Source organism: Streptomyces sp. NPDC051310 (assembly GCF_044455245.1).
GTDB lineage: Bacteria > Actinomycetota > Actinomycetes > Streptomycetales > Streptomycetaceae > Streptomyces.
The window spans coordinates 1-115,343 of the sequence record NZ_JBITEO010000023.1; the positions used below are offsets into that span (position 1 = coordinate 1).

92 protein-coding genes, 1 tRNA gene and 3 pseudogenes (1 of these 96 running past the window's edge) are annotated in these 115,343 nt (G+C 73.2%); 52 read left to right on the forward strand and 44 right to left on the reverse strand.

Annotated features, from left to right (window positions below; all coding sequences use genetic code 11):
* Positions 1-172: 172 nt before the first annotated feature.
* From ACIA79_RS27205 to ACIA79_RS27255, 11 genes are all read right to left on the reverse strand, one after another.
* Entirely contained in the window at positions 173-1,228 is a 1,056-nt protein-coding gene (locus tag ACIA79_RS27205) for a hypothetical protein (protein WP_399430981.1), read from the reverse strand.
* 5 nt (positions 1,229-1,233) lie between these two features.
* Positions 1,234-2,073 (reverse strand): dimethylargininase, encoded by an 840-nt coding sequence (ddaH, locus tag ACIA79_RS27210; protein ID WP_399430982.1) that lies wholly within the window; start codon positions 2,071-2,073, stop codon positions 1,234-1,236.
* Positions 2,070-2,828 carry a 4'-phosphopantetheinyl transferase family protein gene (locus ACIA79_RS27215; RefSeq protein WP_399430983.1) on the reverse strand — a complete coding sequence of 253 codons (759 nt, stop codon included), beginning with the start codon at positions 2,826-2,828 and terminating at the stop codon, positions 2,070-2,072. Before ACIA79_RS27215 ends, ddaH begins: the two co-directional genes overlap by 4 nt.
* Before the next feature lie 87 nt (positions 2,829-2,915).
* Complete coding sequence (fabG, locus tag ACIA79_RS27220; RefSeq protein WP_399430984.1) at positions 2,916-3,620, reverse strand: 3-oxoacyl-ACP reductase FabG; 705 nt, start codon at positions 3,618-3,620, stop codon at positions 2,916-2,918.
* 192 nt (positions 3,621-3,812) lie between these two features.
* Positions 3,813-7,673, reverse strand: coding sequence for an amino acid adenylation domain-containing protein (locus ACIA79_RS27225; RefSeq protein ID WP_399430985.1), 3,861 nt, complete (start codon positions 7,671-7,673; stop codon positions 3,813-3,815).
* A 96-nt stretch (positions 7,674-7,769) separates the two neighbouring features.
* Entirely contained in the window at positions 7,770-9,050 is a 1,281-nt protein-coding gene (locus tag ACIA79_RS27230) for an aspartate aminotransferase family protein (protein ID WP_399430986.1), read from the reverse strand.
* On the reverse strand, positions 9,047-10,258 hold the full coding sequence (locus ACIA79_RS27235; protein ID WP_399430987.1) for an acetyl-CoA carboxylase biotin carboxylase subunit family protein: 1,212 nt from the start codon (positions 10,256-10,258) through the stop codon (positions 9,047-9,049). The genes ACIA79_RS27230 and ACIA79_RS27235 overlap by 4 nt, the downstream gene beginning before the upstream one ends.
* A gap of 35 nt (positions 10,259-10,293) precedes the next feature.
* A complete protein-coding gene (locus ACIA79_RS27240) occupies positions 10,294-11,700 on the reverse strand; it encodes an MATE family efflux transporter (protein WP_399430988.1) in 1,407 nt (468 codons plus the stop codon).
* A 52-nt stretch (positions 11,701-11,752) separates the two neighbouring features.
* Positions 11,753-12,004, reverse strand: a complete 252-nt coding sequence (locus ACIA79_RS27245) for a hypothetical protein (RefSeq protein WP_399430990.1) — start codon at positions 12,002-12,004, stop codon at positions 11,753-11,755.
* A gap of 66 nt (positions 12,005-12,070) precedes the next feature.
* Positions 12,071-13,162, reverse strand: a complete 1,092-nt coding sequence (locus tag ACIA79_RS27250) for a hypothetical protein (RefSeq protein ID WP_399430991.1) — start codon at positions 13,160-13,162, stop codon at positions 12,071-12,073.
* 11 nt (positions 13,163-13,173) lie between these two features.
* Positions 13,174-13,944 (reverse strand): 2OG-Fe dioxygenase family protein, encoded by a 771-nt coding sequence (locus ACIA79_RS27255; RefSeq protein WP_399430992.1) that lies wholly within the window; start codon positions 13,942-13,944, stop codon positions 13,174-13,176.
* Positions 13,945-14,317: 373 nt separating this feature from the next.
* Between ACIA79_RS27255 and ACIA79_RS27260 the strand changes: the two genes are divergently transcribed.
* The 4 genes from ACIA79_RS27260 to ACIA79_RS27275 are packed head-to-tail and all read left to right on the forward strand — an operon-like array spanning position 14,318 to position 17,468.
* On the forward strand, positions 14,318-14,563 hold the full coding sequence (locus ACIA79_RS27260) for an acyl carrier protein (RefSeq protein ID WP_399430994.1): 246 nt from the start codon (positions 14,318-14,320) through the stop codon (positions 14,561-14,563).
* A gap of 42 nt (positions 14,564-14,605) precedes the next feature.
* Positions 14,606-15,475, forward strand: coding sequence for a hypothetical protein (locus ACIA79_RS27265; protein ID WP_399430995.1), 870 nt, complete (start codon positions 14,606-14,608; stop codon positions 15,473-15,475).
* Positions 15,472-16,665: a beta-ketoacyl synthase N-terminal-like domain-containing protein gene (locus tag ACIA79_RS27270; RefSeq protein ID WP_399430996.1), complete on the forward strand. Its 1,194-nt coding sequence runs from the start codon at positions 15,472-15,474 to the stop codon at positions 16,663-16,665. The genes ACIA79_RS27265 and ACIA79_RS27270 overlap by 4 nt, the downstream gene beginning before the upstream one ends.
* Positions 16,662-17,468: an enoyl-CoA hydratase/isomerase family protein gene (locus tag ACIA79_RS27275; RefSeq protein ID WP_399430997.1), complete on the forward strand. Its 807-nt coding sequence runs from the start codon at positions 16,662-16,664 to the stop codon at positions 17,466-17,468. The genes ACIA79_RS27270 and ACIA79_RS27275 overlap by 4 nt, the downstream gene beginning before the upstream one ends.
* Positions 17,469-17,507: 39 nt before the next feature.
* On the opposite strand, the gene ACIA79_RS27280 is transcribed toward ACIA79_RS27275, so the two are convergent.
* Entirely contained in the window at positions 17,508-18,329 is an 822-nt protein-coding gene (locus ACIA79_RS27280; protein WP_399430998.1) for a lysozyme, read from the reverse strand.
* 219 nt (positions 18,330-18,548) lie between these two features.
* On the opposite strand from ACIA79_RS27280, the gene ACIA79_RS27285 reads away from it, so the two are divergent.
* Positions 18,549-19,013, forward strand: a complete 465-nt coding sequence (locus ACIA79_RS27285) for a MarR family winged helix-turn-helix transcriptional regulator (protein ID WP_399430999.1) — start codon at positions 18,549-18,551, stop codon at positions 19,011-19,013.
* A 192-nt stretch (positions 19,014-19,205) separates the two neighbouring features.
* Here the strand turns inward: ACIA79_RS27285 and ACIA79_RS27290 are convergent, their stop codons facing one another.
* Positions 19,206-20,042, reverse strand: a complete 837-nt coding sequence (locus ACIA79_RS27290) for a hypothetical protein (protein ID WP_399431000.1) — start codon at positions 20,040-20,042, stop codon at positions 19,206-19,208.
* Between the two features lie 384 nt (positions 20,043-20,426).
* Between ACIA79_RS27290 and ACIA79_RS27295 the strand changes: the two genes are divergently transcribed.
* The 5 genes from ACIA79_RS27295 to ACIA79_RS27315 are packed head-to-tail and all read left to right on the forward strand — an operon-like array spanning position 20,427 to position 26,090.
* Complete coding sequence (locus ACIA79_RS27295) at positions 20,427-23,324, forward strand: nitrate- and nitrite sensing domain-containing protein (protein ID WP_399431001.1); 2,898 nt, start codon at positions 20,427-20,429, stop codon at positions 23,322-23,324.
* On the forward strand, positions 23,321-23,821 hold the full coding sequence (locus tag ACIA79_RS27300) for a roadblock/LC7 domain-containing protein (RefSeq protein ID WP_399431002.1): 501 nt from the start codon (positions 23,321-23,323) through the stop codon (positions 23,819-23,821). The genes ACIA79_RS27295 and ACIA79_RS27300 overlap by 4 nt, the downstream gene beginning before the upstream one ends.
* Complete coding sequence (locus ACIA79_RS27305) at positions 23,821-24,234, forward strand: DUF742 domain-containing protein (RefSeq protein WP_399431003.1); 414 nt, start codon at positions 23,821-23,823, stop codon at positions 24,232-24,234. The genes ACIA79_RS27300 and ACIA79_RS27305 overlap by 1 nt, the downstream gene beginning before the upstream one ends.
* Entirely contained in the window at positions 24,215-24,826 is a 612-nt protein-coding gene (locus ACIA79_RS27310; RefSeq protein WP_399431004.1) for a GTP-binding protein, read from the forward strand. Before ACIA79_RS27305 ends, ACIA79_RS27310 begins: the two co-directional genes overlap by 20 nt.
* Positions 24,827-24,854: 28 nt before the next feature.
* The gene (locus tag ACIA79_RS27315; RefSeq protein ID WP_399431005.1) at positions 24,855-26,090 is read left to right on the forward strand and encodes a styrene monooxygenase/indole monooxygenase family protein; all 1,236 of its coding nucleotides are present in this window, start codon (positions 24,855-24,857) and stop codon (positions 26,088-26,090) included.
* Positions 26,091-26,153: 63 nt separating this feature from the next.
* Here ACIA79_RS27315 and ACIA79_RS27320 read toward each other — a convergent pair whose 3' ends face one another.
* The 5 genes from ACIA79_RS27320 to ACIA79_RS27340 form a co-directional block, all read right to left on the reverse strand.
* Positions 26,154-27,386: an NlpC/P60 family protein gene (locus ACIA79_RS27320; protein ID WP_399431006.1), complete on the reverse strand. Its 1,233-nt coding sequence runs from the start codon at positions 27,384-27,386 to the stop codon at positions 26,154-26,156.
* Positions 27,387-27,462: 76 nt separating this feature from the next.
* Entirely contained in the window at positions 27,463-29,916 is a 2,454-nt protein-coding gene (locus ACIA79_RS27325; protein ID WP_399431007.1) for a PQQ-binding-like beta-propeller repeat protein, read from the reverse strand.
* A gap of 37 nt (positions 29,917-29,953) precedes the next feature.
* Positions 29,954-30,226, reverse strand: a complete 273-nt coding sequence (locus tag ACIA79_RS27330; RefSeq protein WP_399431008.1) for a hypothetical protein — start codon at positions 30,224-30,226, stop codon at positions 29,954-29,956.
* 10 nt (positions 30,227-30,236) lie between these two features.
* Positions 30,237-30,959 (reverse strand): TetR/AcrR family transcriptional regulator, encoded by a 723-nt coding sequence (locus tag ACIA79_RS27335; protein ID WP_399431009.1) that lies wholly within the window; start codon positions 30,957-30,959, stop codon positions 30,237-30,239.
* Positions 30,960-30,997: 38 nt separating this feature from the next.
* Positions 30,998-31,933, reverse strand: coding sequence for a diiron oxygenase (locus tag ACIA79_RS27340; protein ID WP_399431010.1), 936 nt, complete (start codon positions 31,931-31,933; stop codon positions 30,998-31,000).
* A gap of 159 nt (positions 31,934-32,092) precedes the next feature.
* Between ACIA79_RS27340 and ACIA79_RS27345 the strand changes: the two genes are divergently transcribed.
* The 3 genes from ACIA79_RS27345 to ACIA79_RS27355 all read left to right on the forward strand — a co-directional run bounded on the left by ACIA79_RS27345 (position 32,093) and on the right by ACIA79_RS27355 (position 36,209).
* The gene (locus ACIA79_RS27345) at positions 32,093-33,196 is read left to right on the forward strand and encodes a ferritin-like domain-containing protein (RefSeq protein ID WP_399431011.1); all 1,104 of its coding nucleotides are present in this window, start codon (positions 32,093-32,095) and stop codon (positions 33,194-33,196) included.
* A gap of 47 nt (positions 33,197-33,243) precedes the next feature.
* The gene (locus ACIA79_RS27350; protein WP_399431012.1) at positions 33,244-34,056 is read left to right on the forward strand and encodes a hypothetical protein; all 813 of its coding nucleotides are present in this window, start codon (positions 33,244-33,246) and stop codon (positions 34,054-34,056) included.
* Positions 34,057-34,223: 167 nt separating this feature from the next.
* Positions 34,224-36,209 carry a PQQ-binding-like beta-propeller repeat protein gene (locus tag ACIA79_RS27355; protein ID WP_399431013.1) on the forward strand — a complete coding sequence of 662 codons (1,986 nt, stop codon included), beginning with the start codon at positions 34,224-34,226 and terminating at the stop codon, positions 36,207-36,209.
* 72 nt (positions 36,210-36,281) lie between these two features.
* Here ACIA79_RS27355 and ACIA79_RS27360 read toward each other — a convergent pair whose 3' ends face one another.
* From ACIA79_RS27360 to ligD, 7 genes are all read right to left on the reverse strand, one after another.
* Positions 36,282-37,805 (reverse strand): penicillin-binding transpeptidase domain-containing protein, encoded by a 1,524-nt coding sequence (locus ACIA79_RS27360; RefSeq protein ID WP_399431014.1) that lies wholly within the window; start codon positions 37,803-37,805, stop codon positions 36,282-36,284.
* On the reverse strand, positions 37,802-39,196 hold the full coding sequence (locus ACIA79_RS27365; RefSeq protein WP_399431015.1) for an FtsW/RodA/SpoVE family cell cycle protein: 1,395 nt from the start codon (positions 39,194-39,196) through the stop codon (positions 37,802-37,804). The genes ACIA79_RS27360 and ACIA79_RS27365 overlap by 4 nt, the downstream gene beginning before the upstream one ends.
* 112 nt (positions 39,197-39,308) lie before the next feature.
* Positions 39,309-40,598 (reverse strand): ATP-binding protein, encoded by a 1,290-nt coding sequence (locus ACIA79_RS27370; protein WP_399431016.1) that lies wholly within the window; start codon positions 40,596-40,598, stop codon positions 39,309-39,311.
* The gene (locus ACIA79_RS27375) at positions 40,595-41,386 is read right to left on the reverse strand and encodes a hypothetical protein (protein ID WP_399431084.1); all 792 of its coding nucleotides are present in this window, start codon (positions 41,384-41,386) and stop codon (positions 40,595-40,597) included. Before ACIA79_RS27375 ends, ACIA79_RS27370 begins: the two co-directional genes overlap by 4 nt.
* Before the next feature lie 174 nt (positions 41,387-41,560).
* Positions 41,561-43,762 carry a HEAT repeat domain-containing protein gene (locus tag ACIA79_RS27380; protein ID WP_399431017.1) on the reverse strand — a complete coding sequence of 734 codons (2,202 nt, stop codon included), beginning with the start codon at positions 43,760-43,762 and terminating at the stop codon, positions 41,561-41,563.
* 933 nt (positions 43,763-44,695) lie between these two features.
* Positions 44,696-45,592: an ATP-dependent DNA ligase gene (locus ACIA79_RS27385; protein WP_399431018.1), complete on the reverse strand. Its 897-nt coding sequence runs from the start codon at positions 45,590-45,592 to the stop codon at positions 44,696-44,698.
* Complete coding sequence (ligD, locus tag ACIA79_RS27390) at positions 45,589-46,473, reverse strand: non-homologous end-joining DNA ligase (protein ID WP_399431019.1); 885 nt, start codon at positions 46,471-46,473, stop codon at positions 45,589-45,591. Before ligD ends, ACIA79_RS27385 begins: the two co-directional genes overlap by 4 nt.
* Before the next feature lie 41 nt (positions 46,474-46,514).
* On the opposite strand from ligD, the gene ACIA79_RS27395 reads away from it, so the two are divergent.
* Entirely contained in the window at positions 46,515-47,585 is a 1,071-nt protein-coding gene (locus tag ACIA79_RS27395; protein ID WP_399431020.1) for a Ku protein, read from the forward strand.
* Between the two features lie 263 nt (positions 47,586-47,848).
* Here ACIA79_RS27395 and ACIA79_RS27400 read toward each other — a convergent pair whose 3' ends face one another.
* On the reverse strand, positions 47,849-48,421 hold the full coding sequence (locus ACIA79_RS27400; RefSeq protein WP_399431021.1) for a TetR/AcrR family transcriptional regulator: 573 nt from the start codon (positions 48,419-48,421) through the stop codon (positions 47,849-47,851).
* A gap of 52 nt (positions 48,422-48,473) precedes the next feature.
* On the opposite strand from ACIA79_RS27400, the gene ACIA79_RS27405 reads away from it, so the two are divergent.
* On the forward strand, positions 48,474-49,367 hold the full coding sequence (locus tag ACIA79_RS27405) for a DUF2867 domain-containing protein (protein ID WP_399431022.1): 894 nt from the start codon (positions 48,474-48,476) through the stop codon (positions 49,365-49,367).
* On the opposite strand, the gene ACIA79_RS27410 is transcribed toward ACIA79_RS27405, so the two are convergent.
* Genes ACIA79_RS27410 through ACIA79_RS27450 form a run of 9 tightly spaced genes read right to left on the reverse strand, consistent with a single transcriptional unit; the run spans position 49,357 to position 70,599 of the window.
* Positions 49,357-50,568 (reverse strand): cytochrome P450, encoded by a 1,212-nt coding sequence (locus tag ACIA79_RS27410; protein ID WP_399431023.1) that lies wholly within the window; start codon positions 50,566-50,568, stop codon positions 49,357-49,359. The genes ACIA79_RS27405 and ACIA79_RS27410 overlap by 11 nt on opposite strands.
* On the reverse strand, positions 50,565-52,601 hold the full coding sequence (locus tag ACIA79_RS27415) for a beta-ketoacyl synthase N-terminal-like domain-containing protein (RefSeq protein ID WP_399431024.1): 2,037 nt from the start codon (positions 52,599-52,601) through the stop codon (positions 50,565-50,567). Before ACIA79_RS27415 ends, ACIA79_RS27410 begins: the two co-directional genes overlap by 4 nt.
* A gap of 3 nt (positions 52,602-52,604) precedes the next feature.
* Positions 52,605-55,769: an amino acid adenylation domain-containing protein gene (locus tag ACIA79_RS27420; RefSeq protein ID WP_399431025.1), complete on the reverse strand. Its 3,165-nt coding sequence runs from the start codon at positions 55,767-55,769 to the stop codon at positions 52,605-52,607.
* A 4-nt stretch (positions 55,770-55,773) separates the two neighbouring features.
* The gene (locus ACIA79_RS27425; RefSeq protein ID WP_399431026.1) at positions 55,774-59,619 is read right to left on the reverse strand and encodes an amino acid adenylation domain-containing protein; all 3,846 of its coding nucleotides are present in this window, start codon (positions 59,617-59,619) and stop codon (positions 55,774-55,776) included.
* Complete coding sequence (locus ACIA79_RS27430; RefSeq protein ID WP_399431027.1) at positions 59,616-64,166, reverse strand: amino acid adenylation domain-containing protein; 4,551 nt, start codon at positions 64,164-64,166, stop codon at positions 59,616-59,618. Before ACIA79_RS27430 ends, ACIA79_RS27425 begins: the two co-directional genes overlap by 4 nt.
* Positions 64,166-65,422, reverse strand: a complete 1,257-nt coding sequence (locus ACIA79_RS27435; RefSeq protein ID WP_399431028.1) for a MupA/Atu3671 family FMN-dependent luciferase-like monooxygenase — start codon at positions 65,420-65,422, stop codon at positions 64,166-64,168. The genes ACIA79_RS27430 and ACIA79_RS27435 overlap by 1 nt, the downstream gene beginning before the upstream one ends.
* Complete coding sequence (locus ACIA79_RS27440; RefSeq protein ID WP_399431029.1) at positions 65,413-69,072, reverse strand: amino acid adenylation domain-containing protein; 3,660 nt, start codon at positions 69,070-69,072, stop codon at positions 65,413-65,415. Before ACIA79_RS27440 ends, ACIA79_RS27435 begins: the two co-directional genes overlap by 10 nt.
* A gap of 1 nt (position 69,073) precedes the next feature.
* Positions 69,074-69,289, reverse strand: coding sequence for an MbtH family protein (locus tag ACIA79_RS27445; protein WP_399431031.1), 216 nt, complete (start codon positions 69,287-69,289; stop codon positions 69,074-69,076).
* Positions 69,286-70,599: an MFS transporter gene (locus ACIA79_RS27450; RefSeq protein WP_399431032.1), complete on the reverse strand. Its 1,314-nt coding sequence runs from the start codon at positions 70,597-70,599 to the stop codon at positions 69,286-69,288. The genes ACIA79_RS27445 and ACIA79_RS27450 overlap by 4 nt, the downstream gene beginning before the upstream one ends.
* Positions 70,600-70,754: 155 nt before the next feature.
* Between ACIA79_RS27450 and ACIA79_RS27455 the strand changes: the two genes are divergently transcribed.
* From ACIA79_RS27455 to ACIA79_RS27475, 5 genes are all read left to right on the forward strand, one after another.
* A complete protein-coding gene (locus ACIA79_RS27455) occupies positions 70,755-71,522 on the forward strand; it encodes a thioesterase II family protein (protein WP_399431033.1) in 768 nt (255 codons plus the stop codon).
* Positions 71,522-72,358: a metallophosphoesterase family protein gene (locus tag ACIA79_RS27460; RefSeq protein ID WP_399431034.1), complete on the forward strand. Its 837-nt coding sequence runs from the start codon at positions 71,522-71,524 to the stop codon at positions 72,356-72,358. The genes ACIA79_RS27455 and ACIA79_RS27460 overlap by 1 nt, the downstream gene beginning before the upstream one ends.
* Positions 72,355-72,993: a 4'-phosphopantetheinyl transferase gene (locus ACIA79_RS27465; protein WP_399431035.1), complete on the forward strand. Its 639-nt coding sequence runs from the start codon at positions 72,355-72,357 to the stop codon at positions 72,991-72,993. The genes ACIA79_RS27460 and ACIA79_RS27465 overlap by 4 nt, the downstream gene beginning before the upstream one ends.
* Positions 72,994-73,044: 51 nt before the next feature.
* Positions 73,045-73,776, forward strand: coding sequence for a hypothetical protein (locus ACIA79_RS27470; RefSeq protein ID WP_399431036.1), 732 nt, complete (start codon positions 73,045-73,047; stop codon positions 73,774-73,776).
* A 525-nt stretch (positions 73,777-74,301) separates the two neighbouring features.
* Positions 74,302-74,844: a hypothetical protein gene (locus ACIA79_RS27475; RefSeq protein WP_399431037.1), complete on the forward strand. Its 543-nt coding sequence runs from the start codon at positions 74,302-74,304 to the stop codon at positions 74,842-74,844.
* 70 nt (positions 74,845-74,914) lie between these two features.
* On the opposite strand, the gene ACIA79_RS27480 is transcribed toward ACIA79_RS27475, so the two are convergent.
* Positions 74,915-75,328 carry a PIN domain-containing protein gene (locus tag ACIA79_RS27480; protein WP_399431038.1) on the reverse strand — a complete coding sequence of 138 codons (414 nt, stop codon included), beginning with the start codon at positions 75,326-75,328 and terminating at the stop codon, positions 74,915-74,917.
* Positions 75,325-75,588 carry a CopG family transcriptional regulator gene (locus tag ACIA79_RS27485; RefSeq protein ID WP_399431039.1) on the reverse strand — a complete coding sequence of 88 codons (264 nt, stop codon included), beginning with the start codon at positions 75,586-75,588 and terminating at the stop codon, positions 75,325-75,327. The genes ACIA79_RS27480 and ACIA79_RS27485 overlap by 4 nt, the downstream gene beginning before the upstream one ends.
* Positions 75,589-76,723: 1,135 nt before the next feature.
* Here ACIA79_RS27485 and ACIA79_RS27490 point away from each other — a divergent pair.
* From ACIA79_RS27490 to ACIA79_RS27500, 3 genes are all read left to right on the forward strand, one after another.
* Positions 76,724-77,950 (forward strand): DNA sulfur modification protein DndB, encoded by a 1,227-nt coding sequence (locus tag ACIA79_RS27490; protein WP_399431085.1) that lies wholly within the window; start codon positions 76,724-76,726, stop codon positions 77,948-77,950.
* Positions 77,951-78,206: 256 nt separating this feature from the next.
* Positions 78,207-78,863: a class I SAM-dependent methyltransferase gene (locus ACIA79_RS27495; RefSeq protein WP_399431040.1), complete on the forward strand. Its 657-nt coding sequence runs from the start codon at positions 78,207-78,209 to the stop codon at positions 78,861-78,863.
* Positions 78,860-79,873 (forward strand): HNH endonuclease, encoded by a 1,014-nt coding sequence (locus ACIA79_RS27500; protein ID WP_399431041.1) that lies wholly within the window; start codon positions 78,860-78,862, stop codon positions 79,871-79,873. The genes ACIA79_RS27495 and ACIA79_RS27500 overlap by 4 nt, the downstream gene beginning before the upstream one ends.
* Before the next feature lie 564 nt (positions 79,874-80,437).
* On the opposite strand, the gene ACIA79_RS27505 is transcribed toward ACIA79_RS27500, so the two are convergent.
* Positions 80,438-80,815: a hypothetical protein gene (locus ACIA79_RS27505; RefSeq protein WP_399431042.1), complete on the reverse strand. Its 378-nt coding sequence runs from the start codon at positions 80,813-80,815 to the stop codon at positions 80,438-80,440.
* Positions 80,816-81,927: 1,112 nt separating this feature from the next.
* Between ACIA79_RS27505 and ACIA79_RS27510 the strand changes: the two genes are divergently transcribed.
* Positions 81,928-82,614 carry a hypothetical protein gene (locus ACIA79_RS27510; protein WP_399431043.1) on the forward strand — a complete coding sequence of 229 codons (687 nt, stop codon included), beginning with the start codon at positions 81,928-81,930 and terminating at the stop codon, positions 82,612-82,614.
* A gap of 168 nt (positions 82,615-82,782) precedes the next feature.
* Here ACIA79_RS27510 and ACIA79_RS27515 read toward each other — a convergent pair whose 3' ends face one another.
* The 4 genes and pseudogenes from ACIA79_RS27515 to ACIA79_RS27530 form a co-directional block, all read right to left on the reverse strand.
* On the reverse strand, positions 82,783-82,992 hold the full coding sequence (locus tag ACIA79_RS27515; RefSeq protein ID WP_399431089.1) for a hypothetical protein: 210 nt from the start codon (positions 82,990-82,992) through the stop codon (positions 82,783-82,785).
* A 69-nt stretch (positions 82,993-83,061) separates the two neighbouring features.
* Positions 83,062-83,247, reverse strand: a pseudogene (locus ACIA79_RS27520) (HNH endonuclease); the annotation flags it as partial.
* 349 nt (positions 83,248-83,596) lie between these two features.
* Positions 83,597-84,211, reverse strand: a complete 615-nt coding sequence (locus ACIA79_RS27525) for a DUF4238 domain-containing protein (RefSeq protein ID WP_399431086.1) — start codon at positions 84,209-84,211, stop codon at positions 83,597-83,599.
* Between the two features lie 254 nt (positions 84,212-84,465).
* Positions 84,466-84,594 (reverse strand): annotated as a pseudogene (locus ACIA79_RS27530) (hypothetical protein); the annotation flags it as partial.
* Positions 84,595-84,599: 5 nt separating this feature from the next.
* Here ACIA79_RS27530 and ACIA79_RS27535 point away from each other — a divergent pair.
* Positions 84,600-85,484 (forward strand): annotated as a pseudogene (locus tag ACIA79_RS27535) (tyrosine-type recombinase/integrase); the annotation flags it as partial.
* Positions 85,485-85,590: 106 nt separating this feature from the next.
* Positions 85,591-85,872 (forward strand): hypothetical protein, encoded by a 282-nt coding sequence (locus ACIA79_RS27540; protein ID WP_399431044.1) that lies wholly within the window; start codon positions 85,591-85,593, stop codon positions 85,870-85,872.
* Between the two features lie 162 nt (positions 85,873-86,034).
* Here ACIA79_RS27540 and ACIA79_RS27545 read toward each other — a convergent pair.
* Positions 86,035-86,106, reverse strand: a tRNA-Arg gene (locus ACIA79_RS27545).
* A gap of 158 nt (positions 86,107-86,264) precedes the next feature.
* Between ACIA79_RS27545 and ACIA79_RS27550 the strand changes: the two genes are divergently transcribed.
* The 26 genes from ACIA79_RS27550 (at position 86,265) to ACIA79_RS27675 (ending at position 114,544) form a co-directional block, all read left to right on the forward strand.
* Entirely contained in the window at positions 86,265-86,702 is a 438-nt protein-coding gene (locus ACIA79_RS27550; protein WP_399431045.1) for a response regulator, read from the forward strand.
* A gap of 605 nt (positions 86,703-87,307) precedes the next feature.
* Positions 87,308-88,345 (forward strand): ArgS-related anticodon-binding protein NrtL, encoded by a 1,038-nt coding sequence (gene nrtL / locus ACIA79_RS27555; protein WP_399431046.1) that lies wholly within the window; start codon positions 87,308-87,310, stop codon positions 88,343-88,345.
* 7 nt (positions 88,346-88,352) lie between these two features.
* Positions 88,353-89,744, forward strand: coding sequence for a diaminopimelate decarboxylase (lysA, locus tag ACIA79_RS27560; RefSeq protein ID WP_399431047.1), 1,392 nt, complete (start codon positions 88,353-88,355; stop codon positions 89,742-89,744).
* A 98-nt stretch (positions 89,745-89,842) separates the two neighbouring features.
* Positions 89,843-91,132, forward strand: coding sequence for a homoserine dehydrogenase (locus ACIA79_RS27565; protein ID WP_399431087.1), 1,290 nt, complete (start codon positions 89,843-89,845; stop codon positions 91,130-91,132).
* A 6-nt stretch (positions 91,133-91,138) separates the two neighbouring features.
* Complete coding sequence (gene thrC, locus ACIA79_RS27570; RefSeq protein WP_399431049.1) at positions 91,139-92,203, forward strand: threonine synthase; 1,065 nt, start codon at positions 91,139-91,141, stop codon at positions 92,201-92,203.
* A gap of 466 nt (positions 92,204-92,669) precedes the next feature.
* A complete protein-coding gene (gene thrB / locus ACIA79_RS27575) occupies positions 92,670-93,587 on the forward strand; it encodes a homoserine kinase (protein ID WP_399431050.1) in 918 nt (305 codons plus the stop codon).
* Between the two features lie 395 nt (positions 93,588-93,982).
* Positions 93,983-96,094, forward strand: a complete 2,112-nt coding sequence (rho, locus tag ACIA79_RS27580) for a transcription termination factor Rho (protein ID WP_399431051.1) — start codon at positions 93,983-93,985, stop codon at positions 96,092-96,094.
* A 159-nt stretch (positions 96,095-96,253) separates the two neighbouring features.
* Entirely contained in the window at positions 96,254-97,966 is a 1,713-nt protein-coding gene (locus ACIA79_RS27585) for a trypsin-like serine protease (RefSeq protein WP_399431052.1), read from the forward strand.
* 252 nt (positions 97,967-98,218) lie between these two features.
* Entirely contained in the window at positions 98,219-99,313 is a 1,095-nt protein-coding gene (locus ACIA79_RS27590; protein ID WP_399431053.1) for an LCP family protein, read from the forward strand.
* A gap of 178 nt (positions 99,314-99,491) precedes the next feature.
* Positions 99,492-99,716 carry a 50S ribosomal protein L31 gene (gene rpmE, locus ACIA79_RS27595; RefSeq protein ID WP_031073822.1) on the forward strand — a complete coding sequence of 75 codons (225 nt, stop codon included), beginning with the start codon at positions 99,492-99,494 and terminating at the stop codon, positions 99,714-99,716.
* Positions 99,717-99,823: 107 nt separating this feature from the next.
* Positions 99,824-100,900 (forward strand): peptide chain release factor 1, encoded by a 1,077-nt coding sequence (prfA, locus tag ACIA79_RS27600; protein WP_399431054.1) that lies wholly within the window; start codon positions 99,824-99,826, stop codon positions 100,898-100,900.
* A gap of 27 nt (positions 100,901-100,927) precedes the next feature.
* Positions 100,928-101,809 carry a peptide chain release factor N(5)-glutamine methyltransferase gene (gene prmC / locus ACIA79_RS27605; protein WP_399431055.1) on the forward strand — a complete coding sequence of 294 codons (882 nt, stop codon included), beginning with the start codon at positions 100,928-100,930 and terminating at the stop codon, positions 101,807-101,809.
* 29 nt (positions 101,810-101,838) lie between these two features.
* Positions 101,839-102,486 (forward strand): L-threonylcarbamoyladenylate synthase, encoded by a 648-nt coding sequence (locus ACIA79_RS27610; RefSeq protein WP_399431056.1) that lies wholly within the window; start codon positions 101,839-101,841, stop codon positions 102,484-102,486.
* On the forward strand, positions 102,483-103,124 hold the full coding sequence (locus tag ACIA79_RS27615) for a protein-tyrosine-phosphatase (RefSeq protein WP_399431057.1): 642 nt from the start codon (positions 102,483-102,485) through the stop codon (positions 103,122-103,124). Before ACIA79_RS27610 ends, ACIA79_RS27615 begins: the two co-directional genes overlap by 4 nt.
* Before the next feature lie 85 nt (positions 103,125-103,209).
* Complete coding sequence (gene glyA / locus ACIA79_RS27620; RefSeq protein ID WP_399431058.1) at positions 103,210-104,481, forward strand: serine hydroxymethyltransferase; 1,272 nt, start codon at positions 103,210-103,212, stop codon at positions 104,479-104,481.
* 116 nt (positions 104,482-104,597) lie between these two features.
* Complete coding sequence (locus tag ACIA79_RS27625; protein ID WP_399431059.1) at positions 104,598-105,926, forward strand: undecaprenyl/decaprenyl-phosphate alpha-N-acetylglucosaminyl 1-phosphate transferase; 1,329 nt, start codon at positions 104,598-104,600, stop codon at positions 105,924-105,926.
* Between the two features lie 263 nt (positions 105,927-106,189).
* Positions 106,190-106,603, forward strand: coding sequence for a hypothetical protein (locus ACIA79_RS27630; RefSeq protein WP_399431060.1), 414 nt, complete (start codon positions 106,190-106,192; stop codon positions 106,601-106,603).
* A 225-nt stretch (positions 106,604-106,828) separates the two neighbouring features.
* A complete protein-coding gene (gene atpB / locus ACIA79_RS27635) occupies positions 106,829-107,638 on the forward strand; it encodes a F0F1 ATP synthase subunit A (RefSeq protein ID WP_031073814.1) in 810 nt (269 codons plus the stop codon).
* A gap of 85 nt (positions 107,639-107,723) precedes the next feature.
* Complete coding sequence (gene atpE, locus ACIA79_RS27640) at positions 107,724-107,963, forward strand: ATP synthase F0 subunit C (protein WP_031073813.1); 240 nt, start codon at positions 107,724-107,726, stop codon at positions 107,961-107,963.
* Between the two features lie 41 nt (positions 107,964-108,004).
* Positions 108,005-108,550, forward strand: a complete 546-nt coding sequence (locus ACIA79_RS27645; RefSeq protein ID WP_031073811.1) for a F0F1 ATP synthase subunit B — start codon at positions 108,005-108,007, stop codon at positions 108,548-108,550.
* Complete coding sequence (locus ACIA79_RS27650; RefSeq protein WP_399431061.1) at positions 108,547-109,362, forward strand: F0F1 ATP synthase subunit delta; 816 nt, start codon at positions 108,547-108,549, stop codon at positions 109,360-109,362. The genes ACIA79_RS27645 and ACIA79_RS27650 overlap by 4 nt, the downstream gene beginning before the upstream one ends.
* 129 nt (positions 109,363-109,491) lie before the next feature.
* Positions 109,492-111,090 carry a F0F1 ATP synthase subunit alpha gene (gene atpA / locus ACIA79_RS27655; protein WP_399431062.1) on the forward strand — a complete coding sequence of 533 codons (1,599 nt, stop codon included), beginning with the start codon at positions 109,492-109,494 and terminating at the stop codon, positions 111,088-111,090.
* A gap of 20 nt (positions 111,091-111,110) precedes the next feature.
* Positions 111,111-112,025 (forward strand): F0F1 ATP synthase subunit gamma, encoded by a 915-nt coding sequence (locus ACIA79_RS27660; protein ID WP_399431063.1) that lies wholly within the window; start codon positions 111,111-111,113, stop codon positions 112,023-112,025.
* Positions 112,025-113,467, forward strand: coding sequence for a F0F1 ATP synthase subunit beta (atpD, locus tag ACIA79_RS27665; RefSeq protein WP_399431064.1), 1,443 nt, complete (start codon positions 112,025-112,027; stop codon positions 113,465-113,467). Before ACIA79_RS27660 ends, atpD begins: the two co-directional genes overlap by 1 nt.
* A 108-nt stretch (positions 113,468-113,575) precedes the next feature.
* The gene (locus ACIA79_RS27670) at positions 113,576-113,956 is read left to right on the forward strand and encodes a F0F1 ATP synthase subunit epsilon (protein ID WP_399431066.1); all 381 of its coding nucleotides are present in this window, start codon (positions 113,576-113,578) and stop codon (positions 113,954-113,956) included.
* 141 nt (positions 113,957-114,097) lie between these two features.
* Positions 114,098-114,544 carry a DUF2550 domain-containing protein gene (locus ACIA79_RS27675; protein ID WP_399431067.1) on the forward strand — a complete coding sequence of 149 codons (447 nt, stop codon included), beginning with the start codon at positions 114,098-114,100 and terminating at the stop codon, positions 114,542-114,544.
* A 70-nt stretch (positions 114,545-114,614) separates the two neighbouring features.
* Here ACIA79_RS27675 and ACIA79_RS27680 read toward each other — a convergent pair whose 3' ends face one another.
* Positions 114,615-115,343: the 3' end of a glycosyl hydrolase family 18 protein gene (locus ACIA79_RS27680; protein WP_399431088.1), read on the reverse strand. 1,041 nt of this gene lie beyond the right edge of the window; 729 of the gene's 1,770 nt are visible here — the last part of the coding sequence; its start codon lies beyond the right edge, outside the window; the stop codon is at positions 114,615-114,617.

The window sequence follows — 115,343 nt, forward strand, 5'->3', positions numbered from 1 at the left end:
GCGCGGTGGTGTGTGGTCGGGGGTGGGTGCCGGGCCCCCGCGGCGCGGGGGGGCCCCGCGCGCGCCCGCCCGCCCCCGCCCCCCGCCCCCCCCCCCCCCCCCCCCCCCCCCCCCCCCCCCCCACGTCGCGGGCGTCCGGAGCGGGCCGCCCGGCAGCGGCCCGCCCCGGGCGTCAGCCCGCCGTCGCCGCCGTCGCGGCCGTCGGCCAGTCCCCGGCCACCGAGCGCCACAGCGCCAGGGTGGTCTCCTCCAGCTGGTCGAACCGCTTCGCCATCCGGGTCCGTACGGACGGCGCGGACGTCGCCTCGTAGCGCAGGGCGAGCACGCCCATGGCCTCCCAGTGGCGCAGCGCCTCCTCGTGCACCGCGAGGGTGGCCTCCGAGGCGCCGGCGGCCCGAAGGGAACGGCCCATCAGGGTGAGGCTGGGCACCGCGTACAGGACCGAGGCGTGGTGGAACAGGCGGCGGGCGCCGCGGGCGGCGCGCTCCCCGCCGGCGTCGAAGCACTCCTCGCACAGCTCCTGGTAGCGGCGGATCGCGCCCCGGAACCGCGGCTCCGCGAAGAACCGCTCGGCCTGGCGCGCCAGGGCGCCGCCCAGCCCCGCGCCCCCGTCCGTACCGCCCCCGTCCGTACCGCCCTCGCCCGCTCCGGGCGCCGCGGTGAGGGAGTCGGACACGGCGTAGAAGAAGCCCATGGCGTCGTGGGCGTCGCTGCGGATGCGGTCGGCCGCGGCCCGGCCGAGGTCGTCCAGGGCGAGGACGGCACGGCAGCTGAACGGCTTCATGTCCACGACGAGGCTGTCGCGCACCTGCACGTGACCGTGGTCGGCCGTGATCGACTCGACCACGACGGCGTGCAGATAGGGCGCGTTGTCGCGGTACACCGCGGCATAGCCGAGGTGCGCCGTGTTGACCCACACGATCACGCCGCCGAACTTCTCCAGCAGCGCCGCCAGTTGCGGACCCGGCGCGTCGAAGTCCACCGGCTCCTTGTGCACGGTGAAGCCCGAGCGCGTCATGCCCAGGGCGCCGGCCTCCTCGACCGGGAAGATGTACTCCGGATAGCCGGACTCGTCGAGGCCCGCCTGGAAGAGGAACCCGTCGCCGCGCTCGAAGACGACCTGTTCCTCGACGGGGCGGCCGACCATGCCCGAGAGCACGGAGTAACTGCCCGTCAGGCAGTTGACGGCCGTGCCGTCGTACCGCTCCACGATGTGGCTGTCCGTCATCGCGATCACCCCCGCAGTTCGAGCGTGCAGCACTTCACGCTGCCGCCTGCCTTGAGAAGTTCGGTCAGCTCCACGCCGATCGGCTCGAAGCCGCGGGCCGACAGCTGCGCAGCGAGCCCGGTGGCGGCCTTGGGGAGCAGGACGTGCCGGCCGTCCGAGAGCGCGTTCAACCCGAACACGGCCGCGTCCTCGGCCGTGGCGAGCACGGCGTCGGGGAACAGCTCGCGCAGGACGGCCCGGCTGCCCTCGGAGAAGGCGGCCGGGTAGTACATCACCTCGTCGTCCGACAGCACCGACAGGGCGGTGTCCAGGTGGTAGTGCGACGGGTTGACGAGCTGGAGGGTGGTGACGGGCAGCCCGAAGAACTCCTGCGCCTCGAAGTGCGAGCGCTGGTCCGTGCGGAAGCCCGTGCCCGCCAGAATGCGCCGCCCGACGACCAGGTAGTCGCCCTCGCCCTCGTTGATGTACTCGGGCCAGTACAGCTCCTCGTACCCCTGGCGCTGGAACCAGGCCAGGTAGGCCGGGCCCTCCGCGGTGCGCTCCACGTGCCGGAAGCGCGCGCCGAACACCTTCCCGTCGACCACGGTCGCGCCGTTCGCCGCGAAGACCATGTCGGGCAGGCCCTCCAGCGGGTCTATCTCGTGCACGGTGTGGCCGAGCTCCCGGTACAGGTCGCGCAGCCCCTCCCACTGCCGCAGGGCGAGCGCCCCGTCGGTGGGCTTTCCGGGGTGCATCCACGGGTTGATGGAGTAGGTGACGTCGAAGTGGCGCGGGGGGCACATCAGGAACCGGCGCGGGGTCGCCGTGCGGGTCCGTGACGGTGCGGCGGACTGATTCGTGGTCATCGGTACTGCTCCTGGTGAGGAAGTGGAGAAGGGGTGGTGCCGCCGCCGGATGCGGGCGGAGGGTCGAAGACGGGGTCGCCGCCGGGGCCCGGGGGCGACGGCTCGCCGGTGGCCACGGCGGCCAGGAAGCGGCCGTCGGGGCTCGTCCAGTCGTGCAGCCGCAGCCCGGAGGTGGTCGCGGGGTCGGTGAGGTCCAGCCGTCGCAGCGTGCCCAGGGTCGCGGCCCCCACCTTCACCAGCGCCTCCTTGCGCACCCAGTGGCGGAGGAAGGCGACCATGGGGTCGGGCGCGCCGCGGACAGCGGCGATCTCGGGCGGTGCCAGGACCCGGGCGAGGAGCCTGGCGTCCGGCGCGCCCGGTGCGCCCGGGGGGACCGCCTCGACGTCGACGCCCACCGGGCCGGGGCCCGCGGCGGCCGCCACGACGCCCTCGGCGTGCGAGAGGCTGATCCCGGTGCCGGGCCGGCCCGGCAGGTACGGCCGCCCGTGGTCGTCGCCGCCGCAGTCCTCGCAGCGCTGGGCGACGACCAGGGAGGACAGGGGCTCGCCGGTGGCGCGGGCCGCGCACAGCCGGACCAGGACGTGCGCCGCCAGGAAGTCGTCCCGGCGGGGCCCGGGGGCGAGACGGGCCGCCCGGGCCTCTTCGTACGGGGCCAGTCGCACCGTGCCGAGCAGGGGCAGGACGTCACGGGTGGGTCGGACCGCGGCCCGGACGGTCGCCGGGCGCGTGACCGCGCCGGTTCCTGTTCCGCGCACGCGCGGCAGCCCCGTGAGCACTGCTTGTTCCCCCTCGCACGGCCGTACGGGCCGGTTCGTGTGGTCGTGAGTGGTGTCCGTGCCGGGTCAGTGGCCCATGGCCACGCCCCCGTCGACCTGGAGGACGGTGCCGGTGACGTAGCCCGCGTCCTCGCCGGTCAGGTACGCCACGGCGCCGGCGACCTCCTCGGGCGCGGCCATCCGGCCCATCGGCACGGCGGCGAGCAGGGCGGTGCGCTCGGCCTCGGGCATGGCGGCGACCATGTCGGTGTCGGTGTAGCCGGGGGCCACGACGTTGACCGTGATGCCGTGCCGCGCCACCTCCAGCGCGAGGGAGCGGCCGAAGCCGATGAGCCCCGCCTTGGAGGCCGCGTAGTTCGTCTGCCCCACCGCTCCGGACAGCGCCACGGTCGACGAGACCAGGACGATCCGCCCCCAGCGGGCGCGCATCATGCCGCGCAGGGCGGGCTTGACGGTGTGGAGAGTGCTGACGAGGTTGGTGTGCAGCGGGGCCTCGAAGTCCTCCCGCGTCATCGACACGAACAGCCGGTCCCGGGTGATGCCCGCGTTGACGACGAGCACCTCCACCGGGCCGAGCTCCTCCTTCACCCGGGCGTAGGCGGCGGACACCGCCTCGGGGTCGGTGACGTCGCACCGCACGCCGAACAGCCCCTCGGGGGGCTCGCCGGTGCGGTGGCTGACGGCGACCCGGTCACCGCGGTCGGCCAGCCGGCGGGCGACGGCCAGGCCGATGCCGCGGTTGCCGCCGAGTACCAGGGCAGTACGGGGCATGAGAAGTCCTTCGTGCGGTGGGGCGGTACGAGGGGCCGCCCGGTCGCGGCGGACCGGACCGGACGGTCCACGGAAAGAGGCGCTACGGGTCGTGCGGGTCGTACGGTCGGGCAGGTCGTGCGGTCGTACGGGTCGTGCAGGTACGGGCACGGTCGTAAGGGTCGTACGGGTCGTGCACACGGCGGCACACGGTCAGGACACGGACCCGGACGCCTCCGGCGCGCGGAAGCGGGCCAGGGTCTTGACCAGCAGGTCGCCGATCTCCTGGGCCGGCCGGACGTCCATCATCTGCAAGTGGGAGCAGGCGATGCGGTGCTCCTCGACCCGGCCGGCGACGTACGGCCGCCAGGGGTCGCTGACGGAGTCGGTACGCCCCGGCTCCTCGGCGGCGGTGAAGTGCAGCACGTCCCCCTCGAACCGCCCGGGCCGGAAGAGCGAACGCACCCGGATGAGGTTCTCCACCACACGCAGCAGCCGGTCCTCGTCGGGCACGACCTGCCGTACCGCGGCGGTCTCGGTCTCGATGAGCCGCCGCTGCTCCGCGGGGTCGAGCTCCTCGTCGGTGCCGACCATCACCGTGTCCAGCATGGCCAGCAGCTGGACCTCCTCGCCCTCCGCCTGCAGGCGCGTGGCCAGGGCGTGGACGACCAGCCCGCCGAAGGACCAGCCGAGCAGCCGGTACGGGCCGTGCGGCTGCACGGACCGGATGTGCTCCAGGTAGTCCGCGACCAGCTCCTCGAACGTGGCCGGCAGTTCCTCCTCGACGCCGACACCGCGCGCCTGGAGGCCGTAGACCGGCTGGTCGGCGTCGAGCCGGCGCATCAGCGCCGCGTAGCTCCAGCCCAGGGCGAAGCCCGGGTGGACACAGAACAGGGGCGGCTGGGAACCGGTGCGGCGCAGGGGCAGCAGGACGCCGAAGTCACCGCCGGCGGCGGTCCCGGCACCGCGGCCCAGCCGCTGGGCCAGGCCCTGGACCGTCGGGGTCTCGAAGACGTCCCGGACGGTGAGCTCCGCCCCGGTCTCCTCGCGGATCCGGCGGACCAGGCGGATCGCCAGCAGCGAATGGCCACCCAGGTCGAAGAAGCCGTCCGCCGCGGACACCTCCGCCACGCCGAGCATGTCGGCGAAGAGGGCGGCGAGGCCGCGCTCCTCGGGCGTCTCGGGCGGGCGGCCCGCGGACGCCCGGAACCCCGGGTCGGGCAGGCGGCCGCGGTCCAGCTTCCCGCTGGGCGACAGGGGCAGTTCGTCCAGTGTGACGACGGTGGGCACCATGTACTCGGGCAGGGCGCGCGCGGCCGCCGCGCGCAGGCGCGCCGGGTCGGGCACGGCGCCGGGCGCGGGAGTCACGTACCCCACGAGCCGGCGCTCGCCGTGGCCGTCCACGTGGACGATGACGACGGCCTGGGCGACCTCGGGCTGCCCGGCCAGCACGGCCTCGATCTCCCCGGGCTCCACGCGGAAGCCGCGCAGCTTCACCTGGTCGTCGGCGCGGCCGAGGTACTCCAGCTGCCCGTCGGGCCGGCGCAGGACGACGTCGCCGGAGCGGTACAGGCGGCCGCCCGCGGCCCCGAACGGGTCCGGTACGAACCTCTCCTCGGTCAGCTCCGGCCGGTGCAGGTAGCCCTGGGCGACCCCCGCGCCGCCGATGTACAGCTCCCCGGGAACCCCGGTGGGCACGGGGCGCATCCGGTCGTCGAGGACGTACAGCCGGGTGTTGCGCAGCGGGCGGCCGATGGGCGGCGCACCGTCGCCGGTGTCGTCCGCGGCCGAGGAACTGGCGTACACCGTGGCCTCGGTGGGGCCGTACGCGTTGACCAGCCGGGCCCCGGGCACGGCCGCGCGCAGCTGGGCGGCCACCCGCGGCGTCAGGGCCTCCCCGGCGAGGACGAGGTACCCGGCGCGCAGGTCCGGCCCGCCGTCGGCGATCAGCCGGGCGAGCACGGAGGGCACACCGCTCACCAGCGTTCCGTGCCAGCTGCCGCGCTCGCCGATCTCCAGCAGGTCGCGGACGACCTCGATGCTGCCGCCGTTGAGCAGCGGACCCAGGATCTCGAAGACGGAGACGTCGAAGTTGAGCGAGGTGGCGGCGAGGACCCGGTCCAGTCCGGCGCCGAAGGTCTCCCCGGCCCAGGCCGCGAGGTTGACGACGTTGCGGTGGGTGACGACGACGCCCTTGGGGCGGCCGGTGGAACCGGAGGTGTAGATCACGTAGGCGGTGCTGTCCGCGGGGACGCCGTGCCGGAAGGCGTCGTCGGGGAGCGCCTCGGCCTCGGCCCGTACCGCGGGGTCGTCCAGGACGAGCAGGGGCGGCGTCCCGTCTCCGGCGGGCAGGGCCCCGGCCACCGCCGAGGCGGTGACGACGAGGGCCGGCCGGGCGTCCGCCACCATGAAGGCCAGCCGGTCCGCCGGGTAGGCCGGATCGAGGGGGACGTACGCGGCGCCCGTCCTCAGCACGGCCAGCACGGCGACGACCATGTCCGCGCCCCGCGGCAGGGAGATGCCGACGAAGGTGCCCTCGCGCACGCCGTGGGCGACGAGCAGGCGGGCCAGCCGGGCGGAGCGCGCGTCGAGCTCCCGGTAGGTGAGGTGCTCGCCGCCGTGCACGACGGCGGTGGCGCTCGCGCGCCGGCCGGCCTGCCGGGCGAACAGCTCCGGGACGCTGTCGTCGGACAGCGGGGCGGCGGTGTCGTTCCAGCCGCACAGGACCCGGTCGCGTTCGCCGGCGTCCAGCAGGTCGAGGTCGCGCAGCGGTGCGGCGGGGTCGGCGGCGACGGCGCCCAGCAGGTTCGCCAGGTGGTCGGTGAGGGTGCGGACCGCGTCGGCGCCGAAGCGGCCGGTGTCGTACTCGGCGTACACCCACGCGTCCCGGTCGCCCTCGACGAAGGTCAGCATCAGCTCGAACGCGGCCGTCGCGTTGGCGACGGGCAGGCGCTCGACCAGGACACCGGCCCGGGGGGCGGGGGCGGGGTCGGCCATGACGTGGTTCAGGGCGAGCTGGAAGACGGGCTGGCGGCCGGACGACCGGGGCGGGTTGAGGTCCTGCACCAGTTCGTGGAAGGGCACGCTGCTGTGGCGCATGGCCTGCAGGGTGCGGCCCTGGAGCCGGCCCAGCAGCGGCACGAAGCCCTCGTCCGGGTCGTGCCGCACCCGCAGCGGCATGGTGTTGACGGCCAGGCCCACCACCTCCTCGGAGCCCGGGGCGAGCCGCGTGGAGAGCGGGACGCCGAGGACGAGGTCGGGCTCGCCGGTGTAGCGGGAGAAGAGCGCGAAGGCGCCGGCCGCCAGGACCGAGAACAGCGTCGCGCGGTGCTCCCCGGCCATGGCGCGCAGTGCGGCCACCGTGGCGGCGGGCAGGTCGCGGCGGTGCGTGGCGGCGTGCCGGGCGGTGGTGCCGCTCAGCCGCGCCATCGGCAGGTCCAGGGTGGCGGGGGCGCCGTCGAGTTCGGCGCGCCAGTGCGCGAGCGCCCGCTCCCGGCGGCGGCCCGCGGCCGCGGACAGCGCCGCGTCGACGTGCTCCGCGTAGCCGAGGGCCGGGGGCGCCAGGGGGTCGGGCCGCCCGGTGGCGAATGCCTCGTACAGGGTCTCCACGTCACGGGCGAGGACGTCGAGGGACGCCCCGTCGGCGACGCTGTGGTGCAGGACCAGCAGCAGGGCGTGCCGCTCCGGGCCGAGCCGGTACAGCACGGCGCGCAGCAGCGGGGCCCGGTCCAGCCGGAACGGCCGGTCCTGGGCCTCGGCGAACCGCTCGGCGAGCAGCCGGTCCTCGGCGTCCCGGTCGGGGGCGGTGAGCCCGGTCTCCTCGAAGGGGACCGTCACGGCGGGGGCGATCCGCTGCACCTGCCGGCCCTCGTGCTCGACGATGGCCACGCGCAGCGCCGCGTGGCGCACGGTCAGGGCCTGGACGGCGGCGCGGAGGGCGTCCCGGTCGAGCGGGCCGCCCAGGCCGAGGGCGAGCGCCAGGTTGTGGCTGCCGGGCCGGCCGTGGGCCTGTTCTGCGAACAGCACGCCCTCTTGGGCGGGCAGAAGGGGGAGGGTCCTGTCCTCGTTGAGCATCCTTGGTCCCGTCGGCGTGGTGGCGGCAGGCGCGAGTCCCGGCTGGAAGTCACGGGAGGCGCGGGCCGCGCCGGTGTGCGGCGCGGCCCGCACGGGTCATGCGGTGGCGGCCACCGGGGTCGTCGGGTCCGTGGCCAGGATGTCGACGGCCCGGGCCGCGAAGTCCCGGATCGTCTCGTCGGTGGTCTCGCTGGACAGGTACATCGGCTCCTCGATGTCCGGGGCGAGGTGGTAGCCGGCCTCGCGCAGGCCCCGGTAGAGGGTGGTGTACGGCTGCTGGGCCTGCCGCGCCACGTCCTCCTTGCGGCGCACGGCCGCACTCTGCGGGACGAAGATGAACGCGAAGATGCTGCCGGTGCGGACGAAGGTGAAGTCCAGCCCCTTGGCGGCCCGGTGCTCCTCGATCGCCGACTGCAGCAGGGCGCCCTTGCGCTCCAGCTCCTGGTAGAAGCCGTCCGACGACAGCACGTCGAGCGTGGCGGCGCCGGCCGCCATGGTCAGCGGGTTGCCGGCCAGGGTGCCGCCCTGCAGGACGCGCTCCTCGTCCAGCAGCCGCATGATGTCGCGGCGGCCGCCGAAGGCGCCGACGGGCGTGCCACCACCGATGATCTTGCCGAAGGCGGTGAGGTCGGGGGAGACGCCGAGGAGATTGCTGGCCGGGCCGAAGGTGAGCCGGAAGCCGGTGATCACCTCGTCGAAGATCAGGACGGCGCCCTCGCGGTCGCAGATGCGGCGCAGGTCGGCGAGGAAGCCCTCCTCGGGCAGCACCAGCGACATGTTGCACGCGATCGGCTCGACGACCACGGCGGCGATCCCGCCGGGGTTCTCGGCGAAGGCCCGCTCCACGCTCGCCGTGTCGTTGTACTCGGCGAAGAGGTTGGAGCGCATGGCCGCCGGGTCGAGGCCGGCGTCGCGCATCCGCGACTCGTCCTTGTTCTGGACGAGGTCGAAGTGCCCGTGGTAGCCGCCGTTGAACCGCAGGATGCGGGTGCGGCCCGTGTAGGCGCGGGCCAGCCGCAGGGTGGACATCACGGCCTCGGTGCCGCTGCACACGAAGCGCAGCTGCTCCAGGTGGCCGGCGGTCGCGGTGATCCGCTCGGCGAGCTCGATCTCCTGCGTGCAGTACGTGCCGAAGAGCGTGCCGTTCGCCGCCTGGCGGGCGATCGCGGCGGCGACGGGCTCGGGGGCGTGGCCGAGGATCAGCGGCCCGAAGCCGTACATGAAGTCGACGTAGCGGGTGCCGTCGATGTCGTGGAGGTACTGCCCGTGGGCCTCCGCGACGACCAGCGGGTCGCTGTCCACGTTGCGGCAGGCGCGCAGCGGGGAGCTGGCGCCGACGGGAATGGTGTGCTGGGCCCGCTTGATCTCCGGCCTCATGACGACTTCTCCGTTTCGGTCTCGATCTTGCAGTCGGTGAGCAGGACGTCCAGCAGCGCCTCCGCCTCTTCGCGGGTGTCGCGCGCGAAGTAGGCGGTCAGGACCGTCTCGAAGTTCAGCGGCGGCGCCAGGACGAACTGGCCGTCCTCACGGTGCAGGTGGACCGTGGTGACGTCGTTCTTCCGGCAGACGTCGACCGCCTGCGCGGTGTTGCGGAGGAAGCCGCTGCGCTCGATGGGGGCGTCGAACTCGAGCGCGACGCGGTGGTGGAGGGGCTGGGGGTCGATGGGCTCCCGGCCCAGGCGGTGCAGCAGGTCGTAGGCGTCGATACCGGTGCAGATCCGCAGCTGCTGGTAGGTCGTGGTGCCGCCGCCGCAGAGGCGGGGCGCCAGTTCGAGGATGCGCAGCCTGCCCTGGCCGTCGAAGCGGAACTCGGCGTGGAAGGGCGAGTCGTCGAGGCCGACACCCGCGATCACGCTGTTCAGCAGGGTGCTGAAGTCGCGGCCCTTCTCGGCGTCGAACGGCTCGGTCAGGTAGGCCACCTCGTGGAACAGCGGCCCGACCAGCGGCGGGAGCTTGCGGTGGATCTGCAGCGGGATGACGCGGCCCTGGCTGACCATGCCGTCGATGGCGTACTCGTTGCCGTCGAGGTACTCCTCGGCGAGCATCCGGGAGTCGCCGGAGCTGTCCCGGAGGACCGTGCACACCCGCTTCGTCTGGAGGAACGCCTTGGCGAACTCCTTCGGGCCGTCGGCCTTGACCACACCGGCGCTGTAGAAGCCGTTGGACGGCTTGAGCACGACGGGGAAGCTGAGCTCCGCCGTCACCGCCTCCAGCGCCTCGGGCGCCTTCATCGACGGAGCCAGCTCGATGTGGCGGGTGATGTGGTCGCGCACGGCCGGGTGCGCCTTGAAGCGCGTCTTGTCGGCCAGGCACAGCAGGGTGTCGATGTCGCGGGAGGGGAGGCCGAGTTCGGCGCGCAGCAGCTCCAGCTGGATCTGGAAGCTGTCGTGGAAGGAGACGACGTCGTCGACGGCCGACAGGTCGACGGCCTCCCGGGCGGCGTCGGCGACGGTGCCGCGCCAGTTCTCCCGGTCGTCGGCGGCGAGTTTCGGCGGGGCGAGGAACTGGACGGTGAAGCCCCGTCCCCGGGCGTAGTCCAGGTAGTCGCGGCAGTCTTCCTCGTTGCCGAGGACGAGTACGTTCACGGGAAAGGTCACACTCTTTCGTCGTCTGGTGTGTGTCAGGCGGTCTGCTCGACCGCGCCCGCGGAGTGGAGCCGGTTCTCCTCGTTGGCCACGGCGCGCTTGATGCGCCACAGGCACAGGGCGGCCATCACGCCCTCGAAGAAGGAGAAGATCAGCCACATCACGGGCAGCAGGTCGGCGTCACCGCGGTTGAGCAGGGCGAAGGCGATGAGTGTGGGGACACACAGGCACCACATGAGGACCACCCGCGCCACGAATCCGAACCTCGCCAGGCCCAGGCACTCCAGCACGGCGGAGCCGACCATGGAGAACATGAACGTGGCGGCGTAGGTCCACAGCACCCGTGAGGTGTCGACGGCGTGCTCCGTGACGGCCGGGTCGGCGCCGTTCAGCCCGAACGGGGCGAGCAGGAGGGTCGGGGTGACGATCTGGAAGAAGGCGACCACGGCGACGTAGGCGCCGCTGACGGTCAGGGTGACCCGCATGATGTGCGGCACGTCCCCGTGGCGGCCGGCCCCGACGGCCTTGCCGGCCAGGATGTTGCAGCCCATGCCGAGGCCGATCAGCGGGATGACGGCCGCGTAGTTCAGCGCGAGCGCGACGTTGTTCGCCGCGAGCGCCACCGAACCGAGCACGGCGGCCAGCCACACGAACGCGGTCTGCCCCAGCTCCTCCAGGCTGAGCGAGCCGCCCGCCGGCGCCCCGCGCCGCAGCCGCAGCCACAGCACGTCGGTGATCCCCCGAGCGCCCCTGCGCAGCAGCCGGCCGAAGCCGGCGGCGTACCCCTTGGGCAGGCAGACGGCGTACCCCACGAACATCACGGTCACCGCGCTCAGCGTGCCGAGCGCCGAGCCGCGCATGCCCAGCTCCGGCAGTCCGAAGCGGCCGAACACCAGGCCGACGGTCATCAGCACGCCGACGGCCTGGCCGAGGATGCCGACGGTCATCGGCACCCTGGTGCGGCCCATGCCGTTGAAGTACGAGGCGAGCGCCATGTTCAGGGTCATGACCGACCCGTACAGCGGGGACAGCGCGAGGAACTGCGCCTCCAGGTCCTGGATGTGCGCGGGCTGGCTGCTCAGGGTGGGCACCCAGGTGAGCAGCGGGGTGGAGGCGAGCAGCAGCCCGGACAGCAGCAGGGCCAGGACGAAGCCGTTGGCGCCCTCGTCCATCGCGTCCCGGTGGTCGCCGCGCCCGTGGGCCTGCGCCACGTAGGAGCGGGTGATGCCGACGGCCCCCGTCGTCACCATGATCACCGTGGTGGCGGTGAAGACGGCGGGTCCGGAGGCCGCCAGGGTGTCCTCCGAGTACCGGGCCAGGCAGATCCGGTCGACCAGCATCAGGACCAGGTTGCCGACCATGCCGAACATCAGCGGAACGGAGACGCGCACGACCTCGCGCACGGTGCCGATGTCCGGCCGACGGGAGCCGGTGCGGGTCACCGGAGGGCCCCGGTGTGCCGGGGGAGCCCTCCGTGCCCGGGGGCGACGCAGGTCACAGCTCGACTCCGGACTCGGCGAGGAGGACCTCGACGCTCTTGACGAGCGCCTCGCGGCTCGACAGGTCGAAGGGCAGCACGTCACCGACGTCCAGCATGACGTCGAGCCGCTCCTCCAGCCCGACCAGGAACCGCATCTGGTCGAGGGAGCTGATGATGATCTGCGACGGTTCGGCGTCCGCGGGGACGTCCCGCGCGGCGGCGAGCTGTTCGAGCAGTTCGCCGACCGTGTTCGTCAGGTCTTCCATGGAACGTATTCCTCGATGGGTCGTAAGCCGGGGATCCCGGTGTGGCTGGGGCGGTACGCGGAACGGTCAGCCGGCCGCGCCGGGGAGCAGCCCGTACGACAGCAGTGCGTACGTCAGCCGGTCCAGGCCGATTCCGGCGCAGCAGGTGGCGTCCGTGCCGAGCGGGCGCAGGCCGAACGCCTCCGCGAACACCTCGCCGTGCGCGTTCACGCTGGCGACGGAGAGCTCCGCGCCGTCGGCGAGGGGCACCCGCACCTCGAACTTGCTCTTGTTGAGGAGCTGGGCCTCGCGGGTCATCGTCGGGGCGTCGCCGAAGAAGGCGTCGGAGGCGCTGACGACGCGGTGCGGCACGTCGAGCTCCGCGAAGAAGCCGGTGAAGGCCTTCAGCATCCGCTCGTAGGCGTCCGCTACCTCCTCGGCGCTGCCGAGCCGGACCAGTTCGAACATCCTGAACTCGCCGAGCCGGGTGGCGCTGTGGTTGTGGGACTCGTGGCGGAAGACCGGGCCGTCGATGGCGTACACGCCGGTGCCGTAACGGGCCGACAGTTCGGCCGCGTTGGCGTAGACGTGGTAGCAGGTGACGGGCGTCAGGACGGACTCGGACGGTGTGTAGAACGAGTCCAGTGCCGCGGTCTGGTCGGCCCTCAGCCGGGAGACGGTGACGCCGTCCCAGTAGCCGTCGCGGATCCGGGCGACCGCGTTCACCAGGTTGGGGAACTTCTGGTAGTACCCGGCCCGTACGAGGACGTCCCTGGAGATCTGCGCCGGGCCCGCGAGCAGCGGTGCGCCGAAGCTCCCGGCGAGCCGCTCGTGGCAGAGCCGTCGGACCGTGTCCATGGCCCGGGTCCACTCCGGCCCCTGGAGGTACGCGCCCCGGACGGAGAGGATGCGGTCGTCCTCGGGGAGGCCGCAGCTGATGCCGGGCCGGCCGGGGTGCTCGGCGAGGACGGTGGTGGCGACCTCGCGGTGGCCGCGCAGGAAGTGCCGGACCATCTCGCCGAGCTCCTGCTCGGACGGGCCGCTGTGCAGGGAGACCTCGACGCCGGTCTCCAGCGCCTCCACGGTCACGTCGGGGTGGTGGAACGCGAGGGCCTTGCGCAGCTCCTCGACGGCCCCCGGGCCGACCGGGCGTTCATGGCGGTACCGCACGGTGTTCACGGGCGCGCCCATCAGATGCGGTGACGCATGGGAACCCAGTCGGCGAGCAGGATGGCCCGCTCACCGGGGGTGGGCTCGCTGCCCTTGCGGATGGGGCCCACGTAGTGGCTGACGAGGTGGTCCGTGATGGCGTACGCCTCCAGCGGCCGTTCCATGTTGAACTCGGCCAGCCGGTCCGCCGGCGGGACGTCCTCGGGCTGCTTGCCGCGGTACTCGGGCGTGGCGATCAGGTTGGCGCCGCCCTCGGCGTTGTCGCGGTAGATCAGGTGGGCGAAGACGTAGGGCTCGCCGTCCTGGTGCAGTTCGTTGGGGGAGGAGACGGCCTCGTGCTCGTCGTCCTCGATGTGCAGCTTGATCAGGTGGACGCCGACGTAGAGCGGCCAGACGGAGTCGTCCTCGTTCCAGCGGGTCTGCGAGAAGTCGAACTGGATCATGTCCAGCAGCAGCTTGTTCCGGCAGATCTCGTCGCTGATGGCGGGGAGGTTCCGGGTGACGCCGACGTACTCGGGGTTGTTGTCGCCCTGGTAGTAGCCGTTCATGCCCTCGCGGGCCTGGCTTTCCGTGGCCGGCATCCAGAAGAATTCCTTGGACCACGGAAGGAAAACACCGCGGGCGTATCGCCGGTAACGCCCGGAACCCGGTGCGTACGGGTCTTCCGGAAGATCGTCGTACGCGGCCCTGAGTGCCTTGTAGTTCTCGTCCTGCTCAGTAATTCCGAAATGGGTTTGCAAATCCCAGCGGTCATATCCCTGAGCAGAGAGAGTCGAGTGGTCTACGGGCATGGCAGAAAGTTCCCCCTGTGAGCCATTGGCACTGACGAAATTGGACGCTAGCGCACAGAGGCAAACGTGATCAATGTGACTCAGGCCACAGAAGTGGCACCGAACAAGCGTACGAATCTTTGTATGAGCAGGTCAGCTGGGGTGGCGAAGACTTCTCGCCATGTCCGAATAGTGAGCTAATTTGGCTGACATTCTGCTGTCCGGATCCATGAGGAAGTGTTTCCCGGTGATCTCAAAATGGACATCTGCTGCGTGACTGTACAGATCGCGGTGGTGGCCTGGAAAAAGCCTTGCGTTCGCCTGTAATTCATTGACAGTCGTCGTCGGCCGGGTTAGCGTCCTTGATCGGCAAGCCACACAACTTGGGGGAACAGTGTCGAACCACGTCGAAGAGCAGATCTCCGCGGTCCTGAAGGAGGTCGCCGAACTTCCCGACTCCTTCACCATCTCGCCCGACCAGGAGCTCAAGTCGGACCTGAACATCGATTCGCTGAAGCTGATCGACGTCATCGTCCAGGTGGAGGCGGCCCTGGACGTCGAGATCGGGGACGAGTTCTCCCGCGACCTCGTCACGGTCGCGGACCTCCAGCGCTACGTCGGCGAGCAGATCGCCGCCTGACGCACCCGCGAGCCCACCAGCCTCCCGTCCCAGAGGGTCGTGTTGTTCTCTTTCAGCCTCGGCCGGGTCGCGCTGTGCGCGCCCGAGCACTCAGCAGCGCAGGACGACGAGCTCGCCGGTCTGCCGCAGGACCTCCCGGAGGTCGTCGGCACCTCCGGTGACCAGTTCCGCGACTCGTTCACCCGGCTCTGCCTCTATCTCGTCCTCACCACCGGCGAAGCCTCCGGGGAGCGGTCGGACGACACCGTCGTGATCGGCACCGAGTACGGCAACACCGCCGCCCTCGCGCGCCTCCAGCGCGACGCGGCGGCCAAGGGCCGGCTCCTGTCCGCCCAGTACTTTCCCAACGCCACCTCCAGTTCGGCGTCGGCGTTCGTCAACCTCCGCATCGGCTCGACCGGCCGCAACATGACGGTCAACGCCGGCCCGCTCACTCCCGTGACCGTCCTGTGGCAGGCGCTGTCCGCCCTCGACCGCGGCCGGTCCGGCACCAGCCGGGTGCTCATCGGCGACGTGTACGCGCCCGAGGCCGTCCTGGACGCGGGCCTCGACACGCCGGACGCCCCCTGCACCTCCGGCGTCGTCCACGCCGCCCTGCTGCACGGGGACGACTTCACCGCCGAGTTCGCCTTCGGCGCGGACGACACCGCTCCCGGCACTCCGCTGCGCGCCGTCCGCCGCCGCGCGGCGGCGGCGGCGGCCGGAGCGGCGCGGGAGCCGGCACCCGACGCGGAGCCGGCCGTCTTCGCCGACCGCAACGGCGCCTTCGCGGCCCACCACTTCATGGGCGTGCTCAAGGAACTGCGCCCCGCCGAGCAGGCCGTCCTCGAATGCCGCGCGCCGGACGGCCGCCACGCCACCGTGACGGTGACCCGCCGCCCGGCGAACAGCACCGATGGGAGGACCTGGTGAGCCAGGAAGCGACACGGGTCTTCGTGACCGGACTCGGCATCATCTCGCCCGCGGGCGCGGGCACCGGCCCCTTCTGGGACGACCTGTGCGCGGGCAGGAGCCGCTTCGAGGAGCTGGCACCGCTGTACGCGGGCATGAAGCCCGGCATCCTCGGCGGCCGCGTCCCGCAGGCCGCCCGCGAGGCCGCCCTGGAGCGCGTCGGCGCGGCCACCCGCGCCAACCCCCGGTCCGCCTCCGTCTTCGCCGAGTTCGCGGCGCTGGAGGCCCTCCGGGACGCCGGGCTCGAACCCGGCGGCGAGGCGCTGCGCAACGCCGTCGTCTGCGTGGGCAGCAGCGACGGACAGGCGGACGCCCTGGAGGACATCGTCGCCGGACGGCGCGACATCGCCCGTACGGGCTCCTTCAACCCCTACACGATCGCCGACGGCGTGGCCCGCACCGCGGGCTCCGCAGGCCCCGCCTTCCTCGTGCAGAGCACCTGCGCCTCCGCCAACGTCGCCCTCTCCTGCGCCCTGGAGATGCTGCGCGCGGGCGTCGCCGACACGGCCGTCGTCGGGGGCTGCGACCCGTACTCCGAGAAGAACATCATCGGGTTCAACACCCTCCAGGCCATCGGCCCCGCGCAGTGCCGCCCGTTCAGCCGGAACCGGCGCTACGTCACCCCCTCGGAGGGCGCGGGCATGCTGGTCCTCCAGACCGAGCGGGCCCTGCGCCCCGGCGCCACGCCCTACGCCGAGGTGCTCGCCACCGCGGTGAGCAACGACGCCAGCCACCCCACCGCGCCCGACCGCGACGGGGTCGCCGCCTGCCACCGCCGGGCCCTCGACGAGGCCGGTCTGAAGGCCGGCGACATCGACGTGATCTTCGCCCACGGCACCGGCAGCCGCGCCAACGACACCATCGAGGGCGGCATCTTCGCGGAGCAGTACCCGGATGCGGCGATCACGGCGATCAAGGGCACCATCGGTCACCTGATGGGCGCCGCCGGGGCGGCCGGGGCCGTGGCCGCGTGCCTGACCCTGCGCCACCGCCTGGTGCCGCCGACCACGGTGGACCGCGACGACGTCGAACTCGACATCAACCTCGTCACCGGGCAGCCGCTCGCCCTTCCGGAGCTGCGGCACGTGCAGAACAACGCCTTCGGCTTCGGCGGCAACAACGCGATCAGCATCTTCCGGAGCGTGGGATGACGCTGCCCTCCTCGCTCACCGGGGACGCGGCGGTGCTGCGGCTGGACACCGACGGACCACTCGCGGTCCTCACCATGGACAGCCCGCCCATGAACCTCTTCGACGAGGGCATGTGGGCGGCCTGGGCGGACGCGGTCGATCACCTGGCCGCGCACCCGCCCCGGGCGCTCCTCGTCCGCGCCGAGGGGCGCGTGGTCAGCGCGGGCGTCGACGTCCGCGTCTTCGACGAACTGGCCGACGAGGACGCCGCGTCCTTCTGGGAGGCCCGGCTGGCCACCGTCCGGACGCTGGAGGCACTGCCCTGCCCCACCGTGTTCGCGGCGCACTCGCTCACCCTGACCGCGGCCTTCGAGCTCGCCCTGGCGTGCGACCTGATCGTCGCCACGCCCCAGGCCCGGTTCGGACTGGTGGAGCGCAAGATCGCCTTCACGCCGGCGATGGGCGGCACCCAGCGCCTGGCCGAACGGGCCGGGCCCTCGCGCGCCCGCGAGCTCGTCATGACGGGCGACCTCTACCGCGGCTCCGTCCTCGCCGACTGGGGCGTCGTCAACGCCCTGTTCCCGCCGGAGACGTTCCGGGAGGACGCCCACGCGTACGCCCTGCGCCTGGCCGCCGGACCGACCCGCGCCCACGCGGCCACCAAGCACCTCGTGCGCCGCTTCCTGGCCGGCGGCACCGCCGCGGCCGACGCGGCCGTGCCGGCCACCGCCGCCGAGGTCACCGCCACCGCGGACCACCGGCGTGCGGTGAAGGCGTTCCTGGCGGACGGCCCGGAGCACACCACGGTCTACGAGGGCCGCTGAGCGGCCGGTCCGCGGGCGGCCCCGGGCCGCCCGCGGGGGTCAGCCGAGGGCGAGGGCCTGCACGCGGTCGTAGGCGCCGTTGAACCGGTTGTGGTCTCCCACGATCGGGCCGGTGGAGGTGTACTGCCACATCGTGTGGTACGCCCAGCCGGCCGGGAGTTCACCGACGGTGGTGTGGTAGCGGGCCACCCACAGCGGGTTCGAGGCGCCGAAGCCGCCGTGGTTGCCGGTGCACTGCTTCCACCAGCTCGTGGCGGTGTAGATCACCGCGTCGCGGCCCGTGCGGTACTTGTAGCGGTTCAGGAAGTCGCGGATCCAGCCCACCATCGCCGACGGGCTCTTGCCGTAGCAGGCGCTGCCGTACGGGTTCCACTCGATGTCGAGCGCGCCCGGCAGGGTCCTGCCGTCGCGGGACCAGCCGCCGCCGTGGTCCACGAAGAAGTCGGCCTGGGCGGCGCCGCCCGTGGTGTCGGGGGTGGCGAAGTGGTAGGCGCCGCGGATCATGCCGACGCCGTACGAGCCGTTGTACTGCTGCGCGAACCAGGGGTTCCGGTAGTACGTCCCCTCGGTGGCCTTCACGTAGGCCCAGCGCACACCGCTGGTCCACAGGGAGGACCAGGCGACCTCGCCCTGGTGGCTGGAGACGTCCACGCCCTCGGTCTGCGCGGCGCGGGAGGCGGGCGGCAGCCCGCCGGTGCCGTCATGGGCGGGGACGCCCATGCCCATGTACGCGCTGCCCCGGGCGGGCCTGTCGGCGGCGCTCGCCGCGCCCGGGAGGGTCAGGAGGAGAGCCAGGACGGAGAGCAGGGCCGCGGCGGCGACCCCGCCGCGGCCGGTGGTTCCGGATCTGTGCACGGGCATGGCGTGCCTCCGAAGTGGGGGGAGCCCAGGGCTCGGGAGCCGGCATGTCCTGGTGTGGACATGTCAGAATGCTCCTCACGCTACGCACGTAGAACGGCGCCGCGGAAGGGGACCGGACGCCGCCGTTGGTCTACGCCTGCGAAATACTGTGCACGCTGCGGCGACGTCTGCCGCCGGCGCAAACTTTCAGAACCGGAAAAGCGCGCGAGGGGTGCTGACGTGCACGGAAGCGGTACGGCGAACGAACCGGACCAGGAATTCCTGGCCCTCGAACGGGAATTGGCCGTCTTCCTGCGCCGCGCCCGCGCCCAGTCGGGCGAAATGGCCCGCGAGGTCCACCCCGAGCTGGAGCCCGCCGCGTACGGCCTGCTCGTACGTCTCGACGCCACCGGCAGCCAGCGCGCCACCGAACTCGCCGGGTACTTCGGCGTGGGCAAGGCGACGATGAGCCGCCAGCTGCGCGCCCTGGAGGACCTCGGGCTGGTCACCCGCGACCCCGACCCCGCCGACGGCCGGGCCTCCCTCGTCCGCCTCACCGAGGAGGGCCGCGCCCGCTTCCGCCGCGTCCGCGACGCCCGCCGCGAGCGCTACCGCCGCAAGCTCGCCGGCTGGGACCGCGCCGAGGTCGCCGAACTGGCCCGGCTGCTCCACCAGCTGAACACCGGTGCGGAGGACGCTCCCTGAGCCCGGTGCGCGCCCCGGCCGGGGCGCCGTGCCGCGCGGCGCGGCACCGAGCGGGGGCGACACCCTCGACGGCGGCCGCGGGCCCGCGGTGTACCGGGCGGCCCACGGCCCGCTCCGGCGCGGCGGAGGGCGCTGACAGCCGGACGTGGCGCGTCGTCGCCCCGGGCCCGCTCCGGTGTGCCGGCAGGGCGTCTACAGCTCGACGTAGACCGCCGTCGCGTCGTCGTGCTGCTTGCCGCGCCGCCGCAGGCGCGTACGCGCCACCTCTTCCACCGCCTCCACCGCGCCGGCCGCATCCGCCGCACCCTCGGCGCCGGCCGTCTCCAGTGCGCGCACCCGCGCGATCAGCCCCCGCGGGCCCTCCTTGCGCAGCACGCCGAAGCAGTCCGCCCAGTCACCCGCCGCGAACCGCTCCGTCCAGCGGGTCGCCCCGTCCGTCAGCGCGGCCAGCGCCCGCACCTCGTGCAGCGGCGTACGGCCCGTCACCGCCCGCGCGGCCACGGACGGGTCGGCCGCCGCGGTGAAGAAGCCGCCCTCCCGGTTGCGTACGGTCGCGTCGGCGATCTCCTGGGTCGCGAGCGCACCGGGCGGCAGCCGGTCCAGCCGGTCGTCCCGCACGGCCCGTACCGACCCGTCGGGGGACTCCAGCAGCAGCACCGAGTCGGACAGCACCAGGTGTTCCAGTGACGCGGTGTCCCAGCGGGCCAGGACCACGGTTGCCTGAGGCGTGCGGACGTGAGAAAGGTCACACGTGCCGCGATGGGCGTCCGCGGTGCGCCGGATTGCCTCCGCGAGGATGGAGGGCAGCGTCAGGTCCGGGCGCGAAGCGGACAGTTCGGTCAGCGCGCCGCCGAGCCGCGCGGTGAACCACGGGACCGGGTGCACACAACCGACGTCGCCCGCCAGGGGGGTCACCCCGTCCAGGACGACCACCGCTCCGCCCCGGCCCGACGCCGGTACGGCCACGGAAGCCCAGTCCTCGTTGGGGCGTTCCGGGTCACCCGGGACGCAGGAGATCTCGGTGTGCATGGGCCCCAGTGTGCCGCAGGCGCACGACTTCTTCGCGCGGCCGACAAAGGCCCGGAGCGCCGCCGTCGCGAGCGGGCCGGAGGGGCCGGACGGCCGGACCGGGCCCGGAGCACCGGGCCCCGGGAAGGTGCGGGCGCGCATCCTGCCAAAGCCCGCGCGGAAGATCCAGCCCGCCTCCGGCGGGGCCCCACGGCGGGCTCCCACGCGAGTTGTTCGCCAACTCCGGCATGTTGTTCACTCGTTCGGGTGGCGGAGTGGCCGATGCGTGCTGCCTACCCAAAACCGCTGGAATGGTCGGAAGCCGTACCAGGGGTGGGACATCACGTAGGTGAACGGCCGTCACCTCTGCTTCATGGGTGGACGAGTTCAAGAATGTGAGCACCGGTGCAGAAGCGCAGTGACACTCCCGGCGACCCTCAGCAGGCACCGGGGGGCCGCGGCGTACGGGTCCGCCGCCGGCTCGTGGCCGGCGTGGCACTCGTCGGCATCACCGTCATAGGAGCCGGCGCCCCCGCCGTCCTCACCGCCTCCGCGGACCTCACGGACTCCCAGCGGCTGGTGACCCTCGCCCAGCTCAACCGGCAGGCCGTCACCCTCGCCCACTCGCTCGCCGACGAGCGCGACGAGGTCACCGCGTACATCGCCGCCGGCCGGGACGACAAGGACCGCGCGCCCGCCGTCGGGGCCGAGCACAGCGCCCGGGTCGACCGCCAGATCGACGAGATCGCCGCCGACGGCTCCGACGCCCCCGAGGACCTGCGCCGCGAACTGGCCACCGTCGCCTCCGTCCGCCGCGCCGCCCTCACCGGCAAGGGCACCGCCATGGACGCCCACAGGGCGTACACCGAGGTGATCGCCAAGCTCCAGGCCCTCGCGGCCGAGCTCGCCGACAGGACCCCCGCCCGCGCCGCCGACGCCGGCACCCGCGCAGCCGCCGAGCTGGGCCACGCCGTCGAACAGGCCTCCGCCACCCGCGGTCTGCTCCTCGCCGCCCTCGCGGTCCCCGGCGGCGACGGCTCCGGCACCACCGTCTACGACCCCGTGACCGGGCGCTACGTCGAGGAGAAGGACCCGGCGGACGAGGAGGCCGGCCGCACCCGCGGCGCGCTCACCGCCGCCGCCCAGCAGGCCCGCGTCCGCGAACAGGCCGCCCTCGCCGACTTCGACCAGGCCGCCGCGCCCGCCGCCCGCGACCGGCTCGCCGGGACCGTCACCGGGCCCGAGGTGAAGAAGGCCGAGACCTACCTCGCACGCCTCACCGACCAGCCCGAGCTGTCCGACGCCGACCGCAGGACCGACGACGAGAAGCTCGCCGCCGCGCTCACCGCCCGCATCGAGCAGATGCGCGGCGTCGAGTCGGCGCTCGCCACCGGCGAGGTCGCGGGCATGGAGCGGCTGCGGGACGACGACGTCACCGCCCTGGAGCTGCGCATCGCGCTCCTCGGCGGCTGCCTGCTCGTCGCGATCGGCATCTCCACCGCCGTCGCCCGCACCCTCACCCGGCCCCTCGCCGTCCTGCGCCTCGGCGCAGCCCGGCTCGCCGCCGCGCCCGAGACGGAGGAGCCGGTCCGCTTCACCGGCCGCAACGACGAGTTCGCCCAGGTCGTCCGGTCCCTGAACACCCTGCACGGCAGGCTCGTCGAGCTCGCCGGCCGGGCCGAGGCCCTGGACGCCGAGCGCACCGACGCGGTGGCCGCCCGGGAGGCCCTCGCCGCCGAGCTCGCCGGCCAGCGCGCGGAACTGCGCGAGCGGACCGAGCGGGTCACCGCCGAGCTGGAGCGGCTGCGCAGCAGCGTCCACCACACCTTCGTCAACCTCTCCCTGCGCACGCTGGGCCTCGTCGAACGGCAGCTCGCCGTCATCGAGAAGCTGGAGGAGCGCGAGCAGGACCCGGAGCGGCTCGCCACGCTCTTCCGGCTCGACCACATGGCCACGGTCATGCGGCGCCACAGCGAGAACCTCCTCGTCCTCGCCGGGCACGAGCACAACCACGCCCACCAGGGCCCGGTCCCGCTGGTCGACGTGCTGCGCGCGGCGGTCAGCGAGATCGAGCGGTACGAGCGCGTCACCATCCAGTCGCTGCCGCCGCACTCGTACGTGGCGGGCTTCGCCGCGGACGACCTCAGCCACCTGCTCGCGGAACTGCTGGAGAACGCCACCTCGTTCTCGCCGCCGGAGACCAAGGTGCAGCTCTCGGGCTGGCTGCTGGAGAGCGGCGAGGTCATGCTCTCCGTGCAGGACGAGGGCATCGGCATGACCGGGAGCCGCCTCGCCGAGCTGAACGCCCGGCTGGCCGACCCGGACCCCGACGGCCGGGACCCCGCCGGCGAGGAGGGCGAGGGCCTCGGACTGCGGGTGGCCGCGCTGCTGGCGGCGCGGCACGGCGTGCGCGTACAGCTGCGGGAGCAGAAGCAGGGCGGCGTGACGGCGGTCGTCGTCCTGCCGCCGGCGCTGCTGCCCTCGGCCCCGCAGGCGGCCGCGGCGGCCGCGGCGACGCTGCACCTGCCGGGTTCGGTCGCCGAGGCCAACTCCAACACGCTGCCGGGTGCGCGCACGGCGTGCGAGGAAGGGACCGCGCCCGCAGCCGGCTCCGCCGACCCGCTGGTGGCGGCCGCGGAGTCCGCGGTCCGGGAGGCCGGGGAGCCGTCGGAGCACCCGGCCGGCCCGGAGGACCCGGAGCAGGCGGGTCCCGAGACCACCCTCCAGGTCCGCGCCCCGCGCATCGGCGACGAGCGGCCCGGGACGGACCGCACGGAGCACGACCGCGCCGCGGCTGACGGCGCCGAGGCCGGCACCGAGGACGACGCCACCGCGGGCCACCGCGCCGAGGCCGGCACCGAGGACGACGCCACCGCGGGCCACCGCGCCGCGCAGGACGGCACCGCGGACGACGGCGCCGGGGACGACGACGGTGCGTGGCACGACCGGGCCGACGGCGGCCTCGCAGGGCCCGCCACGGCCGCCGACGCGGTCCACGAGCGGGCTCCCGAGCCGGAGGGCACCGAGCCGGAGGGCGCGGGGCCGGAGGACACCGGGCCGGTGCAGCGTGTCACCGACAAGGGCCTGCCCAAGCGCACGCCCAGGATCGTGGCGACGTCCGAGCCGCGCGCCCCGCGCGCGGGCGGCGTCGACGCCGAGGCGCTGCGCCGCCGGCTCGGCGGGTTCCACCGCGGTGCGCAGGAGGGCCGCCGCGACGCCGAGGCGGAGATCGCCCAGGCGCCGGCAGCCCGGACGGAAGAGACAGAAGAGACGGGGGACACAGTCGAGGAGGCACGCAGTTGACTGCGACGACCGGCACACCCGGGCTGAGCAGCGAGGCCCGCAATCTGCACTGGCTGCTGGGGAACCTCGTCGAGGAGGTGCCAGGAGTCCGGTCCGTAGCCGTCGTGTCGTCCGACGGGCTGCTCCTGCTCTCGTCCGACCCGGCGCAGAACACCCCCGCCCCGGCCGCCGCCCCCGCCTCCCGCCGCCGGCCCGACGGTCCTCGCGGCTCCAGCGCGGACCTCGCCACCATCGTCTCCGGCCTGGGCAGCCTCACCGTGGGCGCCGCCCGGCTGATGGACGGCGGGGCGGTCAAGCAGACCATGGTCGCCATGGAGGAGGGCAGCGTGTTCGTGATGTCGATCAGCGACGGCTCGCTGCTCGGCGTGCACGCCGACCCGGACTGCGACATGAGCGTCATCGCGTACCACATGGCGCTGTTCGTCGGACGCGCCGGACACGTGCTCACCCCCGAACTCCGCAGCGAGCTGCGCCAGTCCTTGGAGGCCGCCCAGTGATGTCCGCCGCTGCCGCCGCCGGAAGGCTGCCCGTACGAGGGGAGGGGCGCCGCCCTGCCCGCGTCCGCCCGTACTCGCTCACCGGCGGCCGTACCCGCTTCGGCCACGTCCTGCTCGTCGAGACGTTCGTGGCCGCGTTGGAGGCGCCCGAGGACCGGGGGCGCAAGGAGCTGGCGAACGGCGGGCTCGCCCGCGTGATGCCCGAGATGCGGGCCATCGTCGAGCTCTGCCGCCGGATGCGTACGGTCGCGGAGATCTCCGCGCTGCTGAAGATGCCGTTGGGGGTCGTCCGGGTGCTGCTCAGTGACCTGGCCGACCAGGGGAGGATACGTGTGTACGGGACCAGCCACGGCACCGGCCGGCCCGACCGCGCACTGCTCGAAAGGGTGCTGGGTGGACTCCGTCGTCTCTGACGTCTCCGACGAGAAGCTGCAGTCCTGGGAACTGGACCGCGACCGCGCCCCGATCGCCACCAAGGTGGTGGTCGCCGGGGGCTTCGGCGTCGGCAAGACGACCTTCGTCGGGTCGGTCTCCGAGATCACCCCGCTGCAGACCGAAGCGCTGATGACACAGGCCAGCGAGGAGACGGACGACCTCACCGCGACGCCCGGCAAGACCACGACGACCGTCGCGATGGACTTCGGCCGCATCACCCTCGACGACGACCTCGTCCTGTACGTCTTCGGCACGCCGGGCCAGCAGCGCTTCTGGTTCATGTGGGACGACCTGGTGCGCGGCGCGATCGGCGCGGTCGTGATGGCCGACACCCGGCGGCTGACGGACTGCTTCCCGGCGCTCGACTACTTCGAGAGCTGCGGCCTGCCGTACGTCGTGGCCGTCAACCACTTCGAGGGGACCGAGCTGTTCGACGCCGAGGACGTCCGGGAGGCGCTCACCGTGCCGAAGGACGTCCCGATCGTGATCATGGATGCCCGGCAGCGGGACACCGTGATCGAGTCCCTGCTGGCGCTGGTCGCCCGCGCGCTCGAAACCACCCCCGAGTAACGAGTAACGAGTAAGGAACCCCCTCCCGATGCGGAAGATACTCATCGTCGGAGCCGGCCAGTCCGGTCTCCAGCTGGCCCTCGGACTCCAGGCGCAGGGGTACGAGGTCACCCTGATGTCCAACCGCACGGCGGACGAGATCCGGGCGGGCCGGGTCATGTCCACGCAGTGCATGTTCCACACGGCGCTCCAGCACGAGCGGGACCTCGGTATCAACTTCTGGGAGTCGCAGGCCCCGCGGATCGAGGGGCTCGGCGTGTCCGTCGCCGCCCCGGACGCCTCCCGCGCCGTCGACTGGGTGGGCAGGCTGGACGGGTACGCGCAGTCCGTCGACCAGCGGGTGAAGATGGCCGGCTGGATGGAGACGTTCGCCCAGCGCGGCGGCCAGCTCGTCATCCACGGGGCGGCCGTCTCCGACCTCGACTACTTCTCGCGCACGTACGACCTGGTGCTGGTCTCGGCCGGCAAGGGCGAGCTGGTCTCGATGTTCGAGCGGGACGCCGAGCGCTCCCCGTACGCCGAGCCGCAGCGGGCGCTGGCGGTCGCCTACGTCCACGGGCTCGGCCCGCGCCCGGAGCACCCGGAGTTCGACGCCGTGCGGTGCAACCTGGTGCCGGGGGTCGGCGAGCTGTTCGTGATGCCGACGCTCACCACGTCGGGGCGTGCCGACATCCTCTTCTGGGAGGGCATCCCGGGCGGGCCGCTGGACGTCTTCCAGGGCGTGAAGGACCCGCGTGAGCACCTGGCGCTCACGCTGGAGCTGCTGGAGAAGTTCCTGCCGTGGGAGTACGCGCGGACGGCCGGGGTCGAACTGACCGACGCCAACGGCACCCTGTCGGGCCGGTACGCGCCCACCGTGCGCAAGCCGATCGGCCGGCTGCCGGGCGGCGGGCTGGTCCTCGGTGTCGCGGACGTCGTCGTGGCCAACGACCCGATCACCGGCCAGGGCTCCAACTCGGCGTCCAAGTGCGCGGCGGCCTACCTCGACGCGATCGTGTCGCACGGCGACCGGCCGTTCGACGAGGCGTGGATGCAGGCGACGTTCGACCGCTACTGGGAGACGGCGCGGCACGTCACCAAGTGGACCAACGCCATGCTGGCCCCTCCGCCGGAGCACGTGTTGAACCTCATCGGCGCGGCGGGCGGCCTGCCGGACGTGGCGAACCGTTTCGCGAACGGTTTCAACGACCCGTCGGACTTCGAGAACTTCTTCTACGACCCGGAGAAGACCGCCGCCTACCTGGCCTCGGTCACCGCCCCCTGACGACCGGCGGCCCGCACCGGGGGACCACGCCGCCGCGCGGCGTGGTCCCTTCGGCTTGCGGCGTCACGAGGCGTCGTACCCCGTGTCCGGGCCCGCCGAGGCGGCCGGGGCCAGGCGCGGTGGCGTGTAGGTGCGCAGCGGGCGGGCCTCCGGATCCGGGCGGACCGCGCCCAGCACGGGGTTCGCGGCGAGCGGGGAGACCTTGACGCGGGCGCCCGGGCGCGGGGCCTGGATGACCATGCCGTCGCCCAGGTAGATCGCCACGTGCGTGGCCTTGGGGAAGTACACGACCAGATCGCCGGGCCGCAGCGCCCGCAGCGGCACCTTCGGGAGCGTGCGCCACTGCTCCTGGCTGGTGCGCGGGATCGCCCGCCCCGCCCGCGCCCAGGCCCGCGAGGTGAGGCCCGAGCAGTCGAAGGACTCCGGGCCCTCCGCGCCCCACTCGTACGGCTTGCCGATCTGCTCGGCGGCGTACTCCAGCGCCTCGTCGCCCTCCTCCGACGGGGTCCGGGCGCCGTCCAGCCCTCCTCCGGCGAGCAACTCGCGCTGTGCGTCCGCCGTCTGCGACTCCTCCAGCGCCGAGACCTCCGCGGCCTCCTCCTCCGACATCGAGGCGAGCATCTCCTCGACCTCCTTCAGCCGCGCCTGTGCCTCGTCGCGTGCCGCGCGCCGCAGCTCGGTGAGCGTCTGCTCCCGGTCCAGGGCCCGGCGCGACCGCGTCGCCAGCGCGTCCGCCCGCCGCTCCCCGCGCTCCAGCCGGGCCACCGCCGACGCCTGTTCGCGCGCCGCGCGCCGCACCAGGCGGGCCTGGTCCAGCGCGTGGTGGGGATCGCGCCCCAGCAGCAGCCGCAGCGCCGAGGAGAGTTCCGTACGCCCCTGGTACTGCGCCCGGGCCAGCCGCCCCGCCTCGGCGCGGCTGCGGGCCAGCTCGCCGCGGACCCGTGTCAGGTCCCCGGTCAGCCTCTTCGTCTCGGCGGCGTGCGCCTTCAGCGCCTCCTCGGCGGCGTTGTACGCCTCGCTCGCCTCCTCCGCCTCCCGGTACAGCGTCCGGAGCCGGGTGAGCAGTCCGGCGACGGCCGGCCGGTCCGGCGGCGACCCGCCGGCCGGGCCGGATGCGCCGGGCGCGGGCTCGCCCGGTTCCGCTCCGCCCGGGGCGGATCCGCCCGGTACGGGTTCGTCCGGGACCGACGCGCTCGGGCCCGGCTCGTCCGGCACGGGGTCGGCCGCGACCGGCAGGGCGCCGGTGACCACCAGCACCGCCGCCGTGCACGCCGCACGCAGCAGTTTTCCTGACACGCCATCACCTCCGCCCGCCATCCTGCGGCCGCAATGGTGTGAATAACCGACTACTGGGCGGTTCGGGGCACCGTGTTCACCCGACAGGCAGCGCGTAGAAGGTCCGGTCCCGCCGCACCAGCACGGTCCGCGGCCCGGCGGCCAGGGCCGTGTACGGCGCCGAGGTCTCCTGGCCGCCCGGCTCCCGGACGCCCGCGTCCTGGAACTTCCACAGCCGCCGCCCGTCCGCCGCCCCGAACGCCGTGACCTGCGTCCCGTCCGCCGCCAGCACCAGCCGGCCGCCCGCGCCGACGGTCACCCCCGGCACCTTCGGACGCGGCGGCGCCTCCGTCCCGCGCTGCCAGCGCGGCCTGCCGGTCGCCGGGTCCAGGGCGTACACCGTCTGGAAGCGGTTGGCGACGTAGAGGGTGGTGTCGTGCAGCGCGCCGCCGCCGAAGACGAACGGCGGCGCCCCGGCGACGGCCGCCGCGCCCTCCAGCCGCCACAGCAGCGCGCGGCTGCGCGTGTCGTACGCGTGCAGGTCGTCGCCGACCGGCACGAACAGCCGCCCGGAGGCGTCCCCGACCGCCGGCGCGGTCGGCAGCGCGGTCCCGAACGGCCGGAACCACTGGCGCGCGCCGGTGACCCGGTCGTACGAGGTGAAGACCGCCAGCCCCTTGGCCGCCTTGCGCTGGGCCGGGGTGACCGACTCCGCGTCCTGCCGCACGACGACGCCGTCGGGGCGGACGGCGACCACCGCGTACACGGGGGTGTGCGGGGGACGGCCGGCCGGCACGGGCGCCCGCCACAGCTCCTTGCGGCGCACGGCGTCGTAGGCGACGAGGCGGGTGGCCGCCCCGGCGGTGGCGGTGAACCAGACGGTGGTCCCGGCCTGCCCGGCGACGGAGGACACCGCGAGGCCGCCCGTCCCGTGCGGTGCCCGGTGCGCGACCGTACCGTCCTTGGCCGAGAGCCACCGCAGCTCGGTGGGCGTGACGACGAGGAGCAGGCCGTCCCCGGCGGGGAGGGCGGCTGCCGGGGACCCGGAGCCGGCCGCCCGCCACAGCCGCTCGCCCGTGGCGAGGTCCACCGCCGTGGTGTGGGCGTCGGAGGTGAGGACCAGGGTGCGCTCGCGCCAGACGGTGGCGTTGAGGACGCCGCCCGGGGTGGCCTCGTGCGTGTACGCCCAGCGCGGCTCGGGCGGCAGACCGGGCACGGCGGGGCGCCGGCGGGCGGCGGGCCTCGGGGCGGTCGGCTCCTCGCCGCCGGACGCGAGGGCGACGACACCGCCCCCGAGGACCGCTCCGGCGAGCCCGGCACCGATCCCCGTGAACAGGGCCCGCCGGGAGACGGGGGCGGCGGCCCGCGACGCCGGGGCCGGGGCGGCGGACGCGGGGGGCGCGGGCGGGGCGGGCGGCGTCGGCGGGGCCGGCGGCCGGGCCGCGACGAGTTCGGTGGTGCCACGGTCCCCGGAGGTGCGCTGCGGACCCACCCGTCCCACGCGCACGGTCCGGGCGTCCAGCCCGTCGCCGGGGGCGGCGGCGGACGCCTCCGCCGGTGCGGCCGGGGACGGCTGCTCGGGGCGGGGGACCGGGTCCGGGACGCGGTCCTGCGGCGCCCGGCGGGCCGGGGCCTTCAGCCACGCGGTCCGGGAGTCGCGCTCGCCGATCGCCGTCACCACCCGGTCCGGCAGCCAGCCGGGCCGGGCCAGGGACGCGGCGCCCTCCAGCGCGAGGGCCGTCGCCACGCGCGAGGCGGTGGGGCGGGCACCGGGCGCCTTGGCCAGGCACTCGGCGATCACCGGTCGCAGCGCCTCCGGAACCGCCGTCAGGTCCGGTTCGGCGGTCGCGATGTCGGAGGCGTCCGGCAGCGGGGCCGTGCCGGTCGCCGCGTACGCCAGGAGCAGGCCGAGGACGAAGACGTCCGCCGGCGGCCCCGGTTCCTCGCCCGCCGCCTGCTCGGGGGTGAGGTAGCCGAGCCGGACCGACAGCTGTCCGCCGGGGCGCGCCTCCGCGGCCGCCGCCGCGCCCAGCGCGCCGAACGCGGTCAGCCGCGGCCCGTCCGCGGCCAGCAGCACCGTGTCGGGCGCGAGGCCGTGCAGGACGGTGCCGGTGGCGTGGACCCGCGACAGGCTCTCGGCGAGGCCCGCGCCCAGGACCCGCACCGTCTTCTCCGGCAGCGGCCCGGCGAGGGCCACCGCCTCGCCGAGGGTGAGCGCCGGGACGTAGGCGGTGGCCGTCCACAGTCCCGGGCCCTCGCCGTCCCCGGTCGCGTCGCCCTCGGCGATGCCCAGCGGCTGCGGTACCCAGCGGCCCGCGAGCAGCTCGGCCAGCCGGTACTCGGCCACGAACCGGCGGCGGAAGGCGGGGAGTCCGGCGAGCTCGGGCCGCGGCACGGTCACGACGGCCCGCGCGCCGTCGCCGTCCCGCGCCACGTACTGCACGGCGCCGGCCGACTCGCGGCACCGCGCGAGGACCGTGTACGGGCCGACCCGGCCCGGGTCCCCGCCGGACGACGGCGCGGACGGCGACAGCGACGGCGACGGCTCCATGCGGAAGCTCCCCCCTGGTGGCACGACTCCCGCGATCCTATTGCCCGCGGGGCCCCGACCAGGGCCACTTGAGCTCGCGCCGCTCACGGCCCCCCGGCGCGTACTCGTACTTCCAGCCCCGCTGGAGCCCAAGCCGCTTGGTGTACCCCGACGGGACGCGGCGGTAGGCGTGCACGGCCGGAGGGCCGCCGTCGTCCGCGGGGACGGGGACCACGTACCACTTGGGGGGATGGCCGGTGAGGCCGGTCAGCACCGGCAGGACCCGGCCGTCCAGCGGACCGCCGTAGAAGGGGGTGTTCTCGCTTCGCACGCAGCAAGTGTCACAGGAGGTGCGCGGCGTCGCTCACCACGGGGACGACGCGGCGCGCCAGCGTGCCCACCGGCCCCTGCGCCGTCTCCTGCCCCAGCAGCACCGCCACCGCGTCCGCGGTCTGCCCGTCGGTCGCGGCCGTCGCCACCAGCAGCGCCACGAGGTGGTCGACCAGCCAGGACCGCAGCTCGGCGGCGGGCGGCCGCTTCTCCTCGTCCAGCCAGATGAGCGACGCCGCCTCGACCGCCGCGATCCAGGTGCGCACCATCATCCGCAGCCGGGGGCCGGGCTCCGGTACGCCGAGGTGCAGCAGGATCTGCTCGGCGGCGGCCCGCCGCACCTCGTCCACGATGGCGGTCGTCCGGGAGGTCTCGGCGACGCTGCCGCCCTGGAGCAGCGCGCTGAACCCGGCGTCGTGCTCGTCGACGAAGGCGAGGTAGCGGTCGAGGACCCGGGCGAGCCGCTCGGTCGGCGGCCCCGCGGCCGGCTCGGCGAAGCACAGCTCCAGCTCGTCGGCGGCCGAGCGCAGGGCGGCCTCGTACAACTCCTGCTTGCCGCCGGGGAAGTAGCGGTAGACCAGCGGCCGCGAGACACCGGCCGCCTCGGCGACGTCGTCCAGCGAGACGTCCTCCGGCGCCCGGTGCGCGAAGAGCGAGAGGGACACACCGAGGAGCTGGGTGCGGCGCTCCTGGACACTGAGCCGTCGGTACGCGGGCGTCGCGGCACTGGTCATGTCCGCAGCGTAGCTCCGTCCCCCGCACGGGGCGGGGCTCAGGCCAGAAGTCCGGAGCTCTTCCACAGCTTCCGGCCAGGGCCGCGCAGTACGCCGATGTCGTCGAAGAAGTCGGTCAGCCGCCGGGCGCCCGACTGCATGACCTCGCGGCGGTGGCCGCTCGCCCTGACCTGGGCGACGGCCTCGCGCCGGTCCAGGCCGACGTTCTCGTACACCTGGGGGTTGACGAAGCAGACCGAGAACACGCGGGCCGCCTCGCCGCAGCTGAGCCGGGTGAACTCCTGCTCCCAGCGCGGGGCGGTCACCATCTGGCGGCGCAGCTCCTCGCGGGCGTAGCGGACGTGGCGGGCCTCCTCGACGACGTGGATGCGGGTCACGCCGCGCACCAGCGTCTGGACGCGCTCGTCGGGGAAGGTCAGGCGCTGCATCCAGTCGAGGATCTCCTCGCCGAGGAGCGTCGCCGCGAAGGAACCGGGCGTGGTCGACACGGTCTTCAGGATGCGGGCGAGGTTGTGGTAGAGCCGCGGCACCGGGTAGGCCGGCGCGCCGCCCTTCTGGATCATCCGGGCGAACATCATCGAGTGGCGGCACTCGTCGGCGATCTCGGTGAGGGCGTACCGCACGTGGTTGCTGGTGACCGGCTTGTCGTAGATGTGCCGCACCAGCAGCTGCATGAGGATGATCTCGAACCAGATGCCGAGGGAGGCGAGGGAGGCCGCCTCGTGGCGGGCCAGGTCCATCCGCTGCTCCTCGGACATCTTCTGCCACAGCGGGGTGTCGTAGAGCGACACCAGCTCCGGCGGCCAGAACCACTTGCCCTCCTCCAGGGGGGCGTCCCAGTCGAGTTCCTTGTCCGGGTCGAAGGAGTGCTTGGCGGACGACTCGAGCAGGCGCTCGGCGACCTGCTCGCGGTCCCGGAGCGGGCCGAGCGCGTCCCGGAGGAGTCGTATGTCGCGTCCGGTCACGGTGGTCATGGTGGAGGGCACCTCGCGCGGTTGGGGTTACTGGGGTCAATCCTTATAAGACTGCGTGTCAGCAAGGTCGTCAATCCCCCGTGCGCGACTTGTTGACCCGGCGTCTACCAACGTGTGAGCCTGCCGACTACCGCCAGCGCACTGGGGAAGGAGCCCTCCGTGTCGACGCGAGACCTCTACGCCAATGACCCGGGAGACGCGATATGGCAGGTGCCGGCCGCCGGCGCCGCCCGCTTCAGCTGGGAGTACGACGAAGGGCGCGACCGCCTGCTGGCCCTGTATCAGAAGGGCAAGGACAAGCAGTGGGACGGCGCCCGGCGCATCGACTGGGACCTGGAGGTCGACCCCTACGACCCGCTCGGCACACCGGACGAGGCGCTCACCCTCCACCACACCCGCCACTGGGCGAAGATGACCGGGAAGGACAAGGCCGAGCTGCGCCGGCACTACGCGTCCTGGCAGTTCAGCCAGTTCCTCCACGGCGAGCAGGGCGCGATGATCTGCGCGGCCCGGATCGTGGAGTCGGTGCCCGACATGGACGCCAAGTTCTACTCGGCGACCCAGACCATGGACGAGGCCCGGCACGCCGAGATCTACAGCCGCTTCCTGCACGAGAAGATCGGGATGCTCTATCCCGTCAACGACCATCTGCAGGGACTGCTCGGCGACACCCTGCGCGACTCCCGCTGGGACATGCCCTACCTCGGCATGCAGGTCCTCATCGAGGGCCTGGCGCTCGCCGCGTTCGGGATGATCCGCGACACGACCGACAAACCCCTCCCCCAGCAGATCCTCGCGTACGTCATGCAGGACGAGGCGCGGCACGTCGCCTTCGGCCGCATGGCGCTGCGCGACTACTACCGGCAGCTCACGGACGCCGAACTGCGCGAGCGCGAGGAGTTCGTCATCGAGGGCTGCTACCTGATGCGCGACCGCCTGCGCGGCGTCGAGGTGCTGGAGAACTTCGGCATCTCGAAGAAGGAGGCGGCCGAGTTCTCCGAGCAGTCGGAGTTCCTGCACCTGTTCCGCAAGCTGCTCTTCAGCCGGATCGTGCCGTGCGTCAAGGACATCGGCCTGTGGGGCGAGCGCCTGCAGAAGGCGTACCTGGACATGGGCGTCTTCGACCTCGGCGACTCCAACCTGGACCTGCTGATGAGCCAGGACGAGGAGATCGCCGAACGCCTCGACCGCGAGCGCTTCGCGGCGGAGGAGGCCGAGCGGGTGGCCGAGGTGACGGAGGCGATCGCGCAGGGCGCGCAGTAGGCGGGGAGCCGGGCGGCCCTGTCGGTGGGGTGACGTAGCCTCAGGACATGAGCATGCCGCCCCCGCCCCAGCAGCCGACCGGTCCTTACGGGCCGCCCCAGCCGTACCCGCAGGGGGCCGCGCCCCAGCCCTTCCCGCCGCAGGGGTTCGGGCACCAGCCGTACCCGCCGCAGGGGGTGCCGCACCAGGCGTACCCGATGCCGTACCCCGGGCCGCCCGTGCCGCCGAGGAAGCGGACCGGGCTGGTGCTCGGCATCGTCGCCGGATCGGTCGCGGTGCTGGGGCTGCTGGCGTGGGCCGGCAGGCAGGGGCTCGACGCCGTGGGGGGCGGGTCGTTCCCGGCGGCCGAGTACCGGCTGACCGCGCCCGTGACCCTGCTGGACGGCGCGTACAAGCTCACCAGCGACACGTCCGACAAGGACGGCAAGGACGTGGAGGCGGAGGACCGGGCCGACCCGAGCGTCCGGGTGACCAGGTCCGTCGTCGCCACCTACAGCGGTGAACCCGGCAGCGTCCTCGTCATCTCGGGGTTCTACGGGCAGCTGCGCAGCCCGGACCTGACGCGCAAGCAGATCCTGGAGGGCGGCGCCACCGCCGAGGGCACGACGCTGGCCGTGCCCCCGAAGGACTTCACGCCCGCGGGCTCCGGCGTGACCGTCAGCTGCCAGGTGACGCGCTCCACCGACATGGGCGCGACGAGCACCGTGCCGATGTGCGCCTGGGGCGACGGCAACACCGCGTCGTTCGTCGCCCTCGTCACCCCCGAGATCGCCCGCCAGGACCCGGAGAAGGTCGACCTGCGCGCGCTCGCCGAGACGACCGCCGCGGTCCGTGCCGACATCCGCGAGCCGCTGAGCTGACCGCCGTCCGGCCCGCCCCTCGCGTCCGGCAGGGGCGGGTTCGCCACGCCCATGTGCCCGACCGCGCCCCCGATCGCGCCCGCCGTGCCGCCCGAGGACGCCTTTCATCCGCCTGCCGCGCCGTCCGAACGCGTCGCGGACCAAGAGAAGAACAACCTGGAGGTCGTATGAGACGCCGCTGGTTCCTGTCCCTCGTGGCAGCCCTGTCGGCACTGCTGCTGCCCGCCGCACCCGCGGCGGCCGACGCCGCCGACTGCACCGGCTCGGGCGTGGAGCGCTTCGGCCCCGCGTCCCTGACCGGAGCCATCACGGGCGCCACCGTCCACGAGGGCCGCGCGTACGTCGTCACCCGGGGGCAGACGCCGCCGAGGATCGCCGCCTACGACCTGGCCACGCGCAAGGTCGTCGCCCAGCACGACATACCCGACGGCCCCGCCGCCGGGGCGCCGGAAGGTGCCTACGGAGTCGCCGTCTCGGGCGGCAAGGTCTACTTCGGCACCTACCCCGTGCCGGACCTCTACCGCTACGACCCCGCCACGGGCAAGGTCGAGCACCTGTACTCCTTCGGCGCGAAGGGCGGCTACGTGTGGAGCCTCGCCGCCGCCCCGGACGGCAAGCTCTACGCGGGCACCTACCCCGACGGCAAGGTGTGGGAGTACGACCCCGCCACCAGGGCCGTCCGCGGCTTCGGCAACCTCTCCGGCGGCGTGCCCGAGCGCTACGTGCGCTCCCTGGACGTCGACGGCACGAACATCTACGCGGGTCTGCTCGACTCGAAGAAGCTGGTGGCGGTCAACCGGTCCACCGGCGCGGTGAAGCAGCTCGTCACGGCCGACACCGGGTTCGCCGCGGTCTCCGTCGGCCGCACCCGGGTGCGCGCCGCGGCCGGCAACGCGCTGTACGACCTGCGCACCGACGGCACGGACGTGCGCAAGGTCGACGTCGGCGCGTCGGTCGACTCGATCGGCCTGGCCGCGGACTACACCGCCTACCTGTCCTCCCGCCCGAACGGCGCCGTCTTCGAGTACCGCACGGGCGCGGCGCCGGCGCCGCTGGGCACCCCCAAGGCCCAGGAGGAGACCAGGGCCCTGGCCGTCCAGGACAACACGCTCGTCGGCTTCTCCGGCAGCGGCGTGGTCTGGACGATGGACCTGACCACCCAGCAGACGGTGACCACCAGCCTCCTCGACGCGGGCCTCGCCCCCGGCGCGGAGCGCCCGCAGTCGATCCTGCTGGACGCGGACCGCGGCAACGTCTGGGTCGGCGGCCACTTCGCCATCACCGTGCACGACCGCACCGCCGGCACCGAGACCAACGTGTGGGTGCCAGGTGAGCCCAAGGCGCTGGTCCGCCGCGGGGACAAGGTGTACGCCGCGATGTACCCGCGCGGCGAGATCATCGAGCTCGACCTGCGCGACCCGGCGGGTGTGCCGCCGCGCTCCCTCGGATACCTGGGTCACGGCCAGCAGCGCCCGTGGGACATGGAGTACGACCCCGCCACGGACAAGCTGCTCGTCGCCAGCGCGCCGCTCGGCACGAGCTTCACGGGGGCCCTGTCCGTCGTCGACCCCGACACGGCCGGTGACATCCAGGTGTACCCGGACGTCATCCGCAACCAGAGCCTGATGAGCCTGAGCCTCGGCCCCGGCGGCATCGTCTACCTGGGCGGCGACGTCCGGGGCGGTGGCGGCGCCACCCCGGCCCTGACCACGGCGAGTGTCGCCGCCTTCGACCTGGCGACCCGTACCGTGAAGTGGACGGTCGACCCGGTGGCGGACCACGAGACGATCCAGGACATCAAGGTCCACAACGGCGTCCTGTACGGCGTCTACAAGCGCACCACGAGCTGGTTCACCCTGGACCTGGCCACCCGCAAGGTCCTCGCCAAGGGCCCGCTGACCACGTACGGCGAGATCGAGGTGCACCAGGGCAAGGTGTTCGCCGCGACGTTCGACGGCGCCGGCGCGGGCTTCGTCCACCAGCTCGGCCCCGGCCTCGCGGCGCCGCAGGAGCTCGCCCGCAACCTCGGCAACCAGTGGTACACCAACCCGCAGCTCGCCTTCGAGCCCACCGGCTGGAAGGCCTGGTCCCTGGTCGGCCGCGACCTGGCCCGGCTCCGCCTGGACCCGGCCTGCGCACCGATCAGCCCCTGAACCGAGGGCGGGCGGCGCCGTGGAGGCCCACGGCGCCGCCCGCCGCGCGCACCGGCACCTCGCTCCCGGCCCTCACCGCGCGGATGGTCGTACCGCTGCCCCGCGCGGCTCCGGGCGGGCGCTCTCCCCCCGGTCCCCGCCCCGGCCGAGCGCCGCTTCCATGACCGAACGGGCGATCGGCGCCGCGCTGCCGCCGCCGCTGATGTCCTCGCGGTTGGCCGAGGCCTCCTCCACCACCACCGCCACCGCCACCGCCGGGCGGCCCGCGTCGTCGGCCTGCGCCCAGCCGATGAACCAGGCGTACGGCGTGCCCGCGTTGCCCACGCCGTGCTGCGCCGTGCCGGTCTTGCCGCCGACCTGGGCGCCCTCGATCGCCGCGTTGCCGCCCGAGCCGTGTTCCACCACCTCCACCATCAGCTGCCGCAGCCGCATCGCGGTCGCCGGCTGCATCGCCTGACGGTAGGAGCGGCGCACGTTCTGCGCCACGATCCGGCCGCCCGAGGTCGTCGCGCGGTCCACCAGGTGCGGCTGGGCGAGCTCCCCGGCGTTGGCCACGGCCGCGGCCACCATCGCCATCTGCAGTGGCGTCGCCCTGGTGTCGTACTGGCCGATGGCGGACAGCGCGAGCTGGTCCTGCGTCATGCCGGTGTCGAAGTTCGAGCGCTCCACCCGCGACGGGATGCGCAGCGAGGCGTCGTTGAAGCCGAAGCGCTCCACCGCCTCCACCATCCCGGGCAGCCCGACCTTCACCCCCAGCCGGGCCATGACGCTGTTGCACGACCAGCGGATGGCGTACGAGAGGGAGGCGCCGCCGCAGCCGGTCGCCTCGTTCGGCAGCGCCGTGCGGGTGCCCGGCAGCAGGTACGGGTCGGGCGTGCCCGTCGGTGCGTCGACGTCCGTGACGACACCGGCGTCGAGCGCGGCGGCCGCCGTCACGATCTTGAAGGTGGAGCCGGGCGGGTACGTCTGCCGCAGCGCCCGGTTGAGCATCGGCCGGCCGGGCGCCGCGTTGAGCCGCGTCCACGCGCCGGTGACCGCGTCCCCGGTGCCGGAGAGCAGCCCCGGGTTGTACGAGGGGCTCGTGACCAGCGCCAGGATGCGACCGCTCGACGGTTCCAGCGCGACGACCGCGCCCCGCCGGCCGTCCAGTCCCTCGTACGCGGTCCGCTGGAGCACCGGGTCGATGGTGGTGACGACCTTGCCGCCGGGGCGCCGGCCGCGGCTGATGTCGTTCCAGAAGGGGAAGGGCGCGAGGAGCGGGCTCGTCCCGGACAGGACGTCGTCCTCGGCGTTCTCCAGCAGCGTCGTGCCGTACGTCTGCGAGGCGTAGCCGGTGACGGGCGCGTAGAGCGGGCCGTCGCGGTACGTGCGCTCGTAGCGCAGCGGCTGCCCGGTGTCGCGGGACCCCGTGACGGCCTTGCCGCCGACGAGGATGTCACCGCGCGGCTGGGCGTAACGGGCCATCGTGGGGCGGCGGTTGGCCGGGTTCTTGTCGAGCGAGGGCGCCTGGACGATCTGGACGCGCGCCGCGTTGACGAGGAGGGCCATGAGGAGGACCAGGCTCAGGCCGGCGGCGCGCCGGATGTAGCGGATCACCGCGGCTCCTGGGCGGCGAGGGGCGGCGCCGGCGCGACGGCGCCGCCCGACGCGCCGGGCAGGGGTTCCGGGGCGCGCGCGGAGTCGCTGACCCGGATCAGCAGGGCCACGATGATCCAATTGGTGACGACCGACGAGCCGCCCTGCGCGAGGAACGGCATCGCCATGCCGGTCAGCGGGATCAGCCCCATCACACCGCCCGCGATGACGAAGACCTGGAGCGCGACGATGGAGGCGAGCCCGGTCGCCAGCAGCCGGCCGAACGGGTCGCGCAGGGCGAGCCCGGTGCGGTAGCCGCGGGCGACGAGCAGGGCGTACAGCAGGAACAGGGCGGTCAGGCCGGCCAGGCCGAGCTCCTCGCCCACGGTGGCCAGGATGAAGTCCGACTTCGCGGCGAAACCGATCAGCGTGGACTCGCCCAGGCCGAGGCCCGCCCCGAGCACACCGCCGGCGGCGAACGCGAACAGCGACTGGGCGAGCTGGCCGGGGCCCTGCCCGGCCTCGATGGAGGCGAACGGGTCCAACCAGTCCTCGACCCGGCCGTTGACGTGCGGCTCCAGACTGCCGACGACGAACGCCCCGACCCCGGCGAGCACCAGGCCGACGGCGATCCAGCCGATCCGGCCGGTCGCCACGTACAGCATGATCACGAAGAGCCCGAAGAAGAGCAGCGACGTGCCGAGGTCCCGCTCCAGGACGAGCACGCCGACGCTGAGCACCCAGATCGCCACGATCGGCGCGAGGACGCGGCCGGCCGGCAGCTGGACGGGCCCGAGGCGGCGGCCGGCGTGCGTGAGGGCGTTGTGGTTGACGGCGAGGTACGCGGCGAAGAAGACGGCGAGCAGGATCTTGGCGAACTCGCCCGGCTGGAACGACAGGCCGCCGATACGGATCCAGATCTTCGCGCCGTTCACGGCGGGGAAGAAGATCGGCACGGAGAGCAGCAGCAGCGCGGCGGCGACCGAGACGTACGCGTACCGCTGGAGCATGCGGTGGTCGCGCAGGAAGACCACCGCGACGATGAACAGGCCGACGCCGAGCGTCGACCACACCAACTGGGTGGGCGCGGCGCGGTCGCCCGGGGTCTCCAGGTCCAGACGGTAGATCAGGACCAGGCCGAGGCCGTTGAGGAGCACGGCGATCGGGAGGAGGAGGGGGTCGGCGTACGGGGCCCGGAAGCGGACCGCCAGGTGCGCGAGGAGCGCGAGCAGCCCGAGCCCGGCGCCGTACGTGGCGGTGTCCGGCGGGACCGCGCCGCTGCGGGCCAGGCCCACGGCCGCGTAGCCGAACACGGCGATGAGGACCGCTCCGATGAGGAGCGACAGCTCCACGCCGCGGCGCTTGTGCAGGCGCAGGCCGGGCGGCCGGGTGTCGGCCCTCGTGCTGGTCATGGTCCGCAACGTAGCAAGAGGTGACCGTAATTTCCCTTATGTCACATTTCATGTCATGGCCGTGCCGCACGGGTGCCGCGGGGTTGCCCCGGGGGCGCCGCCCGCGCCCGCGTCAGGACTCCGTGAAGTCGATGTACTCCGGGAGCGTCAGACGGGCCTCGGCGCCGCCGTCCGGCGCGTTCGCGAAGACCAGTTCCGCGCCGATCACGGCCGCCTGCCCCGCCGCGATCGTCAGGCCGAGGCCGTGGCCCTTGCTGCCGCTCTCGGTGCGGAAGCGCTGCGGCCCGTGCTCCAGCAGGTACTCCGGATAGCCGGGCCCGTGGTCCCGTACCGTCACGACCGGGCCGTCCACGGACACCACGACCGGCGGGCGGCCGTGCCGGTGGGCGTTGGCCACGAGGTTTCCCAGCACCCGCTCCAGCCGGCGCTTGTCCGTCTCCACCCGCGCGTCGCGGACGACCCGCACCTCCGTGTCCGTGCCCGACGCCCGCACCACCCGGCCGGCGAGCGGACCGAGCGTGTGCACGTCCAGGTCGACCTCCTCGGTACGCGCCTCCAGCCGCGAGATCTCCAGCAGGTCCTCGGTCAGCGCGCGCATCGCCCGCACCCGGTCCCGCACCAGCTCCGCCGGGCGGCCGGGCGGCAGCAGCTCGGCCGCCGCCGACAGACCGGTCAGCGGGGTGCGCAGCTCGTGCGCCACGTCCGCCGTGAAGCGCTGCTCGCTCTGCAGCTTGCGCTGGAGGCTGGACGCCATGGTGTCCAGCGCCCCCGAGACCGTCGCGACCTCGTCCTCCGGGCGGGACGGGTCCTTCGTGCGCGGGTCGTTGACGCGCGCGTCCAGGTCGCCCGCGCTGATCCGCCGCGCCACCTGCGCCGTCAGGTGAAGGCGCCGGGTGACCCGGGTGACCGCGAACGAGCCGACCAGCAGCGTCGCGCCGATCGCCAGCACCGAGGAGCCGAGGATCGCCTGGTCCAGGCCGCTGATGGTGCTCGCACTCAGCGAGTAGTCCACGCGCACCGCCAGCGCCCGGCCGTCGGCCGGACCGGCCGCCCACATCGTGGGCCGGCCGTCGAGGTCGGCCACCACCGTGCCGCGCTGCCCCCGCACGGCGGCCAGGTCCCGCAGGGCGGGCGGCAGACCCGGCGGGTCCACGGCCGCGAACGGCGGCAGCGGCTCGCCCGCCTCGTACGCGACCGTCACCTCCTCCAGCCGGTCGAGGGCCTTCTCCCGGGCGGTGTCGACGGTCTGGCGGCTCACCGAGACGTGGACCAGGGCGCCGAGCAGCGCGGCCAGGGCGCAGCACATGACCGTGATGAAGACCGCGGCCTTCCAGGTCAGGGTCGCGGTCCAGGCGGGGAGGCGCGGCCGGCGGCGCCGGGCCCCGGCGGGACGCGCGGTCACGGCGCGTCCGGGGACACGCCGTCCGGCGGCACACCGTCCGGGACGGGCGACGCGGACGCGGGGGAGGGCCCGGAAGAGGAGCCGCGGGAGGACGGCGACGGCGACGCCGGGCCCGGAGACCGGGGGGCGTCGGTGCGCGGCGGCACCGGCTTCACGCGGATGATCTCGTCGCGCGTCGGCAGCATCGCCCGCTGCTGGCCGTCCCACGTCCACGCCGTGCGGTACTCGTACCCGGGGATGCCCGCCGAGACCACCCGGGTCACCAGGTCCCGGCCGGCGAGCTGCACGCTGACGATCTGCTCCACGGTGGACATGATCCGCGTCAGCCCGCCCTTCTCCGGCAGGTAGACGCGCAGCCCCAGCTGCTGCTCGGGCATCCTGATCCCGACGATCAGCTCGTCCCTGCCGTCACCCGTCAGGTCCCGGTAGTACGGCGTGAGCACCGGGCACGCCTTCGGCCTGCTCGCGCACTGCTCGATCTGCCGGGCCGTCTGCGCGTAGAGCCCGTCCGCACCGCTGTACCGGTCGGGGTGCGCGGCCACCTCGGCCCGGACGACCGCCACCGGATCGGCCTTCCGCACGTCGCCGTCCGGCAGCTCGATGCCGGGTACGCGCTCGGTGTCGCTCTCGCCGTAGTCGATCGGCGGCGCGGTCACCGGCGGCAGGTCGGGCCAGAGGCGGACCGGGCCGATCGCGGTGGGCGTGGGCCCGGCGCTCTCCAGGGCGCCCGGGTCGTCGCAGCCCGACAGCGCCAGCGCCGCACCGAGCACGGCCGCGGGCAGCAGCAGCGCCGCGTACGCGGTGGGGCGGTGCGGGCTGCTCACGGTGCTCCTGCGGTCGGCGGGTCCCCGGGGGCCGGCGGTTCACCGAGGCCGGGCGGGCTCCGTAAACCTTATGCGGACGGACGCCCCTTTTGCCGCCCCGCGGGGGTCCTACCGGTGGCCGAGGGAGTGTCCCGCCGATCACGCCGGGCTGATCGGCAAGACACCCCCCAGGCCCTGCCGGCACAGGGCCAGCAGCTTCTCGTCGTGGTGGACGTCATGGTCGCCCGAACTGCCCTCGGACACATTGTGCCGCCGCTGCCGGGCCAGCTCGCCGCGCAGCAGCGGGGCGGCGGGCATCGCCGCGGCGGGCCCCAGCTCGGCGAAGCACTCGGCGATCTCCACCCGCGTGTAGCGGTTCTCCCGCCACGCCGCCCCGAGCACCGGCAGCGCCTCCTCCACGTCCCCGGTCACCCGGCACAGCGCCACCGCCGCGTCCACCCGCAGCCACAGATCGGGGGCGGACAGACAGGCACGCAGCTCCGGGGCCGCCGCCCCGGCCGCGCCGCCGATCGCGCCCGCCGCCCACGCCGCCTCCCGCCGGTGATGGGCGTCCGGGGCCCGCAGCAGGGACCGCAGGTGCGGCAGCACGCCCACGGCGTCGCCCTCCACCGCCCACAGGGCCCGCGCCGCCATGCTCACCAGCCCCGGCGACCCGTCGCCCAGCAGCGCCCGCAGGTCCGGCACGGCCTCGCGGGCCGCGGGGCCGAACGCCGCGACCGCGCGCAGCGCCGACTCGACGACCCACTCACGCCGGAAGGCGGGCGCCCCGCGCAGCACGCGCAGCACCTCGGGCAGCGCCTCCACCGCCCGCACGTGCGCCAGCGCCAGCAGCAGCGGACCCGCCTGCTCGCTCAGCTCCTCGTCCAGCGGCAGCCGGCCGAGCCGCCGCCGCAGCGCGGGCGCGAGCGGCCCGGCGGCGTCGCCCAGGTGCGGCACCGCGTACATCAGATGCGCGTTCAGCACCGGCTCCTCCAGCGCCCCGAGCAGCGCCGGCACGGCCCGCGGGTCCCCCGCACGGGTGAGTGCCAGCAGCGCGCTGCCCAGCCACGCCGGGCCGCCCACCCGCTCCGGCTCCCAGGGCGACGGATCCGCCGCCACCCGCGCCGCCAGCGCGTCGCAGGCCGGCCGCGCCAGCTCGAACAGGCCCTCCAGCCAGGCCGCGGCGGCGTTGCGCAGCCGCGGCTCCGGGTCCGCCAGCTGCGCCCCGACGAGGCGCACCACCTCGTCGTACGCACCGCGCCAGGTCTGCACGAGACCGCCGCACATCCACACCGCGTCCGCGCGCTGTTCCCGGTCGGGGCTGCGCAGCTGGTCGGTGACGAGCGCGATCCGGTCGGCCACCCGGTCGTCCAGGGCGCTGTGCAGGGTGCGCAGCAGGTCGTCCGCCCAGGCCGTGCCCCGGCCCGCCCGCTGCTCCTCGCGCAGCTCCCGCACCTGGCCGACCAGGGTCGGCGCGACCGGGCGGGCCGCCGGTTCGGCGGCGTCCAGCGCCTCCAGCGGCTCGCGCAGCTCCAGCCCGTCACCGCCGACCAGCCCGTCACCGCCGGGGCCATCCGCGTCCCGGCCGGCCGGGACGCCCAGGGCCGCGTGCCGCGCGAGCGGCGCCCGCCGCAGCTCCGCCAGCAGACCGGTCACCCGCGCCACCACGTCCGCGGGCAGCCGCGCGGGCGCGCACCGGGCCAGCTGCGCCAGGGACGCCAGCCGCAGCGCCGGGTCCTGGGCGGCTCCCATCAGCCAGCCCAGCCACTCGGCGGTCTCGTCGCGCAGCGTCTCGTACCGCAGGGCGATCCGGCCCACCGCCTCGACCAGCGCGAGGCGCACCTCCGTGTCCGTCTCGACCGTCAGCCGCTCCCGCAGCAGCACCAGGACGCGCGCGGGGTCGCCGTGCAGCGAGGCCAGCGCGCCCGGCGCCGCCAGCCGCACCTCCCGGTCCTCGTCGTCGAGCAGCCCGAGGAAGACGTCCGACCCGGCGGCGACGGCCGCGGCCGCCATCGCGTAGTTCGCCGCGTCCTCGAACTCCTCGCCCTCAGGGTCCAGTTGGTCCAGCTCGTCGTCGCCCGCCAGATCGATGCCGCCGATGCTGGTCAGCAACTCGATGATGCAGCCGCGGTCCTGGACGTCCGGGGACGCCACCAGCTCCAGCAGGAACGGGATGCAGGCCAGCGTCGAGTCGTACACATCCCCCTGGTGGTGGACCGCCCCGTACATCCCGTCGAGCGCCATCTCGCGCTCCATCGGGTTGCCGGAGGCGAGCCCGCGCAGCAGTGCGGGCACATCGTCGGCCGGACCATAGGCATGACCCAGCGAGGCCCAGTCGACCTCGTCGATCCCCCTGAACATGCCCATCCCTCCCCGTCAACACTGCACTTGGGGGCAATAGTGCACCACACCGCCGCGCACCATGACCCGCCAATCGGACACGCAGCGCGCCCCTTCCGCCGCGGGTCCGGCGCGCTGCGCGCCCCCCGCCCCGTCCTGCCGGAGCGCGCCCGCTCCCCGGGTACGGGGGTGCCGCGGGCGGTCGGACCGCGGGCCGCGCCGGTCCGCCGGAACGGCCGCGGACGGCCCGGCACCCGCCTCCCGGACGGGCGTCCCGGCCGCCCGGGACGCCCGGGACGGCGGCCGGGCCGGCCCGGACCGGCCCGCGGAGCGCGGGGTGCCGGGACGGAGCTCCCGGGCGTCCCGGCACCCTCCGCGCCCCGCGCCGTCACCGCCCGCCGCCCCTTCCCACCCCCGCCTACCTGCGCCGATGCCCCCGCGGCCTTGAGGGTGACCCCGCGTACGGGTGTCCCGGACAGGCCCCGCACCCCGCCCCCCGTCGGGGCCGGCGGGCACCGGTTCCGCCCCGGTGCGCGCCCCGGTGAGGGGGCCGTACGGCCTCCGGCCGGCGACGTGCGCCACCGGTGCGGGACGGCCGGCCGGCGCGTCCCGCACGCCGTCCCGCCGGGGGCCTTCGCCGTGCACGGCCGCGGTATGCGGAACCGCGACCCGGTGGCCGCCGCCGGCCGCGGATCGCCCCGCCCGCGCCCGCGATGACCGGGCCGCGACGCCGAACGGGTGGCACACCCCCAGGCCACGGCGGTGGGAACGCTCCCGGCGGACCGGTGGGGCGGGCCGGTGCCCAAGGCGGCGAGATACCGCCGCTCGCCCGGCCCGCGGGTGTACTGAAGCCCCGCAGGTGGCGGCGCGGTGCGCGACGGTCCGATGGGTGGGGGTCCGGTGGGTGCGGGTCCGGTGGGCGGGGCCTTGTGGTGGCGCCGTCCGGGCCCGGCCTCAGGGAGTCTTGAGCCGCAGCACGGTCGTCACCGCGTGCCGCGTCGTGCCCGTGGCGACCTCGGCCGTCAGTTCCGGCGGCACGGAGCGGTACGCGACGTCGCCGATCCCGACCGCCTGGGCGGTGCCCGGCTCGCCGGGCGGCAGCTCCCGCAGCACCGAGCCGACGCGGGCGCGCAGCGCGGGCGGCAGCGGGCTGGAGACCAGCGGGACGTCGTCGTCCGGCAGGACGAGGACCAGTGCGGCCGGCCGCTCCTGCGCGCCGGTGAAGCCGACGACGACGGCGTCCTTGGTGTCGGTGTGCCGGTACTTGCGCCATGCGCGCCCGCCGGCCCGGTAGGGCTGGTCGAGCCGCTTGATCACCAGTCCCTCCACGCCGATCGCGGGCAGCGTCGCGTACCAGGTGGCCGCCAGCTCCGGATCCGTCGTCATGGGCACGGCCTGGAGGGGCGGGCCCAGTCCGGCGAGCAGGTCCACCAGCCGCTCGCGCCGCCGGTCGTAGCGCAGCGGCCGCAGGTCGGCGCCGTCCGCGCCCAGCAGGTCGAAGGCCGCGTACGACGCGGGCAGCCGGCGGGCGAGGGCGGGCGCCCGCCCCGGGGTCGCGGACGCCCTGCCCTGGACGGCGGCGAAGTCGATCCGGCCCTCGCGCCAGACCACCACCTCCCCGTCGAGGACCGTGCCCTCCGGGAGCCGTCGGGCCGCATCGGCCAGGTCGGGGAAGGCGGCGGTGACGATCCGCCCCGAGCGGGCCTGGAGCACCACACCGTCGCCCTCCCGGAAGACCACCATCCGGTGCCCGTCGAACTTCGGTTCGTACGCCAGTCCGTGTTCGCGCGGCAGGGTGCCCACCGTCTCGGCGAGCGCCACCCTGACCGGCGGCCTCGGCGCGGTGCTCATGGCAGGACGCCCGCCCGGTCCGGGTCCAGGAGGGGCGCGAGCAGGTCCCCGTACCGCTGGAGGCGCGCGGGGAGGTCCCCGATGCGGAAGGCGAGCTGGGCGGGGGAGCCGCACGCCCCGACCTCCTCCCAGGTGACCGGGGTGGAGGCGACGGGTTCACGGCGCGCCCGCAGGGTGTAGGGGGCGGCCGTCGTCTTGGCGGCGTTGTTCTGGCTGTGGTCGACGAAGACCTTGCCGGGGCGCAGCGATTTCGTCATCCGGTGCACGACCAGCGCGGGCAGGTCCGCCTCGGCCTCGACGGCGAGCTGTCTGGCGTACGCCTGCACCCGCTCGGAGGGCACCCGTTCCAGCGGCACGTACAGGTGCAGGCCCTTGGAGCCGGAGGTCTTGGCGTACGCCTCCAGCCCGTCGGCGGCGAGCCGCTCGCGCAGCCAGACGGCGACGTGGCAGCACTCGACGACGGTCGCCGGCGCGCCCGGGTCCAGGTCGAGGACCAGGCGGTCCGCCTCGGCGGGGGCGTCGGCCCGCCACTGCGGGGTGTGGAACTCGACCACCAGGTTGGCCGCCCACATCAGGGAGGCGAGATCCTCGACGACCACCTGGCGGGTGCCCTTGTCCTCCGTCCGGGGGACGGGGACCGTCCGCACCCAGGAGGGGGTGCCGGGCGGCGGGTTCTTGGTGAAGAACAGCTGGCCGTCGGGCCCGTCCGGGTAGCGCAGGAAGGACAGCGGGCGGCCCCTGAGGTGGGGGAGCAGATGGGCGGCGGCGGTCGCGTAGTAGTGGAGGATCTCGCCCTTCGTGGTGCCGGTGGCGGGGTGGATGACCTTCTCCAGGTTGCTGAGCGCCAGTCGTCGCCCCTCCACCTCCGTGATCGGCGTCATACGATGAGAATCCCACGAAACCGGCATGAAAGGGACGAGCCGTGCGGTCCATCTGGAATGGCGCGATTTCTTTTGGCCTGGTCAGCATCCCCATCAAGCTGGTGAACGCCACCGAGAACAGATCCGTCTCCTTCCGGCAGATCCACACCGAGGACGGCGGCCGCATCCGCTACCGCAAGGTCTGCGAGCTGGACGGCGAGGAGGTCCCGGGAGCGGAGATCGGCAAGGCGTACGAGGAAGCCGACGGGACGATGATCCCGATCACCGACGAGGACCTGGCCCAGCTGCCGCTGCCGACGGCCAAGACGATCGAGATCGTCGCCTTCGTGCCCGCGTCGCAGATCGACCCGCTGCAGATGGACGCGGCGTACTACCTGGCGGCGAACGGGGTGCCGGCGGCCAAGCCGTACACCCTGCTGCGCGAGGCGCTCAAGCGCAGCGAGCGGGTCGCGATCGCCAAGTTCGCCCTGCGGGGGCGGGAGCGGCTCGGCATGCTGCGGGTGGTGGACGACGTGATCGCCATGCACGGCCTGCTGTGGCCGGACGAGATCCGCCGGCCCGAGGGCGTCGCGCCGGAGACCTCGGTCACCGTCCGGGACGCCGAACTGGACCTGGCCGACGCCCTGATGGACACGCTCGGCGAGGTCGACATCGAGGAGCTCCACGACGACTACCGCACGGCGGTGGAGGAGCTCATCGCCGCGAAGGCGGAGGGGGCCCTGGAGGTCCCGGCCGAGCCGAAGAAGGAGCGGGGCGGCCAGGTCATCGACCTGATGGCCGCGCTCGAGAGCAGCGTCCGCGCCGCCCGGGAGGCCCGCGGCGAGGAGGCGGGGAGGGCGGGGAAGCCGGGGGAGGCCGGGGAGGCCGCGGAGTCGCCGGGCTCCGTGACGGCGCTGTCGCCGCGCAAGAAGGCGCCGCGGGCGCCGGCCGCGCCCAAGGAGACCGGAGGGAAGAAGTCCACGGCCGGGACGGCCGCCAAGAAGACGGCGTCCGCGTCGCGCAAGTCCACGTCGAAGGCGACGGGGAAGGCGGCGGAGAAGTCCGCCGCCAAGAAGACCACCGCGAAGAAGGCCGCCACCAAGAAGGCCGCCCCGCGCAAGCGCTCCGCCTGACGCGCGCGGTGCCCCGACCGCCCCGCCGGAGCGCCCGGGCCCCCTCCGCCGGCCGCCCCGGCGGGCCGGTCCGCGCGCCCGCCGGTGGAGGGCGGGGGTCGGTCGCCGGCGGTGGCGGCTCGGTGGCGTGCCGGGTTCACGCGGGCCGGGGTGCCGGGGTGTGCGTGCGGCTCCGCGAGGGCCGGTCGCCGGCGGGTGCGCCCGGCGCCACCGACGCCAAACGCGGCCCGCCGGTCGCCGGCGGTGCGGTGTCGGCCGTCCCGTCAGGGTCTGCGCAGCAGGGTGTCCAGGACCGCGTCGAGGTAGTCGGGGTCCTGCGGGAGCGCCGCCGGGACGGCGTGGGTGAGCTGGGTGTGGCCCAGGTACGACGTGTACGCCAGCAGTCCGCGGCGGGCGGCCTCCTCCGGGGGGAAGCCGAGCTGCTCGAAGAGGCGGGCCACGTACGCCACCCGGCGCTCGGTCACCCGCTGGAGGACGGCCGCGACCCGCGGGTGGTCGGCGGTGGCCAGCAGGGACACCTCCAAAGGGTCCTCCGCCGCCGAGGCCGTCGCCCTGCGGAACAGCGTGCGCAGCCGCGCCCCCGGGTCCGGCTCGCTCTCCAGCGCGGCGATGACCGCCTCCGTGCCCGTCTCCTCCCACCGCTCCAGCGCCGCCTCGACGAGCGCCTCGCGGTTGGCGAAGTGCCAGTAGAAGCTGCCTTTCGTGGTGCCGAGGCGGGCGGCGAGCGGCTCCACCGCGACGGCCGCGAGCCCGCCGTCGCCGATGGCCGCGAGCGCCGCGTCGGCCCAGTCGCGGGCGGTCAGTCTCCTGCGGGGGGCGGGGTGCTGGGCGGGCATGACCATACGGTACCGTACGGTCAAACATACGCTCCCGTATGGAGGTGTGCGCATGCGCACGATACGGAACGTCCACCAGCGGATCATCGACGCCCCGCCCGCGGCGGTCGGCGCCCTGCTCGACCGGCTCGCCGGCGAGGACGACCCGCTCTTCCCCACGCCCGCCTGGGAGGCCATGCGCTTCGACCGGCCCCTCGGGGTGGGCGCCGACGGCGGCCACGGCTCGGCCCGCTACCACGTCTCCGCCTACGAGCCCGGCCGCAGCATCCGGTTCGACTCCCCCGGTATGAACGGCCACCACCGTTTCGACGTGGAGCCCGTCGACGGGGGCGCGCGGTGCCGCCTCGTCCACACGCTGGAGATGCGACCGGGAATGGCCGGAACCTTGTCCTGGACGCTGGCCGTCCGCCCGATGCACGACGTCGTCGTCGAAGAGGTCCTCGACAACGCGGAGCGCGCCGCCACCGGCCGCCTCGCCCGGCCCGCCACCCGCTGGTCGCCGTGGGTCCGTGCGCTGCACCGGCTGGCGTACGGCCGCCCCGTCGCCGCCGCCGTCCCGCGGGAGGCCCGCCTGGCCCGCGGCGCCTTCGACCGGACCGACTTCTCCGACGCGTGGCGCCTGCCGCTCGAACGCGGCATGGACCGCGACCCCGGCGCCTGGCGCGGCGTGCTGCCCTTCCCCGTCCGGGGGGCCGAGGGCCGTGAGCTGCTCCTCGGGAAGGACGCGCGGCACCTGGACTTCCGCGCCTCCGTGCTCGTCGGCGACGACGACGTCACCCTCACCACGGTGGTCAGGACCCGCACCGCCCTCGGCCGGCTCTACTTCGGGGTCGTCCGCCACCTCCACCCGTACGCCGCCCGCACCGCGCTGCGCCGCCACCACCGGCGGCTCGCGCTCGCCGCACCGTCCGCCGGGGAGCGGCACCGGCCGCGCGTCACGCCCTGAACGACACCGGCAGCGCGCTCACACCCCGTACGAAGGTGGAGGCCAGCCGCGGCGCCGGGCCCGTCACCTCGAAGGAGGCCACCCGGCCCCGCAGCTCGGCGAGCATCGTGCGGATCTCCACCCGCGCCAGCTGCGCCCCCAGGCAGAAGTGCGGGCCGAAACCGAACGTCACATGGCGGTTGGGGTCGCGGCCGATGTCGAACACGTCCGGGTCGGCGAACGCCTCCTCGTCGAAGTTCGCCGACGCGCACCACAGCGTCACCGCGTCCCCCGCCGCGATCCGCACCCCGTCGCCCAGCTCCGTGTCCGCCGTCGCCGTACGCCCCACGTGGGCGACCGGCGTCGTCCAGCGCAGCACCTCCTCGGCGGCCGGGCCGACCAGCGACGCGTCGGCCCGCAGCCGCCGCCACTGGCCGGGGTGCTCGGCGAGCGCCAGCAGCCCGCCCGCCAGCGCCAGCCGCGCGGTCTCGTCACCGCCGATGATGAGGTTGTAGCAGGTGGACAGCACCTCCTCCTCGGTGAGCGGCCGCCCGTCCACGGTGCTGCCCACCAGCAGGCTGACGATGTCGCTGCCGGGCGCCGTCCGCCGCTCCGCCGCCAGCCGCAGGTAGTACTGCATGATCTCGCTGCGCGCGATCCGCACCTCCAGCGAGGCCGCCTCGTCCTGCTCGCCGAGCATCGCGGCGTTCGTCAGCTCCAGCACCCGCGCCCGGTCGGGCTCCGGCACGCCCAGCAGCTCGCAGATCGCCCGCAGCGGCACCTGCGCCGCCACCTCCGTCACGAAGTCCCCGCCGCCCCGTGCCACGATCCCGCCGAGCAGCGCCCGCGTGGAGCGGGCGATCGACTCGGTCACCGGGCCCAGCTGCCGCGGCCCGAACCCGCCGGACAGCAGCCGCCGCAGCGCCCCGTGGCGCGGCCCGTCGGTCACGACGAGCATCGTCCCGGCGCCCCGGTCGTACCCCTGGAGCAGGGTGGCCAGCATGTTCCCGCCCCCGGACGAGAAGGTCCCCGGGTCGCGCAGCGCCCGCTGGACGTCCGCGTGGCGCGTCACCACCCAGAAACCCGGGACGGCCGCGCCGAGCGCCGGGTCCACCGGCTGCCACCGCACCGGTTCGCGGCGGCGCAGCTCGCGCCACACCGCGCGCAGGTCCCGACCGGCGTGCACCTGGGGATCGAGCAGGTCCACCGCGGTGCCGCTCACGCCCCCGACTCCTCGGCCTCGAACGCGTCGAGCAGCGCGCCCAGTTCGCCGTCCCCGGCCCGCAGCGCCACGATCCGCTCCACCATCGCGCCGAGCGTGAGCTGCTCCAGGAAGAGGTCGATGGGGACGTCGACGCCGAACTCGTCGCGCATCCGCCCCACCAGGTGCACCGCGGTGAGCGAATCGCCGCCCGCCTCGAAGTACGTCCGGTCCAGGCCGCCGCCGGCCCCGTCGGCCGCGTCCAGTCCGAGCGCCTCCCGCAGCACCGCCGCCACACCCGCCGCGACGCCCGCCTCCGTACCGGCTTCCGCACCGCCCTGCGGACCGGCCTCCGGACCGGCTTCCCGGGCGGTTCCCGATGCGGGCGCGGCGGCCGGCGCCGCCTCCGGTACGAGGGACAGGGCCCCGTGGCGCTCGCCCGCGAAGGGGTACCCCGGCAGGTTCACCCGGCGCACCCCGCGCGGCGCGGGCGGAGGGACGGCCTCCTCGCCCGCCAGCCACGCCTCGCCCAGCGGATGCGGGTCCCGCACCCCGGCGGCCAGCTTCTCCGCCGCCTCCGCCGCCCCGGCGGCCACCACGTAGGTGCGCACGGGCAGCGGAGTGCGCCCGGTCCACAGGGTGTGCGCCACCGCGGCCGGCGACGGAGCGTCCGGCGCCCGCAGCACGTCCGCCAGCGCACCGCACAGCGCCCGCAGCTGCTCCTCCGTACGGGCCGACAGCGGCAGCACCACCGGGGCGCCGTCCCCGGCGACGGCCGGCAGCCGCGGCGCCTCCTCCAGCACCACGTGCACGTTGGTCCCGCCGATCCCGACGGAGGTCACGCCCGCCAGGCGGCCCGGCCGGTCCGCCGGGCGCGGCCAAGGAGCCGCCCGGGTGACCAGATGGAAGGGGGACGACGCGAGCGCCGGGTGCGGGGCGGTGACGTTCACCGTCGGCGCGAGCGTGCCGTGCTCCAGCATCAGCACCGTCTTGACGAACGCCGCGATGCCCGCCGCGGCGTCCAGGTGCCCGATGTTCGACTTGACGGAGCCCAGCCCGATGCCGGCACCCCGCCCGCGCGCGTCCGCGAACGCCGCCCCCGCCGCCGCCAGTTCGATCCGGTCGCCGAGCTCCGTGCCGGTCCCGTGCGCCTCCAGGTACTGGGCCTGCGCCGGGTCCAGGCCCGCCGCCGCCCACGCGTCCGTGATCGCCGCCGTCTGCCCGTCCACGCCCGGCGCCGTGAACCCGACCTTCGCCGAGCCGTCGTTCGTCACCGCCGACCCGCGCACCACCGCCCGCACCGGGTCGCCGTCCGCCAGCGCGTCCTCCAGGCGCCGCAGCACGACCACACCGACGCCGCTGCCGGGGACCGTGCCCCCCGCCTTCTCGTCGAAGGGCCGGCACCGCCCGTCCGGCGAGAAGATCCCGCCCTCGACGTGGACGTAACCCGCGCGCCGTACGGAATCGACGGACACACCGCCCGCCAGCGCCGTGTCGCACTCGCCCAGCAGCAGCGCCTGCGCCGCCAGGTGCACGGCGGTCAGCGACGTCGAGCACGCCGTCTGGACGTTCATGCTCGGCCCGTCCAGGCCCAGCCGGTACGAGATCCACGGCGCGAGGAACTCCCGGTCGGTGAGGATCCGCACCTGCGTCGCCCCGATCCGCGCCGCCAGCGCGCGGTCGGTGGCGGCGGCGAGCATGTGCTCGGTGGGCGAGCCGCCCACGTACACGCCCGTGCGGGCGGGCGCGCGCAGCGGGTCGTACCCGGCGTCCTCCAGCGCCGCCCACGCCGTCTCCAGCAGCAGCCGGTGCTGCGGGTCGAGCGCCGCGGCCTCGGTGGCGTTGAAGCCGAACAGCCCCGCCTCGAAGCGGTCGGCGTCCGCGAGGAGCCCCTTGCTGCCCACCTCGTGCGCCGGTGCGTCGAAGTCCGCGAGGGAGCAGACGCCGTCGCGCAGGTTCGCCCAGTACGCGGCGAGGCCGGGGGCGCCGGGGAACCGGCCGCTCATCCCCACGACGGCTATCGCGCCCTCGGGCACCTGGTCAGCCTGGTCCATCGTTCATTCGCCTTTCCGGTTGCTGCGGAGCCTTCGTGCGGTGGCGGCCCGGTCCCGCCGCGGGGACCCGCGGTCCGGGGCCCGGTGCGCCGCACCGTCCAGGTGCGCGGCGAGCGCGGCGACCGTCGGGTGCCGGAAGAGGTCGACGAGGCCCAGCGCCTCCTCGTCGTACCGGGTGCGCAGCGCCGCCAGCACCGCCAGCAGACGCACCGAATTGCCGCCCAGCTCGAAGAAGTTGTCGTGCACGCCGACCCGGTCCAGGTCCAGCGCCCCGGCCCACGCCCGCGCGACCAGCCGCTCGGTGTCACCGTCCGGCGCGGTGTACGCGTCCGCCGCCGCGGGCCGCGCCGCCGGGGGTTCGGGCAGGGCGGCCCGGTCGACCTTGCCGGAGCGGTTGAGCGGCAGCGCGTCCAGGCGGACGAACACCTCCGGCACCATGTAGCCCGGCAGGCGCTCCGCGAGCCGGGCGCGCAGCACCCCGTCCGGCGCGCCGCCGACGACGTACGCCACCAGCCGCCCGCCGCGCACCGCCGCGGCCGCCGTCGAGACGCCGGGGACGCCCGCCAGCACCGCCTCCACCTCGCCGAGCTCGATGCGGAAGCCGCGCAGCTTGACCTGCGTGTCGCTGCGGCCCAGGTAGTGCAGCACCCCGCGGGCGTCGATCCGCCCCAGGTCCCCGGTGCGGTACATCCGGGTGCCCGGCGGGCCGTACGGGTCGGCGACGAACCGCTCGGCGGTCAGGCCGGGCTGCCCGATGTACCCGCGCGCCAGGGACGCCCCGGCGACGTAGACCTCCCCGGTCACGCCCGTCGGCACCGGCCGCAGCCGCGCGTCCAGCACATAGGTGCGGGCGCCGGGCACGGCGTGCCCGATGACCACCGGCTCGCCGGGGCGCAGGTCGGCGGTCGTGGCGTACACGGTCGCCTCGCTCGGCCCGTAGGCGTTCACGATCCGCCGCCCCGGCGCGGCCAGCCGCGCGACCAGCCCGGCGGGGCACGCCTCGCCGCCGACCGCCAGGGTCCGCAGCCGGGGCAGCGCCCCGCCCGCGCCGTCGGGCAGCATCATCGCGGCGGACGGCGGCAGGAACACGTAGGTGATGCCGCTGTCCCGCAGTCGCGCGAACAGCGCCTCCCCGAGCCGCTCGTCCTCCTGCGCGATGTGCAGCTCCGCCCCCGCGACCCACGCGAAGAACAGGTCCGACACGGCCACGTCGAACCCGAACGACACGAATTGGAGCACCTTGTCGCCGGCCGTCACCGGGAACCGCGGCCGCACGGCGACGGCCAGGTTCAGCAGCGCCCGGTGCTCCACGGCCACGCCCTTGGGCACCCCGGTCGACCCGGAGGTGTACAGCACGTAGGCCAGGTCGCGGGCGTCCGGAGCCACGGCCGGCCCCGGGACGGCCGCCCCGTCCGCGGGCCCGTCCACCCGCAGGGCCGCCACCCCCAGGTCGCGGCCCGCCGTCGCCGCGGTGACCAGTAGCAGTGCCGCGCCCGAGTGGTCCGCCATGTACCGCAGCCGGGCGTCCGGGTGGGCCGGGTCCAGCGGCACGTACGCGGCTCCCGCCCGCAGGACCGCGAGTGCCGCGACCGCCATGTCCGCGCAGCGCGGCAGCAGCAGGCCCACCCGGACCCCCGGCCGGGCGCCCGCCGCGCGGAGCCGGTCCGCCAGCGCGTCGGCGCGGGCCAGCAGCTCCCGGTAGGTGAGGCGCTCCTCGCCGCAGACCAGGGCCGTGGCGTCCGGCCGCTCGGCCGCGCGGTCGGCGACCAGGTCCGGCACGAGACGGCCCACCGGCGCGGCCTCGGCCGTGCGGTCGGCCGCCGCGAGCACGCGCGCCCGCTCGTCCGCCGGGACGGCGTCGAGCCGGGACAGCGGCTCGTCCGGCCGGGCCAGCGCGTCGGCCAGCAGCGTCTCGAAGCCGCGCACCCAGTCGCGGACCGTCGCGGTGTCGAACAGCTCGGTGCGGTGGATGAACTGCGCCGCCAGCTCCCCGCCCGCGCGCTCCACGTGGAGGTGCAGGTCGAACTTGGCGGTGGGCAGGTCCAGTTCGACGCGCGTCACCCGTGCGCCGGCGAGCTGGAGCGACAGCTCGGTGTCGTCGTCGTAGGCGAACACCACCTGCACCACCGGGTCGTGGCTCGTCTCGCGGGCCGGTGCCACCGCGTCCACCACCGCCTCGAACGGCGCGTCCTGGTGGGGCCCGGACGCCAGCAGCCGCGCGCGCAGCCGGGCCACCAGCTCGCCGTACGAGGGGTCGCCGCCCAGGTCCACCCGCAGCGCCAGGGTGTTGGTCAGCATGCCGACCACCTCCTGGAGCTCGGGCCGGTCGCGCCCCGACACCGGGAAGCCGATCACCAGGTCCTCGCGGCCCGTCAGCCGCCCCAGGAACGCGGCGTACACGGCGAACAGCCCCATGAACGGGGTCGCCCCGTGCGCCCGCGCCACGTCCGCGAGCCGCTTCCGCACCGCCGCACCGATCCGGAACCGCACGCTCCCGCCCGCCGCCGACCGCACCGCGGGCCGCGGCCGGTCCAGCGGCAGCGCCACCGTGCCGGGCGCGCCGCGCAGCTGCCCCGCCCAGTGCGCGACGGCCCCGTCGTACGCGCCGGCCGCCATCCGCTCGCGCTGCCAGGCGGCGTAGTCGGGGAACTGCAGCGGCAGTTCGGGCAGCTGGTGGGGCAGGTCCTTCAGCGCCGCCTCGTACGCCGCCGACACCTCCCGCAGGATCACCTGGAGCGACCAGCCGTCGCACACCAGGTGGTGCGCCACCAGCAGCACCCGGTGCGAGGCGTCGTCCACCGCGTACACGGCGGCGCGCAGCAGCGGACCGGCCGCCGTGTCGAACGGCCGGGCCGCCTCCGCCCGCATCCGCGCGTCGACCTCGCCCGCCGGGACGTCCCGCTCCACCCGCAGCGCCGCACGCCCGGCCGCCGCGACGATCTGGACCGGCGCCCCGCCGGACGGCGTCCGGAACACGGTGCGCAGCGACTCGTGCCGGGCCACCAGGGCGTCCAGCGCGCGGCGGAACGCCACCGGGTCGAACGGCCCGCGCACCGCGAACGCCGCGGGCACGTGGTACTGCGGGGAACCCGGGTCCAGCTGGTCCAGCACGAGCAGCCTGCTCTGCGCGTCGGAGACCGGGAACTCGTACTCCTCGGTGTCGGCCATCGGCTCACTTCCCCCGTAGTACGTCGTCGATGACGGCGGCGACGGTGCCGGCCGGCCCCGCGCCGAGCACGTCGCTGTGCGCGCAGTCGAGTTCACGGACGTCGAGCGACGCCGCCCAGGGCCGCCACGCCGCCGTCTTCTCGCCGGTGGTCGCCTCGGCGGCGCGCGTCGCCGAGAAGAGCGTCAGGGGCCCGTCGTACGGGGAGGGGCGCCAGGTGTGCGCCAGCCGGATGTGGTGCGCCATCGCGTCCGCGACCGCCCCGAGCCGCGCGTCGTCGAACCCGGCGAGCGGCCCCTGTCCGCCCCGCACCCGCGCGAACACCCCGGCCCGGCCCTCCGGTCCGGCGGCCGCGGCGACCCCGTTGTTGCGCAGCAGCAGGCGCAGCACCTCCCGCTCGACGGCCCCCGGGTCGAGCGGTCCGGCCGACGGCGGCTTCGGCATCGCGTCGAGGACCGCGAGCAGGCGGACCTCCTCGCCCGCGGCCCGCAGCCGGGCCGCCAGCTCGTGGGCGAGCAGACCGCCGAAGGAGCGGCCGAGCAACAGGTACGGGCCGTGCGGCCGCACCCTGCGGATGTGCGCGAGGTACTGCTCCGCCATCGCCCCCATGGTGGGCGGCAGCCCGGTCGCGCCGCGCAGGGCGGGCGACTGCAGGGCGAACACCGGGTGCCCGGGGGAGAGGTGCGGCAGCAGCGCGGTGTACGCCCACCCGAGGCCGAACCCCGGGTGCACGCAGAACAGCGGCACACGGTCGCCTTCTCCCGGGCGCAGGGCGACCAGCGGCCCGAACCCGTCGTCCGCCGGGGCACCGAGACGGGCGGCGAGCGCGGCCGGGGTCGGCGCGTCGAAGAGCGCGGCGAGCGGGACGCGCACGCCCAGCGCCGCCTCGATCCGCGAGGTCAGGCGCAGCGCGAGCAGCGAGTGGCCGCCGAGCGCGAAGAAGTCGCCGTCGGGCCCCACGTCCGCCGCGCCCAGCGTCTCGGCGAACAGCGCGCACAGCGCGGCCTCCCGCCCAGCGCGCGGCTCGCGCCGCCCCTCCGCCGCCGCCCGGGGCTCCGGCAGCGCCGCCCGGTCCACCTTGCCGTGCGCCGTCAGCGGTACGGCGTCGATCCGCGCCCACAGCGAGGGCACCAGGTGGAGCGGCAGCGTCCGGGCGGCCTCCTCCCGTACGGCACGCAGCCCGGCGCCCGGCGCGAGCACCAGGTGCGCGGCGAGGACCTTGCCCCCGTCCGGCGCCCGCCGGACCGTGACGACCGCGCGCACCACCCCGGGGCAGCCCGCCAGGGCCGCCTCCACCTCGGCGGGCTCGACCCGGAAGCCCCGCACCTTGACCTGGTCGTCGGCGCGCCCCACGAACTCCAGCACCCCGTCGGCGCGGCGCCGCACCAGGTCCCCGGTGCGGTACATGCGGGTGCCGGGCGGCCCGTAGGGGTCGGCGACGAACCGCTCGGCGGTCGCGCCGGGCCGGTTCAGGTAGCCGCGCGCGAGGCCCGGTCCGGCGAGGTGGAGCTCGCCCGTCGTGCCGTCGGGGACCGGGCGCAGCGAGGCGTCGAGGACGTACGCGCCCGTGCCGTCGAGGGGCCGCCCGATGCCCTCGGGCCCGGCGGTGGCGAACACGGTGGTCTCGGTGGGCCCGTAACCGATGACGACGCGGGTGCCGGGGCACGCGGCCCGCACGCGCCGCACCGCGTCCTGTGCCACCAGGTCCCCGCCGGTCCACACCTCCCGCAGCCCGGCCGGCGCGCCGGGGGCGAGGTCGGCGACCAGCCGGAACAGCTCGGCGGTCAGCCACAGCGCGGTGACACCCCCCTCGCGCAGGACCCGCTCCAGCAGCCCGGGCGTGAGCCGCCCCGGCGGGGCGACGACGACGGTCCCGCCACCCAGCAGCGGCACCCACACCTCGTACGTCGCCGCGTCGAAGGTGTGCGCGCTGTGGAACAGCACGCACCGGTGCGCCCCGCCCGCGAAGCGCCGGTCCGCCGCGAGGTCCGCGATCCCGCGGTGCGTCACGACGACCCCCTTGGGCTCACCGGTGGACCCGGAGGTGAACATCACGCACGCGGCGTCGTCCGGCCCGGCGGCCCCCGGCCCGGCGGGGTCCGCCGCGGGGGAGCGGCCCGTCGCCCCGCGGGTCCCCGACCCGCGGGCCTCCAGCGGGAGTTCCGTCACGCCCGGCGGCAGCCACGCGGCCTCCTCCGCCGTCACGGCGACCCGCGCGCCCGCCGAGCCGATCAGGCGGGACAGGTGCGCCACCGGCTGCGCCGGGTCCAGGGGAAGGTAGGCCGCCCCGGCCGTCAGCACCGCCAGCTGGGCGGTCACCAGCGGCACCGAGCGCGGCAGCAGCAGGGCCACCGTGTCGCCCCGCCGTACGCCCGCGGCGGTCAGGCGGGCCGCCAGGGCGGCGGCGCCGGCCCGCAGCTCCGCGTACGTCACCGTCCGGTCCGCCGAGCGGACCGCCACCGCGTCCGGGGTGCGGGACGCCTGGTGGGCGAAGCGCTCCGGGACCGTCGCCGGCACCGGCGGTTCCCCGCCGGCCGGGCGGCCCGGGCCCGTGGACGCCGCGAGCAGCGCGGCCCGTTCGGCCGGCGGCAGCACGTCCAGCCGGCCCACCGGGCGGCCCGGGTCGCCGGCCAGCTCCTCCAGCGCCCGCTCCAGGCGCGCCGCCACCGCACCGGGCGCGATGCCCCGGCGGCAGGACACCCGCAGCAGCATGCGCTCACCGGCGACGACCGCCACGGTCACCGGGTAGTGCGTGGCGTCGTGCGCCTCCACCAGCCGCACGGCGGCCGTGTCCGCGTCCCGCGGGCGCGGATAGTTCTCGAAGGCGAGCACCGTGTCGAAGAGGTCCCCGGCCCCCGCCGCCCGCTGCACCCGGGCCAGCGGCACATGAGGGTACGGCGCCAGCCGCAGCTGCTCGTCCTGCAGGCGGCGCAGCAGCGCGCCCACCCGCTCCCGCCCGTCCAGCCGCACCCGTACCGGCAGCGTGTTGACGAACAGGCCCACCATCTCCGCCACACCGGGCAGGTCGTGCGGCCGGCCCGAGACGACCGCCCCGAACACCACGTCGCGCGCCCCGCCCGTCATACGGCTCAGCACCAGCGCCCAAGCCGCCTGCACCACGGTGTTGACGGTCACCCCGCAGTCGGCCGCCCGCCGCGCCAGCGCCGCGCCGAGACCGGCGGAGAGGGCCAGATCGTGCACGGCCGCGTCGAACGGGCCGGACGCGGACAGCAGCGGGGGCCGTTCCAGTCCCGCCAGCGCCTCGCGCCACGCCGCCTCGGCGGCCCCCGCGTCCTGCCGCCGCAGCCACGCCAGGTAGTCCCGGTACGGCACCGGCGGCGGCAGCTCCCCGCCCGTGCACAGCGCCGCCAGGTCCCGCGCCAGCACCGGCATCGACCAGCCGTCCAGCAGGATGTGATGGAACGTCAGCACCAGGTCGCGCTCCGCCACCAGGGCGGCCCGCAGCAGCGGCGGGCGCCGGACGTCGAAGGGCCGCTCCCGTTCCCGCTGCATCACCTCCCGTACGTCACCGGCGGCGACCTCGCGCCAGTCGGCCACCGCCTCGCGCGGGATCACCTGCACCGGCCGGTCCAGCCGCTCGTGCCGGAAGCAGGCCCGCAGGTTCGGGTGCCGCTCCAGCAGCGCCCGCAGCCCGTCGCGCACGGCGCGGGCCGGCACCGCGACCCGGAAGCGGGCCTGCACGACGTACGGGTCCGCCCCCTCCGCGCCGTCGCGCACCGCGTGGAAGTACAGGCCCTCCTGCGCGGGCGCCAGCGGCAGCACGTCCGCGATCCGGCCGCCGCCCGGGACCGCCGGCGCGGCCGCGGAGCCGGCGTGCGGTGCCCCGCTCACCACTCGCCCTCCAGCATCGCCAGCTGCTCCTGCGACAGGTCCACCAGGTCGAAGTCGGATGCCGTGCGGCCGCCCGCGCCCTCGTGCCCGGCGTGCGCGACCAGCACCCCGACGGCCTCCCGCCACAGCTCCGCGAGCCGCCGCACCCGTTCGCCGTCCAGCACGCCCCCGGCGTACGACCACCCGGTCACCAGGCCCCCGTCCACCGCCACCGCGTCGATCTCCAGCGCGTGCCCCAGCGGCACCGCGTCCGCCGCCGCGCCGAGGAGCTCGCCGCCCGCGGCGTCACCGGAGGCCAGCCGCCCCAGGTAGTTGAAGCGCACGTCGGGCACGGGCAGCGCGGCCAGTCCCGGCGCCGTGTCCGGGTTCAGGTACCGCAGCAGACCCCATCCGAGGCCCCCGTCCGGCACCGCCCGCAGCTGCTCCTTGACCCGCTTGAGCGCCTCGCCCGGCGCCGTGCCCGACGGCTCCCAGAAGGCGTCACCGCCCGCCTGCCCGGCATCCAGCCGGACCGGGTACTGCGTGGTGAACCAGCCGACGGTACGGGACACGTCCACGTCCCGCCCGAGGAACTCCCGCCCGTGGCCCTCCAGATGCACCAGCAGACCGGAGCCCGCTCCCCGCCACCGCTCCACCGCCGCGGTCAGCGCGGCCAGCAGCACCGCGTCCGTACCGCAGTGGAAGGCCGCCGGGACGCTGCCGAGCACCGCGTCCGTCACCTCCGCGCCCAGCGTGACGGTGACCGTGCGGCGCGCCGCCCCGGCCCCGCGCCCGCCCGCGACCCGCGCGTCCGGGCCGGCCAGCGCCCGCTCCCACCACGCGGGTTCGGCGTCCGCGCGCTCCGGCCGCACCGCCTCCTCCCGCAGCAGGCCGGCCCACCGGCGGAACGGCGTGCCGCCGGCCGGCGGCACGGGCCGGCCCTCCAGCGCGGCCACCAGCTCCGGCCCCAGCACCCGCCAGGACACCCCGTCCACCGCGAGGTGGTGCACGGTCACCAGCAGCCGCCCGTCCTCCAGGACCGCCCGCACCATCTCGCCCCGCCACGGATCGAGCCGCGGATCCGCCGGCGCGGAACGCAGGACCTCCGCCACCACGTCCCCGGCCGGCCGGACCTCCAGCTCGTCGCCGGTCAGCCGCATCCGCAGCGCGCCGTGCCGGTCCACCAGCCCCTGCACGGCCGCCCTCACCCGCTCGAACGGCACCCCGTCCGGGACGGGGAACGCCATCGACTGCGTGAACGCCGCCGGATCGCCGCCCTGTTCGCGCCACCAGCGCATGACGGGCGTCAGCGGCAGCCGCCCCGCGTCCGCCCCGGCGGCGTCCGCCGAGGCACCGGCCCCGTCCGGCGCCACCGCCGATGCCACCCGCGCCAGACCCGCCGGCGTCCGCGCCGTGAACACGTCCCGCGGCGTCAGCGACAGCCCCGCCTCGGTCAGCGCCCGCCCGGCCAGCTGGATCGCCATGATGCTGTCGCCACCGCGCCGGAAGAAGTCGTCGTCGGCACCGACCGCCGCGACCCCCAGCACCTCGGCGAACAGCCCGCACAGCACCTCCTCGCGCCCGGTCGACGGCGCCCGGCCCGGGCCGGCGGCCGCACCCGCGGGATCCGGCAGGGCCGCCCGGTCCACCTTGCCGCCGGGACCCAGGGGCAGCGCGTCCAGCACCACCACGTCGGAGGGCACCATGTGCGCGGGCAGCCGCCGCGCCGCGTACGCGATCAGCTCCCCGGCGTCCGCCGCGCCCTCCGGCACGGCGTACCCGATCAGCCGGCCGCTGCGCACCGCCACCACCGCCTGCCGGACCCCGGGGTGCCCGGCCAGGACCGCGGCCACCTCGCCCGGCTCCACCCGGAAGCCGCGCACCTGCACCTGGTCGTCGGCGCGGCCCAGGAAGTCGAGCGACCCGTCCTCCCGCCACCGCGCCAGATCGCCGGTGCGGTACATGCGGGCGCCCGGCGGTCCGTACGGGTCGGCGACGAACCGCCCGGCCGTCGCCCCGGGCCGGTTCAGGTATCCCAGCGCGAGCCCGTCGCCCGCCAGGTACAGCTCGCCGCGCACCCCGGCCGGCACCGGCCGCAGCCGCGCGTCCAGGACGTACGCGCGCGTGCCGGCCACCGGCGTGCCGATCGTCGTCACCCCGCCGGAACCGGCTCCCGGCGCCCCGGCGCCGCCCGGCGCGAGCGGCCCGGACGCGGTGGCCGCGACCGTCGACTCCGTCGGCCCGTAGGCGTTGTGGAACCTCCGCCCCCGCACCGCCCAGCGCGCCACCAGCTCCGGCGGGCACGCCTCCGCGCCCACCGCCACCACCCGCAGGTCCGGGAACACGCCCTCCGGGACGGTGGCCAGCACCGACGGCGGCAGCAGGGTGCACGTGACGCGCTCCCCGGCCAGGACGTCGCCGAGCGCGGCGCCCGCCAGCGGCACGGGCGGCGCGACGACCAGCGTGGCGCCGGCCGCGAACGCCATCGCCGCCTCGCCGACCGAGATGTCGAAGGCCGGCGACCCCAGGTGCAGCACCCGGTCCGACGGGCCGAGCCCGAACCGCTCCGCGAGGCTGTGCCCGAGCGCCGCGATCCCGCGGTGCGGCACCACCACCCCCTTGGGCCGGCCGGTGGTCCCGGACGTGTGGATGACGTACGCGGTGTCGTCCGGCCGCGCCGGCCCGCGCGCGGCGACGGGCTCATGGGCGTACGCGGACGCGTCCAGCACCAGCCGCGGCACGTCCCCCGGCAGCTCCGCCCCGCCGGGAGCGGTCACCACCAGCACCGGCGCCGCGTCCCGCAGCACGTGCGCGACGCGCTCGGCCGGGTGGTCCGGGTCGACCGGCAGGTACGCGGCGCCCGCCCGCTGCGCCGCCAGCGCCGCCACCACCGCCTCGGGGCACCGCCCGAGTGCCACCGCCACCACCCGCCCGGGACCGGCACCGCGTGCCGCGAGCAGCCCCGCCAGCCGGTCCACCCGGTCCGCGAGATCCGCGTACGACAGTGCGGGGGAACCGGCACCGGCCAGCGCCGGGGCACCGGGCGTCCGGGCCGCCCACCGCGCCACCAGGTCCGGCAGCGCGGCCGGCTCCGGCCCCGCGGGCCCCGCCGACGCGGCCAGCAACCGCGCCCGCTCGCCCGCCGGCACCAGGTCGTGGCCGCCCACCGGAGCCTCCGGGTCCGCCGTCACGTGCCGCAGCAGCTCCACGTACGCCTCGGCCCAGCGCGCCACCGCCGCGGGCGCGAACAGCTCGGTGCGCACCTCGAAGCTGCCGGTCATGCCCCCGTCGGGGTCCTCGGCGTCCCGCACGATCCCGACCAGGTCGTGCTCACCGCCGGTGTGGATCCGCTCCGGCACGGCGAAGTCCCGCAGCGCCCGCACACTGCGCTGCTGCGCCAGGTGCATGAACACCCACTGGAACAGCGGCGACCGGCCCGCGCTGCGCTCCGGAGCCGCCGCCGAGACGATCCGCCCCACGGGCACGTCGGCGTTCGCCATCACGTCCGGGAAGTCGGCCACGAACCGCCCGAGCACCTGCCCGAACGACTCCCCGGGCCGGATCCGCCACCGGGTCGGCACCGCGTTCATCACGTACCCGATGACCCGCTCCAGGCCCTTGGCGGCACGGTTCGCGGTCGGCGTGCCGAGCACCAGGTCCCCGGCGCCGGTCAGCCGGTGCGCGAGCACCGCGAAGGCGGCCATCAGCACCACGTACACCGAGGCGCCCCGCTCCCGGGCCAGCGCCCGCACCGCCCGCGCCGTCCCCGGGTCGACCAGGAACGGCACCTGGGCGATCCCCGGCTCCGCCGCCGGCGCCCCGGGAACGGTCAGCGGCCCCGGCGGCCGGTCGAGGTACCGCCGCCAGAAGTCCAGCCGCGCCTCGAACACCCCGGCGGCCTCCAGCTCGCCCTGCCAGGCGGCGAAGTCCGCGTACTGCACCCGCGGCCGCGCCGTCCGCGGCGCGACGCCGTCCCGCACCGCCCGGTACGCCTCGGCGAATTCGCTCTGCAGCACGTCGAACGACCACCAGTCGGTGATGATGTGGTGCAGGCTCAGCATCAGCGTCGAGCGCTCGTCGTCCACCGTGACGAACCGGGCCCGCACCAGCCGGTCCCGCGCCAGGTCGAACGGCCGCCGCCGGAACGCCCCGAACGCCTCCGCCACACCGCGGCCGGTCCCCCGCAGGTCCTCCCGCTCCAGCGCGAACGGCCCCTCGTCCGGGAAGTCCAGCCACAGGTCCCCGGCCCGCCCGCGGATCCGGGCGCGCAGGATGTCGTGGTGCTCCTGCACGACGGTCAGCGCCGCCGCCAGGTGCTCCGGATCCACGGGCCCCTCGAAGTGGTACGCCGAGCACAGGTTGAGGGCGGGCGTCCCCGGATACAGCGAGTCGTAGACCCACAGGTCCTCCTGCGCGGGAGCGAGCCGCACCGGCCCGCCGGTGTCCCGGACGGGCACGACGGCGGGCACGCTGCCCGCCCGCCCCGCCTCCACCAGGCGGCGCATGAACCGCACGCGCTGCTCGGAGCTGAGCGCGCCGAACCGGTCGGCGGGCGACAAACCGGCCATCAGAGGTCCTTCCGGAGTGCGGCCAGCCGGTGCAGCCCGGCCAGCACGTCGTCGCGGCCGAGGCCGAAGTCGATGAAGCAGGCCACCTCGTCGGCCCCGAGGTCCCGCAGGTCGGCGAGCATGGCGCGGCAGGTCTCCGCCGAACCGAGCAGCGCCCCCCAGGTGAGGTAGCGGCGGTACGCGAACTCCGCGAGCATCGCGGTCTGTTCGCCGGTCAGCGCGGCGGTGCGGTCGTCGGCGGACCGGTTGGCGGCGGTCTGGCGCACGTACGAGCGCAGGTACGCCTTCAGGGGCCCGGCCACCAGGCGCCGCGCCTGCTCGTCGTCCTCGCCGACGAAGGTGTGCGCCATGAGCGTGACCCGGCCGTGCGGCCCGGTGCCGCCCTGCTCGGGTGCCGCGGCGCAGGCGGCGCGGTACCGGGCGATCTTCCCGGCGAGCTCCTCGCGGCTCTGCCCGACGGTGGCGGCGAGGACCCCGGCGCGCAGCCGCCCGGCGGCCTCCCACGTCTCCGGGCTGCCGGAGGTGGTCAGCCACAGCGGCAGCACCGGCTGCACGGGCCGCGGCATGGGCCGTACCGCCACCGGCTGCCCGGTGCCGTCCGCGAACTCGACCGCCTCGCCCGCCCACAGCCGCCGCAGCACCGGTACGTCGCGCAGCATGCGCGCCCGGCGGTCGGCGTACGCGCCGGGGGAGACGGCGAAGTCGGCGGAGTGCCATCCGGTGGCGACGGACAGCCCGACGCGGCCGTGCGACAGGTTGTCCACGACCGCCCAGTCCTCGGCGACCCGCAGCGGATGGTGCAGCGGCAGGACGACGCTCCCGGCCCGGATCCCGATCCGCTCGGTCGCGACGGCGAGCGCGGCGCTGAGCACCGGCGGGCTCGGGAACACCTGCCCCACCTGCTGGAAGTGCCGCTCGGGCGTCCACACCGCATGGAACCCGAGCCGGTCGGCGGCCCGCGCGACGGCGAGGATGTCCTCGTACGCCCCCGCGTGCCCCCCGAAACCGCTGCCGGCGGCGCCCGGCCCTGCGCCTGCGCCCGCGCCCGAGCCGGCGCCTGAGCCCGCGCCCGCGCCCGCGCCCGAGCCGCCGCCCGCGCCCGAGCCGGCGCCTGAGCCCGCGCCCGCGGGTGACGCCGCCGCACCCGCGTCCGCGCCCGAGCCGCCGCCCGCGCCCGAGCCGGCGCCTGAGCCCGCGCCCGCGGGTGACGCCGCCGCACCCGCGTCCGCGCCGAAGAACATCACGCTCAGGTCCACGGCTCCTCCTGCCGCTGCCGGGGCACCCGAGGCCGCCGGGGGATCGGTGCCGGGCCGTCCGCGCGGGTGCCCGCCTCCAGGGCGGCGGCGAGCGCGGCCACGGTCGGCGCCTCGAAGATCTGCGCCGCGGTGACGGCGCCGCCCTCCCCGTCGCCGGTGAGCCGCGCGGCGACCCGCACCGCCCGCAGGGAGTTGCCCCCCAGGGCGAAGAAATCGTCGTGCAGCCCGACCTCCGCCACCCCGAGGACGTCCCGCCACACGGACGCGATCCGCCGCACGGTCGGGCTGTCCGGGCTCGCGCCCCGCGCGCCGCGGGCGCCTTCCGCCGCGGTTCCCGCCCCGGCCCGCCGGGGCGCCGCGGGCAGCGCCGGCTCCGAGACCCGGACGTCCGGGTCCGTGGCCGCGGTCCGCAGCATGCGGAGGAACGCGTCGGCGAGCCACTCCGCCATCTCCCGCCCCAGCGCGGCCTCGCGGTACTCCAGGGTGATCGAAAGCCCCGCCGGCGCACCGGACGGCGACGCGTGGTGGTCGGTCACGTCGACCAGCAGCCCGAAGCGCGCCGCGCCCGTGCGGACCACCTCGACGGAGGCGTCCACCCCCGGCAGGTCCACCTCCGCGCGGGCGTTGTTCTGCAGGGCCAGCACCACGTCCGTGAACGGCTGCCGCCCCGGCCGCCGCACCGGGTTGAGCGCGTCGACGACCTCCTCGAACGGCACGTCCTGGTGCGCGAGCGCCGACAGGTCGGTGTCCCGCACACGCGCCAGCAGCTCCCGCAGCGCCGGATCGCCGGAGGCGTCGGTCCGCAGCACCAGCAGGTTGACGAAGAAGCCGACCACGTCGTCCACGGTCCCGTCGGTCCCGCGCCCCGCGACCGGCGCGGCGATCACCGTGTCGTCCCCCGCCCCGGCGCGCACGAGGACCGCGGCCAGCGCCGCGTGCAGCACCATGAAGAGCGTCGCCCCGTGCTCCCGGCCCAGCGCGACGAGCCGCCCGTGCGCCTCCGCGTCCAGCGTCCGCACCACGGTGCCGGCGTCCGCCCGCCCCGAGTCGTCCGCGCGCCAGGGCAGTTCCGGTGCCCGCACCCCGTCCAGCGCCTGCCGCCAGTGGGCGAGCCGGTCGTCCCCCCGGCCGCCCGCCCGCTCCCGCCGGCGCCGCGCGTGCTCGGCGTACCCGACCGGGAGCGGGGGCAGCGCCTCGCCCGCGTACGCCCGCGACAGGTCGCGGAACAGCGGCGGCAGGGACCAGCCGTCGGCCGCGATGTGGTGCATGACCAGCAGCAGCGCATGCTCGTCCGGCCGCTCCCGTACGGTGAACAGCACGGCGTGCACGGGCAGTTCGGCCCCGAGGTCGAACCGGTACCGGGCCGCCTCGCCGATCCGCGCCTCCAGCTCCTCGCCCGGCACCACCAGGTGCGTGAACCGCGGCCGCGCCGCGTCCCCGGTGAGCACGCGCGGCACCGGCTCGCCGTCCACCGTGTCGAACACCGTCCGCAGGGCCTCGTGCCGCGCCACGACCTCACCGAGCGCGGCTTCCAGCAGGCCGGCGTCCACGGGGCCGCGCAGCCGGGCCAGCATGGGCATGGTGTACGCGACGCCCGCGTCGAGCTGGTCCAGGAACCACAGCCTGCGCTGGGCGTACGACACGGCCGTACCGCTCACCCCGGCACCCGCGCCGGCCGCCACCGCACCCGGCACCGCACTCGGCACCGGGTTCGCGCCCGCGCCCGCGCCCGCGCCCGCGCCCGGGCCCGGACCCGGGCCCGGCCCCGCGTCGGCCGGTGAATCGGCCACCGGTGCCAGCCGGGGCGCCAGCTTCGCCGGGGTCGGCGCTTCGAACAGGGTCCGTACGCCGACCTCCGCGCCCAGCACCGCGTGGATACGGCCCAGCAGGCGCGCGACGAGCAGCGAATGGCCGCCCAGCGCGAAGAAGTCGTCGTCGGCGCCGACGGACGGGACGCCCAGCACGTCGGCGAAGAGCGCGCACAGCGCCTGCTCGCGCTCGTCGCCCGGCAGGCGACCGCCGCCCGGACCCCCGGCCCCCTCCGGCGCGGGCAGCGCCGCCCGGTCCAGCTTGCCGTTCGGCGTCAGCGGCAGCGCGTCGAGCACCACGACCGCGTCCGGCACCAGATGGCGGGGCAGCACGCTCGCGGCGTACTCCCGTAACTCCGCCGCGACCGCCGTCCGCGCCCCGACCCCCGTACCGGGGGCGCCGCCGTCCTCTTGGTGCCCGGCGACGTACGCGACGAGCCGCCGCTCACCGGTGGCGTCCTCGCGGGCGACGACCGCGACCCGCCCCACGCCCGGACGGCGCCCCAGGACGGCCTCGACCTCGCCCGGTTCCACCCGGAAGCCCCGGACCTTGACCTGGGCGTCGGCGCGGCCCACGAACTCCAGCACCCCGTCCGCCCGGCGCCGCACCAGGTCGCCGGTGCGGTACATCCGGGTGCCGGCCGGACCGTACGGGTCGGCGGTGAACCGCTCCGCGGTCGCCCCCGGCCCGCCCGCGTAACCGAGCGCGAGCCCCGCCCCGGCGGCGTACAGCTCCCCGACCGTGCCGTCCGGGACGGGCCGCAGCCGCGCGTCGAGGACGTACACCCGCTTGCCGTGCAGCGGCCGCCCGATGGGCACGCCCGCGGCACCGTCCCGCACGTCCGCGGCGGTGATCCGGTGGGTGGTGAGGAACACCATCCCCTCCACCGGCCCGTACCCGTTGCTCAGCCGCAGCCCGGGCCACCGCTCCAGCGCCCGCGCCACGTGCCCGGCCGACAGGGCCTCCCCGCCGACGAGGACCTCGCGCACACCGTCCAGCGCGCGCGGGTACTCGTCCACGACCACGTTGAAGAGACCGGCGGACAGGTACATCGAGGTGATGCCGTGCTCGGCGACGAGACGGCCCATCACCACCGGATCGGGCCGCTGCCCCGGGTGCAGGACGCAGGTCCCGCCCCCCAGCAGCGGCCCCCACAGCTCCAGCGCGAACGCGTCCCACGACACGGGCGCGCTCTGGAGCCACACCGCCCCCGGCCCGAAGGAGGCGAAGTCCTGGCCCGTGAGGGTGGCGGTGACGGCGTGGTGGGAGGCGACGATCCCCTTGGGCCGCCCGGTGGACCCGGAGGTGAACATCACGCACGCCGCGTCCGGCTCCTCGCGCCGCGGCTCCCCGACGGTCGCGTCCGGGTCCTCGCGCCAGAGCTCCCCGCCGCCCGCGTCCCGGTGCTCACGCTGCGGCTCCTCACCGCCCGCGTCCGGCCCCCGCCCGGCCCCGCGTACGGGGGACGCACCGCCCGCCGCCGTCACGTCGATGCGCGCGCCGTGCTCCCAGCGCGCCCCCGCCCGGTCGACGACCACCCGCACCCCGGCGTCGGCGGCCATCGCGCGCAGCCGCACCGCCGGGAAGTCGGGGTCGAGCATCACGTACGCGGCGCCCGCCCGCAGCGTGCCCAGCAGCGCGACCACCATCGCGGCGGACCGCTCCAGGTACACGCCCACCCGCCCGCCCCGCGCCACGCCGCGGGCGGCCAGCGCCCCCGCGAAGCGGTCGGCGGCGTCGTCGAGCTGCCGGTACGTCAGCCGCTCGTCGCCGTCCACCAGCGCCACGGCCCCGGGCGTGCGCCGCGCCTGCCGGGCGAACAGCTCGTCCACACGGTCCATGTCACGAGCCGCCGGTGACGCCGGCCGGCCGTAGGTCGGTCCAGTGCGTCTCGACGTACGCGACGGCGTCCCGCCGGGGGCTCGCGCCGAGGGCGGTGGTCCAGCCGGCCGGCACGTCGATGCCGTCCGGCCACAGCGAGTGCTGCCCCTCGTCGTTGACCAGGACCAGGTACAGCCCGTCCTCGTCCTCGAACGGATTGGTGGGAACGTCGCTCATCCCTCTTCCCCCTTCGTCGGCTGCGCGTCCGGCAGCAGTACGTCGATGTCGCGCACGGAGCGCCGCGCGAGCCCCCACAGGGCCACGCCGATGCCGGAGAGCCCGGCGATGAGCAGCATCGCGGCCATGCCGCTGCCGGGGCCGTCCCCGAGGACCGGCCCGAGCACCACGAACACCCCGCTGCCCGCGGCCGCCTGCGGTTCGAAGACACGGTCGGCGAGCGGACCGGACACGGCGGTGGCGAGCGGTACGGAGATCTGCGAGAGGAACATGACCGCGCCGAAGACCCGGCCGTGCCACTCCTGGGGCACCTTGGTCTGCACGATCGACTGCATGGCCCCGTTGACCAGCGGCATGATCATCGCGCCGGCCAGGATGGCGGCGCACCACCCGGCGACCCCGCCGGCCAGGGCCATCGCCACCTGGGCGGACAGGCACATGCCGATGATCCCGGCCATCATCCCGCGGCCCCGGTTGCGCGGCCCGCCCCACGCGGCCATGAGCAGCCCGCCCGCGACGCCGCCGATCCCGATGGCGGTGTTGACGCTCGCCAGCGCCGCGGAGTCGTTCCCGGTCCGGGCGAGCACCATGGGCTGGACGGCGGCGAACCCGAAGACCATCACCAGGTTCACCGCGCAGAACGTCAGCATCAGGTCGCGCAGGCTCGGCTGCCGGAACAGATAGCCCAGCCCCTCCCCGGCCTCCCGCAGGATCCGCTTGCGCGCCGCGGCGGGCGCGCGCCCCGCACCGTCCCCCGTGAACCGCACGACCCGGACGGCCACCAGGGCGAGCACGAAACTGACCAGGTCGGCGACGAGGATGAAGCCGATCCCGGACAACGCCACCAGCAGGCCGCCCAGTGCGGGACCGGCGATCTCGGCCGTGCTCTTGGCGCTCGCCAGCATCCCGTTGGCGCGCTGCAACTGGTCCGCGCGCACCAGCATCGGCACGGCCGACGCCATCGCGGGGAACTGGAAGGCCGCGGACACGCCGAGCAGGGCGACGGCCGGGTACACCTGCCACGTCTGGAGCCCGCCGCCGGCGAAGTGCAGCGCGCACAGCACGGCCACGACCAGGAGTCCGCCGGCATCGGCGAGCTGGAGCGCGGCCCGCTTGCTGCACCGGTCGATCAGCGCGCCCGCCACCGGGCTGAACAGCACCTGCGGCAGCAGTGCGCACAGCGAGAGGAGGGTGACGGCGGTGGCCCGCTCACCCGCGGACCACGCTTCGATGACGAAGGCGAACCGGAGCACGGAGTTGCCGACCAGCGACACCACCTGCCCGGCCCAGATGACCGAGAATCCCCCCATCCCTGCGAAGCGGCCAGGGCGGTGAGTTCGTGACTCGGTGCCGCCCTCCACACGTAAGGACCTGCGCACGGCTCGAACTTTCGCACAGGAGACCGACTCGATCAACCGTTCTTTGTAGGGTGATGGCACGTCACCACACCACGGGGGAAAAGCACATGGACAGTGACTGGTTCCATCGGTTCGCGCCGGCACCCGGCGGCGGACCCCGGTTGTTCTGCTTCCCGCACGCGGGCGGCGCGGCCGTCGCCCACCGGGCGCTGAGCCTGCGGCTGGCCCCGGACGCCGACGTCCTGGTGGCCCAGTACCCGGGCCGCCACAGCCGCCGCGCCGAGCCGTCGCTGGACGACATCGGCCGCCTGGTGGACGCCCTGGCAAGCGCCGTGGCACCCCTGTGCGACCGGCCCTTCGCCTTCTTCGGCCACAGCATGGGCGCCCTCGTCGCGTACGAGCTCACCCGGGAGCTGGAGCGCCGGGGCATGAGCGGCCCGCGCCACCTGTTCCTGTCCGGCCGGGCCGCACCGGCACCGCACGGGAACGGCTTCGACCGGCTCACCACCGACGAGGAGATCATCGCGAGGATCCGCCTGCTCGGCGGCACGGTCGACGGGATCCTCGACAACACCGAACTGATGGAGATCGTGATGCCACCGCTGCGCGCCGACTACCGGGCGCTCCGCTCCTACGCCTGGCGGCCCGGCCCGCCGCTGGACACCCCCATGACCGTGCTCGTCGGCGACAGCGACCCGGTGGTCCCCGTCGCGTCCGCCGCCGCCTGGCGGGAGCTCACCACGGCCGGAGCCGCGCTGCACACCCTGCCCGGCGGCCACTTCTACCTCGACGAACGCACCGAGGAGGTGGCCGGCATCGTCCGCGCCACCCTCGGCTCCCTCGCCGTGTCCGGCCGCACCGCGGACGCCGTCTGATGGCGGCCGGCCGGCTGCTGGCGGTCAGCGACCTGCACGTGCGGTACGACGAGAACCGCAAGATCGTCGACGGGCTGCGGCCGCAGACGGACGACGACTGGCTCCTGGTGGCCGGCGACGTCAGCGAGACCGTCGAGGACATCGAGTGGACGCTGCGCCTGCTGCGCGACCGGTTCGCGCACGTGGTGTGGGCACCGGGCAACCACGAGCTGTGGACGACCCCCGGTGACGCCGTCCAGCTCCGCGGCGACCAGCGCTACGCGCACCTCGTGGAGCTGTGCCGGCAGCTGGGCGTCACCACCCCCGAGGACCCGTACCCGGTGTGGGAGGGCGAGGGCGGCCCCGTCGCGATCGCCCCGCTGTTCCTGCTGTACGACTACACCTTCCGCCCCGCCGGCGCCCGCACCCACCAGGAGGCCATGCGGCTCGCGGAGGAGGCGGGGGTGGTCTGCACCGACGAGTTCTACCTGCACCCGGACCCGTACCCGAGCCGGCAGGCCTGGTGCCATGCCCGCGTCCGGGCGACGGAGGCCCGGCTCGCCGAGATCCCGCCGGAGCTGCCGACCGTCCTGATCAACCACTTCCCGCTGGTGCGCGAACCCACCCGCGTCCTGCGCTACCCGGAGTTCGCCCTGTGGTGCGGCACCGAGGCCACCGACGACTGGCCCGTACGGTTCCGGGCGGCGGCGGTCGTCTACGGTCACCTCCACATCCCGCGCCTGATCGTGCGGGACGGCGTCCCGCACCACGAGGTGTCGCTCGGCTACCCGCGCGAGTGGACGTCCCGCTCCGCCCCTCCCACCCTGCCGGTACGCATCCTGGGGACCACACGATGATCGAAGAACTGCTCCCGCCCTCGGTCGCCGCGGTGGAATCCTTCGCCGACGACACGACCGACACCCTCTTCCCCGAGGAGGCCGCGCTGGTGGCCCGGGCGGTCGAGACCCGCCGCCGCGAGTTCGCCACGGTCCGCCGCTGCGCCCGCGAGGCCCTCGCCAAGCTGGGCGCCCCCGCCGCGCCGATCCTGCCCGACCCCAAGGGCGCCCCCGGCTGGCCGCCCGGCTTCATCGGGTCCATGACCCACTGCGCCGGCTACCGCGCCGCCGCCGTCGCCCCCGGCACCGCCCTCGCCGCCCTCGGCATCGACGCGGAACCCAACCTGCCGCTCCCCGACGACGGCGTCACGGCCCTGGTGACCCTCCCCGAGGAGCGCCCGCACCTGGCGGCCCTGGCGGCGCGGCACCCGGAAGTGCACTGGGACCGGTTGCTGTTCAGCGCGAAGGAGACCGTCTACAAGGTCTGGTACCCGCTGACGCGGCGCTGGCTCGACTTCCACGAGGCCACGATCACCATGGACCCCGCCTCCTCGACCTTCACGGCCCGCATCCTGGTCGACGCGCCCTTCACCACCCTCACGGGCAACTGGCTGTCCCGCGACGGCCTGCTGGTGACGGCGGCGACGAAAACCTGAGGCCGAAGCGCACGGCAGTGCGATAACGTCCTGCCATTCGAAGGGGGATTCGTGGCGAAGCTCAACCAGATCATCGCCGTGGAAAAGGGTGTCAAGAGCAAGTCGTTCCAGGACATCACCGCGGCCCACCACACCGTGCAGAAGCCCGCGCTGCTGGCCGGCATCTCGCGTACGTACCAGCCGAAGGACGAGGAGGGCGAGCAGCTGCCGCCCGAGTCCACCCGGGTGCAGGTGAAGGCCGAGGACGTACTGCGGGAGATGTCCGCGTCGCTGACCCGGCTGTTCGACGTGACCGCGACCAAGGACTGGGCCAACTGCTCGGCCCGCGCGGACGTGGTCGTGGACGGGCGGACCGTCATCGCCGAGGCCCCGGTGAGCTACCTGCTCTTCCTGGAGAAGCAGCTGACCGACCTGCACACCTTCGTGAAGAAGCTCCCGGTGCTGGACGCCGCCGAGTCCTGGTCGCTCGACCCGTCGACGGACTGGTGGAAGACGGACCCGGTCCGCACGATCCGTACGAAGAAGGTCCCGCGCAACCACGTGAAGGCGGAGGCGACCGACAAGCACCCGGCGCAGGTCGAGGTGTACTACGAGGACGTCCCGATCGGTTACTGGACGACGGTGAAGTTCTCGGGCGCCCTCCCGGCCCGGCGGGTCAACGAGCTGCTGGAGCGGGTGGAGAAACTCCAGCAGGCGGTGAAGTTCGCCCGCGAGGAGGCGAACGGCACGGAGGTCACGGACCGCCGCGTGGGCGACGCGGTGTTCGGCTACCTGTTCGGCTGAGGCCGCGGGCAGCACCCACGATCGCCCCCGCGTGAGAGCGCGGGGGTGCGCAACAGGCGCGGGCCGGAAATGAGGCCCGGTCCGCGCGATGGGCGCAAGCTGAAACTGACGTTCAGCCTGAAACGACGCGGCACAGGTGAAGGTTCGAGTCCTTCCCCCGGCACTCACGGGCCGGGGTGGCCCAACATGGCAGAGGCACCCGCGATCAATCTCAGACTCTCGCTCCAGTCTCAGCATCGCCACCGATCGCCAGATCGACCGAGGACGGACGAACGCCGCCGGATGCTGGTTCGACTCCGGCCTGCACCTCTCGCGGTGCGGTAGTTCAAAGGAAGAACACGACGGCCTGATGACTGATCCGTCCTCTTAAACGCCACTGGCGTGCACAACGGGTGGCATCCCCAGGGGCCCGGGAGCTGGATACGACTCCCGGGCTCCGCCACGCCCGCACGACCCTTCGACATCACGTCGCGGACATGCCACTGTGGCCCCGACCGTCCGTGCGAGCCGAAGGGGGGATCGGCGGTGTGGGAACAGGTGCCCGCCCTGGCCGGCGTCCTCGTGGGGGCCGTCGGCTCCTACGTGGCGACCAGCCTGACGGAACGGAGCCGCTGGCGCCGGGCCAAGGCCGAGCGCTGGGACCAGAGACGCCTGGACACCTACGCGTCGTACGCGAACACCCTGAAGCACCAGATCAACCTCGCCCAGCGCATAGGGGCGGCACGGGGCTTCCAGCACGCGGTCGACCCCCTGCCCCCGGACGAGGGCATCCCCCAACTCGCCGAGGCCGAGGCACGTCGCGCGGCCGAATGGGAATCGGTCCTGCTGATCGGCGACGCCGAAACCATCGCCGCGGCCCGCACGTGGCACGAAGCCGTGTGGAACGTCGAGCTCTACGCCCGCGGCCTGAAGGACGACCCGGCCGGCTGGGAGAAGGCGGTCCGCCGGATGAGCCATGCCCGCGACGACTTCTACACCCTGGCCCGCCGCGACCTGGGCATCACGGGCCCCCCGCCCCCGTCGGGCAACTGGCCACGGGCGTGGGAGCGGGGGGAGGGGGAGGGCTGAGAGCCGGCGCGTGCGGACCTTCCCAGGCGGACTGCCGCAGTGGGAACAGGCAACCACCCGCCCCTCCGGGTCACACCTTGATGACGGTGACACGACCACCGCACAGGGCGGCGAGGTCTTCGGGATCGGATGTGAGGACCGTGACCGGCCCGGGTGCGGCCAGGGCCGTGGCGGCGAGCATGGCGTCGATGGCGTACTTGTGGCCGTGCAGGCCGGCGTCGGCGAGAAGGGCAGCGGCGTGGCGGGCGATCGGTTCGGTGACCGGTTCGACGACCAGGCGGGAGAGGGTCCACTCGAGGGCCGGGCGGTTGATGCGCGGGTGGACCACCTCGACAAGGGTGGCCGATGAAGTGATCACGCGCAGGTCGTCGGCGCGGGCCAGAGCGAGCCAGCCGGTGACCGTTCGGCTGCGCAGAACGGCCTTGGCGAGCCCCTCGCTGTCGAGAACGAGGGTGCCACCCGGCACGGCGGGGGAGCGGCTCACGCTGCGCTGGCTCCGCCCTGTGTCTGCGCACGCCGCGCCTCCGCGAGCTGATCGCGCAGGGCCTGGACCTCATCCTCGGAGACGGGGCCGTGCTCGGCCTCGGCGACGGCGATGAGTTCGTTGAGGTTGTCCCGCTCGATCTGACGGGCAACGGCCGCAGCAACGTACGCGGACAGCCCGGAAGGACCGCTGCGAGCCTTGGCGGCTTCGGCGATGTCGCGCGGCATGGTGATCGAGTACTTGCCGGTGGGCTCACTCATGCGATCCATCCTACCTCATATCCTACCCGCCGAGCGGGGAAATCCGGCCGGCCCCGCGTGCACCCGGCGAGAACCTTCATGCCGAGGGCAAGGCGACCGGTGTCGACTCGAAGGAACACCATGACAGCGCGGACTCACGGGCCGGCCCCAAGTGGCCCGCGATGAGTGAGGCTCCGCGCCGGCAACCTTCTCCCCAGTGGGCAAGGCCACCCACTCGTCGCTTGTCGGGGCGACGTCCTTGTGAGGGCGCCGGGCACACCCAACTTCCGGACGAGGCGGAAGCCCGTGATGGAAAGGAGAGACTCCTGGCGGTGTGCCTGCTACTCAAGCACCACGCACGCGTGACCAGCGCCGGGCAACGACGAAGGGTCGGTCTCAGTGAGACAGAGACCGACCCAACATTTCTGGCAGTTCGGCACGTCGACAGGTGGATCACGCTGAGAGCCCCTGGCAGGATCCGAACCGGCGCACGCGGCTCCGGAGGGTCCTTGAGTCCTGGAGAAAAGCACCGGTCAGACCCTTATGAACCCACGATGGCCCGAGGCTCGTCCACGGATAGTCCACGCTGACCGCGTACATCACCGTGCGTGAAGGTCCCCGGGCCACTGCCACTGCGGGAGCGTCGTGGCAAACCCATAGTCCTTGGCAACCTGCTCAAGCTCGCGCCCTCTGACCTGCGCCCCTGCAATCGATCCTGTGCTGTCCCATGCGTCCGTTCCGGCGGTTGTCAGCCGGGCTACTCGCGGCGGGACGGTGCTGATCCGCATCTTCGTTACGCTCCATCTCCCCTTGGTCTGAACTAGGCGAATCGACCGGAACAGTCCCTGGTGGTCAGACGTCGTCCGGAGCGGTTGCGGTGGAGTCAGATACGCGAGCGTGACCGTCATCACCTGAGCTGATCAAAATGCGCTCCTGGGGCCACCGCCGTGTCCGCGGATGGCTCAAGTGACCGAGAATTGCCCGCCGCGGTCGCATCTGCAGGGTAGATGGATCCACCGCAGTCCGAAATCCCTAACTGCGGTACAGCGATGGGGGATTCTCGGTCACCTCAGTTGACGCCCTGACGGTGCGTCCGCTAGCGTCATCGCACGTGACGGTGCGTCAACGTGGCGCCCGAGGGGTGGGGAGTTTGAGCATGCCGACGTCTTTGAAGCCGGTGACCACCGGCCTGCCCGTCGACCTTCGAGAGATCCGCAAGGGGGTCATGGCGAACGGAGTCATTGACTGTGAAAACCTCCTGGCGATCGTCAACGATCCCCAGGAGGTCGAGGACGCCACCAAGCGCGCACAGAAGGCCGGTCAGCCGATCAGCGAGTATGCCCGCACGCGCGCCGAGATCCAGCGGCTCTTGGGTACTGCGGGCAGCAAGAAGGCCAAGAACGTCGGCGAGTACGCCGACTACATTGCGGCCGGCCTGCGAGGGGACTACGACGACGCTTGGTCGCTGCCGCAGATCACCCTGTGGTCGCCGCGCCCGCTGATCATCTCTGAGGACGGCTCGTCGGCCCTGCCGATCAAGGACGGCCTCTACGCTCTCGACAGCGAGACCCAGGTCACCGCCTGGCACCGGATCAAGAAGCACCCGGGCGCGTACGGCCTGGAGGACTGCGACTTCGGCGCGATCCCGCTGTCGTTCGAGATCTTCCACGGCATCAGCGTCATGGCGGCCCGCCAAATCTTCCACGACCGTAACCTGAAGGGCGTTCCGGTCGACAAGTCCCTGGCCATGTCCATGGACGGCCGCGACTTCGGCACCACCGTGACGCGCAAGCTGATGGAGTCGCTGAAGGTGCCGGCCGGGGAAACCACGGTTCCGCTGTCCAGCCTGATCCTCACCGGCAAGCGCCAGGTGTCGGACAAGGCCCCGGAGTGGATGACGATGTCGGTCCTGCGGACCCTCATCGCCACGGCCATGCTCGGCAAGGCCGGTATCCACGCCGCGTCGACCGGCATCGAGCATGAGGACATCCCCGCCAACGAGAGCGGCGACCGACCGGACAAGGCGATCGTTCAGCGTGAGGTCATGGAGACGGTGGGCGCGTTTCTCCAGGAGAACGCCGCGCTCTTCCACGCCAAGACTGCCGTCACCGCCCCCGCCGTCGTGGCCGGCCTCGGCGCGACCATGAACCGCACCATGTCTTGGAGCGCCGACCCCATGCCCGAGGGCATCACCCTGGAGCGAATGCTGGAAGGTATCCAGTGGGAGCGTGAGGCGAAGTACTGGAGCGGCATCGCGGCCAAGGTGACCGACCGGGGGGCCGTCTCCTGGGCGGGCGGTGCCCGTGACTCCGGACACAAGGTCTACGACGCGCTGAACCACCCGGAGAGCGAGACGGGTAAGCAGATCCGCGGACGGTTCTAGCTGTAGGTCTCGGCTCCTGACCAGCGAGTTTGGGCAGGAGCCGATTCTGTTTTGGGCCTGCAGCTCGTGGCCGCGTTTCCTCTTGGACCCCCTCGTACTGACACCTTGATCACGCGGTGTTCCTCGGTGTTCCCCGCGGCTTCCCGCACGACCTGGCATGGTTCTGGCACGTCTGCCCGGGGTGCCGAATGACTCCACACCCACCCCTCGTCTTCATGTGTCGGCCGTTGTCAGTTCGGTCCCGTAGCTTGAGGCCATGGTTGGTATAGGCGAGAACTTCCCTCACCTCGACGAGTCGTCGGCGGTGGGCCAGCCCACTGTGGGCGTCCAGCCTTACTACGCGCAGCGCGCCGAATTGCTGGGGCAGAGGTACGGGAGCGTCACCTTCGAGGAAGTGCATGGCGGGGTGTTGGATCTGCTTCCGCCGACGTCGGCGAAGGTGCTCGACGTAGGTGCTGGCACTGGGCGGGACGCTGTGGCACTCGCGCGGCGCGGTTACCAGGTGGTGGCGGCGGAGCCGGTCCGTGAGCTTCGGGAGGTCGCGCAGAGCCTCAACCCGTGCGAGGACGTCCGTTGGGTCGAGGACTCGCTGCCCGCACTGTCCCACCTGCAAGGGCCTTTTGAGCTGGTGCTGTTGTCGGCTGTGTGGATGCACCTGGCGCCGGCCGAGCGTGGGCAGGCGATGGAACGGCTGGCCACGCTGCTGACTCCGGCGGGGCTGCTGGTCGTCTCGCTTCGGCGCGGAGTCCCGCCGACTGACCGGGTGATGTTCGATGTGCCCGCGGAGGAGGTCGTGCGGGACGGGGCGCGGCAGGCGCTGCAGTTGGTGCGACTGGTAGAGGTGGGCGCGGACCGGCTCGGCCGTGCCGAGGTGTGGTGGCAGACGGTTGTCCTGCGCAAGGGGGGCGAGTGAGCGGGCGCGAATTCTACGCCCAGGATTCCTCGGCGCGCGCGTCGTGGCGGTTGGCAGTGCTGATGGGGGCCAACTCGCGCACCCACAAGTTCGCTCTCGGGCAGGCCCTGCTGGAGTTCGGGCGGACCGGGCGAGAGGAGATCGCCCTTGCCGAACTCGCCGCTGCCTACAGCCTGGGCCTGGTGCAGCATCTGGCCCAGGACGCGCAGGCGCCGCAGACGGCGGAGCTGGGCGAGAAAGACTTCCTCACCGTCGCTGAGCAGGAGAGAGCCGCGACGCTGGAGGCCGGCCGCCCCACCGAGCGTCTGCTGGCAGCCGCAGTGCGTTCCATGCCGATGATGGTGATGCAGAAGTTCCACAATCTCCGCGGTGAAACTGCGGTGCCCCACACCTTCTACGAGCTGGCAGGGACGGGACGGCAGCGTGTCGTGCGCCTGACTCCTGACCTGCTGCGACTGGCACAATCTGAGCAAGCGTCCAGCCTAGCCGCGGAGTTGGGTGCACGCTGGAGCATCGTGGAGAGCTCCTTCGCTGCCGGCGTCGGGCGCAGCCTCGTCGAGGAAGGCGTCACGGTCGACTGGAACACCCTTAAGATCACCGACAAACGCCGACGCCGCTCGGTGACCGGCATCGTTGACGCCACGGTCGGTTTTCAACACGGCCGCTGCCTGATCTGCGGCGATGTTCTGGCCCCGGGGGAAGCCATAGCCGTCGACCACGTCTTCCCGTTCTCCCTGATGCGTCGCTTCGACAGCGTCGGCTCCTGGCACGGTCCAGATCTGGACGCCCTGTGGAACCTTGCCCCCGCACATGCAACCTGCAACGGAGCCAAGAGCGACCGACTGCCCACCCTGGCCGAACTCGCCCGACTCGCGGCCCGGAATGATGCAATCACGCAGTCCCCCCATCCTCTGCGCAGGGCACTGCAACTCAGTCTGAAACACGCCCTGCCCGGACAAAGGGCGCCCTCGTGGACCGAGTTCCTGGGAGCGGTTCAGATAGCAGTCTGAGTCCGACCCCAGGAGTCCTGGGCCAATTACGGACGGCGTGCATGGCTCAGAAGTGATCGTGGCGGATGAGCAGCTTTAGGAGTTTGATCTAACCCCGGCTTGGTCAGGCCTCGCCTCGTGCGTCGGTGCTGTCCGTGACCGTTGTGTGTCGTTCTTATACGGGGGCGTTGATGTCAGCGGAACAGCTCCGGCACCGGACATGCCTCCAAAGGCTCATCCGGCCGATCGGCCCAGCGCCACCAGGCATGCCGACCAGTACACCTCCATAGCGTCCGACACGTCCGCTGGCCATCGTCCTCCCGCTTGGAGAGGACGATGCCGCCGGACTTCATGGGCTGGCTGCACTCGGGACACGCCGGGGCGTCGTTGGTCATGCGGCGCACCCTAACGGAGCGACCGCTTCGTCCCGAAGCAATTTGGGTGGGGCTTCTACCTTGGGCAGTCGTGCCCCCGACCTGCTCTGACGGTCTGCAGACGTCCACGTTCCTCCGCCGCTGTTCGTCGGCGTTGTCACGCAGTTAGACACTGACCCTGGCGACTTGGGCTGCGGCATGGCTGCACTCGTCAGCTCTGCAAGTGGCTGGCCCATGCAACCTTGATCTGCTCGCCCTGCTCGGCAGTGATGATGCCAGCTTCCGTCGCCACGGCCACGAGATCGGTGCCGGCCGCGAGCTTGAGGGCGCTGAAGGCATCGTCCATGCGATCGGAGTTTCTGGGTGTTCCAACGTGCCCAGGTTCCAAGTCACCTGGGAGGAAGTTCGCGACCTCTCCGTCGTGGCTCTCAAAGGCAGCCTTGTCCATCTTCACATGGACCCGTTTGGTGCCGATGGTGACGACGGTTCCGTGTGACCCATGGTGGTACAGGGGCCTGTCGCTTGGCGCTTTGACCGTGACCTTATCTCCGACCTTGAAGCTGCTCAGGGTCCTTCCGCTGCCGAGCATGCGCGTCCCCCCTCTAGGACATGTGGATCAAGAAGCACTTCATACCGTCCCTCTGCCCTACTTGTACACCTCGTCCTGCCGCCGCGTGGACGAGGGACCAGTCCGCCACTTCCGCCCGCCATGAAGGAGGTACAGAAGCACCGCTTTAGGAGTGAGGGAGAGGCGTCCTTCCCGTGACCTGCGGCTTGCGTAGCCGAGCTATCAGGGATGTCTTTGCCCGGCAGTTGCCCTTATTGGCCGTGGCTGACCACTGCATTTGGCACGGCCGTGGCACGCAGAGTTGAGCTAGTGCCGTCCTCATCCTCTAAGCCGAAGCAGGGGCCTGCCTCGCTGCCTGCGCTTCCAAGAACTCCCAGCACGATCTTGCACACCTCCGGGTAGGTTCCCGTTCGTCGTCCACCGTGTGGCCTCACTGGCCGCACCCGGGTCAGGCCAGTTGTCGAGCCCTCGATGCGACTACAGGTGAGGCTTGGGACTCGTACACCGTGAAGCGGGTTGCAGCGTTAGGCTGTTTGGATGGTGGATCAGGGTCGGTTAGTCCGGTGTGCTAGATGCGCGGCCCAGTGGAAGGTGTGGGGGCCCGGTCTTCATTTCTGCCGGCGATGTGGACTCATGGTCGGGGCATCCAAGCGCCCGCAGCGTCCGGGAAGGACGCCGAAGGACTGGTGGGGAGCAGCCATCTTGCTCACGGTCGTCGTGGTAATTGTCGTGCTCCTCGGAGGCAAGTCTTGAGGCCACGGTTGGGCTACTGGCCCGGCCGAGCGGGACCGTCTTCGAGCTTGAAAACCGTCGTGGCAGCGATGTCACCGTGGGTCCAAATTCCACCGCCTCTGTTTTGAGAACGACGAGAACGGCCTTTGACCTGGGAGTAGGTTCGAGGGCCGTACTCATGTCCGGTCGCTATGGCCGCCCTGTGTTCCCCGCGGCTCACCGCTCCATCGGGCCGTGGATGGGGCACGGCAACTCCAGATCCGTAACTCTATGTGGGGTCAGTGGCTGACGGCCATATCGGCCGCCCTGCGGCCCGGTGAGCAGGCTGGAGGGCGAGGACGGTTTGCTCTATTTCGCTGCTGTGCCGCGTGTCCGGTGGCCAGGGGCGACATGCTGTTCCCATGGCATCCCAGGAAGACATGCTGGAACGGCTGAGGCGGCTCGTTGAGGTGCATCGTGGCCGTCGACAGGCACCTGTTCGATTCCGCCCTGCGACTTGGCGTCCCTGGCTGGAGCCCCATGGGGTGGCACATGTGCTCGGGCTCGGGGCAACGGACACCACTTTGACGCCAGGCGACCGCGTCATCAGCCGCGATGACCTTGCTGCGGCGCGGCAAGCGCTCGGCGACGACCCGGAAGCACTCCGTGACCTGTTCGTCGCGGTCATGATCTGGGGAGCAGGGACAACCAATGGGCGAGCACCGCGCTACACCAGTGTTGCCCTCGGCGATGCCCGGCTCCCACACGTTCTGGAAGCGACGCGACGCGCTGTCCGTGTCGGCGAACTAACCCGGGCGTACACCGCGTTCACCGTGCGGGGAGTGAGGCGGTCGTTCTTTACCAAGTGGTTTGCCACCATTGATGACCGGGATGCCGAGTGCGAGCGTGCCTTGATCCTGGATGCCCGTGTCTTCCGCTCCCTCAACGCGCTTGGCTGGTCCAGCAGAGAGGCAGCGAGTACACGTCGTTGGACAGCTCGATACGCCGCCTATGTGGGGGCCGTGCACGAGTGGGCCGGCTCCTTGGGCGTCACGGCGGCCTGGCTCGAGTGGCTGATGTTCGACCTGAACGGTCATGTGGAGGCCTAAATGACCTCAGCATGGGAAGCTGCGATCACTTGAAGCCGATTTGGGCACTGGCCTGGGCGAACGGCTGAGGTGCGGCCTCTCCGGGCTGGGTCTCTTTCACCGTGTTCCCCGCTGTTACCCGCTCGATCTGGTGCGCTTGCGGTGCGGACGTCACCTCGGCAGGCACTGTCAGCTGTCGTATTTATCAGTTAGAGCACCCAGCGCCCCTGAGATCTCCCTCCGCTGGGAAGGAGTGAGGTTACGGAGGTTCGCGTCAAACCGATCGACATGGGCCTTCATCTTTGCAGCGGCCCGCTCCTGGTAGGGGAGTGCCGCTGCCAGCACCTCACTCTGCGCCTCGCTAACTAGGGTCGTCAGCACGGCGTCCGTGTAGTTCATGATGTCGGGGTATGGCGGGTCGTCCCACCACCTGGGAGGACCGTAATGCCGACGCTCCAAGCTCTTCTTCCATTGCGCTGGAGTGCGGTCCCTCTTGCTCGCGTTACAGGAGCGGCAGGAAGGAACCGTATTTGTGATGTCGTCGGCGCCCCCCTGTTCAAGAGGCACAACGTGGTCGATTACCTCGGCGCGAACTCCCATGCTCCCGCAGTAGGTGCACCATCCGCCGGCAGCCGACAGCACGGCTTCGCGCACCCAGGAAGGGAGAGGGCCACGTGTGTTGGAAGACGTAGCAGCACTCGGCCAGGCTGGCGGAGCGCAGGTCGTCCGTGCATGAGTTTGTTCGAGTGTGTCTCATGCGCCACTTATGCGTGGTAAGTGACGACGGCGAGAGGGGGCCGCGCGGGCCTCAGGCAATGCGGCTGGTCAGGACCTCGAAGAAGCTCGGTCGGTCGGGTTCGTCCTCACCGTCCACGGCGACCTGACCACCGCCTTAGGAGTTCGTTCCACACCCGACCCGACGGGGGCCCACATCGTCTACCGGTGCCGCACGCCGCTGCTGGTGTCCGCCGCCATCCGCTGTCGTTGATTTCACCTGTGGATGTCAGGAATTGTCTAGGGCGTTGTTCACGACACGCCGGCCAGCCTGGGTGGGCCGACTAGCAGATCTAGCACGGCGACCAGGTATCGGCCATGGAATATCATCAACGCTCATACCTCTATCACTTTCTCCTGGAATGCTAGTCACTGACAGTGCGCGCCGCGCCTCATCCGTCATCCCGCTGAATAGTCCTTCTTCCCGAATTAGACCTTCAGTGTTGCTAATCGATGGCCGGTCGCGCGTTTCCAGGTTCGGCAAATACAGTCTCTCCAGGGGCGTCTCACCAGGATGGTGATATACATATTTACGCGCCCTCGCTGCTGTCTCCTGATTAATACTTTTCGCGATAGCAGTCGTTCCTTTTGCTGCGAAGTCCGGAACTCGCTCCACCCCCGTTGTCAACTGCGGGAATCTGCGTCGCGGTTGTATTGTTAGGGCAGCTCTGCGGCTCAGGGGGACCAGAAAGGGTCCCGCCGTAGCAATGCCTGCGCCTTGCCGCTTTGGGTGATCGGGTGCCACTCTGAGAGTGACGGGGTGGTCAGACGTGGCGATGGATCGTCTATCGAAACGGAATAGTGTCCAATGGAAGTCGCGTAGATAGGCCGCCGTGGTGGGCAGTAGGCTAGTCGCAGCAGGCGAACATGCTGGTTCGCATCTGGGATTATGTCAGGTCCACCAGGATTTGTGATGTCCCGCCACTCGTAGTCCAGTTCATGGTCGGAAACCGGTCGAGACTCCGAAGCTTGGATCAGGGAGCGCAAGGCCCCCTTCCCGGAAACACCAACCATTAACCGGATCATCTCGGCATTCATATAACCTTGGCCGGACCTCACATCCTCCGAACGCAGATGCTGTAGTGCGACCCATGTGGCGAACGCTTCTCTGGCCTCACCTTCGATTGGCCATGCTCCCGCGAGAGTGCGTCTCAGAGCCTCGGCAGCCGAACCTTCGATCTCACTGAATGCCTTTTCGAAGACATCCGAAAGGGACCCGTCAGACAGAGCCGGACCTCGGTGACGCTGCGATCGGCAGGGCCGTCCTGGACTCGCTCAAACTGAAGCTCGACGGGACAGCGGCAGCCGCCGAGACGGTCCGGCGCAAGCGTCGGACACTCGTCAACGCGCTGCACTATGCAGTGGACCTCGGGGAGTTCAAAGAGAACCCGATCACGGGCATCCGCTGGAAGAAGCCGAAGGTCGCCGGCGAAGTCGATCCCCGGGTGGTCGCCAATCCCGCGCAGGCCCGTTCCCTGCTGACTGCGGTTTCGTACGTCGGTGGGTACGGCCGAGCTCGTGGTCGCCGACTCGTCGGCCTGTTCGCCTGCATGTACTACGGCGCCTTGCGCCCGGCTGAGGCCGTCGGCCTCACTGATGCGGACCTGAGGCTGCCCGCGGCTGGCTGGGGGACGGTACTGCTGAACCGAACGCGCCCTAGCGTCGGCAAACAGTGGACGGACTCCGGCGAGACCCACGACGACCGGGGCCTGAAGAACCGGCCTGCGGAAGAAGTCCGGCTCGTGCCGGTCCCGCCCCAACTCGTCGCCATCCTCCGGCAGCGCCTCGACACGTTCGGCACCGCCGAGGACGGGTGGCTGTTCACGAACGAGCGTGGGGGAGTGGTCGGCTCCTCGACGTACTACCGCGTCTGGCAGGAGGCCCGTGCGCTGGCGCTTCCGCCGGCCGCAGTCGCCTCCCCGCTCGCGGCTCGCCGGTACGACCTCCGGCACTCGGCGCTGTCGACCTGGCTTAACTCCGGGGTGGACCCGACGGAGGTCGCCGAACGTGCGGGCAACAGTGTGGAGGTCCTGCTGAGCCGCTACGCCAAGTGCATCGACGGACGGCAGGAGATTGCCAACCGCAAGATCGAGGAGCTGTTGCGCGAGTACGAGTGATCCCGTACCGCGCTAGGCTCCGAGCCCTCGGACTCTCCGGGGGCTTTCGCCGCTTAAGGGCTGACAGGAACCGGTGCAGCGCACCTTGTGATCTCTGGGAGACGCCATGAGCTTGCTCGCGGTCCTCGACGAAGCGGTGACCGCTCTCAAGGCTCCTCTGGGCGAGGAGGACCGGGCGCAGGGCTGGACCGATGATCTCCGAAGAGAGGTGCAGGAAGAGATCTCGATCAATCGCTCGGTGCTCCGTCGCCACGGGACGGGCATGGTGAGGCACCTGCGTCCTCGCTTCGACGAGTGGATGGAATATGAGGGCGTGCAGCCCGGACGCCTCCGGGACCTGGTGGGGGACGTGCAGCGGTCGCTCGTGGAGGCTCGGGCCATGGCGTGAGAACGCTGGCCGACCTGGGCGTTTGTCGCCCGTTGTCAGTCCACGAATAGTCCACGGACCCCGGCATACGGTCGCTCCGGGCCGCACACGCCTGCACATACGCGAAGACCCCGGCCTCAGCGTTTCCGCTGGTGACGGGGTCTTTGGGCACCTCATGCAGGGTGCCCCCGGCAGGATTCGAACCTGCGCACACGGCTCCGGAGGCCGTTGCTCTATCCCCTGAGCTACGGGGGCGTTCGCTGCGCTTGGCGGCGACGGGTAGAACCCTACCAGCTCCCGGGCAGTGCCTGTGAACAGGTATTTCCGGAGGGCGACACGCGCGCTGTCGCTCGTGCGGGGTGGAAGTGGGGAAAACCCGGACGCAGGGCCGGATCGCGACCTACTCTCGAGTTGTGTCAGGCGTCTCCGGCCGGGTGCTCGTCGTGGACGACAACAGGGTCATCCGGCAGCTGATCAGGGTCAATCTCGAGCTTGAGGGCTTCGAGGTCGTGACTGCGGCCGACGGTGCCGAGTGTCTGGAAGTCGTGCACCGCGTCTGCCCCGATGTCGTCACCCTCGATGTCGTCATGCCCCGCCTCGACGGGCTGCGGACCGCCGCGCGGCTCCGCGAGGATCCCAGAACCGTGCACCTGCCGGTGGCGATCATCAGCGCCTGCACCCGGCAGGAGGTGGACGGCGGACTCGCCGCCGGAGTGGACGCCTTCCTGGCCAAGCCCTTCGAGCCCAACGACCTCATCCGGGTCGTGCAGCAGCTCATGCACCGCGAGCCGCCGCCACCGCCCCTCGACGGCCGGCACGGCGCCGGGCGAGCCGGCAGCACCTGGAGCTGAGCCAGGAGGACGGAACCGGGGAGCCCCTGCCCCCTGGCGTAAGGCCGCCGCCCCGCGGTCGTCCCGGCATACCGCAGTACGTGTCGCGTCCCACGCCCCGGCGCGGTCACCCGGGGCTTCTTCGCCCCGCATCCGCCGAGTGACCGTGCCCGCCGGAGACGTCCCGGCATACCGCAGTACGTGTCGCGTCCCACGCCCCGGCGCGGTCACCCGGGGCTTCATCGCCCCGCATCCGCCGAGTGACCGTGCCCGCCGGAGGGTCGCCCCCAGCCGGCGCCACCCCCGCCCCCGTCCACCGCGGCGCCCCGCGCCCCGTGCGCCCGGCACGCCGCGCCCCGCGCCCCGTGCGCCTGGCACGCCGCACCCCGCGCCCCGTGCGCCTGGCACGCCGCACCCCGCGTCCCGCGCGCCCACCGCGCCCCGCCCAAGCCGCCCCGCCCAAGCCGCCGCGCCCCGCGCCCCCCGCCCACCGCGGCGCCCGCACCCGCGTCCCGCGCGCCCACCCCCACGCCCCACGCCCCGCGCGGCCCCTCGCCCCGCCCGGCGCGCGCCCGCATCGCGAAACCAGTCGCCGACCCACCGCCTCCCTCCCCTACGCTTGTCCCGTGACCCCCGCAGATCTCTCGCTCACCGTGCTGCACGCCGTGCGCCGCGCGGTCGGTGAGGGTGCGCTGCCGGGGGTCGGCGTGCCCGAGCGGGTCAAGGTCGAGCGGCCGCGGGCCGGGGGGCGCGGGGACTACGCCACCAGCGCCGCGCTCCAGCTCGCCGGGCCCGCCGCGCTGCCCGCCCGCCGCGTCGCCGAGATCCTGCGGGACCGCCTCGCCGGCGCCCCCGGCATCGCGGCCGTCGAGATCACCGGGCCCGGCTTCCTGAACTTCACCCTGCGGGCCGGCACCTCCCGCGCCCTGGTCGCCGCCGTGCTCGCCCAGGGACGCCGGTACGGCCACGGCGACGCGCTCGCCGGGCAGGTCCTGCAGTACCACCACCGGCGCGAGGTCCGCGCCGCCGTCGTCACCCAGGCGGTGGCCCGCCTCCAGGCCGCCCAGGGCGCACGCGTCCGCGTCAGCTGCGACGCCGCCGACCCCGCCTGGGCCGCGCTCGGCGTACGCGTCGACGCCGAGGGCACCCCGCCCGTGCCGCTCCCCGAAGCGGTCCGGACCCTCCCCGTCACCCACGACGTCCACGCCCTCGGCCGCGACGCCGCCCGCTGGGCGCTGCTGCGCCCCGCCGCGCACGACCGGGCCCTGGACCCCGAGGGGCTGCTCGTGCAGAGCGAGGCCAACCCCCTCTTCACCGTCCGGTACGCGCACGCCCGCGCCCGCGCCCTGCTCCGTAACGCCGCACAGTTCGGTATCACCCCCGCGTACGACGAGGACGTCGACGCGGGTCCCCTCCTCACGGCTCTCGGCGACCACCCCGCCGTCCTGGAAGCAGCCGCACGCCACCGCGCCCCCGACCGGGTCGCCCGGCACCTGGAGGCCACCGCCGACGCGCTCCTGGGGTTCCAGCACACCGTGCTGCCCCTCGGCGACGAGAAACCCTCGGCCGCCCACCGCTCCCGGCTCGCCCTCGCCGAAGCCGCCGGGACGGTGCTGGCCGGCGGCCTGGACCTGCTCGGCATCAGCGCCCCTGACCACTTGTGAGAGAGACATGAGCCGTTCCGCACACCCCGCCGGGCCCCGTCACGCCGATGTCCTGCCCGAGGGCCACTACTCCGCCCCGCCCGCTGACCTCAACCGGCTCGACGAGAAGGTCTGGGCCCGCACCGTCAGCCGCGCCGAGGACGGCGTGGTCACCCTCGGCGGGATCCCCGTCACCGCGCTCGCCGAGGAGTTCGGCACCCCCGCCTACTTCCTCGACGAGACCGACTTCCGCGCCCGCTGCCGCGCCTGGGCCGACGCCTTCGGCGAGGACGCCGACGTCTTCTACGCCGGGAAGGCGTTCCTGTCGCGCGCCGTCGTCCGGTGGCTGCACGAGGAGGGCCTGAACCTCGACGTGTGCTCGGGCGGGGAGCTGACCACCGCCCTCGACGCCGGCATGCCCGCCGAGCGCATCGCGTTCCACGGGAACAACAAGTCGACGGACGAGATCGAGAAGGCCGTACGCGCCGGCGTCGGGCGGATCGTGCTGGACTCGTTCCAGGAGATCGTCCGCGTCGCGCACATCGCGCAGTCCCTCGGCACGCGCCAGAAGGTCCAGATCCGCGTGACCGTCGGTGTGGAGGCGCACACCCACGAGTTCATCGCCACCGCCCACGAGGACCAGAAGTTCGGCATCGCGCTCGCCGGCGGGCAGGCCGCCGAGGCGGTCCGCCGCGCCCTGAAGCTCGACGGGCTCGAACTCATCGGCATCCACTCGCACATCGGCTCGCAGATCTTCGACACCTCCGGGTTCGAGGTGGCCGCCCACCGCGTGATCGGCCTGCTCAAGCAGATCCGCGACGAGCACGGCGTCGAACTCCCCGAGATCGACCTCGGCGGCGGCCTCGGCATCGCGTACACCGCCGCCGACGACCCCCGCGAGCCGCACGAGATCGCCAAGGCGCTGCGCGACATCGTCACGCGCGAGTGCGAGGCGGCGGGGCTGCGGACGCCCCGCATCTCCGTCGAGCCCGGGCGCGCCATCGTCGGGCCGACCGCCTTCACGCTGTACGAGGTCGGCACCATCAAGCCGCTCGACGGGCTGCGGACGTACGTGAGCGTCGACGGCGGCATGTCGGACAACATCCGCACCGCGCTGTACGACGCCGAGTACACCGTCACCCTGGTCTCGCGCACCTCCGACGCGGAGCCGATGCTGTCCCGCGTCGTCGGCAAGCACTGTGAGAGTGGCGACATCGTCGTGAAGGACGCGTTCCTCCCCGCCGACCTCGCCCCGGGCGACCTGATCGCCGTACCGGCCACCGGCGCGTACTGCCGTTCCATGGCCAGCAACTACAACCACGCACTTCGCCCGCCCGTCGTCGCCGTCGCGGACGGCGCGGCGCGGGTGATCGTCCGGCGTGAGACGGAGGAGGATCTCCTGCGTCTCGATGTCGGCTGATGAAATAGATGTCTCATAATCCGGACGGGAGGTAGAAACTCCCGTCCGGTGAGTGAGACTGGATCGCACTCAAGCTGTAGAGGAAACGAGGTCGGATGATGCGTACGCGTCCGCTGAAGGTGGCGCTGCTGGGCTGTGGAGTGGTCGGCTCAGAGGTGGCGCGCATCATGACGACGCACGCCGACGACCTCGCCGCGCGCATCGGCGCCCCGGTCGAGCTCGCCGGGGTCGCCGTCCGCCGGCCCTCCAAGGTGCGCGAGGGCATCGCGCCCGAGCTGATCACCACCGACGCCATGGCCCTGGTCAAACGGGGCGACATCGACGTCGTCGTCGAGGTCATCGGGGGCGTCGAGCCCGCCCGCACCCTCATCACCACCGCCTTCGAGCACGGCGCGTCCGTCGTCTCGGCCAACAAGGCGCTGCTCGCCCAGGACGGCCGGAGCCTCTACGCCGCCGCCGAGGAGCACGGCCGCGACCTGTACTACGAGGCGGCCGTCGCCGGCGCCATCCCGCTGATCCGGCCGCTGCGCGAGTCCCTCGCCGGCGACAAGGTGAACCGGGTGCTCGGCATCGTCAACGGCACCACCAACTTCATCCTCGACAAGATGGACACCTCCGGCGCCGGGTACTCCGAGGCGCTGGACGAGGCCACCGCCCTCGGGTACGCCGAGGCCGACCCGACCGCCGACGTCGAGGGTTTCGACGCCGCCGCCAAGGCCGCCATCCTCGCCGGGATCGCCTTCCACACGCGCGTGCGCCTGGACGACGTGTACCGCGAGGGCATGACCGAGGTCACCGCCGCGGACTTCGCCTCCGCCAAGCGCATGGGCTGCACCATCAAGCTGCTCGCCATCTGCGAGCGCGCCGCCGACGGCGGGTCCGTCACCGCGCGCGTGCACCCCGCGATGATCCCGCTCAGCCACCCGCTCGCCTCCGTCCGCGGCGCGTACAACGCCGTCTTCGTCGAGGCCGAGGCGGCCGGGCAGCTGATGTTCTACGGACCCGGTGCCGGCGGTTCGCCGACCGCGTCCGCCGTCCTCGGCGACCTGGTCGCCGTCTGCCGCAACCGCCTCAACGACGCGACGGGGCCCGGCGAGTCCGCGTACACCCAGCTGCCCGTGAGCCCCATGGGCGACGTGGTGACGCGGTACCACATCAGCCTCGACGTGGCCGACAAGCCGGGCGTGCTCGCCCAGGTGGCGACGGTCTTCGCCGAGCACGGCGTATCCATCGATACGGTGCGCCAGCAGGGCAAGGACGGCGAGGCCTCCCTCGTCGTCGTCACCCACCGCGCGCCCGACGCCGCCCTCTCCGGGACCGTCGAGGCGCTGCGCAAGCTCGACACCGTGCGCGGTGTCGCCAGCATCATGCGTGTTGAAGGGGAGTAAGGACCCATGACCAGGACCCACCAGTGGCGCGGCATCATCGAGGAGTACCGGGACCGCCTTCCGGTCACGGACACGACGCCGGTCGTCACGCTGCGCGAGGGCGGTACGCCGCTCGTCCCGGCCCAGGTCCTCTCCGAGCGCACCGGCTGCGAGGTACACCTCAAGGTCGAGGGCGCCAACCCCACCGGGTCCTTCAAGGACCGGGGCATGACCATGGCCATCACCCGGGCGAAGGAGGAGGGCGCGCAGGCCGTCATCTGCGCCTCCACCGGCAACACCTCCGCCTCGGCCGCCGCGTACGCCGTCCGCGCCGGGATGGTCTCCGCCGTCCTGGTGCCGCAGGGCAAGATCGCGCTGGGCAAGATGGGCCAGGCGCTGGTGCACGGCGCCAAGATCCTCCAGGTCGACGGCAACTTCGACGACTGCCTGACCCTGGCCCGGCGCCTGTCCGACAACTACCCGGTGGCGCTGGTCAATTCGGTCAACCCGGTCCGCATCGAGGGTCAGAAGACCGCGGCGTTCGAGATCGTGGACATGCTGGGCGACGCCCCCGACATCCACGTGCTGCCCGTCGGCAACGCCGGCAACATCACCGCGTACTGGAAGGGCTACACCGAGTACGCGCGGGACGGCATCGCCGGCCGCAGGCCGCGCATGTGGGGCTTCCAGGCGTCCGGCTCCGCGCCGATCGTCCGCGGCGAGGTCGTCAAGGACCCGTCGACCATCGCCACCGCGATCCGCATCGGCAACCCGGCCTCCTGGCAGTACGCGCTCGCCGCGCGCGACGAGTCCGGCGGGTTCATCGACGAGGTGACGGACCGTGAGATCCTGCGCGCCTACCGGCTGTTGGCCTCGCAGGAAGGCGTCTTCGTCGAGCCGGCGTCCGCCGCGTCGGTGGCCGGTCTGCTGAAGGCCGCCGAGCAGGGCAAGGTCGACCCGGGCCAGACCATCGTCTGCACGGTCACCGGCAACGGCCTGAAGGACCCCGACTGGGCGGTCGCCGGAGCGCCGCAGCCCGTCACCGTGCCCGTCGACGCGGCCGCGGCCGCGGAGCGGCTCGGACTGGTGTGAACCGGCCACGGGCGCCCTCGGGCGCCCGTGGCCGGTGAGCCGGACGCCGGCGGCCGGACACCCCGTCCCGGCCGCCGGCGGCGGCCCGCGGCACACCGCTCGCCGGTCCGGCGCGGATCCGCCGGAAACGGCGTCCCGGCACCGCCGGCCCGCAGGTCCCGGCGTGGTGCTCCCCGGCGGGGCCCGGCGCGAAAGCGGCGTACCGGCACGGCACCGTGCCGGGCGCGAGCCGCGAGCCGCCCGGCCTCCGGCGGAGGAGCACGGGCAGGCTCGCGACACGCATCGTGCGCCTCCTGTGCGCCCTATGTCGCCACAGAACCTTCCTTCGATAGGCTGTACTGAACCCCCCGCCGCAGATGCCCCGCATATGCCGCGGTGCTGTTGCCGTTGATGCCGATGCGGCCCCTGGGTCTTGTGTACACCTCGTACAACCCCCGTCGTCAGAGTCAAGGAGAGTCATCGAGCGATGGCCGGTCCCGCGTTCCGCGCCGCCGCCGTCCGGGTGCGCGTTCCCGCCACCAGCGCCAACCTCGGCCCGGGCTTCGACGCCTTCGGCCTGTCGTTGGGGCTGTACGACGACGTCGTCGTCCGGGTCGCCGACTCCGGGCTGCACATCGACATCGCCGGCGAGGGCGCCGAGACGCTCCCTCGCGACGAGAGCCATCTGCTCGTCCGCTCCCTGCGCACGGCCTTCGACCTGCTCGGCGGGCAGCCGCGCGGCCTGGAGGTCGTCTGTGCCAACCGCATCCCGCACGGGCGCGGCCTCGGCTCCTCCTCGGCGGCCATCTGCGCCGGCATCGTCGCCGCGCGCGCGGTGACCATAGGCGGCGACACCAAGCTCGACGACGCGGCCCTGCTGGAGCTCGCCACCGAGATCGAGGGCCACCCCGACAACGTCGCGGCCTGCCTGCTCGGCGGCTTCACCCTCGCCTGGACGGAGGGGGGCTCGGCCCGGGCGATCAGGATGGAGCCCTCGCGTTCCATCGTTCCGGTGGTTTTCGTCCCCGGGAAGCCGGTGCTCACCGAAACCGCCCGCGGCCTGCTGCCGCGCACCGTCCCCCATGTGGACGCCGCGGCCAACGCCGGCCGGGCAGCGCTCCTGGTCGAGGCCCTGACCCGGCGGCCCGAGCTGCTGCTCTCCGCCACCGAGGACCGGCTCCACCAGGAGTACCGGGCCCCCGCGATGCCCGAGAGCATCGCGCTTGTGAACCGACTGCGCGCGGACGGCGTCCCCGCGGTCATCTCCGGTGCGGGCCCCACGGTGCTCGCGCTGGCCGAGGACGGCGCGGCGGAGAAGGTCGCGCGACTCGCGGGCGAGGGCTGGGCGGCCAACCGGCTCACCCTCGACGTCTCCGGGGCGAGCGTCCTGCCGCTCGCTCCGTAGAACTCCGCGGTACACGGATTGCCGGTGTTGGAGAGGGGGAATGTTTGTTGGAGCCGGTAGTGTTAACCTCAAGTCTGCACCCGACGTCTTTGTGGCGCGGTGCTGAGTGTCCCCCTCCGGGACCACCATTCTTCCGGGAGCCTCCTCCACTGCCTGAGCAGCCTGCCTGAGCAGTTTCGAGCACGCTCCGGAACCGGCGCGACACCCCTCGCTTTTCCCAGGAGCGGGCCGAGCAGGGGGCCTCGGGCCGGACCCAAGCACGTATTTCCCTTCCGCCGTACCCCGGCGGGACCACCGCCCCGACCCGGTCCGCACACAGATCAAGGACCGCAGTCGGACAGCACAACCGGTCGCCGAGCCAGAAGGCCGACGTCCGCTCCAGGGAAGGACCCTTCGTGAGCGACACCACCGATCTGATGGGCGTGACTGCCGACAGCAGCGTCGACACCCCCGCGCCCGCCGCAGGTGCTGCCACTGGCACCACCTCACGGCGCCGCCGCTCCGGCACCGGCCTCGAGGGCATGGTCCTGGCCGAGCTGCAGCAGGTCGCGTCCGGCCTCGGCATCAGGGGCACCGCGCGGATGCGCAAGAGCCAGCTGATCGAGGTCATCAAGGAGACGCAGGCCGCCGGAGGCGCCTCCGCGCAGGCGGGCACCGCCGCGTCCGGGGCCGCCGAGACCAAGCCGAAGCGCCGCGCCACCTCCAAGGCCCGTACGGGTGACGACGCCGCCAAGCCCGCCGAGAAGGCGGAGGAGAAGGCCGGCAAGGCCGACGCGGCTCCCAGGACCGTCAAGGCGGGCCAGCCGGTCGCCCAGCAGCAGATCGAGATCCCCGGCCAGCCGTCCCCCAAGCAGGCGGCTTCGCCGGAGCAGAACGGCGCCGGGGACGACCAGTCCGCGGGCGAGCGCCGCCGCCGCCGTGCCACCGCGCCGGCCGGCAGCCCCGAGGGCGACACCCGTACGGACGTCCGCACCGAGGCCCGCACCGACACCCGGACCGAGGCGAAGGCCGACACCCGGACCGAGGCGCAGCCCGACACCAAGGCCGAGGGCGCCGTCGAGACCGCCGAGGGCGGTCGTCGTGACCGCCGCGACCGCGGGGAGCGCGGGGAGCGCGGGGAGCGCGGGGAGCGCGGCGACCGCGGCCGTGACCGTCAGCGTGACCGCCGCGACCGCGGCAAGGGCGACGACCAGCAGGGCGGCGGCCAGCGCCAGCAGCGCCAGGCCGGCCCCCAGGCCCAGGGCGGCCCGCAGGACGACTTCGACGAGGACGGCGGCCGCCGGGGCCGTCGCGGCCGCTACCGCGACCGCCGGGGCCGTCGCGGCCGCGAGGACTTCGCGACCGAGCCGCAGGTCTCCGAGGACGACGTCCTGATCCCCGTCGCGGGCATCCTGGACATCCTCGACAACTACGCGTTCATCCGGACCTCCGGCTACCTGCCCGGCCCGAACGACGTGTACGTCTCCCTCGCCCAGGTCCGCAAGAACGGCCTGCGCAAGGGTGACCACGTCACCGGTGCCGTGCGCCAGCCCAAGGAGGGCGAGCGCCGCGAGAAGTTCAACGCGCTGGTCCGCCTGGACTCGGCCAACGGCATGGCCGCCGATTCCGGCCGGGGCCGCCCCGAGTTCAACAAGCTGACCCCGCTCTACCCGCAGGACCGCCTGCGTCTGGAGACGGACCCGGGCGTGCTGACCACGCGGATCATCGACCTCGTGTCGCCGATCGGCAAGGGCCAGCGAGGCCTGATCGTGGCCCCGCCGAAGACCGGCAAGACCATGATCATGCAGGCGGTCGCCAACGCGATCACCACGAACAACCCCGAGTGCCACCTGATGGTCGTCCTCGTCGACGAGCGTCCGGAAGAGGTCACCGACATGCAGCGGTCGGTGAAGGGTGAGGTCATCTCCTCGACCTTCGACCGCCCCGCCGAGGACCACACCACCGTCGCCGAGCTGGCCATCGAGCGCGCCAAGCGCCTCGTCGAGCTGGGTCACGACGTGGTCGTCCTGCTGGACTCCATCACCCGCCTGGGCCGTGCGTACAACCTCGCGGCCCCCGCCTCCGGCCGCATCCTGTCCGGTGGTGTCGACTCGACCGCGCTGTACCCGCCGAAGCGCTTCTTCGGTGCCGCGCGCAACATCGAGGACGGCGGCTCGCTGACCATCCTGGCCACCGCGCTGGTCGACACCGGCTCGCGCATGGACGAGGTGATCTTCGAGGAGTTCAAGGGCACCGGCAACATGGAGCTCAAGCTCGACCGGAAGCTCGCCGACAAGCGCATCTTCCCGGCCGTCGACGTCGACGCGTCCGGTACGCGCAAGGAGGAGATCCTGCTCGGCAGCGAGGAGCTCGCCATCGTCTGGAAGCTGCGCCGGGTGCTGCACGCGCTCGACCAGCAGCAGGCGATCGAGCTGCTGCTGGACAAGATGAAGCAGACGAAGTCGAACGCCGAGTTCCTGCTGCAGATCCAGAAGACGACCCCGTCGGCCGGAAACGGCAACGACTGACCTAACCGGTCGTCCAGCGCACCGCACAAGGCCCGCCCCGTTACGCAAGTGACGGGGCGGGCCTTGTGTTTGTAGGATCGGGCAGCTTGTACGATCAGGCAGCCGTTCCCCACGCGGTCCCCCCACTTCCTCGCAGCCTCTTCCCGACTGGAGACACGCGTGCGCGCTTCGCGCCATGGCAGACCCGTCCACCGGGTCCGCAAACTGATAGCCGCCGCGGTGGCCGCCGTCGCCCTCGGGGCCGGCGCTTTCGCGATGACGGCCCAGGCGTCCGAGGACGCCCCCACCACCAAGTACCCCGTGCCCAAGGGTTACACGGTGGTCTCCGAGCCGTCGGCCCAGCAGCGGATCATCGGCGGCACGGACACCACGTTCAGCAAGGCGCCCTACATGGTGCAGCTGCTGTACGACGTCTACGGCGACGGCGACATGTACTTCAACTGCGGCGGCACGCTCGTGGCCCCCAACAAGGTGCTCACGGCCGCCCACTGCATCCGCCCGTCCTCGGCGGAGACGTACAACTACCCCGCCAAGGGCCTGATCCTCGGCGGTACGGCGAAGCTCGGCGGCGGCCCCAACGGCGAGGGCACCACCGCCAACGTCAGCCGGGTCTGGATCCACCCGGGCTGGAACCCGGACGCCGGCTCCCAGAACGACATCGCCGTCATGACGCTGTCCAAGCCGCTGCCGTACGCGACGCTGCCGATGGCCGGTCCCGAGGACGCGGCCTCGTACGCTCCCGGCACGCAGGGCATCGCGCTCGGCTGGGGCCTGACCTCCGGCACCGGCAACGAGCTGGCGAGCACCCTCCAGCAGGTCACGCTGCCGCTCAACGCCGACAGCGTCTGCCAGGAGAACCTCGGCGAGTTCGGCTACACCAGCAACGGCACCATGATGTGCGTCGGCCAGCAGGGCACCGGCAGCGACGCCACCGGCAAGACCACCTGCCCGGGCGACTCCGGCGGTCCGCTGATCGTCCGGGGCAAGGTCGTCGGCATCGTCTCGTGGGGCGTCGGCAGTGACTTCGAGCACTGCAACATGCAGGGCTACTACGAGGCCTTCACCAAGGTCTCGACGTACAAGGGCCTGGCCCAGGGCCGGGTCGACGACACCGACCTGAGCCGTGACGGCCGCGCCGACCTGTTCGCGCGCACGTCCGCGGGCGTGGACTACAGCTTCAACTCCAACGGCGTCGGCTTCGCCGGCAAGTACGCGGTCTCCGGCTCGTACACCGGCTACAACCTGGTCGTCCAGACCGACCTGAACCAGGACGGTCTGCAGGACTTCGTGGCCCGCAAGACCTCCAACGGCGAGCTGTACTGGATCCGCCGCACGCTCAGCAGCACCACCTACAGCGCGGTGCGCATCGCCACCGGGTACGGCTCCTACCGCGCGATCCTCGCGCCGGGCGACGTCACCGGTGACCGCAAGCCCGACGTGGTCGGCGTCTCCGGCTCCGGTGTCCCGGTCGTGCTGCCCGGCAACGGCAACGGCACCGTCGGCACCGTGAAGGTCGTCGGCTCCGGCTACAGCCGCTTCAACGCGGTCCGCGGCCACGGCGACTTCACCAACGACGGCCGCACCGACCTGGTCGCCCGTGAGTCGTCCTCCGGCGCGCTCTACCTGATCCCGGGCACCGGCAGCGCCTCCGCGCCGTTCGGCACCCCGGTCCGGGTCGCCGAGGGCTGGTCGTCGTACAACGCCATCGCCTCGCTCGGCGACGTCTCCGGCGACGGCATCGCCGACCTGGTGACGCGCAAGTCGGACGGCACCCTCCAACTGCACCGCGGCACCGGCCAGTCCGGTACCGGGATGCTGCGGGCGCCGATCCAGGCCGGCACCGGCTTCGGCGGCTTCAACCTCTTCGGCTGAGAGATCCTGGTCACAGCCGCGCCCCCGGGGCGCGGCCCCGTGACCGCCCCGGGCCCCGTCCGGGCCGGGCCGGCGAAGACGCAGGTGGGGGAGGGGACACAGCGCCCCTCCACCGCCGTCCGTGCCCACCGCGCACCGCGCGGTGGGCACTTTCGTCTTCCCGGGGACTTCTCCCGTCCCTGTGCAACCCTGTGGGCCGCTCGCCCGTCTGACGCGGCAGGGGCGAGTGCGACGACGAGGACTGAGGAGACCATGGCCCAGCAGGACAGCAGCAGCCGAATACGTGCCACCGGACGCCGTCGCAAGCCGCCCGCCAAGGGGCGCAGAGCACTCACGATCGCCGCCTGGTCGGCGGCCGGACTGGTGGTCGTCGGCGGCTCCGGGCTCGGTTACGCGTACGTCAAGCTCAACGGCAACATCGAGAGCGTCGACATCAACGCCCAGCTCCGGGACGACGACCGCCCCGAGAACGTCGACAACGGCTCCCTGGACGTCCTCGTCCTCGGCTCCGACACCCGCGCCGGCGCCAACGCCGAGTACGGCCGCGACGAGGGCGTCGCCCGCTCCGACACCGCGATGATCCTGCACGTCTACGAGGGCCACCGGAAGGCCAGCGTGGTCTCCGTCCCCCGCGACACGCTCATCGAGCGCCCCGACTGCGCCGACAAGACCGGCCGCACCGTCCCCGGGCAGCGCAGGGCCATGTTCAACACGGCGTACGAGGTCGGCGGCCCCGCCTGCGCGGTCAAGACCGTCGAGGCGATGTCCGGCATCCGCATGGACCACTACATCGAGGTCGACTTCACCGGCTTCAAGAGGCTCATCGACGAGCTCGGCGGCGTCGAGGTCACCACCACCGAGGCGATCAAGGACGACAGCAGCCATCTCGACCTGGCGGCGGGCACCCACACCCTCGGCGGCGAGCAGGCCCTGGGCCTCGTACGCACCCGCAAGGGCGTCGGCGACGGCAGCGACCTGGGCCGGATCCAGCTCCAGCAGGCCTTCATGAAGGCCTTCATCGACCAGGTGAAGAGCGTCGGCGTCTTCAGCAGCCCCCAGAAGCTCTGGGGCCTCGCCGACAGCGCCACCAAGGCGATCACCCCCGACTCCCAGCTCGACTCCGTCAAGGAGCTCGCCGACTTCGCCCGCGGCCTGCAGCGGCTCGGCGCCGACGACGTCCACATGGTCACGCTGCCCGTGCAGTACGACCCGGCCGACCTCAACCGCGTGATCCCGCTGGAGGCCAAGTCCCGGCAGGTGTGGACCGCCCTGCGGCAGGACCGGCCGATCCCCGCCTCCGCGACGAAGGACACCGCCACGGGCCGGGCCCAGGACGTGGTGAAGTAGCCCCCGGGCCGGGCCGCGGCGCGCTCCCGGGAAGGCCGCCGGCCCAGCCGGAATAGATCGGGCCCACCCCCGGTTTTGGGAGATGCGGCCGGTCCTGGCAGACTGGTACGTCGGCCCCGGTTCACGCACGGGCATCCCGCCCGGGCGACCCGGCGCCCTCCCGAAACTAGGAGACACCTTGAAGCGCGACATCCACCCCGAGTACGTCGAGACCCAGGTGAGCTGCACCTGCGGCGCGTCGTTCACCACCCGCAGCACGATCCCGAACGGCACCATCCGTGCCGAGGTCTGCTCCGAGTGCCACCCGTTCTACACGGGCAAGCAGAAGATCCTCGACACCGGTGGCCGTGTGGCCCGCTTCGAGGCCCGCTTCGGCAAGGCTGCCGGCTCCGCCAAGAAGTAGCGAGCCACTGCGCCGGTCTCCGGCCGCCCCGGTGTGGGGTGGCCGGGACCGGCGCTTTGCCGTCTCCCGCAGCAGCCACCACCCGCGTACGAAACCAGGAGCCCCCGATGTTCGAGGCGGTCGAGGAACTGATCGGCGAGCACGCCGATCTCGAGAAGAAGCTCGCCGACCCTTCGGTCCACTCCGACCAGGCCAACGCGCGCAAGCTCAACAAGCGCTACGCCGAGCTGACCCCGATCGTCGCCACGTACCGCAGCTGGAAGCAGACCGGCGACGACATCGAGACGGCCCGTGAGCTGGCCGCCGACGACCCCGACTTCGCCGCCGAGGTCAAGGAGCTGGAGAAGCAGCGCGAGGAGCTCACGGACAAGCTCCGCCTGCTGCTCGTCCCGCGCGACCCCAGCGACGACAAGGACGTCATCCTGGAGATCAAGGCGGGCGCGGGCGGCGACGAGTCCGCCCTGTTCGCCGGCGACCTGCTGCGCATGTACCTGCGGTACGCCGAGCGCGTCGGCTGGAAGACCGAGATCATCGATGCCACCGAGTCCGAGCTGGGCGGCTACAAGGACGTCCAGGTCGCCGTGAAGACCAAGGGCGGCCAGGGCGCCACCGAGCCCGGCCAGGGTGTGTGGGCCCGGCTGAAGTACGAGGGCGGCGTGCACCGCGTGCAGCGCGTGCCCGCGACCGAGTCCCAGGGCCGCATCCACACCTCCGCCGCCGGTGTCCTGGTGACCCCGGAGGCCGAGGAGATCGACGTCGAGATCAACCCCAACGACCTGCGCATCGACGTCTACCGGTCCTCCGGCCCCGGCGGCCAGTCCGTGAACACCACCGACTCCGCCGTCCGCATCACCCACCTGCCGACCGGCGTCGTCGCCTCCTGCCAGAACGAGAAGAGCCAGCTCCAGAACAAGGAGCAGGCCCTGCGTATCCTGCGGTCCAGGCTCCTCGCCGCCGCGCAGGAGGAGGCCGAGAAGAACGCCGCGGACGCGCGCCGCAGCCAGGTGCGCACCGTGGACCGGTCGGAGAAGATCCGTACGTACAACTTCCCGGAAAACCGGATCTCGGACCACCGGGTGGGCTTCAAGGCGTACAACTTGGACCAGGTGCTCGACGGCGACCTGGACGCCCTGATCCAGGCCTGCGTGGACGCCGACTCGGCGGCCAAGCTCGCCGCCGCGTAAAGCCATATCCCTGTACGGAGGACCAGCGTGCAGCAACATTTTGGGGGGCGACCCCCAGCCCCCCGCAGCGTGCTGCTTGCCGAGGTGGCCCAGGCCACCCAGCGGCTGGCCGACGCCGGCGTTCCCTCACCGCGCTTCGACGCGGAGGAGCTCGCCGCGTTCGTGCACGGCGTCAAGCGGGGAGAGCTGCACACCGTCAAGGACGCCGACTTCGACGCCCGCTACTGGGAGGCGGTGGCACGCCGCGAGGCCCGCGAGCCGCTGCAGCACATCACCGGGCGCGCGTTCTTCCGCTACCTGGAGCTCCAGGTGGGGCCGGGTGTCTTCGTCCCCCGCCCGGAGACCGAGTCGGTGGTCGGCTGGGCCATAGACGCGGTGCGGGCGATGGACGTCGTCGAGCCGCTCATCGTGGACCTGTGCACCGGCTCCGGCGCCATCGCGCTCGCCATGGCCCAGGAGGTGCCGCGCTCGCGCGTGCACGCCGTGGAGCTGTCCGAGCAGGCCCTGGTGTGGGCGCGCAAGAACGCCGAGGGGTCCAGGGTCACCGTCCACCACGGCGACGCCCTGACCGCCCTGCCGGAGCTCGACGGCCAGGTCGACCTGGTCATCTCCAACCCGCCCTACATCCCGCTCACCGAGTGGGAGTACGTCGCGCCCGAGGCCCGCGACCACGACCCGGAGATGGCGCTCTTCTCCGGCGAGGACGGCCTCGACACGATCCGCGGCATCGAACGCACCGCCCACCGCCTGCTGCGCCCCGGCGGCCTCGTCGTCGTCGAGCACGCCGACACGCAGGGCGGCCAGGTCCCGTGGATCTTCAACGAGGAGGCCGGCTGGACCGACGCCGCCGACCACCCGGACCTGAACAACCGCCCGCGCTTCGCGACCGCACGCAAGGCGACGCCATGACGAAGCACGTGTACGAGGAGGCCTGCTAAATGGCTCGGCGATACGACTGCAACGACGCGACCGACCGCACGACCGGCCTGCGCGAGGCCGCGTCCGCCGTTCGGCGCGGCGAGCTCGTCGTGCTGCCCACCGACACCGTGTACGGGATCGGCGCGGACGCCTTCAGCGCGGAGGCCGTCGCCGACCTGCTGGAGGCCAAGGGGCGCGGGCGCAACATGCCCACCCCGGTCCTCATCGGGTCGCCGAACACCCTGCACGGCCTGGTCACCGACTTCTCCGAGCAGGCGTGGGAGCTCGTCGACGCCTTCTGGCCCGGCGCGCTGACGCTCGTCACCAAGCACCAGCCGTCCCTCCAGTGGGACCTGGGCGACACCCGCGGCACCGTCGCGATCCGGATGCCGCTGCACCCGGTCGCCATCGAGCTGCTCACCGACGTCGGCCCGATGGCCGTGTCGTCGGCGAACCTGACCGGCCACCCCTCGCCCGAGGACTGCGACGCCGCGCAGGGCATGCTCGGCGACTCGGTGTCGGTGTACCTGGACGGCGGGCCCACCCCGGGCAACGTCCCGTCCTCGATCGTCGACGTCACCGGCAAGGTGCCGGTCCTGCTGCGCGCGGGCGCGCTGTCCGCGGACGAGCTGCGCAAGGTGGTACCCGATCTCGAGGTGGCCAATTGACCGCCCCTGAGGGGCGTGGCATAGGCGGCACGGAGAACACCTTCCGCATCCTCCACGTCAGCACCGGCAACGTCTGCCGCTCGCCGATCACCGAGCGGCTGACCCGCCACGCCCTCAGCGACCGCCTGGGCGACCCCCTGGGCGGCGGCCTGATCGTGGAGAGCGCGGGCACCTGGGGCCACGAGGGCGCCCCCATGGAGGCCAACGCCGAGCTGGTCCTCGCCGACTTCGGCGCGGACCCGAGCGGCTTCACGGGGCGCGAGCTGCTCGACGAGCACGTGATCCGCGCGGACCTCGTCCTGACGGCGACCCGCGACCACCGGGCGCAGGTCATCTCGATGGGCCACAGCGCGGGGCTGCGCACCTTCACCCTGAAGGAGTTCACCCGCCTCGTCCGGGCCATAGACCCGGCGACGCTGCCGGACCCCATGTCGGACGGCGTGGTCGAGCGCGCCCGCGCCCTGGTCCGCGCGGCGGCGGCCCTGCGCGGCTGGCTGCTGGCACCGAGCGCGGAGGCCGACGAGGTGAACGATCCGTACGGGGCGCCGATCACGTTCTTCCGCTCGATCGGCGAGGAGATCCAGCAGGCGCTGGACCCCGTGGTGACGGCCATGACGGGCGTGCCCACGCGGCGGTGACCGGAGCGGGCGGGACCACGGGGCGCGCGGGGGCGCGGGGGCCTACATTGGATCTGACGGGGCCCGTCCACGCCAGGAGCCACTGATGTCGGTCACCGCTGCTGCCACCGGCGCGCATCCCGCCGCGTACGGTCCGGACGTCGACGCGCTGCGCCGGCAGGACCCCGAGATCGCCGACGTCCTGACCGGCGAGACGCAGCGGCAGGCCGACGGCCTGCAGCTGAACGCCGCCGAGAACTTCGTCTCGCCCGCCGTGCTCGCCGCGCTGGGCTCGCCGCTCGCGAACAAGTACGCCGAGGGCTACCCCGGCAACCGCTACCACGGCGGGTGCGAGTACGCCGACACCGCCGAGCGGATCGCCGTCGAGCGGGCGGCCGCGCTCTTCGGCGCCGAGCACGCGAACGTACAGCCGCACTCCGGCTCGTCGGCCGTCCTCGCGGCGTACGCGGCGCTGCTGCGCCCGGGGGACACCGTGCTGGCCCTGGGCCTGCAGCACGGCGGGCACCTGACGCACGGGTCGCCCGCCAACTTCTCCGGGCGCTGGTTCGACTTCGTCCCGTACGGCGTGGACGCCGAGACCGGGCTGATCGACTACGAGCAGGTCCGGGTCCTCGCCCACGAGCACCGGCCCAAGGCGATCGTCTGTGGCTCGATCTCGTACCCCCGGCACCTCGACTACGCCGCCTTCCGCGAGATCGCCGACGAGGTCGGGGCGTGCCTGATCGCGGACGCCGCGCACCCCATCGGGCTCGTCGCGGGCGGTACGGCCCCGAGCCCGGTGCCGTACGCCGACGTCGTGTGCGCGACCACGCACAAGGTGCTGCGCGGGCCCCGCGGCGGCATGGTGCTGTGCGGCGCGGAGCTCGCGGAGCGCATCGACCGCGCGGTGTTCCCGTTCACGCAGGGCGGCGCGCAGATGCACACGATCGCGGCGAAGGCGGTGGCGTTCGGCGAGGCGGCCGGCCCGGGGTTCGCGGAATACACCCGCCGTGTGGTGGCGAACGCGCGGGCGCTCGCGGTCGCGCTGGCCGGCGAGGGGTTCCTGATCACCACCGGGGGCACGGACACCCACCTGATCACCGCCGACCCGGCGCCGCTGGGTGTCGACGGACGCCTCGCCAAGGCCCGTCTGGCGGCCTGCGGCATCGTGCTGGACACCTGCGCCCTGCCGTACGGCGACGGGCGCGGCATCCGGCTCGGCACGGCCGCGGTGACCACCCAGGGCATGGGCGGCCCGGAGATGGAGCGCATCGCCGGGCTGTTCACGGAGGCGCTGCGCACCGACGCCGGGGCGGCCGGCGCGATCCGTACCGGCGTGCGTGAACTGGCCGGGAACTTTCCCCCGTATCGGGGGTAGCGGGGCCGGGCGGCGCGGCCGTGGAACCGCGACGGCCCCCCTGGTGTCCTTCAGCACAGGTCCACCGGGACTAGGGTGTGGGGCTGAGATGGCCAGCGATTCCTGTGGGGCAGCCCGTGCGTGATTACCTGCTGACGCTCTGTGTCACGGCCGCGGTGACCTATCTGCTGACCGGTCCGGTGCGGAAGTTCGCCATCGCGGCCGGCGCGATGCCGGAGATCCGCGCCCGGGACGTGCACCGGGAGCCGACGCCGCGGCTCGGCGGCATCGCCATGTTCTTCGGGCTGTGCGCGGGCCTGCTGGTCGCGGATCACCTGCAGAACCTCAACAGCGTCTTCGAGCTGTCGAACGAACCGCGTGCGCTGCTGTCCGGTGCCGCGCTGATCTGGCTGATCGGCGTCCTGGACGACAAGTTCGAGATCGACGCGCTGATCAAGCTCGGCGGCCAGATGATCGCCGCGGGCGTGATGGTGATGCAGGGTCTGACGATCCTGTGGCTGCCCATCCCGGGTGTCGGCACGGTCGCGCTCACCCAGTGGCAGGGCACGCTGCTGACCGTCGCGCTGGTCGTCATCACCATCAACGCGGTGAACTTCGTCGACGGCCTCGACGGGCTGGCGTCCGGCATGGTGTGCATCGCCTCGGCGGCGTTCTTCCTGTACGCGTACCGCATCTGGTTCAGCTACGGCATCGAGGCCGCGGCGCCCGCGACGCTCTTCGCGGCGATCCTGATGGGCATGTGCCTGGGCTTCCTGCCGCACAACATGCACCCCGCCCGGATCTTCATGGGCGACTCCGGGTCGATGCTGATCGGCCTGATCCTCGCTGCCTCCGCCATCTCGATCACCGGCCAGGTGGACCCCGACGCGCTGAAGATCTTCGAGGGTTCGACCCGCCAGGCCACGCACGCCGCGCTGCCGGTCTTCATCCCGCTGCTGCTGCCGCTGACCATCATCGCGATCCCGGTGGCGGACCTGGTCCTGGCGATCGTGCGCCGCACCTGGAACGGGCAGTCGCCGTTCGCCGCGGACCGCGGCCACCTGCACCACCGGCTGCTGGAGATCGGGCACTCGCACAGCCGCGCGGTGCTGATCATGTACTTCTGGTCGGCGCTCATCGCCTTCGGGACGCTGGCGTACTCGGTGCACTCGGCGTCGATGTGGAGCGTGCTGGTGATCGTCGTGCTGAGCGCGATCGGTCTGGTGCTCCTGCTGCTGCCGCGCTTCACGCCGCGGGCCCCGCGCTGGGCCGAGTCGTTCGTCCCGCCGCGCTACCGTCGCCGGAAGGCGGCGCCCGCGGCCGGCCGGCCGTCCCCGGCGCCGGACGGCGAGGGGGCCGAGGGGGAGCCGGAGCGCGTGCAGGTGCCGGCGGGTGTCAACGGGGCGACCGCCCTGGGCGCCCGTTCCGCCCTCCACGAGCGGCGGAAGGCCGGAACGCGCGGTTGACGAAAACCGCAGACGGGTCCATTACCAGACATAGGGCCCCGCTGTCGCGCACACACGCGCAGGGTCACTCTCATGTGTGAGAGTCAGCACACCTCTGGGTAAAGACCTATTCAAATAGTTTGTGATACCGTTCACGAGTACCCGGCGACAGCGCCGAAGGGCCGCAGTGCGACGGTCCCTCGGCCCCGAGACCACACCTCGGACCGGGCTTACGCTCGTCCATGACGACACCACTGCCCCCACCAGCAAGCGGAGATGCCGCCATGCCGTCCAACGACGCCCGCACCCTCCTGCACACCGCCGTACCCGCCTCTGCCGCCGGCGCCGTCGCGACCGTCGTCAGCGGCGTGGTCGCCGGTGGCAAGGGAGCCGTCGGCGCCGTCGTCGGCACCCTCGTGGTCGTCGTCTTCATGGGCATCGGGCTGGTGGTGCTCCAGCGGACGGCGAAGTCGCTGCCGCAGCTGTTCCAGGCCATGGGTCTGATGCTCTACACGGCCCAGCTGCTCGTGCTCTTCATCTTCCTGACGTTGCTCAAGGGCACCACGCTGTTCGACTTCAAGGCCTTCAGTCTCACGCTGCTGGCGACGACCGTCGTCTGGGTCGCGGCGCAGGCGCGTGCGTACATGAAGGCCAAGGTCCTCTACGTCGAGCCCGAGAAGACGGGATCCACGACGTGAGAGGTAGGGCCGGGATAAATGCGTGTTCGGGATGCTGCTATCGTCCGGTGCCAACTGCGGCACTGCGGGCGCGGGCATCCGAGCTGACGCCTGTCCCAGCGCGAGGCTCGACGCCGAACCGCCGCCCCCTTATCCGTAAGACCAGTCCAGTGCCGAACCGCGGCTGCGTGCCGCGCCGACACAACGAGGTTGCCGTACCTATGCGCCACGCTGAAGGAGCCCGCGGTGAGTGCTGACCAGACGCTTGCCTTCGACCCGAGCTGTCACATCTTCACCGGATGCGGCTTCCCGGCGCCGGGCCTCCACACGTTCATGTACGAGCCCATCGCCACCATCGGCGGCTTCGAGCTGACCAAGCCGATGCTGCTGGCCCTGCTGGGCTCGATCCTGATCGTCGGGTTCTTCTGGGCCGCCTTCGCGAAGCCGAAGCTCGTCCCGGGCAAGCTCCAGATGGTCGGCGAGGCCGGGTACGACTTCGTGCGCCGCGGCATCGTCTACGAGATCATCGGCAAGAAGGACGGCGAGAAGTACGTCCCCTTCATGGTGTCGCTGTTCTTCTTCGTCTGGGTCATGAACCTCTGGTCGATCATTCCGCTCGCCCAGTTCCCGGTCACCTCGCTGATCGCCTTCCCGGCCGGTCTGGCCCTGATCGTCTACGTGATGTGGGTCAGCCTCACCTTCCGCAAGCACGGCTTCGTCGGTGGCTGGAAGAACATCACGGGTTACGACAAGTCCCTCGGCGCGATCCTGCCGCTGATCGTCTTCCTCGAGTTCTTCTCGAACCTGATCATCCGGCCCTTCACGCACGCGGTGCGACTGTTCGCGAACATGTTCGCCGGCCACCTGCTGATCGTGATGTTCTCGCTCGCGAGCTGGTACCTCCTGAACGGCATCGGCATCGCCTACGCGGCCACGTCGTTCGTCATGGTCGTCGTGATGACCGCCTTCGAGCTCTTCATCCAGGCCGTCCAGGCGTACGTGTTCGTCCTGCTGGCGTGCAACTACGTTCAGGGCGCGCTCGCCGAGCACCACTGACGGCCCGGGCCCCGGCCCACCCCAAACCACCAGACGTCCGGTGGCCAACCCCCACCGGATCCTTGAAAGAGAAGGAAGAACCGGCATGTCCGCTCTCGACAACCTCGCCGCTGTCACCGGAAACGTCGCCTCCATCGGCTACGGCCTCGCCGCCATCGGCCCCGGCGTCGGCGTCGGCATCATCTTCGGTAACGGCACCCAGGCCCTCGCCCGCCAGCCCGAGGCGGCCGGTCTGATCCGTACCAACCAGATCATGGGTTTCGCCTTCTGTGAGGCGCTCGCCCTCATCGGCATCGTCATGGGCTTCGTCTACCCGTCCGCCTGATCCGGACCGGCAGACCAACCCCTTTCACGGAAGGCACTGATGTGAACGCTCTGTTCCTTGCGGCAGCGGAGGAGCCCCAGCCTCCTCTGATCCCGCATCTCGACGAGCTCGTCATCGGCCTGATCGCCTTCGTCATCGTCTTCGGCTTCCTGGCCAAGAAGCTCCTCCCGAACATCAACAAGGTTCTGGACGAGCGTCGCGAGGCCATCGAGGGCGGCATCGAGAAGGCCGAGTCGGCCCAGATCGAAGCCCAGAGTGTGCTGGAGCAGTACAAGGCTCAGCTCGCCGAGGCCCGTCACGAGGCCGCGCGGCTGCGTCAGGAGGCGCAGGAGCAGGGCGCCGCGATCATCCAGGAGATGAAGGCGGAGGGCCAGCGCCAGCGCGAGGAGATCATCGCGGCCGGCCACGCCCAGATCGAGGCCGACCGCAAGGCCGCGGCGACCGCGCTGCGCCAGGACGTGGGCAAGCTCGCCACCGACCTGGCCGGCAAGCTGGTCGGCGAGTCCCTCGAGGACGTCGCCCGCCAGAGCCGCACCATCGACCGCTTCCTCGACGAGCTCGAGGAGAAGGCCGAGGCCGCCCGATGAACGGAGCGAGCCGCGAGGCACTGGCTGCCGCACGTGAGCGTCTCGACGCGCTGACCGACAACACCTCGGTCGACGTGGCGAAGCTCGCCGGCGAGCTGGCCGCCGTTACCGCGCTGCTCGACCGCGAGGTGTCGCTGCGTCGGGTCCTGACCGACCCGGCGCAGGCCGGCGAGGCCAAGGCCGAGCTGGCCACGCGACTGCTGAGCGGTCAGGTGGGCGGCGAGACCGTCGACCTGGTCTCCGGCATGGTCCGTTCCCGCTGGTCGTACTCGCGTGACCTGGTCGACTCGCTGGAGGAGCTGGCGAACACCGCCGACCTCACGGCGGCGCAGAAGGCCGGCTCGCTGGACGACGTGGAGGACGAGCTGTTCCGGTTCGGCCGGATCGTCGCGTCCAGCACCGAGCTGCGGGCGGCTCTGACCGACCGGGCGGCCACCGTGTCCGCCAAGGTCGAGCTGCTGCGCGGCCTGCTCGGCGGCAAGACCGTTCCGGCCACGGAGCGGCTGGTCGTCCGTCTTGTGACGCAGCCGCGTGGACGTAGCCTGGAGGCGGGACTCGAGTCCCTGTCCAAGCTCGCCGCGGGGCGCCGGGACCGGATGGTCGCGGTCGTCACCTCGGCCGCGCCGCTCAGCGACCAGCAGAAGCAGCGCCTCGGCGCCGTGCTGGCGAAGCTGTACGGCCGGCAGATGCACCTGAACCTGGACGTGGACCCCACGGTCCTCGGCGGGATCTCGGTGCGGGTCGGCGACGAGGTCATCAACGGCACCGTCGTGAACCGCCTCGACGAGGCGGCCCGGCGACTGGCCGGCTGACCAGGCCACAAACTCAACAAGCGTTACCTACGGCCCGGTTGGGCCGTGCACAGGATGCAGAAGTTCTGGGGGGAGCCCCCAGATCCCCCAAAGAAACTTCGGGCCCAACAAGGAGAGCAGGGAACCCAGATGGCGGAGCTCACGATCCGGCCGGAGGAGATCCGGGACGCGCTGGAGAACTTTGTCCAGTCGTACAAGCCGGACGCGGCCTCGCGCGAGGAGGTCGGTACGGTCAGCCTTGCCGGCGACGGCATCGCGAAGGTCGAGGGTCTGCCCTCGGCCATGGCGAACGAGCTGCTGAAGTTCGAGGACGGCACCCTCGGCCTCGCCCTCAACCTGGAGGAGCGCGAGATCGGTGCCATTGTCCTCGGTGAGTTCAGCGGCATCGAGGAGGGCCAGTCGGTCACCCGCACCGGCGAGGTCCTGTCCGTCGCCGTCGGCGAGGGCTACCTGGGCCGGGTCGTCGACCCGCTCGGCAACCCGATCGACGGCCTCGGCGAGATCGAGACCAGCGGCCGTCGCGCCCTTGAGCTGCAGGCCCCCACGGTCATGCAGCGCAAGTCGGTGCACGAGCCGATGGAGACCGGCTACAAGGCCGTCGACGCGATGACCCCGATCGGCCGTGGTCAGCGTCAGCTGATCATCGGCGACCGCCAGACCGGCAAGACCGCCCTGGCCGTCGACACGATCATCAACCAGCGCGACAACTGGCGCTCGGGCGACCCGAAGAAGCAGGTCCGCTGCATCTACGTCGCCATCGGCCAGAAGGGCTCCACCATCGCGTCCGTGCGCGGTGCGCTGGAGGAGGCCGGCGCCCTGGAGTACACGACCATCGTCGCCGCCCCGGCGTCCGACCCGGCCGGCTTCAAGTACCTGGCGCCCTACACCGGCTCCGCCATCGGTCAGCAGTGGATGTACGAGGGCAAGCACGTCCTCATCGTCTTCGACGACCTGTCGAAGCAGGCCGACGCCTACCGCGCCGTGTCGCTGCTGCTGCGCCGCCCGCCGGGCCGCGAGGCGTACCCGGGTGACGTCTTCTACCTGCACTCGCGTCTGCTGGAGCGCTGCGCCAAGCTCTCCGACGAGATGGGTGCCGGTTCGATGACCGGTCTGCCGATCGTCGAGACCAAGGCGAACGACGTGTCGGCGTTCATCCCGACCAACGTCATCTCCATCACCGACGGCCAGTGCTTCCTGGAGTCCGACCTGTTCAACGCCGGCCAGCGCCCGGCCCTGAACGTCGGTATCTCGGTCTCCCGCGTCGGTGGCTCCGCCCAGCACAAGGCCATGAAGCAGGTCTCCGGCCGCCTCCGTGTGGACCTCGCCCAGTTCCGTGAGCTGGAGGCGTTCGCCGCCTTCGGTTCCGACCTGGACGCCGCGTCGAAGGCCGCCCTGGAGCGCGGTAAGCGCATGGTCGAGCTGCTGAAGCAGCCGCAGTACCAGCCGATGTCGACCGAGAACCAGGTCGTCTCCGTCTGGGCCGGTACCACGGGCAAGATGGACGACGTCCCGGTCAACGACATCCGCCGCTTCGAGCGCGAGCTGCTGGACTACCTGCACCGCGACCACAAGGGTCTGATGACGTCGATCCGCGAGGGCGGCAAGATGTCCGACGACACCCTCTCGTCCGTCGCGGACGCCATCACCGCGTTCAAGAAGCAGTTCGAGACGTCGGACGGCAAGCTGCTGGCCGAGGACGCGCCGGCCGCCGTCAACGTCTCGAAGTGACGACGGAAGGGACCTGACTCATGGGAGCGCAGCTCCGGGTCTACAAGCGTCGCATCCGGTCCGTCACCGCGACGAAGAAGATCACCAAGGCGATGGAGATGATCGCCGCCTCGCGCATCGTCAAGGCGCAGCGCAAGGTGGCGGCCTCCACGCCGTACGCGACCGAGCTCACCCGCGCGGTCACGGCGGTGGCGACCGGATCGAACACCAACCACCCGCTGACCACGGAGGCGGACAACCCGACCCGTGCCGCGGTCCTGCTCGTCACGAGCGACCGCGGTCTGGCCGGCGGCTACTCCTCCAACGCCATCAAGCAGGCCGACCGGCTCATCGAGCGGCTGCGCGGCGAGGGCAAGGAGGTCGACACGTACATCGTCGGCCGCAAGGGTGTCGCCTACTACGGTTTCCGTGAGCGGAAGGTCACGGAGTCGTGGACCGGCTTCACCGACAGCCCGAGCTACGCGGACGCCAAGAAGGTGGCCGCGCCGCTCATCGAGGCCGTCCAGCAGGACACCGCCGAGGGTGGCGTCGACGAGCTGCACATCGTCTTCACGGAATTCGTGTCGATGATGACGCAGACGCCGGTGGACAACCGGATGCTGCCGCTCAGCCTCGAGAAGGGCACGGACGAGACGGGTAAGGGCGAGATCCTTCCCCTGTTCGACTTCGAGCCGTCGGCGGAGGACGTCCTCGACGCCCTGCTGCCGCGGTACGTCGAGAGCCGGGTCTACAACGCCCTGCTGCAGGCCGCCGCCTCCGAGCACGCGGCCCGTCGCCGGGCGATGAAGTCGGCGACCGACAACGCGGGCGAGCTGATCAACTCGCTCTCGCGCCTTGCCAACGCGGCCCGCCAGGCCGAAATCACCCAGGAAATCAGCGAGATCGTCGGTGGCGCCAGCGCCCTGGCCGACGCGACCGCGGGGAGTGACAAGTAATGACGACCACTGTTGAGACGGCCGCCGCCACGGGCCGCGTCGCCCGGGTCATCGGCCCGGTCGTCGACGTGGAGTTCCCCGTCGACGCGATGCCGGAGATCTACAACGCGCTGACGGTCCAGGTCGACGACCCGGCCGAGGAGGGCAAGCGGAAGACGCTGACGCTCGAGGTCGCGCAGCACCTCGGTGACGGCATCATCCGTGCCATCTCCATGCAGCCCACCGACGGCCTGGTCCGCCAGGCCCCGGTGACCGACACGGGCGCGGGCATCTCCGTCCCGGTCGGCGACTTCACCAAGGGCAAGGTGTTCAACACCCTCGGTGAGGTGCTGAACGTCCCGGAGGAGAACGCCAACGTCGGTGAGCGCTGGCCGATCCACCGCAAGGCCCCCGCCTTCGACCAGCTCGAGTCCAAGACCGAGATGTTCGAGACCGGCCTGAAGGTCGTCGACCTTCTCACCCCGTACGTCAAGGGTGGAAAGATCGGTCTGTTCGGTGGTGCCGGTGTCGGCAAGACCGTGCTGATCCAGGAAATGATCATGCGTGTCGCCAACCTCCACGAAGGCGTCTCCGTCTTCGCGGGCGTCGGCGAGCGCACCCGTGAGGGCAACGACCTCATCGCGGAGATGGAGGAGTCCGGCGTTCTGGACAAGACCGCCCTGGTCTTCGGCCAGATGGACGAGCCCCCGGGCACCCGTCTGCGCGTCGCCCTCGCCGGTCTGACCATGGCGGAGTACTTCCGCGATGTGCAGAAGCAGGACGTGCTCTTCTTCATCGACAACATCTTCCGGTTCACCCAGGCCGGCTCCGAGGTGTCCACCCTGCTCGGCCGTATGCCGTCCGCGGTGGGTTACCAGCCGAACCTGGCGGACGAGATGGGTCTGCTGCAGGAGCGCATCACCTCGACGCGCGGTCACTCGATCACCTCGATGCAGGCGATCTACGTCCCCGCGGACGACCTGACCGACCCGGCCCCGGCCACCACCTTCGCCCACCTCGACGCGACGACGGTTCTGTCCCGTCCGATCTCGGAGAAGGGCATCTACCCGGCCGTGGACCCGCTGGACTCGACGTCCCGGATCCTGGACCCGCGCTACATCGCGCAGGACCACTACGAGGCCGCCATGCGCGTCAAGGGCATCCTGCAGAAGTACAAGGATCTCCAGGACATCATCGCGATCCTCGGTATCGACGAGCTGGGCGAGGAGGACAAGCTGGTCGTCCACCGTGCCCGTCGTGTCGAGCGCTTCCTGTCCCAGAACACCCACGCGGCGAAGCAGTTCACCGGCGTGGACGGTTCGGACGTGCCGCTCGACGAGTCGATCGCCGCGTTCAACGCGATCTGCGACGGCGAGTACGACCACTTCCCCGAGCAGGCCTTCTTCATGTGCGGTGGTCTCGAGGACCTGAAGAAGAACGCCAAGGAGCTGGGCGTCTCCTGAGCATCGTGCTCATGAAGGGGGCGGGTCCGTCCCGCCCCCTTCCGTACGCCCCGTAGAATTGACCCAACACCCGGCCGGGCGGCCGGGTGGTGACCCGAGGAGCCACCCTTGGCTGCTGAGCTGCACGTCGAGCTGGTCGCCGCGGACCGCAGTGTCTGGTCCGGCGAGGCCACCCTGGTCATCGCGCGCACCACCTCCGGCGACATCGGCGTCATGCCCGGCCACCAGCCGCTGCTCGGTGTGCTGGAGTCTGGCCCGGTGACCATCCGTACGAGTGAGGGCGGGACCGTCGTCGCCGCCGTGCACGGCGGTTTCATCACCTTCGCGGACAACAAGCTCTCGCTGCTCGCGGAGATCGCCGAGCTGGCGGACGAGATCGACACCCAGCGCGCCGAGCGTGCGCTGGAGCGCGCGAAGGCGGATTCGGACGCCGCGGCCGAGCGCCGTGCCGACGTCCGGCTGCGTGCGGTGGCGACGGCGGTACGCTGACGCGCCGCGCGCCGACAGTTGTGCCCTCAGCCGCGGCCCGGGCTGGAACCATCCAGACCGGGCCGCGGCTGAGGCGATGCAGGTGCAGGTTGTGATCCGAAACGGATCCCGGTACGGGACGATGCGAGGAGGTCGGTGGAGATGTTCCTCGCTCTGCTTGTGAGCGCCCTGGTCGTCGCCCTGGTGGTGATCGGGCTCTTCCTGTTCGGACTGCGCCGGCGCCTGATCCAGCGCTCCGGCGGCACCTTCGACTGCAGCCTGCGCTGGAACGTGCCGGAGGGCGGTGACCTGTCCGGCAAGGGCTGGGTGTACGGCGTCGCCCGCTACGGCGGGGACCGCGTCGCCTGGTTCCGGGTCTTCTCGTACGCGCCCCGGCCGCGCCGGATCCTGGAGCGCTCGGGCATCGAGGTGCTGGCGCGCCGGATGCCGGAGGGCGAGGAGGAGCTGGCGCTGCTGTCCGACTCGGTGATCCTCGGGTGTCTGCACCACGGCACGCGGCTGGAGCTGGCGATGAGCGAGGACGCGCTCACCGGCTTCCTGGCCTGGCTGGAGGCGGCGCCGCCCGGCCAGCGGGTGAACGTGGCGTAGGAACGACGAGCGAGGAGCCGCACCCGGAAGGGTGCGGCTCCTGCTGTTCACCGGGGTTCTCCCGTGGGGGCTACTTCAGGCCGCTGCTGATCGCACCGACCAGTTCACCGTTGCTGGTGTCGCCGCTGAACTCCCAGAAGAACGCGCCGCCCAGGCCCTGGCTCTTGGCCCAGGCCATCTTGGAGGTCACGGTGGCCGGGGTGTCGTAGCTCCACCAGTTGGTGCCGCAGTGGGCGTAGGCCGTGCCGGCGACGGTGCCGTTGGCCGGGCAGGACGTCTTGAGGACCTTGTAGTCCTCGATGCCCTGCTCGTACGTGCCGGCCGCCGGGCCCGTCGCGGTGCCGCCGGGCTCCTTCTGCGTCACGCCGGTCCAGCCGCGGCCGTAGAAGCCGATGCCGAGGAGCAGCTTGGCGGAGGGGACGCCCTTGGCCTTGAACTTGGCGATGGCCTCGGCGGAGTTGAAGCCGGCCTGCGGGATGCCGGGGTACGAGGTGAGCGGGGAGTGCGGGGCCGTCGGGCCCTTCGCCGCCCAGGCGCCGAAGAAGTCGTAGGTCATCACGTTGTACCAGTCGAGGTACTGCGCGGCGCCGCCGTAGTCGGCGGCGTCGATCTTGCCGCCGGAGGAGGCGTCCGCGGTGACGGCGGCGGTGACCAGGTTGTTCGCGCCGAACTTCGCCCGCATGGCCTGCATCATGTTCCTGAAGGCCGCCGGACCGCTGGTGTCGCAGGTCAGGCCGCAGGCGTTCGGGTACTCCCAGTCCAGGTCGATGCCGTCGAAGACGTCGGCCCAGCGCGGGTC

Coding starts and splice junctions, on each gene's coding strand:
- ACIA79_RS27445 (WP_399431031.1), bottom strand. CDS start 69,289: ATGAGCGACGTTCCCACCAATCCGTTCGAGGACGAGGACGGGCTGTAC.
- ligD (WP_399431019.1), bottom strand. CDS start 46,473: ATGACGCCGATCACGGAGGTGGAGGGGCGACGACTGGCGCTCAGCAAC.
- atpD (WP_399431064.1), top strand. CDS start 112,025: ATGACGACCACTGTTGAGACGGCCGCCGCCACGGGCCGCGTCGCCCGG.
- atpA (WP_399431062.1), top strand. CDS start 109,492: ATGGCGGAGCTCACGATCCGGCCGGAGGAGATCCGGGACGCGCTGGAG.
- ACIA79_RS27660 (WP_399431063.1), top strand. CDS start 111,111: ATGGGAGCGCAGCTCCGGGTCTACAAGCGTCGCATCCGGTCCGTCACC.
- ACIA79_RS27510 (WP_399431043.1), top strand. CDS start 81,928: ATGGCATCCCAGGAAGACATGCTGGAACGGCTGAGGCGGCTCGTTGAG.
- lysA (WP_399431047.1), top strand. CDS start 88,353: ATGAGCCGTTCCGCACACCCCGCCGGGCCCCGTCACGCCGATGTCCTG.
- ACIA79_RS27245 (WP_399430990.1), bottom strand. CDS start 12,004: ATGGAAGACCTGACGAACACGGTCGGCGAACTGCTCGAACAGCTCGCC.
- prfA (WP_399431054.1), top strand. CDS start 99,824: ATGTTCGAGGCGGTCGAGGAACTGATCGGCGAGCACGCCGATCTCGAG.
- ACIA79_RS27495 (WP_399431040.1), top strand. CDS start 78,207: ATGGTTGGTATAGGCGAGAACTTCCCTCACCTCGACGAGTCGTCGGCG.
- ACIA79_RS27515 (WP_399431089.1), bottom strand. CDS start 82,992: ATGAACTACACGGACGCCGTGCTGACGACCCTAGTTAGCGAGGCGCAG.
- ACIA79_RS27230 (WP_399430986.1), bottom strand. CDS start 9,050: ATGAGGCCGGAGATCAAGCGGGCCCAGCACACCATTCCCGTCGGCGCC.
- ACIA79_RS27485 (WP_399431039.1), bottom strand. CDS start 75,588: ATGAGTGAGCCCACCGGCAAGTACTCGATCACCATGCCGCGCGACATC.
- ACIA79_RS27355 (WP_399431013.1), top strand. CDS start 34,224: ATGAGACGCCGCTGGTTCCTGTCCCTCGTGGCAGCCCTGTCGGCACTG.
- ACIA79_RS27650 (WP_399431061.1), top strand. CDS start 108,547: ATGAACGGAGCGAGCCGCGAGGCACTGGCTGCCGCACGTGAGCGTCTC.
- ACIA79_RS27415 (WP_399431024.1), bottom strand. CDS start 52,601: ATGGACCAGGCTGACCAGGTGCCCGAGGGCGCGATAGCCGTCGTGGGG.
- ACIA79_RS27450 (WP_399431032.1), bottom strand. CDS start 70,599: ATGGGGGGATTCTCGGTCATCTGGGCCGGGCAGGTGGTGTCGCTGGTC.
- ACIA79_RS27590 (WP_399431053.1), top strand. CDS start 98,219: ATGGCCCAGCAGGACAGCAGCAGCCGAATACGTGCCACCGGACGCCGT.
- ACIA79_RS27460 (WP_399431034.1), top strand. CDS start 71,522: ATGGCGGCCGGCCGGCTGCTGGCGGTCAGCGACCTGCACGTGCGGTAC.
- ddaH (WP_399430982.1), bottom strand. CDS start 2,073: ATGACCACGAATCAGTCCGCCGCACCGTCACGGACCCGCACGGCGACC.
- ACIA79_RS27465 (WP_399431035.1), top strand. CDS start 72,355: ATGATCGAAGAACTGCTCCCGCCCTCGGTCGCCGCGGTGGAATCCTTC.
- ACIA79_RS27400 (WP_399431021.1), bottom strand. CDS start 48,421: ATGCCCGCCCAGCACCCCGCCCCCCGCAGGAGACTGACCGCCCGCGAC.
- ACIA79_RS27440 (WP_399431029.1), bottom strand. CDS start 69,072: ATGGACCGTGTGGACGAGCTGTTCGCCCGGCAGGCGCGGCGCACGCCC.
- ACIA79_RS27290 (WP_399431000.1), bottom strand. CDS start 20,042: ATGCACACCGAGATCTCCTGCGTCCCGGGTGACCCGGAACGCCCCAAC.
- ACIA79_RS27675 (WP_399431067.1), top strand. CDS start 114,098: ATGTTCCTCGCTCTGCTTGTGAGCGCCCTGGTCGTCGCCCTGGTGGTG.
- ACIA79_RS27385 (WP_399431018.1), bottom strand. CDS start 45,592: ATGAGCACCGCGCCGAGGCCGCCGGTCAGGGTGGCGCTCGCCGAGACG.
- ACIA79_RS27630 (WP_399431060.1), top strand. CDS start 106,190: ATGCCGTCCAACGACGCCCGCACCCTCCTGCACACCGCCGTACCCGCC.
- thrC (WP_399431049.1), top strand. CDS start 91,139: ATGACCAGGACCCACCAGTGGCGCGGCATCATCGAGGAGTACCGGGAC.
- ACIA79_RS27540 (WP_399431044.1), top strand. CDS start 85,591: ATGAGCTTGCTCGCGGTCCTCGACGAAGCGGTGACCGCTCTCAAGGCT.
- ACIA79_RS27315 (WP_399431005.1), top strand. CDS start 24,855: ATGCGGAAGATACTCATCGTCGGAGCCGGCCAGTCCGGTCTCCAGCTG.
- ACIA79_RS27405 (WP_399431022.1), top strand. CDS start 48,474: ATGCGCACGATACGGAACGTCCACCAGCGGATCATCGACGCCCCGCCC.
- ACIA79_RS27350 (WP_399431012.1), top strand. CDS start 33,244: ATGAGCATGCCGCCCCCGCCCCAGCAGCCGACCGGTCCTTACGGGCCG.
- fabG (WP_399430984.1), bottom strand. CDS start 3,620: ATGCCCCGTACTGCCCTGGTACTCGGCGGCAACCGCGGCATCGGCCTG.
- ACIA79_RS27365 (WP_399431015.1), bottom strand. CDS start 39,196: ATGACCAGCACGAGGGCCGACACCCGGCCGCCCGGCCTGCGCCTGCAC.
- ACIA79_RS27505 (WP_399431042.1), bottom strand. CDS start 80,815: ATGCTCGGCAGCGGAAGGACCCTGAGCAGCTTCAAGGTCGGAGATAAG.
- ACIA79_RS27380 (WP_399431017.1), bottom strand. CDS start 43,762: ATGTTCAGGGGGATCGACGAGGTCGACTGGGCCTCGCTGGGTCATGCC.
- atpE (WP_031073813.1), top strand. CDS start 107,724: ATGTCCGCTCTCGACAACCTCGCCGCTGTCACCGGAAACGTCGCCTCC.
- ACIA79_RS27610 (WP_399431056.1), top strand. CDS start 101,839: ATGGCTCGGCGATACGACTGCAACGACGCGACCGACCGCACGACCGGC.
- ACIA79_RS27455 (WP_399431033.1), top strand. CDS start 70,755: ATGGACAGTGACTGGTTCCATCGGTTCGCGCCGGCACCCGGCGGCGGA.
- ACIA79_RS27490 (WP_399431085.1), top strand. CDS start 76,724: ATGCCGACGTCTTTGAAGCCGGTGACCACCGGCCTGCCCGTCGACCTT.
- ACIA79_RS27205 (WP_399430981.1), bottom strand. CDS start 1,228: ATGACGGACAGCCACATCGTGGAGCGGTACGACGGCACGGCCGTCAAC.
- thrB (WP_399431050.1), top strand. CDS start 92,670: ATGGCCGGTCCCGCGTTCCGCGCCGCCGCCGTCCGGGTGCGCGTTCCC.
- ACIA79_RS27275 (WP_399430997.1), top strand. CDS start 16,662: ATGACGCTGCCCTCCTCGCTCACCGGGGACGCGGCGGTGCTGCGGCTG.
- ACIA79_RS27255 (WP_399430992.1), bottom strand. CDS start 13,944: ATGCCCGTAGACCACTCGACTCTCTCTGCTCAGGGATATGACCGCTGG.
- ACIA79_RS27420 (WP_399431025.1), bottom strand. CDS start 55,769: ATGGCCGACACCGAGGAGTACGAGTTCCCGGTCTCCGACGCGCAGAGC.
- ACIA79_RS27305 (WP_399431003.1), top strand. CDS start 23,821: ATGTCCGCCGCTGCCGCCGCCGGAAGGCTGCCCGTACGAGGGGAGGGG.
- ACIA79_RS27325 (WP_399431007.1), bottom strand. CDS start 29,916: ATGGAGCCGTCGCCGTCGCTGTCGCCGTCCGCGCCGTCGTCCGGCGGG.
- ACIA79_RS27280 (WP_399430998.1), bottom strand. CDS start 18,329: ATGCCCGTGCACAGATCCGGAACCACCGGCCGCGGCGGGGTCGCCGCC.
- ACIA79_RS27565 (WP_399431087.1), top strand. CDS start 89,843: ATGCGTACGCGTCCGCTGAAGGTGGCGCTGCTGGGCTGTGGAGTGGTC.
- ACIA79_RS27430 (WP_399431027.1), bottom strand. CDS start 64,166: ATGGCCGGTTTGTCGCCCGCCGACCGGTTCGGCGCGCTCAGCTCCGAG.
- ACIA79_RS27225 (WP_399430985.1), bottom strand. CDS start 7,673: ATGCTCAACGAGGACAGGACCCTCCCCCTTCTGCCCGCCCAAGAGGGC.
- ACIA79_RS27335 (WP_399431009.1), bottom strand. CDS start 30,959: ATGACCAGTGCCGCGACGCCCGCGTACCGACGGCTCAGTGTCCAGGAG.
- glyA (WP_399431058.1), top strand. CDS start 103,210: ATGTCGGTCACCGCTGCTGCCACCGGCGCGCATCCCGCCGCGTACGGT.
- ACIA79_RS27340 (WP_399431010.1), bottom strand. CDS start 31,933: ATGACCACCGTGACCGGACGCGACATACGACTCCTCCGGGACGCGCTC.